At 35.8% G+C, this 115,343-nt stretch carries 99 protein-coding genes and 1 riboswitch (1 of these 100 running past the window's edge); of the genes, 14 read left to right on the plus strand and 85 right to left on the minus strand.

All coding sequences use genetic code 11. The features are described from left to right. The first annotated feature begins 340 nt into the window (after nt 1-340). Nucleotides 341-895 (plus strand): stalk domain-containing protein, encoded by a 555-nt coding sequence (locus BMX10_RS05955; protein WP_090440879.1) that lies wholly within the window; start codon nt 341-343, stop codon nt 893-895. A 193-nt stretch (nt 896-1,088) separates the two neighbouring features. Here BMX10_RS05955 and uvrA read toward each other — a convergent pair whose 3' ends face one another. The 6 genes from uvrA to ftsE all read right to left on the minus strand — a co-directional run bounded on the left by uvrA (nt 1,089) and on the right by ftsE (nt 10,590). Further along, the gene (gene uvrA, locus BMX10_RS05960; protein ID WP_090440882.1) at nt 1,089-3,923 is read right to left on the minus strand and encodes an excinuclease ABC subunit UvrA; all 2,835 of its coding nucleotides are present in this window, start codon (nt 3,921-3,923) and stop codon (nt 1,089-1,091) included. Between the two features lie 45 nt (nt 3,924-3,968). Next, entirely contained in the window at nt 3,969-5,951 is a 1,983-nt protein-coding gene (gene uvrB / locus BMX10_RS05965) for an excinuclease ABC subunit UvrB (protein ID WP_090440885.1), read from the minus strand. Nucleotides 5,952-6,380: 429 nt separating this feature from the next. Further along, entirely contained in the window at nt 6,381-7,610 is a 1,230-nt protein-coding gene (locus BMX10_RS05970; protein WP_090440888.1) for a S41 family peptidase, read from the minus strand. A gap of 251 nt (nt 7,611-7,861) precedes the next feature. Then, nucleotides 7,862-8,995: a murein hydrolase activator EnvC family protein gene (locus tag BMX10_RS18430; protein ID WP_280140745.1), complete on the minus strand. Its 1,134-nt coding sequence runs from the start codon at nt 8,993-8,995 to the stop codon at nt 7,862-7,864. 22 nt (nt 8,996-9,017) lie between these two features. After that, nucleotides 9,018-9,914 (minus strand): permease-like cell division protein FtsX, encoded by an 897-nt coding sequence (gene ftsX, locus BMX10_RS05980; RefSeq protein WP_090440891.1) that lies wholly within the window; start codon nt 9,912-9,914, stop codon nt 9,018-9,020. Beyond that, on the minus strand, nt 9,904-10,590 hold the full coding sequence (gene ftsE, locus BMX10_RS05985; RefSeq protein ID WP_090440893.1) for a cell division ATP-binding protein FtsE: 687 nt from the start codon (nt 10,588-10,590) through the stop codon (nt 9,904-9,906). The genes ftsX and ftsE overlap by 11 nt, the downstream gene beginning before the upstream one ends. A gap of 263 nt (nt 10,591-10,853) precedes the next feature. Between ftsE and BMX10_RS05990 the strand changes: the two genes are divergently transcribed. Next, entirely contained in the window at nt 10,854-11,432 is a 579-nt protein-coding gene (locus BMX10_RS05990) for a 5-formyltetrahydrofolate cyclo-ligase (protein WP_090440896.1), read from the plus strand. A gap of 19 nt (nt 11,433-11,451) precedes the next feature. Here the strand turns inward: BMX10_RS05990 and BMX10_RS05995 are convergent, their stop codons facing one another. From BMX10_RS05995 to BMX10_RS06030, 9 genes are all read right to left on the minus strand, one after another. Beyond that, nucleotides 11,452-12,804, minus strand: a complete 1,353-nt coding sequence (locus BMX10_RS05995) for a sigma-54-dependent transcriptional regulator (protein ID WP_090440899.1) — start codon at nt 12,802-12,804, stop codon at nt 11,452-11,454. After that, nucleotides 12,801-14,195 carry a two-component system sensor histidine kinase NtrB gene (locus BMX10_RS06000; RefSeq protein WP_090440902.1) on the minus strand — a complete coding sequence of 465 codons (1,395 nt, stop codon included), beginning with the start codon at nt 14,193-14,195 and terminating at the stop codon, nt 12,801-12,803. The genes BMX10_RS05995 and BMX10_RS06000 overlap by 4 nt, the downstream gene beginning before the upstream one ends. Nucleotide 14,196: 1 nt before the next feature. Then, the gene (locus tag BMX10_RS06005) at nt 14,197-14,451 is read right to left on the minus strand and encodes a zinc ribbon domain-containing protein (RefSeq protein ID WP_170834710.1); all 255 of its coding nucleotides are present in this window, start codon (nt 14,449-14,451) and stop codon (nt 14,197-14,199) included. Nucleotides 14,452-15,055: 604 nt separating this feature from the next. Beyond that, nucleotides 15,056-17,533 carry a heavy metal translocating P-type ATPase gene (locus BMX10_RS06015; RefSeq protein ID WP_090440911.1) on the minus strand — a complete coding sequence of 826 codons (2,478 nt, stop codon included), beginning with the start codon at nt 17,531-17,533 and terminating at the stop codon, nt 15,056-15,058. A gap of 19 nt (nt 17,534-17,552) precedes the next feature. Next, a complete protein-coding gene (locus BMX10_RS17960) occupies nt 17,553-17,726 on the minus strand; it encodes a hypothetical protein (protein WP_170834711.1) in 174 nt (57 codons plus the stop codon). Between the two features lie 335 nt (nt 17,727-18,061). Beyond that, nucleotides 18,062-18,202 (minus strand): hypothetical protein, encoded by a 141-nt coding sequence (locus BMX10_RS17965; RefSeq protein ID WP_170834712.1) that lies wholly within the window; start codon nt 18,200-18,202, stop codon nt 18,062-18,064. Between the two features lie 18 nt (nt 18,203-18,220). Beyond that, nucleotides 18,221-18,928 carry a TIGR01906 family membrane protein gene (locus tag BMX10_RS06020; RefSeq protein ID WP_090440914.1) on the minus strand — a complete coding sequence of 236 codons (708 nt, stop codon included), beginning with the start codon at nt 18,926-18,928 and terminating at the stop codon, nt 18,221-18,223. Nucleotides 18,929-18,938: 10 nt separating this feature from the next. Next, a complete protein-coding gene (locus BMX10_RS06025) occupies nt 18,939-19,136 on the minus strand; it encodes a DUF2933 domain-containing protein (RefSeq protein ID WP_090440917.1) in 198 nt (65 codons plus the stop codon). A gap of 228 nt (nt 19,137-19,364) precedes the next feature. Beyond that, nucleotides 19,365-19,793 (minus strand): SoxR reducing system RseC family protein, encoded by a 429-nt coding sequence (locus tag BMX10_RS06030; protein ID WP_090440920.1) that lies wholly within the window; start codon nt 19,791-19,793, stop codon nt 19,365-19,367. Nucleotides 19,794-19,934: 141 nt separating this feature from the next. On the opposite strand from BMX10_RS06030, the gene BMX10_RS06035 reads away from it, so the two are divergent. Then, complete coding sequence (locus BMX10_RS06035; protein WP_090440923.1) at nt 19,935-20,648, plus strand: flagellar motor protein MotB; 714 nt, start codon at nt 19,935-19,937, stop codon at nt 20,646-20,648. A 426-nt stretch (nt 20,649-21,074) separates the two neighbouring features. Here BMX10_RS06035 and BMX10_RS06040 read toward each other — a convergent pair whose 3' ends face one another. From BMX10_RS06040 to BMX10_RS06055, 5 genes are all read right to left on the minus strand, one after another. Continuing rightward, entirely contained in the window at nt 21,075-21,494 is a 420-nt protein-coding gene (locus BMX10_RS06040) for a hypothetical protein (protein ID WP_090440926.1), read from the minus strand. Between the two features lie 111 nt (nt 21,495-21,605). Beyond that, nucleotides 21,606-21,788 carry a hypothetical protein gene (locus BMX10_RS06045; RefSeq protein WP_090440929.1) on the minus strand — a complete coding sequence of 61 codons (183 nt, stop codon included), beginning with the start codon at nt 21,786-21,788 and terminating at the stop codon, nt 21,606-21,608. 102 nt (nt 21,789-21,890) lie between these two features. Next, nucleotides 21,891-22,130: a DUF2933 domain-containing protein gene (locus BMX10_RS06050; RefSeq protein ID WP_090440932.1), complete on the minus strand. Its 240-nt coding sequence runs from the start codon at nt 22,128-22,130 to the stop codon at nt 21,891-21,893. A gap of 27 nt (nt 22,131-22,157) precedes the next feature. Then, nucleotides 22,158-22,289, minus strand: a complete 132-nt coding sequence (locus tag BMX10_RS18435) for an LDCC motif putative metal-binding protein (protein ID WP_280140746.1) — start codon at nt 22,287-22,289, stop codon at nt 22,158-22,160. Nucleotides 22,290-22,338: 49 nt separating this feature from the next. Beyond that, complete coding sequence (locus BMX10_RS06055; RefSeq protein ID WP_090440934.1) at nt 22,339-22,953, minus strand: class I SAM-dependent methyltransferase; 615 nt, start codon at nt 22,951-22,953, stop codon at nt 22,339-22,341. Nucleotides 22,954-23,393: 440 nt separating this feature from the next. On the opposite strand from BMX10_RS06055, the gene BMX10_RS06060 reads away from it, so the two are divergent. From BMX10_RS06060 to BMX10_RS06070, 3 genes are all read left to right on the plus strand, one after another. After that, nucleotides 23,394-24,044: a class I SAM-dependent methyltransferase gene (locus tag BMX10_RS06060; RefSeq protein ID WP_090440937.1), complete on the plus strand. Its 651-nt coding sequence runs from the start codon at nt 23,394-23,396 to the stop codon at nt 24,042-24,044. Between the two features lie 101 nt (nt 24,045-24,145). Further along, nucleotides 24,146-25,270: a bifunctional cystathionine gamma-lyase/homocysteine desulfhydrase gene (locus BMX10_RS06065; protein WP_090440940.1), complete on the plus strand. Its 1,125-nt coding sequence runs from the start codon at nt 24,146-24,148 to the stop codon at nt 25,268-25,270. A 30-nt stretch (nt 25,271-25,300) separates the two neighbouring features. Continuing rightward, the gene (locus tag BMX10_RS06070) at nt 25,301-26,212 is read left to right on the plus strand and encodes a PLP-dependent cysteine synthase family protein (RefSeq protein WP_090440943.1); all 912 of its coding nucleotides are present in this window, start codon (nt 25,301-25,303) and stop codon (nt 26,210-26,212) included. Between the two features lie 58 nt (nt 26,213-26,270). On the opposite strand, the gene BMX10_RS06075 is transcribed toward BMX10_RS06070, so the two are convergent. The 21 genes from BMX10_RS06075 to BMX10_RS06175 all read right to left on the minus strand — a co-directional run bounded on the left by BMX10_RS06075 (nt 26,271) and on the right by BMX10_RS06175 (nt 50,969). After that, complete coding sequence (locus BMX10_RS06075) at nt 26,271-27,440, minus strand: YibE/F family protein (protein WP_090440946.1); 1,170 nt, start codon at nt 27,438-27,440, stop codon at nt 26,271-26,273. A 116-nt stretch (nt 27,441-27,556) separates the two neighbouring features. Further along, nucleotides 27,557-28,405 (minus strand): prolipoprotein diacylglyceryl transferase, encoded by an 849-nt coding sequence (lgt, locus tag BMX10_RS06080; RefSeq protein ID WP_090440949.1) that lies wholly within the window; start codon nt 28,403-28,405, stop codon nt 27,557-27,559. Between the two features lie 131 nt (nt 28,406-28,536). After that, nucleotides 28,537-29,259, minus strand: a complete 723-nt coding sequence (locus BMX10_RS06085) for an SIR2 family NAD-dependent protein deacylase (RefSeq protein ID WP_090440952.1) — start codon at nt 29,257-29,259, stop codon at nt 28,537-28,539. A gap of 233 nt (nt 29,260-29,492) precedes the next feature. Next, a complete protein-coding gene (locus tag BMX10_RS06090; RefSeq protein WP_090440955.1) occupies nt 29,493-31,181 on the minus strand; it encodes an MASE3 domain-containing protein in 1,689 nt (562 codons plus the stop codon). Nucleotides 31,182-31,572: 391 nt separating this feature from the next. Beyond that, nucleotides 31,573-33,972: a Lon protease family protein gene (locus BMX10_RS06095; protein WP_090440958.1), complete on the minus strand. Its 2,400-nt coding sequence runs from the start codon at nt 33,970-33,972 to the stop codon at nt 31,573-31,575. A gap of 285 nt (nt 33,973-34,257) precedes the next feature. Continuing rightward, nucleotides 34,258-35,439 (minus strand): LysM peptidoglycan-binding domain-containing protein, encoded by a 1,182-nt coding sequence (locus BMX10_RS06100; protein WP_170834713.1) that lies wholly within the window; start codon nt 35,437-35,439, stop codon nt 34,258-34,260. Nucleotides 35,440-35,818: 379 nt separating this feature from the next. Beyond that, nucleotides 35,819-38,620 carry a phosphodiester glycosidase family protein gene (locus BMX10_RS06105; RefSeq protein ID WP_090440963.1) on the minus strand — a complete coding sequence of 934 codons (2,802 nt, stop codon included), beginning with the start codon at nt 38,618-38,620 and terminating at the stop codon, nt 35,819-35,821. Between the two features lie 142 nt (nt 38,621-38,762). Next, complete coding sequence (locus tag BMX10_RS06110; RefSeq protein WP_090440965.1) at nt 38,763-39,242, minus strand: protease complex subunit PrcB family protein; 480 nt, start codon at nt 39,240-39,242, stop codon at nt 38,763-38,765. A gap of 155 nt (nt 39,243-39,397) precedes the next feature. Further along, on the minus strand, nt 39,398-40,342 hold the full coding sequence (locus BMX10_RS06115) for a transketolase family protein (protein ID WP_090440966.1): 945 nt from the start codon (nt 40,340-40,342) through the stop codon (nt 39,398-39,400). Further along, nucleotides 40,335-41,159, minus strand: a complete 825-nt coding sequence (locus tag BMX10_RS06120) for a transketolase (RefSeq protein WP_090441624.1) — start codon at nt 41,157-41,159, stop codon at nt 40,335-40,337. The genes BMX10_RS06115 and BMX10_RS06120 overlap by 8 nt, the downstream gene beginning before the upstream one ends. An 18-nt stretch (nt 41,160-41,177) precedes the next feature. Beyond that, nucleotides 41,178-42,044, minus strand: coding sequence for a YitT family protein (locus tag BMX10_RS06125; RefSeq protein WP_090440969.1), 867 nt, complete (start codon nt 42,042-42,044; stop codon nt 41,178-41,180). A gap of 24 nt (nt 42,045-42,068) precedes the next feature. Beyond that, the gene (locus BMX10_RS06130; protein WP_090440972.1) at nt 42,069-42,797 is read right to left on the minus strand and encodes a WecB/TagA/CpsF family glycosyltransferase; all 729 of its coding nucleotides are present in this window, start codon (nt 42,795-42,797) and stop codon (nt 42,069-42,071) included. Continuing rightward, the gene (csaB, locus tag BMX10_RS06135; protein WP_090440975.1) at nt 42,794-43,891 is read right to left on the minus strand and encodes a polysaccharide pyruvyl transferase CsaB; all 1,098 of its coding nucleotides are present in this window, start codon (nt 43,889-43,891) and stop codon (nt 42,794-42,796) included. The genes BMX10_RS06130 and csaB overlap by 4 nt, the downstream gene beginning before the upstream one ends. 63 nt (nt 43,892-43,954) lie before the next feature. After that, nucleotides 43,955-46,141 carry a DUF5693 family protein gene (locus tag BMX10_RS06140; RefSeq protein WP_090440979.1) on the minus strand — a complete coding sequence of 729 codons (2,187 nt, stop codon included), beginning with the start codon at nt 46,139-46,141 and terminating at the stop codon, nt 43,955-43,957. A gap of 371 nt (nt 46,142-46,512) precedes the next feature. Continuing rightward, nucleotides 46,513-47,010 carry a hypothetical protein gene (locus BMX10_RS06145; protein ID WP_090440983.1) on the minus strand — a complete coding sequence of 166 codons (498 nt, stop codon included), beginning with the start codon at nt 47,008-47,010 and terminating at the stop codon, nt 46,513-46,515. A 232-nt stretch (nt 47,011-47,242) separates the two neighbouring features. Then, nucleotides 47,243-47,590: a type II toxin-antitoxin system PemK/MazF family toxin gene (locus BMX10_RS06150; RefSeq protein WP_456298991.1), complete on the minus strand. Its 348-nt coding sequence runs from the start codon at nt 47,588-47,590 to the stop codon at nt 47,243-47,245. Between the two features lie 4 nt (nt 47,591-47,594). Continuing rightward, nucleotides 47,595-47,870, minus strand: a complete 276-nt coding sequence (locus BMX10_RS06155) for a CopG family ribbon-helix-helix protein (protein ID WP_090440989.1) — start codon at nt 47,868-47,870, stop codon at nt 47,595-47,597. Between the two features lie 168 nt (nt 47,871-48,038). After that, nucleotides 48,039-49,211 (minus strand): alanine racemase, encoded by a 1,173-nt coding sequence (alr, locus tag BMX10_RS06160; RefSeq protein ID WP_090440992.1) that lies wholly within the window; start codon nt 49,209-49,211, stop codon nt 48,039-48,041. An 89-nt stretch (nt 49,212-49,300) separates the two neighbouring features. Beyond that, nucleotides 49,301-49,933 (minus strand): outer membrane lipoprotein carrier protein LolA, encoded by a 633-nt coding sequence (locus BMX10_RS06165; RefSeq protein WP_090440995.1) that lies wholly within the window; start codon nt 49,931-49,933, stop codon nt 49,301-49,303. 31 nt (nt 49,934-49,964) lie between these two features. Continuing rightward, complete coding sequence (gene acpS / locus BMX10_RS06170) at nt 49,965-50,342, minus strand: holo-ACP synthase (protein ID WP_090440998.1); 378 nt, start codon at nt 50,340-50,342, stop codon at nt 49,965-49,967. 12 nt (nt 50,343-50,354) lie between these two features. Continuing rightward, nucleotides 50,355-50,969, minus strand: a complete 615-nt coding sequence (locus BMX10_RS06175) for a hypothetical protein (RefSeq protein ID WP_090441001.1) — start codon at nt 50,967-50,969, stop codon at nt 50,355-50,357. Nucleotides 50,970-51,137: 168 nt separating this feature from the next. Between BMX10_RS06175 and BMX10_RS06180 the strand changes: the two genes are divergently transcribed. Further along, entirely contained in the window at nt 51,138-52,127 is a 990-nt protein-coding gene (locus tag BMX10_RS06180) for a hypothetical protein (protein WP_090441004.1), read from the plus strand. A gap of 140 nt (nt 52,128-52,267) precedes the next feature. Here the strand turns inward: BMX10_RS06180 and BMX10_RS06185 are convergent, their stop codons facing one another. Both BMX10_RS06185 and BMX10_RS06190 read right to left on the minus strand, forming a co-directional pair. Next, nucleotides 52,268-53,092 (minus strand): hypothetical protein, encoded by an 825-nt coding sequence (locus BMX10_RS06185; RefSeq protein ID WP_090441007.1) that lies wholly within the window; start codon nt 53,090-53,092, stop codon nt 52,268-52,270. 217 nt (nt 53,093-53,309) lie between these two features. Further along, nucleotides 53,310-53,645: a cupin domain-containing protein gene (locus tag BMX10_RS06190; protein ID WP_090441010.1), complete on the minus strand. Its 336-nt coding sequence runs from the start codon at nt 53,643-53,645 to the stop codon at nt 53,310-53,312. Between the two features lie 472 nt (nt 53,646-54,117). On the opposite strand from BMX10_RS06190, the gene BMX10_RS06195 reads away from it, so the two are divergent. The 4 genes from BMX10_RS06195 to hydG all read left to right on the plus strand — a co-directional run bounded on the left by BMX10_RS06195 (nt 54,118) and on the right by hydG (nt 59,347). Continuing rightward, on the plus strand, nt 54,118-55,533 hold the full coding sequence (locus BMX10_RS06195; RefSeq protein WP_090441013.1) for an aspartate ammonia-lyase: 1,416 nt from the start codon (nt 54,118-54,120) through the stop codon (nt 55,531-55,533). A gap of 11 nt (nt 55,534-55,544) precedes the next feature. Then, the gene (gene hydF / locus BMX10_RS06200; protein ID WP_090441016.1) at nt 55,545-56,804 is read left to right on the plus strand and encodes a [FeFe] hydrogenase H-cluster maturation GTPase HydF; all 1,260 of its coding nucleotides are present in this window, start codon (nt 55,545-55,547) and stop codon (nt 56,802-56,804) included. Continuing rightward, on the plus strand, nt 56,801-57,865 hold the full coding sequence (gene hydE / locus BMX10_RS06205) for a [FeFe] hydrogenase H-cluster radical SAM maturase HydE (protein WP_090441019.1): 1,065 nt from the start codon (nt 56,801-56,803) through the stop codon (nt 57,863-57,865). The genes hydF and hydE overlap by 4 nt, the downstream gene beginning before the upstream one ends. A gap of 81 nt (nt 57,866-57,946) precedes the next feature. Continuing rightward, nucleotides 57,947-59,347, plus strand: coding sequence for a [FeFe] hydrogenase H-cluster radical SAM maturase HydG (hydG, locus tag BMX10_RS06210; protein WP_090441022.1), 1,401 nt, complete (start codon nt 57,947-57,949; stop codon nt 59,345-59,347). 384 nt (nt 59,348-59,731) lie between these two features. On the opposite strand, the gene BMX10_RS06215 is transcribed toward hydG, so the two are convergent. The 21 genes from BMX10_RS06215 to BMX10_RS06310 all read right to left on the minus strand — a co-directional run bounded on the left by BMX10_RS06215 (nt 59,732) and on the right by BMX10_RS06310 (nt 82,483). Continuing rightward, entirely contained in the window at nt 59,732-61,423 is a 1,692-nt protein-coding gene (locus BMX10_RS06215; protein ID WP_090441025.1) for a methyl-accepting chemotaxis protein, read from the minus strand. 297 nt (nt 61,424-61,720) lie between these two features. Further along, nucleotides 61,721-63,970: a complex I subunit 5 family protein gene (locus BMX10_RS06220; RefSeq protein WP_244272651.1), complete on the minus strand. Its 2,250-nt coding sequence runs from the start codon at nt 63,968-63,970 to the stop codon at nt 61,721-61,723. A gap of 38 nt (nt 63,971-64,008) precedes the next feature. After that, complete coding sequence (locus BMX10_RS06225) at nt 64,009-65,667, minus strand: complex I subunit 5 family protein (RefSeq protein WP_090441031.1); 1,659 nt, start codon at nt 65,665-65,667, stop codon at nt 64,009-64,011. A gap of 67 nt (nt 65,668-65,734) precedes the next feature. Further along, nucleotides 65,735-66,763, minus strand: coding sequence for a Cache 3/Cache 2 fusion domain-containing protein (locus BMX10_RS06230; RefSeq protein ID WP_090441035.1), 1,029 nt, complete (start codon nt 66,761-66,763; stop codon nt 65,735-65,737). Nucleotides 66,764-66,801: 38 nt separating this feature from the next. Then, nucleotides 66,802-68,814, minus strand: coding sequence for a complex I subunit 5 family protein (locus BMX10_RS06235; protein WP_090441038.1), 2,013 nt, complete (start codon nt 68,812-68,814; stop codon nt 66,802-66,804). A 37-nt stretch (nt 68,815-68,851) separates the two neighbouring features. Further along, on the minus strand, nt 68,852-70,345 hold the full coding sequence (locus BMX10_RS06240) for a complex I subunit 5 family protein (RefSeq protein ID WP_170834714.1): 1,494 nt from the start codon (nt 70,343-70,345) through the stop codon (nt 68,852-68,854). Continuing rightward, nucleotides 70,338-70,715, minus strand: coding sequence for a cation:proton antiporter subunit C (locus BMX10_RS06245; RefSeq protein WP_090441043.1), 378 nt, complete (start codon nt 70,713-70,715; stop codon nt 70,338-70,340). Before BMX10_RS06245 ends, BMX10_RS06240 begins: the two co-directional genes overlap by 8 nt. 2 nt (nt 70,716-70,717) lie before the next feature. After that, on the minus strand, nt 70,718-71,140 hold the full coding sequence (locus BMX10_RS06250; protein WP_090441046.1) for an MnhB domain-containing protein: 423 nt from the start codon (nt 71,138-71,140) through the stop codon (nt 70,718-70,720). After that, complete coding sequence (mbhE, locus tag BMX10_RS06255) at nt 71,141-71,443, minus strand: hydrogen gas-evolving membrane-bound hydrogenase subunit E (protein ID WP_090441050.1); 303 nt, start codon at nt 71,441-71,443, stop codon at nt 71,141-71,143. It abuts the gene before it with no gap. Beyond that, entirely contained in the window at nt 71,443-71,679 is a 237-nt protein-coding gene (locus BMX10_RS06260) for a hydrogenase subunit MbhD domain-containing protein (protein WP_090441054.1), read from the minus strand. Before BMX10_RS06260 ends, mbhE begins: the two co-directional genes overlap by 1 nt. A gap of 6 nt (nt 71,680-71,685) precedes the next feature. Beyond that, nucleotides 71,686-72,009, minus strand: coding sequence for a monovalent cation/H(+) antiporter subunit G (gene mnhG, locus BMX10_RS06265; protein ID WP_244272652.1), 324 nt, complete (start codon nt 72,007-72,009; stop codon nt 71,686-71,688). A gap of 13 nt (nt 72,010-72,022) precedes the next feature. Then, complete coding sequence (locus BMX10_RS06270; protein WP_090441057.1) at nt 72,023-72,289, minus strand: MrpF/PhaF family protein; 267 nt, start codon at nt 72,287-72,289, stop codon at nt 72,023-72,025. Next, nucleotides 72,286-72,795: a Na+/H+ antiporter subunit E gene (locus BMX10_RS06275; RefSeq protein WP_090441060.1), complete on the minus strand. Its 510-nt coding sequence runs from the start codon at nt 72,793-72,795 to the stop codon at nt 72,286-72,288. Before BMX10_RS06275 ends, BMX10_RS06270 begins: the two co-directional genes overlap by 4 nt. Nucleotides 72,796-73,134: 339 nt before the next feature. Then, complete coding sequence (locus BMX10_RS06280; protein ID WP_090441063.1) at nt 73,135-75,096, minus strand: [Fe-Fe] hydrogenase large subunit C-terminal domain-containing protein; 1,962 nt, start codon at nt 75,094-75,096, stop codon at nt 73,135-73,137. A gap of 11 nt (nt 75,097-75,107) precedes the next feature. Beyond that, nucleotides 75,108-75,386: a TM1266 family iron-only hydrogenase system putative regulator gene (locus BMX10_RS06285; protein WP_090441067.1), complete on the minus strand. Its 279-nt coding sequence runs from the start codon at nt 75,384-75,386 to the stop codon at nt 75,108-75,110. A 156-nt stretch (nt 75,387-75,542) separates the two neighbouring features. Beyond that, entirely contained in the window at nt 75,543-77,282 is a 1,740-nt protein-coding gene (locus BMX10_RS06290) for an NADH-dependent [FeFe] hydrogenase, group A6 (protein ID WP_090441070.1), read from the minus strand. 128 nt (nt 77,283-77,410) lie between these two features. Beyond that, nucleotides 77,411-80,083 carry a formate dehydrogenase subunit alpha gene (gene fdhF, locus BMX10_RS06295; RefSeq protein ID WP_090441073.1) on the minus strand — a complete coding sequence of 891 codons (2,673 nt, stop codon included), beginning with the start codon at nt 80,081-80,083 and terminating at the stop codon, nt 77,411-77,413. 538 nt (nt 80,084-80,621) lie between these two features. Beyond that, nucleotides 80,622-81,047, minus strand: a complete 426-nt coding sequence (locus BMX10_RS06300; RefSeq protein WP_090441076.1) for a hypothetical protein — start codon at nt 81,045-81,047, stop codon at nt 80,622-80,624. A 10-nt stretch (nt 81,048-81,057) separates the two neighbouring features. Then, nucleotides 81,058-81,411 carry a hypothetical protein gene (locus tag BMX10_RS06305; RefSeq protein WP_090441082.1) on the minus strand — a complete coding sequence of 118 codons (354 nt, stop codon included), beginning with the start codon at nt 81,409-81,411 and terminating at the stop codon, nt 81,058-81,060. A 14-nt stretch (nt 81,412-81,425) separates the two neighbouring features. After that, the gene (locus BMX10_RS17970) at nt 81,426-81,593 is read right to left on the minus strand and encodes a hypothetical protein (RefSeq protein WP_170834715.1); all 168 of its coding nucleotides are present in this window, start codon (nt 81,591-81,593) and stop codon (nt 81,426-81,428) included. 440 nt (nt 81,594-82,033) lie between these two features. Then, nucleotides 82,034-82,483 (minus strand): CBS domain-containing protein, encoded by a 450-nt coding sequence (locus tag BMX10_RS06310; protein ID WP_090441085.1) that lies wholly within the window; start codon nt 82,481-82,483, stop codon nt 82,034-82,036. Nucleotides 82,484-82,691: 208 nt separating this feature from the next. On the opposite strand from BMX10_RS06310, the gene BMX10_RS06315 reads away from it, so the two are divergent. Beyond that, entirely contained in the window at nt 82,692-84,134 is a 1,443-nt protein-coding gene (locus tag BMX10_RS06315; RefSeq protein WP_090441088.1) for an NAD-dependent succinate-semialdehyde dehydrogenase, read from the plus strand. Nucleotides 84,135-84,204: 70 nt separating this feature from the next. Here the strand turns inward: BMX10_RS06315 and BMX10_RS06320 are convergent, their stop codons facing one another. From BMX10_RS06320 to BMX10_RS06355, 8 genes are all read right to left on the minus strand, one after another. Further along, nucleotides 84,205-85,332, minus strand: a complete 1,128-nt coding sequence (locus BMX10_RS06320) for an aminotransferase class I/II-fold pyridoxal phosphate-dependent enzyme (protein WP_090441091.1) — start codon at nt 85,330-85,332, stop codon at nt 84,205-84,207. A gap of 232 nt (nt 85,333-85,564) precedes the next feature. Beyond that, nucleotides 85,565-87,100, minus strand: coding sequence for a solute carrier family 23 protein (locus tag BMX10_RS06325; protein ID WP_244272653.1), 1,536 nt, complete (start codon nt 87,098-87,100; stop codon nt 85,565-85,567). 89 nt (nt 87,101-87,189) lie between these two features. After that, nucleotides 87,190-87,762, minus strand: coding sequence for a xanthine phosphoribosyltransferase (locus BMX10_RS06330; RefSeq protein ID WP_090441095.1), 573 nt, complete (start codon nt 87,760-87,762; stop codon nt 87,190-87,192). 179 nt (nt 87,763-87,941) lie between these two features. Beyond that, nucleotides 87,942-88,043: riboswitch (purine riboswitch) on the minus strand. Nucleotides 88,044-88,130: 87 nt separating this feature from the next. After that, nucleotides 88,131-91,709, minus strand: coding sequence for a helicase-exonuclease AddAB subunit AddA (gene addA, locus BMX10_RS06335; protein ID WP_090441098.1), 3,579 nt, complete (start codon nt 91,707-91,709; stop codon nt 88,131-88,133). Further along, nucleotides 91,693-95,100: a helicase-exonuclease AddAB subunit AddB gene (addB, locus tag BMX10_RS06340; RefSeq protein WP_090441100.1), complete on the minus strand. Its 3,408-nt coding sequence runs from the start codon at nt 95,098-95,100 to the stop codon at nt 91,693-91,695. The genes addA and addB overlap by 17 nt, the downstream gene beginning before the upstream one ends. Before the next feature lie 136 nt (nt 95,101-95,236). Further along, on the minus strand, nt 95,237-97,195 hold the full coding sequence (locus BMX10_RS06345) for a TRAP transporter permease (RefSeq protein WP_244272654.1): 1,959 nt from the start codon (nt 97,193-97,195) through the stop codon (nt 95,237-95,239). Beyond that, nucleotides 97,177-97,695, minus strand: a complete 519-nt coding sequence (locus BMX10_RS06350; RefSeq protein ID WP_090441106.1) for a DUF1850 domain-containing protein — start codon at nt 97,693-97,695, stop codon at nt 97,177-97,179. The genes BMX10_RS06345 and BMX10_RS06350 overlap by 19 nt, the downstream gene beginning before the upstream one ends. An 86-nt stretch (nt 97,696-97,781) precedes the next feature. Beyond that, a complete protein-coding gene (locus tag BMX10_RS06355; protein ID WP_090441108.1) occupies nt 97,782-98,768 on the minus strand; it encodes a TAXI family TRAP transporter solute-binding subunit in 987 nt (328 codons plus the stop codon). Nucleotides 98,769-99,297: 529 nt separating this feature from the next. Here BMX10_RS06355 and BMX10_RS06360 point away from each other — a divergent pair. Beyond that, nucleotides 99,298-99,474 (plus strand): asparagine synthase, encoded by a 177-nt coding sequence (locus BMX10_RS06360; RefSeq protein WP_090441110.1) that lies wholly within the window; start codon nt 99,298-99,300, stop codon nt 99,472-99,474. Nucleotides 99,475-99,519: 45 nt separating this feature from the next. Here the strand turns inward: BMX10_RS06360 and BMX10_RS06365 are convergent, their stop codons facing one another. Then, the gene (locus BMX10_RS06365; RefSeq protein WP_090441113.1) at nt 99,520-100,485 is read right to left on the minus strand and encodes a 3'-5' exoribonuclease YhaM family protein; all 966 of its coding nucleotides are present in this window, start codon (nt 100,483-100,485) and stop codon (nt 99,520-99,522) included. Between the two features lie 313 nt (nt 100,486-100,798). On the opposite strand from BMX10_RS06365, the gene BMX10_RS06370 reads away from it, so the two are divergent. Then, complete coding sequence (locus BMX10_RS06370; protein ID WP_090441114.1) at nt 100,799-101,377, plus strand: rubrerythrin family protein; 579 nt, start codon at nt 100,799-100,801, stop codon at nt 101,375-101,377. A gap of 144 nt (nt 101,378-101,521) precedes the next feature. Here the strand turns inward: BMX10_RS06370 and tatC are convergent, their stop codons facing one another. The 12 genes from tatC to BMX10_RS06435 form a co-directional block, all read right to left on the minus strand. Then, nucleotides 101,522-102,253, minus strand: coding sequence for a twin-arginine translocase subunit TatC (tatC, locus tag BMX10_RS06375; RefSeq protein ID WP_090441117.1), 732 nt, complete (start codon nt 102,251-102,253; stop codon nt 101,522-101,524). Between the two features lie 18 nt (nt 102,254-102,271). Then, entirely contained in the window at nt 102,272-102,418 is a 147-nt protein-coding gene (locus BMX10_RS06380) for a twin-arginine translocase TatA/TatE family subunit (RefSeq protein ID WP_208976116.1), read from the minus strand. Nucleotides 102,419-102,445: 27 nt separating this feature from the next. Further along, entirely contained in the window at nt 102,446-102,631 is a 186-nt protein-coding gene (locus BMX10_RS06385; protein ID WP_090441122.1) for a Sec-independent protein translocase subunit TatA/TatB, read from the minus strand. 227 nt (nt 102,632-102,858) lie between these two features. Then, complete coding sequence (locus tag BMX10_RS06390; RefSeq protein WP_090441125.1) at nt 102,859-103,779, minus strand: RnfABCDGE type electron transport complex subunit D; 921 nt, start codon at nt 103,777-103,779, stop codon at nt 102,859-102,861. A 30-nt stretch (nt 103,780-103,809) separates the two neighbouring features. Then, nucleotides 103,810-106,893: an NADH-dependent [FeFe] hydrogenase, group A6 gene (locus tag BMX10_RS18530; protein WP_090441128.1), complete on the minus strand. Its 3,084-nt coding sequence runs from the start codon at nt 106,891-106,893 to the stop codon at nt 103,810-103,812. A 2-nt stretch (nt 106,894-106,895) separates the two neighbouring features. Further along, nucleotides 106,896-107,648: a 4Fe-4S dicluster domain-containing protein gene (locus BMX10_RS06400; RefSeq protein WP_090441130.1), complete on the minus strand. Its 753-nt coding sequence runs from the start codon at nt 107,646-107,648 to the stop codon at nt 106,896-106,898. A 111-nt stretch (nt 107,649-107,759) separates the two neighbouring features. Next, nucleotides 107,760-110,009, minus strand: coding sequence for a molybdopterin-containing oxidoreductase family protein (locus BMX10_RS06405; RefSeq protein ID WP_090441131.1), 2,250 nt, complete (start codon nt 110,007-110,009; stop codon nt 107,760-107,762). A gap of 25 nt (nt 110,010-110,034) precedes the next feature. After that, nucleotides 110,035-110,625, minus strand: coding sequence for a TorD/DmsD family molecular chaperone (locus BMX10_RS06410; RefSeq protein ID WP_090441134.1), 591 nt, complete (start codon nt 110,623-110,625; stop codon nt 110,035-110,037). Nucleotides 110,626-111,955: 1,330 nt separating this feature from the next. Further along, nucleotides 111,956-112,813 carry a lipoyl synthase gene (lipA, locus tag BMX10_RS06420; RefSeq protein WP_090441140.1) on the minus strand — a complete coding sequence of 286 codons (858 nt, stop codon included), beginning with the start codon at nt 112,811-112,813 and terminating at the stop codon, nt 111,956-111,958. Beyond that, entirely contained in the window at nt 112,806-113,495 is a 690-nt protein-coding gene (lipB, locus tag BMX10_RS06425; protein WP_208976117.1) for a lipoyl(octanoyl) transferase LipB, read from the minus strand. Before lipB ends, lipA begins: the two co-directional genes overlap by 8 nt. A 204-nt stretch (nt 113,496-113,699) precedes the next feature. Further along, on the minus strand, nt 113,700-115,088 hold the full coding sequence (gene lpdA, locus BMX10_RS06430; protein ID WP_090441143.1) for a dihydrolipoyl dehydrogenase: 1,389 nt from the start codon (nt 115,086-115,088) through the stop codon (nt 113,700-113,702). A gap of 10 nt (nt 115,089-115,098) precedes the next feature. Then, a protein-coding gene (locus BMX10_RS06435; protein WP_090441146.1) for a dihydrolipoamide acetyltransferase family protein crosses the window boundary here: on the minus strand, nt 115,099-115,343 show its final stretch. Its footprint extends 1,048 nt past the window's final position; 245 of the gene's 1,293 nt are visible here — the last part of the coding sequence; its start codon lies beyond the right edge, outside the window; its stop codon occupies nt 115,099-115,101.

Raw genomic sequence — 115,343 nt, forward strand, 5'->3', positions numbered from 1 at the left:
ATTCTAGGGAGCTTATCAATCTTTAACTTCTGGTACTTAGGACTATTAGAGTCTTCAAAATTCAATTGGCGTAAAGGGATGTTTCTAGAGACAAAGATTAAAAGTGTATAAAGTTCTTTTTGTAGATATTGAATATATAGTACTAAATAAGATATAATGGAGTTCACAATGACCACCCTTTCTTTATTAATTGTGAGCTGGGAACTTCAATTATATCAAGAAATGGGGGGGCATTGTTTTTTTATACAAAAAAACTTTGAAACCTTTAAAATATAATGATTAGTTAGTAAAAAAAGAGTGTCAAACTTGACACTACGAATAATTATTTGGAGGTGTAAAAATGAAAAAGAAATTCTTTTTATTCATATTAATTACAGTATTACTAGGTAATATCACCCTTAGTGCAGCTGCTAATGATTTATTTCAGGTGAAAGGGTATATAAGGAATTTTAACATAATAAAAAATGAAGAGCTATTAGATTGCCATGACTCTCCTATTATATTTAATAATCGTATGTATCTTCCATTACGAAGTATAGCAGAAGTATTAGATTATAAGGTCCATTGGCATGAGGATACAGAAACAGTAATATTGAAACAATATGATCTTCTTGAAAAGCTGGCAGCTGCTGACCCATTTGCAGGTGAGTATTTTATTTATGGAGAGCTGCGTCAAATTGATTTTGATAATCAAACAGTAGAGATAGAACAACATTTGGATCATCATAGTAGGGAGGTTTATGGTGCTTTGCCCTTAGAAAAGGGTGCCATTATTCTACTGCAAAGGAATAATCATTATATGAAAATAGACTACAATGATTTAAAAGTAGGTGATGTAGTTGGCATTATCGTAACAAGCACCAATGAAATCAGAGGTATGCTTGTAGACAGTTAAAAAAATCTACAAGTAACAAACACTATTTTTCTTTGTTTTAAAGAGATAAATTTAGGTGAAGATTTGGTATTACGCTTAATCTTCACCTAAATTATTATATACTGATGCTTCCTTCAATATATATATCTTATATACTATTTCATTTTATAAGCACTACTGATGTATCGTCTTTTTATCTTGCTTTATATCCTACTTATGATAGTAATGCTTTTTTCAAAAAGATCCCTGTATGAGAATCCTTTACTTGGATTATTTCTTCCGGTGTTCCTTCGGCTACAATTAGACCTCCACCGTTGCCACCTTCGGGACCAAGATCTATAATATAGTCTGCTGTTTTGATTACATCTAAATTATGCTCTATTACTAAAACAGAGTTCCCCGTCCCCACTAATCTTTGCAATACACCTATAAGACGGTGAATATCTGCTATATGAAGGCCGGTTGTAGGCTCATCTAAAATATAGAGGGTTTTTCCTGTACTTCTTTTACTAAGTTCAGAGGCTAGTTTAATTCTTTGTGCTTCTCCACCAGATAATTGTGTTGAAGGCTGTCCTAGCTTTATATAGCCTAATCCCACATCAAAAAGTGTCTGCAGCTTATTATGGATTTTAGGAATGTTTTCAAAAAAGCTTAAAGCTTCTTCAACGTTCATTTCTAGAATATCAGAAATAGTTTTACCTTTATATTTTACCTCTAAGGTTTCTCGATTGTAGCGTCTCCCTTTACAAACTTCACATGGTACATACACGTCCGGTAGAAAATGCATTTCGATTTTAATAATGCCGTCTCCGTTGCAGGCTTCACATCGTCCTCCTTTTACATTAAAGCTAAACCTGCCCTTCAGATATCCTCTCATTTTTGCATAAGGGGTTTGGGCAAATACATCCCTAATATGATCAAATACCCCTGTGTAAGTGGCAGGATTAGATCTCGGTGTTCTTCCAATGGGTGATTGATCAATCTCTATTACTTTATCAATGTGAGCTAGTCCTTCTACTGCTTCATGGGCTCCAGGTTTGCTCTTAGCTCTATTTAGCTCCTGTGCTATCTTTTTATAGAGTATTTCGTTTACTAATGTACTTTTTCCAGAACCTGAAACACCAGTAACACAGGTAAAAACTCCTAAAGGAATATTTACATCAATGCTTCTTAAGTTGTTTTCTCTAGCTCCCTTTACCGTTATCCATTTGCCATTTGGCTTGCGTCTTTCCATCGGTATTTCTATTCTTGTTTTGCCGCTCAAATATTGTCCTGTAATAGAAGCTTCACAGTTCTTAATGTCCTCTATACTTCCCTCTGCTACCACATAGCCTCCGTGAATACCCGCACCTGGACCAATATCTATAATATGATCAGCAGCATACATTGTGTCTTCGTCATGTTCTACTACAAGTACTGTGTTTCCTATATCAGTTAGATTTCTTAGGGTTTTCAATAATTTATCATTATCTTTTTGATGCAAGCCTATGCTGGGTTCATCTAAAATGTATAGTACCCCTACTAAGCTGGAGCCTATTTGAGTTGCTAATCGAATCCTTTGAGATTCTCCCCCAGATAAAGTTCCTGCATTTCTTGATAAAGTCAGATATTGAAGCCCTACATCCTGTAAAAAGTTTAATCGCTCTTTTATTTCCTTTAAAACCTGTTTTCCAATAAAGGCTTTTCTCTCATCCAATAATAGATTATCAAAAAATTCCTTTGCATCTTTTATTGACATTTCTGTAACCTCATGGATGTTTTTGTCTCCAACTGTTACTCCTAATGCTATCTCTTTAAGTCTTGCTCCCTTACAACTGCCGCAAGGCAGCTCAGTCATATATTCTTCAATTTTGTCCCTCATATAATCAGAGTTAGTTTCCTTATATCTTCTTTCAAGGTTTTTAATGACCCCCTCAAAATAAGAGGAATAGGTGCGAAATCCCCCATACTTTGATTCATATTGGAAGGTAACCTTTTTGTCACCGGTGCCATATAGTAGGTCCTGTATAAAATCCTCTGTCATCTCCTTCATCGGAGTATCAACATCGTAACCATATTGCTGAGCTAAGCTATCCAGCATCTTAAAGTAGTAGGTGTTTTCTCCATTAGCATTTGTACTGCCCCATGGATCAATAGCACCTTGCCGTATGGTTAAATTTCTATTTGGTATGACTAAATCAGGGTCCACCACCTTCATGTGGCCAATACCATTGCATTCGTTGCATGCACCAAAGGGGCTGTTAAAGGAAAACATTCGAGGAGCCAGTTCCTCTAAACCAATACCATGATGTGGGCAGGCAAATTTAGTAGAGAAAAGATGCTCCTCTCCATCAATTACATCAATAATCACCAATCCATCCGTTAGCTTTAAAACTGTCTCTATGGAATCAGCAATTCTTTTGTCAGCATCTTCTCTAATAACAATTCTGTCTACTACTACCTCCATGCTATGCTTTTTATTTTTCTCTAATTTGATATCTTCATAGATGTCCCTTACTTCTCCATTGATTCTAACTCGTACAAAGCCTTCTTTTTTTATTTCTTCTAATAGTTTTTGATGCTCTCCTTTTTTCCCTCGAATAACAGGTGCTAGAATCTGCAGCTTGGTTCCTTCTCCCAACGCCATAATATTATCTACAATTTGCTCCACTGTCATTTGACTGATTTCGATGCCGCATACAGGACAGTGGGGGATTCCCACTCTTGCAAATAGCAATCTCAAATAATCATAAATCTCTGTTACAGTTCCTACAGTAGAACGTGGATTTTTACTAGTAGTTTTTTGATCGATGGAGATAGCAGGTGAAAGCCCCTCAATATATTCTACATCGGGTTTTTCCATTTGCCCTAAAAACTGTCTTGCATATGCCGATAAGCTTTCTATATAACGCCTTTGTCCTTCTGCATAAATGGTATCAAAAGCTAGGGAGGTTTTTCCTGATCCAGATAGTCCTGTTAAAACTACAAATTTATCTCTAGGTATTTCTATATTAATATTTTTTAGATTATGCTCCTTTGCACCCCTAATAATAATTTTATCTTTTGCCACAATTACACCTCATTCTTTTCCTTTAGAGTATTTCTTAATCTCCTATTATATTTGTTGTTTTCTTAATATTTGTATTTCGTCCCGCAGTTTAGCCGCTTTTTCAAATTCTAAAGCTTCTGCTGCCTCTAGCATTTCAATCTCTAATGCTTTAATAATTGTTTCCAGCTGCTCCTTAGAATATTTCCCCTCTTGAGTTTGATCAGCGTGATATTTTACTTCTTCTTCTGCTACCTTTGTTGCTTCTATCACATTGTATACCCTTTTTTGTATAGAGGCAGGGGTGATATTATTTTTTCTGTTATAATCAAATTGAATTTGACGTCTTCTTTCTGTTTCTTCAATAGCTGTTTGCATAGACTTGGTTATTTTATCAGCATACATAATTACTTTACCTTCTAGATTTCTTGCAGCTCTACCAATGGTCTGTATCATAGAGGTTTCTGATCTTAAAAACCCTTCTTTGTCGGCATCCAAAATCGCAACCAAACTAACCTCTGGTAAATCTAGTCCTTCCCTCAAAAGGTTAATACCCACTAATACATCAAATTCACCTAAACGGAGATCCCTAATAATCTCCATTCTTTCCATTGTTTTAATATCAGAATGAAGATATCTTACTTTAATATCTACTTCTTTTAAATAGTTGGTTAAGTCCTCTGACATTTTTTTGGTTAGTGTGGTAATCAACACCCTTTGGTTTTTTTCTACCCGTTGATTAATCTCCCCTACTAAATCATCAATCTGTCCTTTTATAGGACGAATCTCTACAATAGGGTCCAGTAATCCAGTAGGCCGTATTATTTGTTCTACCACTTGATTACTTTTCTCTAGTTCATACGGGCCTGGTGTGGCAGTAACATATAGTATTTGGTTCACCAAACCTTCAAATTCTTGAAAATTCAAAGGTCTATTATCGTAAGCAGAGGGAAGACGAAATCCATGATTCACCAAGGATTCTTTTCTAGAACGGTCTCCCCCATACATTCCACGGGCCTGCGGAATCGTAACATGGGATTCATCAACAATAATTAAATAGTCCTCTGGAAAATAATCTAATAAGGTATGGGGCCTGCTGCCAGGTTTTCTTCCAGTTAAATGCCTAGAGTAATTCTCAATTCCTTGGCAAAAACCTACCTCCCTCAGCATTTCTATGTCATACATGGTTCTTTGCTGTATTCTTTGGGCCTCCAATAATTTATCTGTATCCTTGAAGTATTTCACCTGTTCTTCTAATTCTTGCTCAATATTATGAATAGCACTCTCTACTTTTTCAGCACTGGTGGCATAATGAGAAGCTGGGAAGATAGAGATGTGCCCTCTTGCTCCTATAACTTCTCCAGTAAGGACATTTATCTCTGTAATGCGGTCAATTTCATCCCCAAAAAATTCTACCCTTACAGCATTTTCCGATGAGGAGGCAGGAAATATCTCCACCACATCTCCTCTTACCCTAAAGGTGCCACGAATAAAGTTAATATCATTTCTTTCATATTGAATATCCACCAGTTGTCTCAACACTTGATCCCTGTCTTTGTGCATGCCTGTCCTTAAGGAAACCACCAGCCTTTTATATTCCTCTGGGTCCCCTAATCCATAGATACAAGAAACACTGGCTACAATGATAACGTCCCTTCTTTCTAAAAGAGCAGCAGTAGCGGAGTGCCTTAGCTTGTCAATTTCATCATTGATAGAAGCATCCTTTTCAATATAAGTATCCGAATGGGCAACATAAGCCTCTGGTTGATAGTAATCATAGTAGCTAACAAAATACTCTACTGCATTATTAGGAAAAAACTCTTTAAACTCACTGCATAGCTGAGCTGCAAGAGTCTTGTTATGAGCCATCACCAGGGTAGGTTTTTGAACCTTTTCAACAACATTTGCCATAGTAAAGGTTTTACCTGATCCCGTAACCCCTAAAAGGGTTTGATGCTTCAAACCATCTAGAACACCTTTACTAAGAGTTTTAATTGCCTGTGGCTGATCTCCCGTGGGCTTATATTCTGAGCTTATTTTAAACTTCTCCATCGTACATCATCTCACTTTTATGCTTATTATTTATAACCTTCATGAAGGAAACCACATGGTTTTCCCCCTCGCAATAATAAGAGTATCATATTTACCATATTATTGTTAACTAGAAATATGTACCTGCCGCTACCTAGAACAACTGTTCGATAGCATTATTATAACGCTGTATTTTTTCCCTGTCAATAATTACCCCAAATAAATCTTAATAAACCTGATTGATTTGTTTCTAATGGATACCTAATAGAAAAACCCTCAGTACCTGAGGGTTTAGACTGTTGAAAAACCTCCATCTTCTTCGTTGCTTCAAAAGCCCAGCACCTTTACGTATTACGTATACGCTGCAGTCGCTGGGTTTTATTGCGCCTTGAATCTGAAGATTTTTGAACAGTCTGGAGGTTGTTGACTTTTTCAACAACCTCCAGACTGCTAATTATTCCCTTGTATTACCTTTTCATTAATTACCTCTATTGCTTTTTTCAGCTGTATATCTTGATCTGCTTCCAAATTGATTTCATTCCTTAGTTCTTCTGGCAATTCTACTATAATATCTGGATCAATACCGGTTCCATGAATATTGCTGCCACTTGGGGTGAAGTATTGTGAAACAGTGTATTTAAATCCTGTTCCATCGTTTAATGGTTTTACTTGTTGTACTAAACCTTTTCCAAAGGTAGTAGTCCCAATAATGGTGCCTCTATTGCCGTCTTGAATAGCTCCTGCTAATATCTCTGATGCACTGGCGCTTCCTTTATTTACTAGCACTACAATCGGTAAATCAATTTGTTTTTTATTAGATTTTTCTACTTCTCTAGCTCCATGACGATCCTCTGTATATACAATTACCTGTTCTGGCAATATCATATCTGCAATCTCTAAGCATTGAGTTAACAACCCACCTGGATTATTTCTTAGATCAATGATTAGTCCTTGAATATTTTGGTTTTGTAAATCATTCATATGGATCTCAAAATCATTATATGTTTGTTCATCAAACATAGATATCCTTACATAGCCTATATGGTTTTCTAATACCTCAGACCTCACCGTCTGCAAACGAATGACTTCCCTTTCTATAGATACATCAAAGGGCTCTGTTGTTCCTTCCCTCCATATAGACAAAACTACCTCTGTGCCTGGCTCTCCCCGCATCATATCTGCAGCAAGCTCCAGTTGTTCTCCAGAAACCGCTTTGCCATCCACCGCTAAAACCTTATCTCCGGTTGCAATTCCTGCTCTTTCCCCTGGAGTATCTTCAATAGGTGAAACCACCGTTACCAGGCCATCCTCCCCAGGTGTGATAATAACACCAATTCCCCCATAAGTACCTTGAGTTCTAGTCATAAGTTCAGTGAATTCATTTTCTGTCATATAGCTGGTATAAGGATCCTCCACACCCTGAAACATTCCTTTTATAGCTGATTCCATTAGTTTTTCTTCATCTAGTTCTTTATAATAATTCTTTATAAGAAAATCCTTTAAAGTAAAGAGCTTACCATATTCATCTCCCAGAGTTTGATAATACTGGTAAGTATCCTTAGAAATAATAACCTTTTGTCCTAGTACTAATGCAATGGAATTTCCTAATGTTAAATTTAATACTGTTGTCAATAGGATGAGAATAATTGCACCTATAACAGCCTTTTTTTTACTAATCATATATTTCTCCCCTCTTATCATTCTAGACCTATCATTTTACTATTTTATTATTTATATTGTTTCATTATACATTAAGTTGCTAATTTTTCAAAATCTCATGGTACTCCAGCATTGAAAAACCATTATCTTCTTTATTTTAAAAACCCAGCACCCTAACGTATCTTTAGAATACGCTGTGGTTACTGGGTTCTTATAGCCTTGCATTGACAACTTCTTTATTATTAGCTCAAATGTTATTAACTATTTTAACCTTATTGTCCTCTTACCCATGGAATCGGGTCTTGGAATTTACCGTCTTTTCTTACTTCAAAGTGTACATGAGGTCCTGTAGACATCCCTGTACTTCCCACTTCAGCAATTTTTTGTCCTCTTGCCACCTGTTGTCCCACGGATACTGAAAGTCTAGAGTTGTGGGCATATAATGTCATGATTCCTCCACCATGATCAATAATGATGGTTCTGCCATAGGAGCCTAATGTACCGGCAGATACTACCTTTCCTTGTGCTGCTGCCACAACAGTCACACCTGAAGGAGCTGGAATATCTATACCAGAGTGAAACCTTTGGGTTCTTAATATAGGATGTATTCTGTTCCCATATGGTGAAGATATTCTACTATACCCAGGAACAGGCCATGACATTTTTCCTCCAATATATTCCCCACTAGACTGTAATTTTCTTAGTTGATCTTCTAAAGCCCTTGCTTCTCTCTCTATTTGATCCAGCTGCTTAGCTAATTCTACTCTATCCTGTTGCAGTTCTTCTCTTAATCGTTGCTGTTGTCCTCTAGAAACGACTAGCTGCTGTTGTTTGTTCTCGGCACTATTTCTTAAGGTAAGCAATTGATTTCTTTGATTTTCTAGTTGTGCTTTTTTATCCTCTATTAAAGCTTTTTGCTCCTCTAAGTGCTTTAATAGCTCAACGTCATGATCTACAATTCGTTTTACCATATCTAAGTTTGTTAGTAGATCTGTAAAATCTCGAGAGTTTAGCAGTACCTCCGCATAGCCAACAGTACCATTTTTATACATTACTCTAAGTCGATCGCCTAGCAAGTCTTGCTTACTATCAATATAGTCTTCTGCAGCTATTAATTCCTCTGTTGTATCTGAAATTTGCTTTTCTGTAGTTCTTATATTGTTACGAATTTGTGCGATTTCGTTTTCAGTCTTTTCTATTTGTGCTTCTAACTCCTGTAATTGCTGAGTAATACTTTTTTGTTGATTCTCATTTTGTTTTAATTCATTATTTACTTGACGTTGCTGAGTATTAAGGTTGTTTAACTGGTTGTTGATTTTACTGGCTTCATTAGCAAAAACCGTCAAGGTTGATATTGAAAGTAATGCAATGATGAAAAAACTGATCATATGTTTCTTACTTAGCACTGTTGGTCCCCCCTCTTTTCCTTTAAACTCTCAGATGTTTCCTTAAGGAAACAATACTTCCTAATGCACCTACACCTGCACCTAAAACAGTGAATACCGGTATGGTTTTACTCATCATTTCCTCCACTGAAACCACATAAACACTAAGCATTACATAAAATCTTGTTGTCAGCAGGTCAAAAGTGTATTGATAACCATAATGAACAAATATCAATGCTATAACTGCTCCGATCAATCCTAGTACCATGCCTTCAATAAAGAATGGCCAACGTATGAACCAGTTGGTAGCTCCAACATATTTCATGATATTGATTTCTTGCTTTCTAGCATTCAGTGTCAATTTGATTGTATTTGCAATAATGAACATAGCAACTAAAATAAGAATTAAAATCAGGCCTAACCCGATAGCTCTAATAAAGTTTGCAATTCTCAACATATTATCTACAATATCTTTGTGATATTTTACCTCTTCAATTCCTGCAAAATTATTTAGTTCTTTTACAACATCATCGGAGACTTCAATGTTTTCTACATGGATAACATAAGAGTTTGGTAAGGTGTTATCCTCTAAAACATCTAGTAAATGTCCCTGTTCGCCCCACTGTTCCTTCATTTTGTTTAAAGCATCTTCCTTTGACTCATATTCTACATACTGCACACCAGGTATAGCTGTAATATCTTGCCCTAAAGTAGAAATTTCTTCTACTGTTAATTCATCCTCAAGATAAACCTGTATTGTGTCAAATTGCATTTGTGCTATATAGGATAGGTTGTTGATATTTAATACAATGGTAATAATTACACCTAAAACTGCTAAAGAAGCAGCTACTGAGCTAATGGAGGCAATACTCATTCCTCTATTCCTCCATATGCCTATAAATCCTTGCTTTATCATATAGTTAATAGTTCTAATCTTCATAGCCGTATGCCCCCTTATGCTGGTCTCGTACGATTCTGCCTTTTTCTAGCGCGATTACTCGTTGCTGCATCGTATCCACTATATCTTTAGCATGGGTGGCCATTACAACTGTTGTACCTCTTCTATTTATTTGTTTTAGTACCTTCATTATTTCCCAAGCAGTCTCTGGATCTAGATTTCCTGTAGGCTCGTCCGCTATTAAGATAGACGGATTGTTAACAATCGCCCTTGCAATAGATACCCTTTGTCTTTCTCCGCCAGATAGCTCATGGGGGTATTGCTTTGCTTTGTCGCTTAGTCCTACCATACCTAGTACCATTGGTACCTGTCGGCGAATTTCCCTAGAAGAGGCTTCTATTACCTCCATAGCAAAGGCTATATTTTCATACACAGTTTTATTAGGTAATAGTCTAAAATCTTGGAAAACAACACTAATATTTCTTCTTAAATAAGGGGTCTTTCTTCTTGATATCTTCGTTATATCTTGATGTTCTACAAATATATTGCCTTCTGTCGGTTCTTCTTCCTTTAATAATAATTTGATAAAGGTAGATTTTCCAGCTCCACTAGGACCAACTAGGAAGATAAAGTCCCCTTTATTTATTTCTAAATTAATATTAATTAATGCTTGGTTTGTTTTGTTATAGGTTTTACTTACATTTTTAAATTGTATCAAAAATCATCAACTCCCAGCTAACATTATATATATTCGACATAAACCTTATAACTCCTTCTAAAATCAACAGTAAACCTTAGTAATAATTTCCTAATTTTCAGGATATTTTTTTCTTATTCCCAATAATTCTTCTATTTTCTATTTCATTATAACAGTACTGCTTTTATTATAACAATACTTTACAAGAAAATTCAATTGAATTGATTTCCAATCCTATGCTACAATTGTTTTATAAATGAACAAATGATTGGAGGAAATATCACTTGAAGAAAACCCTTAGAAAAGAACTTTTAACAAAACGTGGATTTTTAACTCAAGAAGAAATAGCATCTAAGAGCACTATTATTCTTGACCAACTAAAGTCTAACCCTATTTATATACAATCAAAGAATGTTATGATTTTCCTTTCCTTTACAAATGAAGTGTCCACTGACCTTTTGGTCAAAGATTTATTCCAAAAAGGGAAACGTGTTTTTATCCCTTTAACGGTTCCCGCCACAAGAGAACTTATTGTATCAGAGCTATTAGACCTTAATAAGGATTTACATATAGGGAATTTTGGTGTGTTGGAGCCAAAAAAAGAGGCCGTAAGACCACTACCGCCTGAAGCTTTAGATTTAGTTATTGTTCCTGGAGTTGGCTTTGACACAAAGGGATGGCGTATAGGCTATGGGGGAGGTTATTATGACAGGTTTTTGCCTAAGCTTCCACCAGCTACCCCCACCGTTGCTTTAGCCTTTGAAGTGCAGCTTGTAGAGGAAATTCCTACCGCCTCCTATGACTTTCCTATTCAATACATCATTACAGAAGAAAGATTTATTGATTGTATGAAGAATAGGTAATAGGAAGAAGGATAAATCCTCATTTTTTCTTGATATCATACTTATCCATGCGATACAGCAGGGTATGTCTTGTCATGCCCAGTAATTGAGCTGCCCTTGTCTGGTTATAATCTGTTCTCTCTAACGCTTGAAGAATTAGTCTTTTCTCAAGAACCTCAATATCTATACCCTCCTCTGGCAAAGTAAAAGGATCTTTTCTTTCTTCTTCATTGACAATTTCGAAGGGGAGGCTTTTTTTTCTGATAATATGATCATCTGCTAATAAAATCATTCTTTCAATAACATTTTCAAGCTCACGAATATTCCCTCTCCAATGATAGTTTATCATTTTTTCTCTAGCCGCTTCATCAAGTGTCATGTTCTTTCTTCCTATTTTTTTCCCAAACTCCGCTAAAAAATAGTTTAACAATAGGGGAATATCTTCTTTTCTTTCTCTTAGGGGCGGGATTAAAATAGGTATAACATTTAACCGGTAATAAAGATCCTCTCTAAAGCTTCCTTCCTTCACCATTTTAAACAAATCTCGGTTGGTTGCGGCAATCACTCTAACATCCACCTTTATTTTTTCATTTCCACCAACCCTTTCAAACTCCATTTCCTGTAAAACTCTTAGTAGCTTTACCTGCATAGATAAATCCAATTCTCCAATCTCATCTAGAAAAATAGTACCGCTGTGGGCCTTTTGAAACTTTCCTATTTTTCTTTGAATAGCCCCTGTAAAGGCACCTTTTTCGTGTCCAAACAGCTCACTTTCCATTAAGTTTTCAGGAATAGCTCCACAGTTTACTTTAATATAAGGCTTTTTATTTCTATCGCTGCTATAATGTATAGTATTGGCAATCACCTCTTTGCCAGTACCACTTTCTCCTAGAATCAATACAGTTGCCGGTGTCTTTGCTACCTTCTCCACTATTCCCAAAATTCTTTGTATTCCAGGACTATTACCTATAATGGTTTTGCCAGTATTCTTTTCCAATTCTTCTCTTAAATAGTTAACTTCCTTTCGTAATTCTCCCACCTGTAAAGCTTTATCTATAACTATTTTTAGTTCTTCTATATCGAATGGTTTAGAGATATAGTCTAGGGCGCCTAGTTTCATGGCCTCTACAGCTGACTCTGTAGTTCCATGGGCAGTAATCATGATAATAGGAGTTTCCTCCTTTAATTCTTTTATTTTTGCTAATGCCTCTAATCCATCCATCCCTGGCATCTTGAGATCCATTAATATCATATCAGGTTCTTCCTGCTGAAAAATTTCTATAGCTTCTAACCCATTGGTGCCTTCATAAATCTTATAATTTTCTTTTGCTAAAGCCCTTTTTATAGCCCAGCGCATATTTTTTTCATCATCTACTACTAATATTTTCTTCATACCGTATCTCCTTCCTCCTCCAACAGGGGTAAATGAATGCTTACCTCTGTCCCTTCTCCCACCTGACTTTTCACCTGAATATGCCCTTGGTGTTCTTCAATAATTCTGTGGGTTATTGAAAGGCCTAAACCTGTTCCAGATTCTTTTGTTGTAAAAAAGGGGTTAAATATCTTATCTAATAATTCCTTAGGAATCCCTTCTCCTTCATCCTTAAAAGTGACTATTGCCCCTTCATCAGGATTCTTATGAAGGGTAATTTTCAAGCCTCCCCCATTGGCCATGGCTTGAATACCATTTAGTATGATATTCATAAAGGCTTGCTTTAATTTATCAGTGTCTCCTTCTATTTTACAGGAGTCCTCAGCCATGAAATCAATGGCCACGCCTTTTTGTTGGCCAAATTTTTTTGTTATTATTAATAGCTCACTTAATAAAATCTCCAACTGAAATGCTTCCACCTTTATCTTATTGGGTCTTGAATAATCTAATAATCCTTTTATGACTCTATTGGCTCTATCAATCTCGTGCTCTATGATAATTAACCCTTCTCTAAATTCCTCTTGGACATCCTGTATCAAAGTTTGGCTGATGGTTTTAATGATTCCTAGAGGATTTCGAATTTCATGAGCTATTCCTGAAGCCAATTCACCTATGGCTGCTAATCGTTCTCCTCTTCGCACTTGAATTTCTAATGTTTTTATCATGGTAACATCATCTATTACTACTACAGTTCCCTCAGGTTTGTGAAGGATGTTTGATAGAGGGTAGATGGACACCTGAATATGCATGGATTTACCATTCTCCATGGTGTAGTCTATCTCTTTTCTTATCTTTTGTTTGTTGCCAGTTAATACCTGCTTTACTTCCTTTATTAATAGCTCTTTGTCAAAAAAGAGCTGCAAATCTTTATCATCCCCAAACATAGTACTTGCCTGCCTATTTTTTGATGTCACCTCGCCTTCACAATTAATGGCTACAACACCACTGGCAATGCTGTCTAATATATTATGGGTATAGTTTTCAAGATCTGCCAGCTTAACAATTTGCTGTTCTAACAATTGCTTTCTTTTATAATCCTGCTCCACTAAATAACCTGTGATGAGACCAATCACCATAAACATCACTATCTCTAGAAATTGATTGATTACTTCTAGATTTATTTCACCAAAATAAATAATTAAATGGGGAGCATACAGGACTACCGACAGTATAGAAACAATAAATGCTCCTTTAAGTCGGAATTGAAAGGCTGCCAAAATAATCGGTAAATAATATAGTCTTCTTAAGAAATCGTGTATTACCCATTGATGTGTTGGTAAAAGATAATGAAATCCAGTAATAATCACAATGAGTAAAGCTATTAAGCTTTTAGATTTATTTTCTTGCTTCATTTTATCCCCTTTCTTCCTTTGTATCACCACAATATGGACAATACCTCCAATTGGTATAGATCATTTTTTGACAATCATTGCAAGGTGCCTTCAACATTTCTTTACAGCTGGGACATTTCGTCTGAGCTGGATCTATTTTTTCATTACATTGACTACAATGAATAGTTTCTGATTGTTTTGTTTTAGTATTCTCTATACTACTCAATAATAGAATATAGACTATTATCGATAAACCAATACATGCTAAAATAGGCATACTTCTCATCCTTTCTATCAAAACAAGAGGTTCTATGTTTTTATTGTGTCATATGATACAGTCAGTGTGTTATTCCATACTTATATTCTTACATATATCTTCATTTTTATCTATTGATTAATATTATTGCAATTATGATGCCAATTCTATTTGTTTTGAAAAATATGGAGCATTACATGAAAGCTTATAATCAGTAAACCTATATTTTAGCAGTATAGATATTAAAAAAATAAAAATACTATCACTAGAGTACTTTCATAAAAATGATATTGAGAATTTTTTATTGTTGTTCATTAATTATTTATTTTGGGAGGTGAAAATATTGATGGAAGCTGGTGTTAGGAATAATTTAGAAGGAGAAATTGAAAACATTAAACAAGATGGTCTTATGGCACAAATCACCATGTGAGTGGGTGGCTGAGGTGACAAAGCGCCTCGCATTACGTCCGTGATGACGAAAGATAGCTTGCTTGATGCTGGTTTTAAAGAAGGCGATAAGGTAGACGCTTTGGTGAAAGCTATTAATGTTGTTATGCTAAAACATTAAAGTAAATACCATCCTCTCATTGTAAATGAAGGGATGGTATTTTTATCATAGGTCATATTATGCTTTTTTCAAACTTGGTTCAATATTAACCTTCTTTAGTCTTAATGAATTATACACTACATTTAAGGAGCTGATAGCCATGGCGGCTGCACCAATCATAGGATGAAGCAAACCAAACATTGCTACAGGTATAGCTACAGCATTATAGAACCAAGCCCAAAAATAGTTTTCTTTAATCTTTCTAAAGATGGCTCTAGATAGTTTGATGGCAGACACTATTCCCGTTAACTCTCCTCTTACCAATGTAACATCAGCAGCCTCTATGGCAATATCTGTTCCTGTTCCAATGGCAATCCCTACGTTAGATTGCTTCAATGCAGGGGCATCATTAATGCCATCTCCTACCATTGCCACTGTTTCATATTTCTCTTGCAGCCTTACAACTTCTTCTACCTTCCCATCAGGTAGAACCTCTGCGATAACATGAGTAATGCCCACTGATTTACCGATGGCTGCTGCAGTTCTACTATTATCTCCTGTAATCATGGCTGTTTTAATCCCCATACTTTCTAATTCTGCTATAGCTTGAGCCGAATCTTCCTTTATGGGATCTGCTACCGCTACTATTCCTAATAATTGATTTCCTTTTGCAAGCAGCATAGCAGTTTTTGCTTCTTCTTCTAAGCGAATTAGTTCTTCTTCATAGGCTTCATAGGCAATTTTGTTTTCCTTCATTAGCTTCCTATTTCCTACAAATATTTCTTGTCCATCGATCCTCCCCACTACGCCCATACCAACAATTGCACTAAAATCAATTACTTCTCCCAGTTTGATTTTTTGAATTTTTGCCTTCTCTACAATAGCATGGGCTAGAGGATGCTCAGAACCATTTTCTATGGTGCCTGCGTAGTAAAGGAATTCTTCTTCCTCAACACCTTCTACTGTAACCAAATCAGTTACTTCTGGTTTACCTTTTGTGATGGTACCAGTTTTGTCAAAGGCAATTGCTTTTACTTCCTTAAAAGTTTGGATTGCTTCACCATTTCGAATCAAGATACCCTTCTCTGCACCTATGCCACTACCCACCATTAATGCTGTGGGGGTTCCTAATCCTAGTGCACAAGGACAGGAGATAACCAAAACAGCTGTTGCTGTAATAAAGGCTAGTGTAAGAGGTGTAAGATCAGGATTCACCCATGGTAAATAATTTGCACCCCATTGTATAATGCTCAAATGAAACTCTGAAAATACATTGAAGGAAATAAAGGTGCCAATTGTAATAATAATAATTGCTGGAACAAAATATCCGGTAATACGATCGGCAAATTCTTGTATCGGCACTTTCGACCCTTGGCACTCCTCTACCATTTTTATCACTTGAGATAGGAAGGTATCCTTGCCTATTTTCGTTACCTCTACCTTTAACAATCCTTGTTTATTTAATGTAGCTCCAATGACTTCATGACCCTTTTCCCTTTTTACAGGCATAGATTCTCCTGTGGCCATAGATTCATCCACTAAGCTGTTTCCATCAACCACAACACCATCGGTAGGAATCTTTTCTCCTGGACGCACCACCATGATATCTCCTACCTGTAAGTCTTTAACAGGTATCTCCATTTCTTCTCCATCAACAATAATCTTTGCTGTTTTTGCTCCCATCTGCAGCAGCTTCTTAATAGCCTGAGAAGCTCTACCCTTCGCACGAACTTCTAGATATTTACCAATCAGATGAAATGACATAATGGTTGTAGCCATTTCTATAAAGGTTTGTATTGGAAAGAAAAATCCCATCAAACCAATAACATATGGTGGTAAAGAACCTAGGGTTACCAAGACATCCATATTAGGACTTTTATTTTTTAATGCTTTAAAGCTTGCCTTATGGACATGTAGACCTGTACCAAATATTATTGGGAATCCCAAGGCAGCTACTATAGGTAAATATCCTGGAATAGGAGTGATAAACATATGAATCATCATGAGAAGCATAATGGCACTAGATAAAGCAATTGAAATTTTCATGGTTTTTTCAGTCTTCTTGATTTTAATTTCATCTTCATCTACATCATCATCTTTATCTTCTTCTAGATCCAATTCATATCCTAAGGCAGTAACTTTTTTCTGCATATCTATCAGCCTAACTTTTTTTGGATCATATTCAATGGTTGCCTTCTCTACCGCAAAATTTACATTTGCTGATAGGATTCCTTCCATTTTGTTTAAAGCTTTTTCTACTTTATTTGAACAAGCTGTACAGGTCATTCCTTTAATTTTCAAGGTAACCTTCTCTATATTTTTTTCCTCATCTACTATTGCCTTATAACCAGCATCCTCTACTGCTTTTAAAATAACCTTTACTTCAATCTTATTACTATCATACTCTACCTGTCCCTTTTCGGTAGCTATATTCACACTTGCCTTAAGAATACCATCTAAAGAATTTAATTTTTTTTCTACGATATTAGAGCAGCTACTGCAGGACATTCCTTCGATCTTAAACCCTATTTTTTCGACATTGTTGCTTTGTGCCATCTTTAAAACTCCCTTCTATTTAAATTTTTATTTTTTCACTTTGATTTCCATGATCTTGGTGACAACAACCTTTATTTTCACTACTTCTATTATGCTGGTCCTCATGACTACGGCCGCCTCCGCAGCAACCACCTCTTCTAAACATAAAAAATATCCATACACCTACTAAAGCTACAATAATCAAATCATTCATGTATATATACCCTCCTTAGCTGCTTTTATTAATATAGTTTGTAATTCTTTTAAAATAATAATTGCAAATTCTTGTTCTCATAGTTCTATACTTATCTTCTCATCATTCTTAAAAAATATAACTAATATACCATACCCCTCTTATGTATAATATACCCCTAAGGGGTATATGTGTCAACTGTTTTTTTTATTTTTTTTATCTTAGACCTAATTATTTTTTAATGTATACCACAACAAAACCTTTGCAATGTTGAAAAAAAATCCGTAACAGTACGGATTCTCTTCATCTAATTACTCCTTTGCAGGTGATTACAAAGGAATCCTCTATATTTTTTATTATCTCAAGAAATAGACTGCAATTAGCACTAATATCAATATGCTTCCAATTGTTAAAATAAGTCCTGATGAATTATTGGTGTCCTCTTGATGATGAACCTTCTGCCTTCTATGACTGTGCCCTCCTCCACAGCATCCCATCCTACATTCCTCCTTTTCTTAATCATTATATGCCTTTATCATTATGTGCTTAGATTCTGGTTTGCTTTTCTTGAATAGATATCCTAAACTTCCACTTGTTATGATACATCCAATAAATAGACCTATAATTCTAATGGAGGTATCATAGAAAAATCCTTCTGGAACCATCTGTATTAATATTTCCGTCTGTGGATCTAAAATCCATAAATCATTATCAAAGAATATTAAATGAAAATAGGTGAAATACTTGTTAAAATCCATATATAGCAGTAGTAAAAAAGCCCCTAGTAGCATGAGATTACCTATCGCTGCATAAAACAATGTCTTAGCTAAATTGATTTTCCAATGAGGATCCTTCATAATCATCCCAAAAAACAATATCGTCAAAGCTGCTAAACCACTATTTCTTAGAAGTCTTCCTTTTATAAACAAATCTTTTACATCTATCATATGAAGCCTTTCTCTTTCACCAAAAACTTCTCTTTCCTCTGCATGAACCACTGCAACAGTATCTAAAGTATCCTTTTGGTCCTTTAAATAGGATAATAAGTCCTCCATGACGTACTCAAGATTATTTGCATCCATCCCAGTAGCTGTAGTTATACCATATTTCTCAAAGGAATTTGCGTAATGATTTCTGTTGAAGGCTATATACTCAACACTAGATAACAATAAGACAATAGTAAATAATATACCGAAAATACTGTAAAAATATTTATGCTTCATCAGCCTTTTTTCACTCCTTCTTCCCCTTAAACATAAATAGCATCATACCTACATGCATTAAAGGACAGATTAAAAATATAGCATAAGGCGCCAGCCTTCCTACAGGTCCTAATTCAATCCCCAGCCTTGGTAGTAATAAAATCCCCATCATAGGAATTAAGCACATCAATAGCATAAACATTCCATGATTTTTCCCTTTATGATTCATTATGTCTCCTCCATTCAAAATTGTTTTTATTGGCATTTAACTTTTTTCTTTCTCTTTTAAATATAAGCAATTTTCTTGCCAACATTAATTGCTCTCCTTAATTTTATTTTTGTAACCTCTATTGATTTTCTACCTTTGCATAACTAACACCTAATTTTTATATCTTTCTCACTATTATTCCTCTAATATTTCCTAGGTCAAAATTGATAACGGAGAGTTTGATTATAGTTAATGGATTATTTTTGTTATAACCACTTCCATTTTTTTATCCCTTTTTATCTTTTTATCTATGAAGCTTATAATGAAATAAAAAATAATCAAAAATAAGAAACCAACCGCAGCCCCTATAATCTCTTTACTAGCTGTGTATCCCAAGTATTCTGCTGTTGCTATACCCAAGCCAATACCTAGTATCATTCCAATAAGAGGAACAATATACACTAAAAAGGCTGCTCTAAGAACACTTTTATTCTCCATCTCTAGTTTTACATATTGTCCAACAGAGGCATCCACTGAATTTTTTGCGGTAATATAGTGATTTGTTGGTGCACATCCGCCTTTACAGGAGGCACAGTTTTCACCACAGGCACTAGCTCGTCTAATTTCAACTGTAGCCACGTTTTCCTTTACACTTGTCACTAATCCTATTTTTTCCATAAAATCACCTTCCTTAATATTTATAATGTTCTCTTAAATAGAGGAGATTAAAAGACCTAGTTCTTTCTTTAGACTTTCCTAATTATGGCATATTATTTGCAAGTAAGTATTGTAACATCATACCTTAATGGAGGGATTCCTATGAGAAGAAGATTAAAAGAAAACGCCAATGAAAAAGCTGGTGCCCCAATATGGCTAACAACCTATAGTGACCTCGTTACTCTGCTTATGACCTTTTTTATTTTACTTTTTGCCTTTTCCGAGATAGATGCACAAAAATTTCAACATATTATGGAATCTTTTCGAGGCACAACAGGTATTTTAGAATCAGGAAGGACTATTGTTCCTGATGAGCTTATAGAAATTTCAAATGGGAACGATGAATTTAATGAAATTGAGCATTTAAAAGATATTCTGCAACAGCGTTTAGAAGATAAGGGATTACTTACTCAAATGTCTGTAATTTTAGAGGAAGAATCACTATTATTGAGACCCCACGATGACGTTCTATTTGACCCCGGCAAAGCTATTATTAAAGAGGATGCTCTGGAAATACTTTTTTTGCTATCTGATTTATTAAAATCTGAAGATTTTCTATACAATCGCATACTAGTAGAAGGTCATACAGATTCTGATCCTGTAGCTCAGCCAAATATCTATAAAACTAACTGGGACTTATCAGTAGCTAGAGCTGCTCATGTTGTAAGATTTTTTATTGAAGAAGCCGATATGACCCCTAAAAGATTTAAAGCCTCTGGTTATAGTAAATATTATCCTATTGCTCCCAATGACACTCCTGGCAACAAGGCTCAAAATCGAAGAGTGGATATAATAATATTAAAGGACAAAATATAGTCCTTTAATATTATTTACTAAAAAAATTTGCCAATTTCTTAATATACATTTCTGATTTCTGTCAGACTTGAATTTTTCTACAATAATAAATAAAAGTAGGAGAAAAATTTAATGGCTGAAATCCTAATTAAAATTGGGAAAAAAGTACTTCTTATCTCTTTCAAACATCTTAATGTATTGTTTACTACAGTTTAGTGTATCTTTTACTACTTCAGTAAAAGTAAATTTTTTTAATAAAGGTATACGCTTAAATAAATAACCAAAGGTTTGTTTTAGTTTGTCTGGTAGTTACTTATGCAAAGTGAAATGAATAGTATTAGATTCTATACAAATCGTTACTGTACAGAGTCTTATTATTTCACGCCAAACTATAATGTCCAGCATTGTACAACGCTGAACATTACTTTTCTTTGCTCCATTTTTTTATTAAAAACGATTCATCATATTTCCCATCATTTTGAACTTAGAATTATTGTCCCCCGTCATGGAGTTGTGTATATTCATCATTCCTGACAAATCACCATAGCCATTTTGGTTCATTAAATCAATCATTTTCTGATAATCTTCATCTGTTAGATTATTCATAAATTTATCCATGGATTCAAAATCTCCCTCTTCCATCCATTTAGCCATATCTCCATATCCATTCTCCCTCATGATTTGAATCATCTCTTGTCGGTTTCCACAATAGTTGTTAGTACCCATAGTTGCTGACGCTTCCATAATTATTTTTTCTGAGTTATTGCTAGTTTTTTCCTCGCTAGTTTCTTGAGCAAATACATAACCCCCTATAGAAATTGTTGATATCAGTACTGCTGTCATTATTACTAATTTTTTATTTTTCATAATCTAATTCCTCCTTTTGAGTTTCATTTTTAGCTATTTACTCCATGTTTATATTATAATAGGAGACTTTAAAAGAGTTGTGAAGAAGGTAGTAGGCCTTAACCATAAGCATCATCCAATTTTTATGCTTTTAACCTTAATACCATCTGCTGAATTAAAATTAGCATAAATAGCCTTCTTCTTTGTTATCACTATTTCCACATAACAATCTCGACAGAAGTAATTTTGTTTCGTAAGCACTCCCATATTTTTCGATTGACAAATAGGGCAGTATTTTACCTCCTGTTTCTTCATATAACCTCCTCCCTTAGTATTCTATAAAGATATTTTTTTGTTATATCCGTCAATCTATCTAAGGAAGCTAACTTGACATTCAGAATCTATTGGCTTTCATTATTAACGCCTATTTTCTTCTGCAACATCATTATCTCCATGGCAATTACCCTTCTTCTCTTTAAACATAAATACCATCATCCCAACATGCATTAATGGACAGATTAGAAGCATAGCATATGGTGCTAATCTTCCAATTGGACCAAGCTCTAACCCTAATCTAGGTAGTAGTAAAATCGCAAGTATAGGAATTAAGCAGCACAATAACATTAACAGACCATGATTTTTACCTTTATGATTCATTTTTGTTTCCCCCATTCTTAAATTTTATTATTTTTTAGAATTTTTCTGCTGTGTTTTCTCTTCTTTATTTAAATCGCAGCAATCCATTCTTTCTTCTCCAAAATTTTTCTTATTTGCTTCTTCTATTGACTTCAATATCTTTTCAAACCATTTTTTCATTTTGATTCTCCTCCTTTGTTTAAATATAGTTGCAAATTTCATGCCAGAATCACTTAGCTATTTCTATCTTCTTTACTATATCTCTCCAAAGATTTGTTACCTTTACCTGGTTGAATCCTGCCTTTTGAATATTTTTTTCTGTCCTTCTATTGATATTTGCTCCATATAGATTTACTACCATGGGATTGATAACATCCATTATAAAGCCTATTACTCTTCCTTCACTTCGAACATGCTCTATGAGAATAATTTTTCCAGTAGGCTTTAATACTCTTTTAATTTCTTTTAACCCCTTTACAGGATCAGGTACTGAGCAAAAGACACAGGTTGCTACTGCATAATCAAATACACCATCTTGAAAATCCATGTTTTGTACATCCATTACTCTTAGATCAACTTTTTTACTAAGGGTTTCAGCTCTGACTCTTGCTTTTTCTAGCATCTTTGGACTAAAATCTATAGCGGTTACTTCAATAGTATCGTGATAATATTCTATATTCTTGCCAGTTCCGATACCTATTTCCAGTACTCTTCCCTTCATTTCTTCAAATAATTTTTCTCTCCATTTTCCTACAGCCATCATTTCCATTGGTTTCTCTAAATAATCGTAAAAGCCAGCAACTCTATCATATTTTTTTCTGATTTTTTCTGTATTTTTATCCATGGTTTTCTATCCTTTCTCTATTGCTTAGACTAATACTATTTTTTACTATTTTTCTTATCTATACCCTGTTTCTATCTTTTTTTTCCTCAGTGTATTTCTAAAACTCATTTTATATTTTGAGGAAATATTATATTATTATATTCCTAACTGATTATAGCCCGTTATCATCAATACTTAACATCATAGCTTTTAAGTTCAGTGAAATACCACATAACCTGTGTTAAATACTACACTTGACACCTTTCCCAGTATATGTTAAACTAATTCATAGTATTCCCATTGGAATTGTATGAATTAGTTTTTCCTTTATTTTACTTCCAAGTCTCCTACTTTCTAAGTAGGAAATCAAACATTCTGCAAAGTAATTTGGGCTGTAATCCAGCGAGAACAAAACCTCCGCTGAATTAAGCCTAGTTTAATATAGAAAGGGAGGAATCATTATGGCTGAGTTTAATCATTTATTTGATCAATGGGCTGGAAACTATGACAATACGGTTTATGGTGATGATAACGAGTATGCAGAGGTTTTTGAAGGATATTCAAAAATATTGAGTTATGTTTGTGACAGTATAGTAGATAAAAGCAATGGGGCTATCTTAGAAATCGGAGTAGGTACAGGAAATCTTACCAAGGAATTAGTTGATAAAAACTTTAATGTCATCGGTATAGAGCCATCGAAGGAAATGCGTAAAATTGCTATGTCTAAGCTTCCAAGGGTACCTATCTTCGATGGACATTTTCTAGATATTCCTATTGCAAAGTCTTTTGATGGCATTGTTACTTCTTACGCATTTCATCACCTTACCTTACAGGAGAAAAAGGAAGCGATTACTTATTTGGATGCCTTTCTAAAGCCTGCTGGGAAGCTGGTTATTGCTGATACCATGTTTGAATCTCCTGAATATAAAAAAGCGCTACATCAGCATGTTAAAAATAGTGAAGCTTATGGTTTGCTAGAGGATTTGCGTAGTGAGTATTATGAGTATGTAGATGATATAAAAAAAGTATTGCATGATCTGGGATATTCTCTTGAAGCAAAAAAAATGAATAAATATGTTTGGATAATAACTGCTTCTAAAGGAACTATATAAGTAATCTCAGTTGTATCGTACTGGCATTGAACAAGAAAATTTATACAGCTTGAGTAAGTAGTTATAGGCAAAGAAATAAATATTATAGGAGGTTACTATTTATGAAGTTTAATACATTAGTTATCCATGGTGGCATAGATGGCGACAAAGCTACTGGTGCTGTAACAGTACCAATTTATCAGACTTCTACTTATAAACAAAAGGCTGTTGGCGAGCATACTGGGTATGAATACTCTCGAACAGGAAATCCCACAAGGGAGGCATTAGAAAAGCTAATAGCTGACCTAGAGGGTGGCTATAGAGGCTTTGCCTTTGGTTCTGGTATGGCAGCTCTATCCTCTATCCTCATGTTATTTAAAAGTGGAGATCATATTATTATCGGCGATGATGTTTATGGTGGGACATATCGTGTGGTTGATAAAGTCTTTTCTCATTTAGGTATTGTCTATGATGCTGTCGATACCACCAGTGTAGATAATATTAGAAAGGCAGTTAAACACAATACCAAAGCAATTATTGTTGAAACTCCCTCAAATCCTCTAATGAAGTTAACAGATATTGCTGCTGTTTCTGAGATAGCTAAAGAACAGAATTTATTGCTTGTTGTTGATAATACCTTTATGACACCCTATCTTCAACGTCCCTTAGAATTGGGGGCTGATATTGTAGTCCATAGTGCAACCAAATATTTAGGAGGTCATAGTGATGTTGTGGCAGGCTTAGTAGCAGTTAACACAGAGGCCTTAGCAGAAAAGCTTCATTTTGTTCAAAATTCAGTAGGTGCTATATTAGGTCCTCAAGATAGTTGGTTGTTAATAAAAGGTATTCGAACATTAGCCTTAAGGATGGACCGTCATTGTGAAAATGCTACAAAAATTGCTCAATGGCTTTTACTACAGACCTGGGTGAAAAAGGTCTATTATCCTGGTTTAGATTCAAAGGTTACACATTATGAAAAACAAATGAAAGATTATGGTGGTATGATTTCCTTTGAAGTAGCAAGCCAAGATATCGTTGATAAAATTATGTCTGACCTTAAAGTAATTACCTTGGCAGAAAGCTTGGGAGGTATTGAAAGTCTTATTTCCGTTCCCGCAAAAATGACCCACGCTTCTGTTCCCCCCGAGAAACGGCAGGCATTAGGTATCAAGGATACATTAATTCGCTTATCTGTGGGAGTAGAGGATGTAGAAGATATTATCAAGGATTTAAGACCATTTATTTAAGAGGTTACTATCTAATAGGGAGGCGTAGAAATGGATTATTATCATCATATTACCGAGTTGATTGGTAATACCCCTATCATCAAAATCAATCATTTTGATTTGCCTAAGGATGTAAATATCTTTGCAAAGCTTGAATCTTTTAACCCAGGAGGATCTATAAAAGATAGAATCGGACACTGGATTATTAAGAAGGCGGAAGAAAGAGGAGATTTAAAAAAAGGTTATACGATCATTGAGGCTACTGCAGGCAATACTGGCATTGGTATAGCTTTAGCAGCACTAAATAAGGGTTATCGGTTGATATTAGTTGTCCCTGGCAAATTTTCTATAGAAAAACAAGTGATTATGAAGGCTTTGGGGGCTGAAATTGTTAGTACCCCTACAAAAGACGGATTAGAGGGTGCCTTCAAGGAAGTAGAGAAACTACAAAATAAGATAGAAAATGTATTTATTGTTGACCAGTTTAATAATCCAGATAATCCTGAAGTTCATTTTCTTTATACCGCAAAGGAAATTGACAACCAATTAGAAGGAAATATTGATGTTTTTATAGCCGGTGCCGGATCAGGTGGAACCTTTACAGGGGTTATGAAATATTTTCATGATAAAAACAAAACAGTGAAGGGCGTATTAGCAGATCCTGTAGGCTCTATAATTGGCGGCGGCAAGGATGATAAATATGAAATTGAGGGGATTGGCAATGACTTTATTCCAGCTACCTTGGATATGAATTTTGTTGATGATGTAGTGAAAGTGACAGATGAAGATGCTTTTCAGATGGTGAAGGAATTAGCTTTAAGAGAGGGTTTACTAGTAGGTTCCTCCTCTGGTGCCGCCTTCTATGCCGCTCTTATTCAGGCTAAAAAAATGACTTCTGGTAATGTAGTGGTAGTCTTCCCTGATAGCTCAGAGCGTTATATTAGTAAGAATATTTATAAATAAAAAAATAAGCAGCCATCAATTTATAAATTGATGGCTGCTTATTTTTTTCCTTCTCTATTTAGGATACTCCTTCTCTTTTCGTTACCTCTTTCCTTCTAGACTTCTCTGTAAGTATTACGTATACTACGGCTGTCAAAGGTATACATAAAATAAGGCCAATACTTCCAGTAAATGCTCTAACAATCTCTGTTGCAATAATATCAAGGTTGATAATCCTAACTAAAGGATCCTGATAAGCTGTAAATAGAAGCAACAATGGTATCGCACTGCCGGTGTATGCAAGAATTAGTGTATTGGCCATCGTTCCCATAATATCCTTTCCAACATTCATCCCTGACATAATCAGTGCCTTTGAAGACATGGTAGGGTTAGCATTTCTAATCTCCTCCATACTAGAAGCAATAGACATTCCTACATCCATCACCGCTCCTAACGCCCCCATAATAATACCTGCAAATAATAAACCTCTGAAATCAAAGTTAACACCTTGAGGAATATACATCAGCATCGTAGCTTCCTGGGAAGATAGTCCCGTCAGTCGCACCTGTGTTCCAACGACATAAGCAAGAATCCCTGCGATAAATACTCCACCTAGTACACCAATGATAGCGGCATAGCTTTTTCTATTGGTGCCTCCCACCAATAATATAGTCACCACCGTAACAAGGAAGGATATGGCTATGGTCAGTAAAATAGGATTGTACCCTGCTAATAATCCTGGCAGCAAAACCTTTAATATTAACCCAATTGTTAAAATCAATGTGATAATTGTTTTTACACCTTTAAATCCTCCAATTAAAATAACTAAAATACCAAAAACTGCTAATATCATGTAGATATATCTATCTCGTGCATATTCTGAAATATATATTTCTAGGGAACCATCTCCAAAATCTTCAATAGCTACCAATACTGTATCTCCAGGCTCCACAATGATATCATAGGTGAAATTCCCTGTAAGACTATGGATAGATTGAAATTGTTGACCCTTGTACTCACCAGACAAAATCTCTAAGGTTACCAGCATATTCTCAATAAAAAAATCATTACCTAGATCTGGATCCTGAAATTCTTCCACTGTCAACACCTTAGCTCTTTCAATGACAGGTTCTTCTATATAATCCTCATGAGTATAGTCCTCATAATATATTTCATCCGCTAAGACAGTATAACTTCCTATTGTCATTACTATCATTATCAATAGTATAAAGAAAGTCAGCTTCTTCATAATGATTATCCTCCTCTTTTTTATTACGATAAAAATACCTTTCTATAGTATATCATATATGAAAACCTTCCTCTAGCTCTGTAAGAACTTCTCCTACATGTACTATTTTCCTTCCATTAAGAGAGTCCATGGATAAAGTAATAAATAATGACGGATGTTATTATTGCCAGTCCAACATAGCCCGTACTCTTCCAGTCTATCTGCCATGGAGAATTTGTATGATTTGCAACAGTACTTTGTAGCTTTTGGTGTCTTATCTTTAACCAATGCATCCCTATCAGAGCGACTACAACAATAGCTAAGCTATACATATGAGCTACAGAAATCGGCCCAGCCACTAATGGATTACTTCTAAAGAACTCCACTATGAAGCGATTAATGGAGAAGCCTATAATATAAATAATAAACAACTGACCTTCATATTTAACATACTTTCTTTTGTTCCAAAGTATCAGAAATAAACCATAGTTCAATATAGCCTCGTAGATTTGGGCAGGATGCAGCAGTTGTCCTCCTACAGATACCCCCCAGAAGTATTCCTTCCCCATAAGAATTCCAAAAACATCACATCCCACTCTACCTATGGCTTGTCCTAAGATAATTGCAGGGGCAAAGGCATCAGCTGTTTGCCAAATAGGGATATTCTTTTTTTTCATATACCATAATGCAAACAGGGTACCTGCTATCAAGGAACCTTGTATGGATAATCCTCCTTGATTGATCATGAAAATTTCTTTTGGATTCTGTAAGTAGTAGCTAGGATTAAAGGCTAAAATATAGTTTAATCTAGCACCAATGATTCCTACTATTACAGTATAAATAGCTAAGTCAGTTAATTGATCCTTATTTAGCTTTTTTCTTTCAGCTTCCTTTAGCATAATATAAAACCCTGCTAGAACTCCCAATGCTATCGTTAATCCAAATAAATGAACATCAAATCCTCCTATATTAAACAATATAATCATTTATTTTGCTCCTCTCTATTTAGCTGCAACAGTATAATTAAGCATGCAATAACTATGCCAATTTGAAAAGAGCCATAGAATAACACCTTCTCTCTTATTAAAGCTCAATAGTGAGAAGGTGTTATTTGTTGTTAGTCTAATGCATCATATAATTCTTCTAAAACTTCCTTGGCTTTTCCTATAATGGTTAGGTCAAATCCATAGTCTTTTCCGATATCTTCATTGTTTATGTAGACGGTTTTTCCTTTAGCCATTAGGGGTATTTGGTTTACTGGATAAACCTCTAGGCTGGTGCCCATAACGATTAATAAATCACATTGCTCTATCTCCATTAAGGTTTGATTCCATTCTTCAGTAGGCAGCATTTCTCCGAATAGCACAACTCCTGGCCGCAGCGCTTGTTCTCCGCAATATTTGCAATTTTGCTTTTCTATAAAGGCTTCTAATGAAGCATCAGCATCACAACTATTGCACCTTATTTTTCTTATATTTCCATGGAGTTCAAATACCTCATCTGCACCTGCCATCCTATGAAATCCAGAGACATTTTGAGTGGCTATTCTTTGTATAAGTCCTTTTTTCATGAGATCTGCCAATACATAATGTCCTTTATGAGGCTTGCAGTTTTCAAGTAAACTTAAACGGATACTATAGAATTCTTGGAATAATGAATAGTCTTTGAAAAAAGCATCAATATTAGCAACAGTCCTTGGGTCTATGTTTTTCCACCATCCTTGTTGACTTCTAAAATCAGGAATATTACTTTCAGTATCCATTCCTGCTCCTGTTAGCACAACGGTATTGCTTGAATACTTCATCAGTTCTGCTAATGCTTTTATTTTAGTAGTAGTCATTCTCTACCTTCCTTCCTATTTCTTAATATACATGTAAAGGCCCACAATATGGGTCTTAGACTGTTGAAAAACCTTCATCTTCTTCGTTGCTTCAAAAACCCAGCACCTTTACGTATTACGTATACGCTGCAGTCGCTGGGTTTTCTTGCGCCTTGAATCTGAAGATTTTTGAACAGTCTGGAGGTTGTTGACTTTTTCAACAACCTCAGGCCCATAATATGGGCCTTATGGTATTACTTATTTATATCCATAATCAAGTAGGTGATATCATCATCAATCGCTTCATGAATAGCTTCATCGTTAACAGTTTTGTATATTTCTTCATTAATTTTTTTTCTAAATGACTCTCCATTCCCTCCCTTATTCTCTAGTAATAATCTTTCCAGGTTATTTCTATTCAATAGGGTATTGTCCTCAAAGTTTTCTACCAGACCATCAGTATAAAATATAATCCTATCTCCTTCCTCTAGCTGCACTTCAGCTTTTTTATACTCTGGTGAAATATAATCTCCCAGCTTACAGATAGGAATTCCTTTGCTTTTATCTAGTGTTTCTACATCTCCTTTATTGGTTAGCAACAAAGGGTCCGTGTTCATTCCTGCAGAGCAATATTGAAGTTTTCTAGTAATCTTATTATATACAGCACTAAGGATAGCAATATGCATCTCATCTGGTAAATTTGATTCATTAAATTCATCAAAAAAGTATTGTAGTACTTTTTCACAATTTAGCATTTCTTCTTCAAAATCTCCGTTATAATTTGTAGAAATCATTCGTTCTGTAAATATGGTCATCATAGCTGCTGATGGACCATGTCCTGCAACATCTGCCAAGAAAATTCCAATATTTTCATCATTTATCTCATAAATATCATAGAAATCTCCACTAACCCTTTGACATGGGACAAACTCTGATATAAAGCTTACCTCTCCTATTTTTATTTCCTTCGGTGGTAATAAGGATTGCTGAATTTTTTTTGCATATTCTAAGTCCTGTATGATTTTTTGGTTTGCTTCTTCCAGCTCTAAGGTTCTTTCACTTACTAATGTTTCTAAATTTTCGGCATATTGTTGGATTTTTTCTCTAGCATAGCTTAGCTTTATATATGGAGTATCTAAATTATTGACAAAAATAGCTCTGCATATTAAATAAGAGCTTATGATCTTGTAGACATGTCCCAACATATTATAACTATCATGAACATTACTATATAAAGTAAAGGAGGCTCCGGAGAAGATTCCGAAGGAGAGGCCAACAGCTAACTGAACATAGATTACATTTTTCGTACTCTTATAATCCAATAAAAACAAAAATATCGCTAACCCTTGAACAACCATCATAATATATTCTAATGCTACCTTTAAAGGTGTAAGTCCCTGTCCTTCAATAAACATTGCTGGAAATTTCTCTAAATGAAAAGTAATGGCATAAAAAATAATGATGCTTGTGAGAATACTGCCTAGTAAGTAATAGGCTCTATTCATAGTTGCTCTTGAATTTACGGGGACACAGGCAGTGACTAGTAGACCTAAGGTAAATATCAATCTCCCAATAATCCAATAGGTGGTAGCTGCAGCAGCGGAGCTCTCAAGAAAAAAGCCTGGCATCGCATCATAGGTCATGGTATGTAAGAAATCTACAAATCCTACAATAAAAAAAGTACAAAAACATATTATCAATCTTACTCTTTTATTTTTATTGTATGTATAATAGCTAATAATAAAAATAATATAATAAATGATGATGGTAAAGAATTCTAGTAATGTATGATAAAACAAGAAAAACTCTGTCTGAAAAACAACATAATATTTATCTCCTAAAATACCCACCAGGTAAAATATAATTACTAACCCTATCCATAACAAACTTAACCCTATGTAGTTTCTGTCTAAAATTGTCTTTTTTTCTTTGTAGGCAAGCATATGGTTTTCCTTTCTTTGACTATTAATTTTTTATTCTCTTATAGTAATTTCTGCAAAACTAGGATAAATCCTTTTAATTACGTCAGTATTATGCATTTTTCCATCATTTTCTTTCGACAAAATTATTAAAAATTCAGTATTCACTGATTGGCATGTTCCTGTACTATAAGCAGGAATCGGGCGACCTGCGGTCGCCCGAATATGTAATATATTACACAGTATCTTTCAAATACGCACCAAAAAAATATGACTACAACCAGAGTAAGTTCTTTTTCTCTGAATCGTAGCCATTTTTTATCAAGATATAGTTTTCCTTCCGTAGCACATTAGCGGTGTGTCCAATTTCAACACTCCACTTGGGTTGAATTTAAGAAATCTTCCCTTATTTAATTTACTCCTTTTCTTTTTCTTCTTCATCAGCCAAAACCTTTAATTTAGATGTAATTAGGTAGTTAATTGTTCCCTCTGGATAATCACCATTTTCATCTCGTTCTCCAGCGGATATACCTGTTAATATTTCAATGCCTTCATCCACATGGCCTATAGCATAGATATGGAATCTGCCTTCCTTAACTGCTTTAATTACTTCTTCCTTCAACATCAGATTTTTAATATTTTGCTTTGGTATAATAACACCTTGGTCTCCAGTCAAGCCTTTAAGCTTACATACATCATAAAATCCTTCTATCTTTTCATTTACTCCTCCAATAGGCTGTATTTCACCCTTCTGGTTAACAGAGCCTGTTACAGCAATGCTTTGCTTTATAGGTACCTGAGCAATGCTGGATAAAATACAGTAAAGCTCTGTACTGGAGGCACTATCTCCATCAATGATTGAGTAGCTTTGTTCAAAACTGATGCTAACAGAAAGGGATAATGGTTTTTCCTGTGCATATTTACAACCAAGGTACCCACTTAATATAAGTACACCTTTATCATGTAGACTACCGCTTTTCTTTACTTCTCTTTCTATATTGATGATTCCCGGTTTGCCTCTATAGGTTGAAGCAGTTATTCTACTGGGCTTTCCAAAGGAATATTCTCCAGTACCCATTACTGCTAGACCATTAATCTGCCCCACCTTTTCACCAGCTACATCCAGTAGTAAGGTGCCTTCCTCAAACATTTCATTTAGTTTTTCTTCATATTTGCTATTTCTATATATTTTTTCCTGTATTGCTTTTTCTATATGGTCCTTAGTTACCAATGCTTCATTCTGAAAATCTGCCCATGCATCTGCCTCATAGAGTATTTCTACAATTTGGTTGAACCTTGAGCTTAGCTTTCCTTGATTATCTGCAAGTCTAGAGCTATATTCAATGATTCTTGCAACGGCTGTTTTATCAAAGTCCCTCAGGCCTACTTCTTTGCAATGAGAGGCTATAAATTGTGCCATTTTAAATATATTGTCATTATCTTTTAGCATCTCTACATCAAAGTCTGCCATAATTTTAAATAACTTTTTAAAATCCTCATCTAAACCAAACAGAGTATGATATATATATGCATCCCCTATTATGATGAGCTTGATATCCATAGGAATGGCTTCCGGTTTCAAGCTGGACGTAACAACATAGCCCATTTGCTTATTGAGGCTTTCAATGTTTATCTCGCCTGTTTTCAATGTCCTTTTCAATGTTTCCCAAGCAAAAGGCTGTGTTAGAATTTCCTTTGCTTGTACTATAAGGAAACCTCCGTTGGCTTTATGTAATGAACCAGGCTTTATCTCCATGAAATCTGTTTTTAGTATACCCATTTCATTTTTATATTCAATAGTACCTAGCAAGTTGGCAAAGGTAGGATTTGTTTCATTAATCATTGGGGCATAATCTAGTCCTGAATTGTCGATAAATAAATTAACTTTATATCGATTAAAGAAGTTTTCATTTGATTTCATTGGCATCATCAGCAGCTGTGCCATATCCTTTTTATCCTCTTTAGGTTTTTTAAAGGCATCAACATTTTCTAATATATCTTTTTCTAGAGCATTGATATATTTTGTTATTTCCTTTCTATGGCCATATCTTGCCAATAGCTTATTAATATGATAGTTAACAATATCATAGGCAATCTTCTCATCTAGCTTTTTAACTGTCTGTGTTAATTGTTGCTCTATATCTCTTAATTTATTAAATATCTCTAATGTCTCTAAGCCTAAGTGATTGGAGTTCTCCCTTAGCTTTTCCATTTCCTCTATGGACAGATTTTCGTATTCTTCCTGAGTCATAGGTCTGCCTTCTTTTAATGGGACAGTTACTAGTCCCTGCTCAGATTCTTTAAAAAGAAAACCAAATTTTTTTGCAGTTTCATTTAACTGATTGACTATCTCTTGATTTTTTTGTTGAAACTCTCTGATTATTTCATTCTTTTTGGTTTCATATTCTGTTCCATTAAAAGCTGTAGAAATTTCCTTTTTAAACTGATTGATCATCCCCTCAATATCTTTTTTAAACTGTTGACCTGTTCCTGCCTCCATACTTAAGGTTTTTGGAATGTCAGGATTTTTAAAATTGTATACATACACCCAATCATTGGGAATAGGCATTTCCTTAGCAAATTTTTCTGCGATGGAATTAGCATAGCTATTCCTTCCTGTCCCACTTAAACCAGAGATAAATACGTTATATCCTTTCTTTTTAATCTTTAGACCAAATTCTAACGCTTTCACTGCTCTATCCTGCCCAATGATGCCCTTTAACGGTTCTAAATTTGCTGTTGTTTCAAAGGCTAGATCTTCAATATAGCATGGACTAGTAAGTGTTTCTGGTTCCAAACGAAATCTATTGATCATACTGTTTCCTCCCCCAAAATAATATTTAGTCTATATATACCTCACTGAAATCATTTAAAAACAAATCTTGTAAAATATATGGCTAGACACATATTTCTATTTTACTTTGAATTATCCTCCTTTATACAAAAAACACAAAATCCATTGAATATAGGCTTGGCTTAACAAAAGCTATGCTGCTTAGAATCTTTAACCTAAGACAAAAAAATAGCAGCCTTGATTTAATAATCCACAAGGCTGCTATTTTTAGTAATAAGACTTTATTTTATTTCTTTAATAATTATTCTATTTTTGTCCTGCTGCTGTTAACACGTTATTTTGATGTCCTTCATCTCTACGTCCATCCACATGTCGAGTGCTATTTAAAAAATAGAGATCACTGTGACCGTTAAAATTATTATTATTTATATATTGTACATCATGAGGCATAGCACTGGCTGACGCTGCTAGTCTTCTTCCATCCACTTCAACAATCACAGGTCTTCGATTCCAGCTATAGCTCCCTCCCCATACCTCCTTCATAATTGAAGCATCTCTAGCTGTTACAGGCTCTACATCAGCATGGTTTGCTCCTATGGTTCTCTTCATGTTCCATCTTCTACCTGTGTGAAAATCTACTACAGCAAATTCTTTGCCGATGGGTACTACGTATTGAGCCTCTGTCCACCAATCCAACAGCTCTCCATACTGAGGCCCTGGGGTTTCTTTTACAGGGATATTATATACCGGAATCGTCAGCTTATCTCCTATTCTTAATACATGATTCTCCCTTAACCCATTAACATCTAGTAGTTCTTTAAAGGGAATTCCATATTTAATAGAAATATTCCATGTTGTATCACCACTTACAACAGTATGGGTTGTAAAGGTTTTTCTCGGGGTGGCAGTTGATGGAGGATTCGTAGGTGCTGCTGTTTGTTGCTTGGATGAAGGTATTGTTACAGTTTGGCCTGGATAGATGTGCTGTCCCTCTCTTAATCCATTAGCACTTAAAAAATCTTTTAAGCTTACATTAAACTTATTGCTAATGATCCATGGGGTATCATTTCTTTGTACCACATAAGCAGTTGAGTTATTTGAGGTAGAAGGAATAATTACCTGTTGTCCTGGATAAATATGTTGTCCTTCCCTCAATCCATTAGCACTTAAAAAATCTTTTAAGCTTATATTAAACTTATTACTAATGATCCATGGGGTATCATTTCTTTGTACTGTATAGGTGCTTTGTTGTTTTCCTGGGATTTGTACAGTATCTCCTACTCTTATTTCAGGGTTATTTCTATATTGAGGATTTAGGTTATATATCTCCTCTAAAGATACCTGATATTTTTGCGAAATCTTCCAAAGTGTGTCTCCCGATACAACTCTATGGGATAGGCTGCTGGCAAAGGCAGGGGTGAAGGTGGAAGTGAATACTGCTGAAGCTAAGGCTGTTCCGATAATCATTTTCTTAAACTTTGAATTCATAATAGTCCTCCTTTTGTCAAATATCCATGCAGTTAACATAATTACTCTTATTATAAATTCGAAAATTGTTCCTTATTTCCTTTATGTAAATACTGGAGCTATAGGCAACTATTGCAATACTAGTAAACAGCCATCCAATTCTATCATAAATTGTTAGAACAGTGCCTCTGTTTCAGACAAATGGAAAAGTGTGTCTGCCATCTGAGTATTGGCAAGGAATCTTTAAGACCTAGATTCTTTACTATGTTTAGTATAAAAAATCATGATAGCATCATGAAAACATTGATTCTTAGCGCCCTTAGCCTATGTCCTTATCCCTCTCAAAATTGAAAAAACAGCACTCCAATAAAGTTTGGAGTGCTGCTAATATACTACTATATTAAAATAATGGTTTTATTTGATAGGTTACTTGATCTCCTACTACGTTAAATTCAATATATTGAGAGTTTTTACCGGAAGCATTGCTATAGATACCTGTAGAAATATATCTTACACCTTCTATTATGTCTGTTCCTACTTCCTGCTGGCCTCCATAAAGAACAAATACATTTTTCCCTTGTTCTGCTGTTCTTGTTAGGGTTTCTTGAAATAAGTTTGCTTCTAACGGATCAACGAATCCATTTGTACCCGTTACTGGTCTAGGAAGTATGACAAATATATTTTTCTTATCACTGGTATTTAGTAGGTTTTTTAACCAGCTCCATTGGTTAAAGTCCGCTTGTCTTAAGCCACCGCCTCTATTGTTTAACTGGATGATAAGATTGTTATCATATTCCTTCATTCCATAGCTTGATGCCCCCATCATGCTGGGCTTCTCTATTCCACTGGTTATTCCTTCACTAACACTGCTGGTAAAGATGGACAAGTGGTATCTGCTGTTAATAAGCTCCTGTACTCTTTGGGTTACAGCATCCTGTATCCCTTTTTCCTGTCCATTAAAGGTAATGCCGCTATGAACAAAAAATTGCGTTCCCTTTGTTGTATAGGCTGTATTTAAATCATCTACTAATCTTTGAGCTTGTGGCACTTCTTCTAATTCTAATGCCTGCATAGCATCTATTCCATCAAACAATATTTTTCCCGTGGTTTTATTATTTCCATTGGTTTCTGCTAGATATATTCTTTCTAATTCCACAGGCCCAGGTATATTTTGAGGTATATTGGCTTCTAAGTATTTCCATTCTGTCCAATCAACACCCTTTTTAAAGTCAATGGTATGTCTTGTTCCTGCAGCATCTTTAATGTGTCCTCGAATCCAGACTGGCGAGATTTCAAAAGCGTATGCCCATACTCCTATCTTTAATGATTGATTAGGTAGAAGTATACTTCCCTCTTCAAACTCAAGATATGCCGCTCTAGTTGCCTCTGTTTGAGTAAAGTCATATGCCAATCCAATGGAGTTTTCTCCAACCTTTCCATTACTATCTAGGAACACCTCCCCAGGAACTAGATCAGTAGGATAACTATTATATTTAAAGGTATAGTTTTCTAAAGCTCCTAAAGAGATTTTCATTTGTCCAATAGCTGCCGGTATAGAGATGGTCTTATTGCCAAAGCTAGCGGTTATAGTAGTTATTCCTTCCTTGTTGCCAGCTGTATATACACCATGATTAAATACTCCTAAACCTGCTTCATCCCTCCATGTAATGTCCTGCAAATCAATAACTGCACTATAGCCGTTTCTATCTACACCCACAACCTGCAATCTAGCACTTTGTCCATTGTTCAATCGAAGCTGCTGTGGTGTTATTTTAAGAAGAGCTAGTTCATCTAACACGTCTATAGTTATTTCTGTTTTCTTCCCTAAGTAATCAACTTCAATAACGTTTTTCCCTGATTCTGCAGGAAAAAATCTATTGTTTGTAAAGGTCCCTCCTCCATTCTTCACTGTAAATCTTAATTGGCTAGGATCTACTGATAATGGATTGTTATTGATATCAAAAGCCCTTACCTTTATTTCTCGCGAAGCACCAATAAAGCCTTTATTATGGGTGACTTCTGCTTTAATTCCTCTCAGCTCTCCTATAGATTCCTGGCCTATTACTGCTAATCCATTGGTTATTCTTCTTTCTCCTCCATCAGAAGGATGATTGGTTATTTGTGGACTAAACTCTCCTAAGCCTCTTGTCATCATGGTAGTAGATCCGCCGCCGTCCATTATAATAGCTTCATAGCTGCCTAGCTCCACCATTAAGTTGGCTAAACGTCTGCCATCTACTCCTGTAAAGGAGTTATGTCTTCCATCAATGGTCACCATAATCAATTGATTTCTATCTTTTGTTATCCCAACAGCTGTTCTTGGATGATTGCCAGTAACCGATTGGGTAAAATTAGCGGTTTGTCCATCCTTTACCAGTAAAGTTCCTCCTCCTAGTGCAAGCTTAATGTTGTCTAGACTATTAGGAGTTATATTGGTATGTATCGTTACTCGATCTCCTACGTTAAAGCTGTCAAATAACACTTGTCCATTTCCTTGGGAGGCCAGTATAACATAACCATTTTCAGGTATATCAATAGAAGGCTGTTTTCTTCTAACTTCTACTACTTCATCTTCTATCACTATTACCTCCACCATATCATAATGGCTTCCATTAAACCCTGGAGTTTTAGCACTCCAGTTTTTATCTATCATCATAATTGATTGATACTCATGGGTATATTTATTAATAGTAGTAATAGGTACAACTACAGCCTTATCAGTGGTTGCAAATATTTCATAGTTCCAATAACTGGCTGAAGCTTGATTGTTTTGGTCTATTGCTAAGGTAGCAAAATCATGAACAAAAATAGGACTGCTAATGATCTGCCCATCTTTAATCATAGCCCCTAACGGAGAATCAGGTGTTGTATTATAAAAAAAGTCTCCGTTGATGGCAGCAACCACATTATCTTTTTGTCCCACCATAGTGGATAAGGTTTCCTTTGTGGCTAGTCCATTTGAGCTTTGCAATAAATCCAGTTCAATCCCTTGATTATCCAAGTCAATATAGACTACATTTGCATTCAGCCATCCATCCTTATGGAATCGAAGGATGTTTTTATGGGTTACCCCAGTAGTAATAACTTCTTTATTAATTTTTTCGTATGCGATGCTATCTACCGCAAAGGTATAGGAGATTGTGCTTGAAAGCATAACTGTAACTAACCCTATTGCTGACACTGCTTTTGTAAGTCTTTTCATGTATTTATTCCTCCTAATGGTTTCTCATGTAAAATTATCCTAATTTGCTAATTTCATTATATAACACCCATATAATAATTCAATTACAGGAATATTACATTTTTCTTAAGCTCTAATGAGAACATAGAGAGTAGGAAAACTCCTACTCTCTATAATTCACTCTAAGATCTATTTTTTTTGGCAATTCCTTTAAATCTGTCTTTGCTACTACATATGGATAAGTAATTACCTGTGGCACTAAGTCATCTGGCTTAGGGTCTTTGAACAATGCGTGGACTACAATTCTTTCTTCTTTGTCTTCCTTTATTAATAGTATTCTCTCAATTTCTACTTGATATCCCCCTGTTAATTTTTCGCCTCTTGTAACGATAACATAAATTTCATCATCTACTTTTGCTGCTAAAGCTCTTTCTAGCATTTTATATCTAGGTAGTATCTCGTTTATTTTTTGTGGAATTTGACTTTCTTCTAATACTTGATAGCTCACCTCTTTCTCACCTCTTGTTATAAACTTAGGAACAATTTTTATCACCGCTGCTACCAACACAATGATTATGATAATGGCAATAAATAATTTCCAATTTATCCTAGGTAGTTTAGGTAATTTGAATTTTTTCTTCATAACTCTCTACCCCCTTAATTTGACGCCATAATAAAGGCAGTCTATATAACTATGTGTATTCGGGGACAATTGAATTTATTCAATTGTACAAGTTAAAAAACTCCATTAAAAAGAGGACGGATATTTTTCTATCCCTCCTCTTTCTAAGCCATTTACTATGCTTTTCTTTTGACAACCTCTTGAACTGCATTTACGATATCTTTTTTTGTTAATCCATATTTTTCTAATAATTCCTGTGGCTTTCCAGATTCTCCAAAGGTGTCCAAAGTGCCTATTCTTTTTAACGGAACTGGTTGATTTTCCCCTATTACCTCGGCTACTGCTGAGCCTAAACCACCTATTACATTATGCTCCTCAGCGGTTACAATAGCTCCTGTTTCTCTAGCAGCCTTCACTATAATAGCTTCATCTATTGGTTTAATCGTATGTATGTTTATTACTCTTATGGATAAGCCTTTCTCTTCTAGTTCTTTACTGGCTTCTAAAGCTTCACTTACCATAATGCCCGTAGCAATAATTGTAGCATCTACACCTTCCTTTAACATAACGCCTTTACCAATTTCAAATGAATAGTTGGTTTCATCATTAAGGATAGGCACTGCAGCTCTTCCTAATCTAACGTAAACTGGCCCTTCCATTTCAGCTATAGCATGGATAGCTGCCTTTGCCTCCACTGCGTCTGCTGGTACAATAACAGTCATATTTGGAATTACTCGCATACAAGCTATATCTTCTAATGCTTGATGTGATGCGCCATCTTCTCCTACAGTCAAGCCTGCGTGAGTTGCACATACCTTCACATTTAATCGAGGATATCCTATAGAGTTTCTAATAATCTCAAAAGCTCTTCCTGTAGCAAACATGGCGAAGGTACTGGCAAAGGGTATCTTACCTGTGGTAGCCAAACCAGCGGCTGTTCCAATCATGTTTTGTTCAGCAATCCCCATATTAAAAAATCTCTCTGGAAATTTTTTTCCAAACCCAGCTGTTTTGGTGGATTTTGATAAGTCTGCATCCAATACAACTACCTTAGGGTTCTTGTTGCCTAATTCAATTAAGGCTTCTCCATAGGCATCTCTTGTAGCTATTTTTTTAGTCATTCCCTTCACCTCCTAGTTCCTGTAAAGCTTTCCTTGTATCTTCTTCTTTTGGAGCATTTCCATGCCAATCTACGGAACCCTCCATAAAAGAAACACCCTTACCTTTTATGGTATTTGCTATAATCATAGTAGGTTTTTCTTTAGTAGCTTTGGCTTTTGCAAAGGCTTCTATTATTTCTTCAAAGGAATGTCCATCAATCTCTAATACCTGCCAACCAAAGGCTTTAAATTTATCCGTAACAGGATCTACCCCCATCACCTCTGCATTTGGTCCATCGATCTGTAATTTGTTGTAATCTAATATAGCTGTAAGATTATCTAGTTTATGATGAGCCGATGCCATTGCAGTCTCCCATATCATACCCTCTTGTAATTCTCCATCACCTAAAAGTGTATAAACTCTATAATCTTTTTTGTCTATCTTTCCAGCTATAGCCATCCCGCTTGCAGAAGAAAAGCCTTGAGCTAAGGAACCTGTAGACATTTCTACACCTGGAGTTCCTTTCATCTCAGGATGTCCCTGCAGCATTGCATTAATTTTTCTTAGACCCATTAGTTCTTCCTTTGGAAAAAAACCTTTTTCTGCTAAAGCAGCATATAATACTGGTGCCGCATGTCCCTTAGATAAAACGAATCTGTCTCGATCTTCCCATTTAGGATTTTTCGGATCTATTTTCATTTCATGAAAATAGAGTACAGCTAAGATATCTGCCGCTGATAATGAGCCCCCAGGATGTCCTGAACCAGCTTCATGCAGCATTGCAATAATATCTTTTCTTATTACTTGTGCTTTTTCTTTTAATAAACTAAAATCAATACTCAATATTTTTCCCTCCTACTTTTTTATTTCTTTAAAACCTTCACCTAGTACTTCATGAATAGTCGTTACCATAATAAAGGCTTTTTTATCGATTTCATAGACAATTTTCTTTAGTTTTGCCACTTGTGCTCGATTTACTACACACATCAATACATCTTTTTTAGTTCCTGTATAAAACCCTCTCCCTTCTAGCGCAGTAACCCCTCTACCAATTTCTTCTATAATCCTTTTCCCGATTACATCAGAATCCTTGGAAATTATATAAAAGGCTTTTGAGTAGCTTAAATCCTCCACAATAAAATCCGCAAGCTTCACCATGATATATAGGGCAATTACTGAATATAAAGAGGTTTCAATGTTCTGTCCTACAATCCCTGCTACTGCCACCACCATTAGGTCTAAAATCATCATAAGTTTTGCAGTGCTCATATTAGGGAAATAATTGTTTAAAATAGCTCCTGCCAAATCTGTTCCTCCTGTGGTTCCTCCAAATCGAAAAACTGCACCCAGTCCAACACCTAAAAGAACACCGCCATAGATGGAGGCCAATAAAATATCATGGGTAATCATTGCACCCTCACCAAATAATATGATAAAAAAACGAATAAAAGCTGAAAGCATAAGGATGGAGTAAGCAGTTTTTACTCCAAAGGTTTTTCCTAATACCGCTAATCCTCCTAAAAACAAGGGGATATTGATAGCCAAGTTAGTAATATCAAGAGGTATGCCGGTTAATTCCTCAATGACAATAGCTAAACCCGTCACTCCACCAGGAGCTACAGTATTGGGTTTTAAAAAGAAGTTCAAGCTCAAAGCCATTAAAGCACACCCTACTGTTATTCCCACATATTCCACAACCACTTGTTGCTTCTTATTGCTCAATCTTAATTCCTCCCAAATCAAATATCACTGTTTACGCAATACATCAATTAAAAACTTTGGTAAAGCCATCATTCTTTTTATTCTCCAAGGCTCCTTTGCCAATCGGTAAAACCATTCTAAGCCAGTCTTTTGGAAAATAACTGGAGCTCTTTTGGCGGTACCAGCATAGATATCTACACTACCACCTACCCCCATAGCTAATCTACAATGAAGCTGGTGCTTATACTTATTCACCCATTTTTCCTGTTTTGGGGCACCAAGACATACAAATAATACATCCGGCTGTGCCTTATTTATCCCTTCCACTATTTCTACTTCATCCATTTCTTGAAAGTATCCATGGTGAAACCCTGCAATTTTAAGGCCCCTATATTTATTTCCCATGTTTTTACAGGCTATTTCTGCAGTTCCTGGCTTGCCTCCTAATAAAAATATGCTTTTACCCTGTTCTCCACAATAGGTCAATAATTTGTCCATTGTATCAATACCTGTCACCCGTTCCTTCAATCCAAATCCCTTTAATTTAGAAGCGATTAGCAATCCGATTCCATCTGGCAAGACTAAATCAGCATCCTCTAGAGCTTTTAGCAGCTCTGGATCCTGCTGTGCAACCATGACAATTTCTGGATTAGGGGTATATATTTTTTTTAAGGCTTCTCCTTCTGCGTCTAGAAAGGATACCAGTTTTTGAAATGTTTCTTCCTCTGTAATAATATCTATCGGTACACCTAAAATTCTAACCTGCTGTCTCATCTCTTTTCTCCTTCTTGCACAAACCTGGTAAAAATCTCAATATTAATTTCAGTCTTTTTATACAGGTTCTTTTTTATTTCTCTTAAGTTCTCAACATGCTGATCCCCATGTTCCAACACCGAATCTATGCTGGTCCAAAGATGAATAATATCTAGCTTTTCTACGACTCCTCCACTTTTTTGATTTGCTAGTTTTAAAAAATTTTTGATTTTAGCATCATATTCTAAACCTACCATTGGAATCTCTGCAATAGCTGCAAATATTAAGGAGTGAAGCCGCATTCCTATTAGTAAATTCATCTTGCTAATTATACCTATGATTTGCCTAGGATTATATTTTGTTGTAATAATCTTAGGGGTGTTGTTCATCATACTGGCGATTTCTTTAGATATATCTATGTCGCTGGGGAATTGCATTGGAATAAACACGATATCATAATTTCTATTGATTAGATAATCTGCAGTTTTAGCAATAACTTCCTTATAATTTTTTTCATTCTTCCATTCCCTTATGGATATACCTACCCATTTTTTTGTTATATCCATTGATTCCCATTGGAATATTTTTTCTATTTCTTCACTGGGCACCGCCTCTAAACCAAAAGCAATATCTGCCGTTACGATAATATCTTTTTTGATGCCAAGCGATTGCATATATTCCTTTGATTGATAATCTCTAACGGTAATGGTGTCCACTTGATTTATAATATATTTCACTAGCTTCTTATTAAAATATCGATTAATAGGGCCAAATCCATTGCCATAAAACATTACTTTTTTCCCTAATTTTTTTGCCAGCAGAATAATAGCAGAATAATACAGCAAGGATCTACTGCTGGTAACATCCTGTAAAATAGAACCTCCTCCGCTAATTACAACATCAGAGGCTCTAATGGCTTTTATTACTTCCTTAAAATCATTTCTGCTTACAGCATCGATATTATACTTTTCCCAGGTATCTTGAGCGCTATAGCTTAAGGCTGATAGCTTTGCATTGGGTAGTGCTGTCCTTATTTGTTCAATAAGTGCTTCTAAAATTGCTTCATCCCCAGTATTTTGAAAACCATAATAACCAAATAGAAATATTTTTTTCATTTGTTTCTTCCTCTCTTGCCTTTTGAAATTGCACAAAAGGAATAGATTGTGATGATTCCTGCTTTAATTGCTTTTGTGTTGGGCTATCTCCGTTTTTAGCTTGTTGATTAGCTTTATTGCTATTTCCAATATTAAAATATAGATGATTCCCACAACAACCCCTAGGACTAAAGCATATAATGTCCTAACTGTTGATAAATACACTGGTGTTCTTAAATGGCTAAAAGTATTTGCAATGGATGCTTGCCCTATAACAGCAACTAATCCTGCTACAAAGGTTAAGGACTTGATTCTTGCCTTTGCAAAGTATATTCCCACCATTAATGCTGGAAAAGCAATTAAGAATTCCGCTGTTCTCGGCCTAGCCAATAGCTTTTCCTCTAGTATATTTCTAGCAATTAGTTCAAAAGTAGACGGTTGTATATTTGTTTCATGTCCTGTTCTAGCTAAATAAATATACAGCACTCCCAAAAACACTGCAGATAAAAGTACATAGACAATCTTTATGTCTTCAAATAAAAAGGTTTTTATATCCTCAAGTCCTATAGATGGTTGATGTTTTTTATCAACATTTCTTCTATATCCAAAGTAGGCCATAAAAATTGCTGGATAGATAATCATAGGAATCATTTGACTAATCTTTACACCTCTAAAAATATCCATTTCTAATAAATATTCTATATGAGATAGAATCCCCGCCACAAATAATCCACCTACCAAAGATATCGCTGAAACAATGATTAAATCTCTAGCTGCATAGATCATCTTTTTATGGAGCTTATCTTTCTGATCTTCTTTATAGATATACTTAAAGCACCTATGACAAAAATAGACCATAGATAAAGATGGAAAAATAACTGCTGCCCATAAAGCCATTAATTTATCCATTAGCATAGGTCTTACAACAAAACCAGCAGGCACCATCAATAATCCCATTGCTAATAAACCATATTTGTATTTTTTGTCCAGTTTTATTAAATAGGTTAAAAATAGAATACTTGCCGCAACAATCCCCCAACCCATTAATGTCTGTTTAGCAATCCTTACCCTTATAGGCTCCATCCTACTGCTATCTCCTAAGGTCATGCCATGCTGAGCTATTCTTGCTTCAAACCTTTCAAACATTTTTTCATATTCTTCATAATCTGTAACATAGATAAACTGGTCATATCTCGTATTATAATCATCTACTTTAAATGGCTTAAAGAAAATAAATCTAATATTCCTTTCTGTCACTGCTCTATATAACGTGTTTTCTATTTCTTCTGCTCCTTCATAATTGTAATATCCAAATCTCTCTTGAATATACGGCCAAACAGAAAAAATTCTTACCGCATCATAATTTAAGCTTCTAGTCAATAAATTAAGTCCTTCTTGTTCTATATGACTTCTTTGAACAGAGGTTTCTATCAATCCTGCAGCTATATTATTCTCTATCATATAATTTGCTATTATTTCAATGTTAGGATAACCTAGTACTGCTCCACCACTAAATAGAAATACTGGGGGCTTCATATCATATGCTTCTATATCTGCAAAAGTAGCCTCCATATATTCTTCTGTCATCCAATCTATATAGGTGAATGGTCTTGGCAATACTTCTAGTCCACTTTCACGAATCACATTAATTTTATCAGTGTCAAATCCTAAACCTACCTGCAACAACTTTGAAGAGTATGGCTTATGTCTAGGGATAGATAATTTTCCTTCTGCATCCTCTAGTTTAAAATTATTTCTGTATAAAGCGTCTCTAATATTGCCCTTTAGCAAAATCGTATAGTATCCTTCTTCAGATAGGATTTGAAACTTATCTGAGGTATATCTGCTTTTTAATCCATTTGAAATAAAATCATACACCTCTTGAGACTTTGTTGCAATAAAAACATCAAATTCACTGATTCCTTCATGATCAATATAGTATTCCACCTCTGAAGGATATAGGTTTCGCCACTCTGCCTCTTGTAGCAGCTGCCATCCCATTAGTATCTGAAGTTGATTATTTTTGATCATTAATGATTCCAGGTTTTCTTCCTGCAAGCCAACATATTGTACACCTAATGATTCAAATTTCTCAAGCCACCAGGTTAACGGCTTCTCTGACTGGGCTGCCATATCTCTAAATTCACTATAGTCCAGCACTACATCTACAACCTTGTTATTTGATTCCACTGCAACTCTGGCACTTAATGTCAAGCTTAAAGCTAATACACTAACGATTAATAGGGTTATGATCACAATGTTTTTTTTCATTTTAAGCACCTCATCGTCCTAATTTTTCTCTAGATGAATTCATTTTTCTTTCTTCTCTTTACATTTTGGACTTAAAAAAGCAATTATAGTAGTAATTAATATAAAAACAAAAAATTTTACCACGCTTCTTATCATATTACTTATAAAGCCCTCTGTAAAGTAACTTTTTTTGGCTTTCTAGTTTACTGCAATCTTATCCAAATCTATATTTCATTTATGAGGGATTTTTCTTTAGTATGTTATAAAAATCAGCCTTCTATAAAGAGAGCTCTTCTACTAACAGCTGGCCTTTATTTATCCTCTATATATAAAAAAGACTTCCTCAATAGGTTATTGGAAGTCTAATAAAAGCTGTAACTGAGTTCATGTTGTTATTTTTCTATGGTGTATTTACCTCTCACCAATAATATTACATCATTGGTTAGTGCTCGAACTCCTCTTCCATCTTCTCTAGGAACAATAATTAAATGATTGGGAGGAATTTGTTGATTCATCCTAATATCTGTAGCTGCCGTTACATCTGACAGTCCTCCACGATGACTATCAATCGCCACAGCATTTCCAGCTCTTAAAATAATCTCAGTTCCTGCATCAGCAATCAATCTTTCACCAGTACTTAAGTAAACCAGCTCTAAGCTGCCACCTTTGGTGCTGTCTCCACTAGGTTGACCTGGCTGAGATGATGAAAGCTTTTCATCTATGTAAAACCTTACCTGCTCTATTCTTTGCTCTACATAGCTGAGGGTTACCAAAGGATCCTCACTTGAACCTGGTTCTTTAGTATTGGCATAAACAACTTGTCCTACAATTAGTAATACAATGAGCACTATGATAAATGTAAGTGCTGGTGATTTTTTAAGTCTTGCCATTTTTATCCCCCTTGTTTGTTGAAATATAAGTAGTATTTTAATAACTGTGCTATTATTATACTATATGTGGCTTTGAAATGGAAGTTTTTTGGTAGAATAGTTTTTTTATTCTCCATTAGGTTAAAATAGCTATATGTATTGTACCAGCATGTATTGAGCTGCTGAGAATTCATGCTTTAGTAGCACAGTAGTAGGGCATTAAAAAAAGACCTAATTCTCTCTATTAAGTCTTTTAAAAATCAACTAATCCGAAGCTTATTAAAAGTGCTTCATTCACCTTTACCATCATTTCTTCATCTAAATGGCCGATTTTTTCTTCCAGTCTTTTTTTATCTATTGTTCTAATCTGCTCAAGCAATATGACAGAGTCCTTTGCTAATCCATACAGGGAAGCTTCTATTTCCACGTGAGTGGGAAGCTTAGCTTTATTAATCTGAGATGTAATTGCTGTTACAATGACAGTAGGACTATATCGGTTGCCAATATCATTTTGCACAATTAATACAGGCCTGACGCCTCCCTGTTCAGACCCTATTACAGGACTCAAATCTGCATAGTATATATCGCCTCTCTTAACCATCAATTTACTCACACTCCGCTATTTCCGCCTCATAATTTTCTAGAGAAGACATGTCGAGGCTTAACCCAACTTCTGCAAGAGCTAAATTAATGGAAGCCATTTCTTGATAGCCTTTTTTCATTTTTTCTCTCAATTTAATTTTATTCTTTTCTCTAATATATAGTTTCATAGCTTCTCTAACAAACTCACTTCTATTGGTTTTTTCCATAGAGACTATAAAATCTACATCTTTCAGAAGACTTTCAGGAAGACTTATCATTATTCTTTTAGAGTCAGCCATTTTGCACCTCCAGATTTAATAAAGCAATCTTATCATCAATATATAAAAGCAGCTCATTTTATATATACTATTTCCCCAGTAATGATATATCATTAATTATATATCATTCACTATAAGTGTGTCAATGTTAGTAAAAAATTATGCAATCAGGTGAAAAAACATTCTCTTTTATCTTATCAAATAATCATTAATGTGTACAACGTTATTATTTTCCACGTATACCCTTGGAACCCTTTTCCCCACCATGCAAACAACTTCATAATTAATGGTTCCTAGCTTAGCTGCTACATCATCAATCGTGTTGCCACTTTCAGGATTACTACTGAAAAGAGTTGCTTCATCTCCTCTTTGTATATCTAAGTCAGTAGCATCTGCCATACATTGATCCATGCAAATTCTTCCTACTATTGGGATTTTTTTACCCTGCACTATGATTTTCGCCTTATCCGTCAGCATTCTAGTAAACCCATCAGCATAGCCTATAGGTAAGGTAATAATTGTTCTTTCTTCTTTAGTTTTATATTTTAATCCGTAGCTTACCCCTCTCCCTGCTGAAAGGGTTTTAACGTGAGAAATTTTTGCCTTTAGCTCCATTACCTGCTTTAATTTAACCGCTTCTTTATTAACATCTTCAGATGGATATAACCCATATAGCATAATTCCTGCTCTCACCATATCTAAATTCATTTCTGGTAAATCAATAATAGCTGCACTATTAGATACATGCTTGATAGGAATAGTATATCCATTCCCTTCTAAAGCATCCACCAATTTCATAAACTTATTAAATTGCTGATAGGTGAAGGTTTTGTCCTTTTCATCGGCAACGGCAAAATGTGTAAAAATCCCTTCCACCTTAATGCCTGGAAGCTGAAAAATCTTTGTTATCTCCTCTTTGGCCTCATCATCTGTTTGGAACCCTAGTCTAGACATTCCGGTATCGATTTTCAGATGTAATGTCATTTCCTTCTGATTATTTGTTGCTAATTGAGAAAAGTATTGAGCCTGCTGATAAGAATAAACGGTCTGTATAAGATTATAGTCTAGTATTGCTTCTCCCTGAGCTTCAGTGGTATAACCCATCACCATTAGAGGGACTTCATATCCTGCCTCTCGCAGTTCAATTGCTTCCGAGAGAGTAGCAACTGCTAATCTATCAGCACCGTTTTCTAATAATGTTTTTGCAATCGTTGTTGCTCCATGACCATATCCGTCTGCCTTAATAACAGCGCAAACTAAAGTATCTTTTTTCACCACTCTTCTTACTTCCTGGATATTATGTTTAAGATGGTTTAAATTGATCTCCGCCCATACAGGTCTTAATTTATCTTTAGTCAGCATTTCAGCTACCCCCTGATACTATATTTTGTACTATAGTTTAAGTATAATATATAGCGCAATAATATCAATATGTTTTCTTGATTATTCTGTTATTCTTCCTCCATTGATAAATGAAATAACGTCTCCTGCAGCTTGGGGTTATATAGAAAATCCTCATAGTATACTTTAAATCTAGCATTTCCTTTTTCATCAAAAATATATAGTTTTGTTGGAACCAATTGTTTTTTTTCTACCCACAGTTTTTGATGATCAAAATAATAGTTTCCGCCTGGAATTTTGGTATTCATCACAAGATATTCCTTATCCTCTATAATCTCCGTTTCAAAATCAGCTTCTTTTGAACTAATATAGTTCCTTAAAAAGTATCCTATAAACATCAGTTGTTCTTGTGACTGGTGAAAATCATCAATTTTCCAGATTTGATTAATGGAGGGATGTTGAAGCCAAGCTGTCCTACCATTATATATTGTTAAGTTACCCTTTAACCCTTCTGGTGATATAACCTCTAATCTATACTGATTAGGTACTTTAAATGCTTGTAAAAAGATATACTCTGTTTCCTCATCTTCATGATTTGCGTATATTTTAGCAGTACATTGATAGCTTTCCATTGTACTGAGCTTCTGTTGTATTTTATAGTAGATTTCTTCATCGGTAGGTTGTTGGCAAGCACTTAAAATAGATAGTATCCCTATAAGAATAACAACCTTCCAAACCTTCACCTTTCATCCCCCTCTTATTATTCCTTGATCATTATACAGTTCCTGTTGCAATTGCCTGAGCAACAGCATACTCCCTGCAGTGGGATATCGATAAGTGTATTTCCTCTATACCTTTACTATATGCAATTTTATATGCATTATTATGTAATTTTATATAGGGCCTTCCTAGGGAGTCTTTTTTTACCTCAATGTCTTGCCACTGGAAACTACGTATTCCTGTTCCTAGTGCTTTTGCTACTGCTTCCTTTGCAGCAAAAAAACCAGCTATTGTATTTGGATTAAGATTTCTTTCCTGAAACAGATTACTTTCTTCAGTAGTAAAAACTTTTTCTATAAACCTGGAATTTCTTTCTATAGCTTTTTTTATGCGATGGATCTCTATAATGTCAATCCCTGTTCCTATAACCATTTCTTTATCCCTCTATTCCTTCAAAAAGCGTATATCTAGCTTTTCCATTTCCTTGTATCCTATAATGGTATGTAGTAAAGAATATAATATTTCTACTCTTTTTTCCAATTCATCTTTTTCATCCCTTAGTATTCCTAACCGCTCTCTTAAATCTTTTATTTCTTCATCTACAGTGGACAGTCTGTTATGATCTGTAGTAATATCCTTATAAACTGAGACAATCGTTTCTTTTAAGAGAGCAAAGTTTACCCTTTCAATCTCCTTAGGGTAGCTTAGAAGGTTTTCTACCATTTCGTCTATGGCTTCATTAATTCTATTAATCTCTTCTCTGGATTCCTCCAACTCCGATAAAACACTCTCTTGCCCCTTGGTATTTAATAAATCTGATAGATGCAGAATTTTATTCATGACCTTTGTTTTTTGCTGTCTCAAGAGCTTTAGATTTTTCTCTAAAGTTCTTTCCTCATCTATTAAATCGTTTAATTGCTTACTTAAGGATTGTATGGTTTTATTATTACTATCGCCAATAATCGTTTTCCATTGTTTATCCTTAATTAATATGGGGACACGGTTCTTCTTTATTGTATTCTCATCAATTTGTATATCTATACTTTTTTTGAAAAGCATTTTAATCCTCTTTTCCAATAAAATTCCTACTATTGTATACTAATTTATTCGGTATGATAGAATAGATTCCTTCTAGTCTTTCTATACTATTTTTACCTTTTTTCAGAAATAATTAACTTTTAGTTATGTTTTCAAGGATAATGGAAAAAATATTGTGGAGGTGATAAAATGATAAACATTTTTAATAGGAAGAAAAAAATCCTTTTCGTAGCAATAATATGCTTTTCTATAATCATCACAGCATGTAATATCAATCCCCAAAGGCCTCAACAGGAAGAAGAAAACAGTCCTCCAGAGGTCCCTAATATTTTAGAAGAACTAGAGACAGCTGTTTTAGAAGCCATGCACAATATTGATTCAATTGAGGGGCTAGAAATAGCTATGGAAGAGCAAGAGGCAGAGGAAGAGCCTCCAGGTCCTCCAGCAGCAAATGTACAGGTAGAAACTGAAGGAGAGCTTGAGCCAGAAATCAGTGTGCAAGAACCTGAGGAGACTGAAGAAGCTGACGAAGAAAACAAACTAGAAATGTCTGTTAGTGAAAACCAAACTATTATCCCTTTGTTAGAGGAGGAGGATATTGAAGGCCTCTCTAATGAGATGAGTCAGTTGCCTGAAGATATTGAGGAAATATGGTTTGAGATAGAGGATCAGGTAGAAGGATTACATAGAATGTGGAATGTTTTAGAAGCTGATTTGAGGGATCTTCATGTATCTCAAGAGGAAATAACAGCCTTTGAAGAAAAATTAATGGAGGCTTCTGTTACCATCATGGAAAAAGAAACTATAGAAAGTTTGATGACTTTAAATGAGCTGACAAAATATTTAGCTGATTTTAGAAATGCTTTTACCTCTAAGGTGCCTAGCCCCGTATATAAAATGAAATATCATATTCGCAATAGTATTCTTTATGGGTCTCAGGGAGAGTTCGAGACAGCTCAGGAGCATATTGATAAGACAAAGGAATTAAAGAATAGTTTGCAACAGCAAATCGTAGAAAAAGGCGCTGAGCATGATGGGCAAAAATTAGATTTATCTATTGCTGATTTGGAGAGACAACTAGCTGCCGAAAACTTTCCTTTAATGCAGATAGAAGGAGCCATTGTGATAAAAAATATCCTATTAATTCAGGATGCCTTCAAAGGCGCCATAGATGAATAAATAGAAAATATAATTTTTTTGCACCTATAAAAATAAGAGGAAGGTCTATATCCTTTGATATATTCCCTCCTCTTATTTAAGTCATACTCCAATAAAATTTAATATCGGATATCTATAGTGATTCAGTACAATGGTAAATCTTATGAAGCTTTACTTTTTAATTGACTTAATTTAACTGCTGCTTGAATCTTTTTAAAAGCAACAATATAGATAATACATACTGCATAGATTAATAAAAATCCAATATTTAGACCAAAAATTGGAACAAAATGCATCACAGAAAAATAGAATACCACCAAGGTACTGATGCTATAGGAAAAAGCATGAATCACTGATTGGACTGATTTGCTGCCTGCTTCATAATGCACCACTAATAATAATGGGAAAAGTGTAGATGGAAACGCACTCAAAATGACTGCCCACCTACTACCTACCATAGATGCTACTCCAGTTATGAACAACAAAATTAAACCTACTACGATGCCCCTCATAGCCAACTGTACAAAAGTTGTAGTGGATTTATTAACCGTTTCTTCTAAATCAATTAGCCTGTTGATTATGAATATATTTAGTATAAAGGTTAGCATAAAGATTAGTGTTGCCCGCAACATATTCATTTCTATGGAAGAAATCAATAAGCCAAAGGCTAAGAAGGAAATAATCCCTGCTATAGAAGCAATAATAATAGAAGTAAATTTGTTATTAGATAGCCTAGATCGTACGATTAAAAAATAAACAAAACAAAAGAATATGGAAGCCGATAATCCAGCTATCCCCCAGGGTATCCCTTGTATTGTAAAATCAATTCCCTGCTCATAGGAAATAAAGTAAATCGATAGTCCTGCCCCTAATGGCAGTCCTGATAAAGTGCCCCCCAGCTGTGGACTTACCCTTTTTGATATCTCTGCTAAAGAAACGATAATAAAAAACGACAGTAACAGCTTAATAATTGTAAGATTTTCCAATTTTTTCACCTTCTTCTGTTAGTTGTATTGACGTATTTTAAAAAAACCTAAATTGATGGCAATTTTCCATTGTCCTGTATTTTGAACTCAGTAGCAAACCTTGTCTTGGTTTAAACCCCCAAAACCTTATCTATATTTATGCTGATGGTTATATCAGCTTCCAACAGAAAAGCTACTGAAGTCTTCAACTATCATAAACCTCTTTGCCTCATGGAGTTTATGGAATAAAATCTTCTCTAACTGGTGAGAACACTTCTACAACAATTGAATCTTCTATAATCTCTGCAGCATGTTTAACATTGCCTGGAATCACCCAGCTATCACCAGGAAGTATTTCATACCTTATATCATTAATGATCAATGCGATATGACCTGAAACAAGGTACCCAGTCTGCTCATGTGGATGTTCATGCAAGGGAAGGGTATGTCCCTGCTGAAATTTAAACTCAGTCAATAAAGTTTTTTCTCCATAAACCAAGGTTTTTCTTTCCAGCCCCTCTGCAATCTTTATATATCCCTCTTTAGATGCTTTTGTTACTTTTTCTTGATTCATCATTAAACTCCTCTCTGCAAAAAATTGTCTTTTGATATTTAAGTCTGATTTAAATAATTATATTCTAGGTTTAACTACTAATCTCCTTCTTCATCTGAGAAAAACTGTCCTCATTAATATTATAACAAGAAAGCCCTCTCATCCTTCTATAACTTCTTTTAAGACATTTTTCCAATTTTTTCAATAGTTTGTTAAAAATTTATTTGATTTTTGTCAGAATTTTTGATATTATTGAGGTAACTTAATAAATGCTTCTGCGATAGAAATATATATTTCTATCAAGGATAAGCTTTTTCAAATCTGACTAAAGGGCCCAACAGCCTGATAGGAGGGAAAGGAAAAATATGCATAGCCTATGTATATCTGTGCTTACTTGTGTAAATCACGCCCTTTTCTTCTATAAGAAAAGGGTTTTTTTATGTTTTATCCTTTCTTGCCTAATATTTATATCTTGAAAGGCAGGTGAATAAAAATGGTTTCACATGAAAATGATGCTTATCGTATTGAGCAGGACTTTTTAGGAGAAAAGCCTATACCAATTGATGCTTACTATGGCATACATACCCTTCGAGCTGTAGAAAATTTTTCAATAAGTAATAGAAGAGTGAATCTACATTTGATTGGAGCTATTGTTACTGTAAAGAAAGCTGCCGCCATCAGTCACCAAAAGCTGGGAAATCTTTCTTCCCCAATAGCCACCGCTATTGTGAAAGCCTGTGATGAGATTCTAAATGGCTCCTACTCTGAGGAATTTATTGTAGATGCTTACCAAGGAGGAGCTGGTACCTCTACTCATATGAATGTCAACGAGGTCATTACCAATCGTGCTTTAGAAATCCTGGGATATAACAAAGGTGATTATCATCAGTTGCATCCCTTACATCATGTCAACCTGTCTCAATCCACCAATGATGTATATCCAACTGCACTTCGAATAGCTGCCATTAGTTTATTACGTCCTCTTAGTGAGGCTTTCGCAGAGCTGCAGGATAGTCTTCAAATTAAGGAAAATGAATACCAACATGCTATCAAGCTGGGGAGAACACAATTAATGGATGCCCTCCCTATGATGGTTGGGCAAGGCTTCGGTGCCTATGCACAGGCTATTGCTAGAGATCGATGGCGCCTATACAAGGTAGAGGAACGTTTAAGACAAATCAATATAGGTGGCACAGCTATTGGAACGGGTATGAACGCCAGCTTAAAATATATTTTTACTATCACTGATACCTTGCAGGATATTACGTCTTTAGGCCTTGCCAGAAGTGAATTTCCTATGGATATTACTCAGAATATGGATGTCTTTGTGGAGGTTTCAGGGTTGCTAAAATCAGCTGCAACAAATCTTTTTAAAATCTCTAGTGATTTGCGCCTATTAAACTCTGGGCCTAAAGGGGGCCTGGGAGAGATCACACTTCCTCCTGTGCAGGTTGGATCTTCAATTATGTCTGGTAAGGTGAATCCTGTTATGTCAGAGATGGTTTCTCAAATGGCTATGAAGATAATGGCAAATGATCAAGCCATCACACTGGCGGCCATGAATGGACAACTGGAGCTTAATGCCTTTACCCCTCTTATTGCTGAAGCTCTCTTAGAATCCTTAGAAATGATGACAAAGGCTATATTGCTTTTCAAAGAAAAATGTCTTGAGGATATCATTATTAATGAAGATATTTGTAAGAAAAACCTATCAGCATCCTGTGCTATTGCAACAGCTTTATTGCATCATATTGGCCACCACCATGCCTCAGAGTTGGTGAAAAAAGCCCAGCAGGAAAAAAAGGATATTGCCACTGTTTTGAGAGAAAGCCACATTCTTCCTGAGGATGCTGTCAAAAGAATATTAGATCCTTATGAAATAACAAAACCCGGTATCCCGGGAATTTAAGGAGGTTCATTATGAGTTTAAATCAAACCCCTCGCTCTAGTCGTGTTCACATCGCTTTATTTGGTAATAGAAATGCTGGAAAGTCCAGTATTATTAATGCCCTTACAGGACAAGACATTGCCATTGTCTCTGATGTGAAGGGTACAACAACTGATCCTGTTTATAAGACGATGGAGCTTTTACCCATTGGTCCTGTGGTCTTTATTGATACTGCTGGACTTGATGATGAAGGTGAATTAGGCCAGTTAAGAAAAGAAAAATCCTATGATGTACTAAACAAAACAGATATCGCTTTGATTTTGATTGACGCTACTGTAGGTATTACTTCCTATGATAAAAAAATTATCCAGCTGATAAAATCTAAAGAAATACCTGTATTAGGCATTTTAAATAAAATTGATCTTCGTACAGTTGAGTCAAGTGAGTTGGATACCGTAAAAAAATCCTTGGATATACCTTGTATTGCTGTTTCAGCTACTACCGGGAAGAATATTTCTGCTCTTAAAAATGCCATTGTGAAAATCACACCTAATGAGGAAGACAAATTTAAAATTGTTGGAGATCTTATATCTCCTGGAGATTTTGTTGTTTTGGTTGTCCCTATTGATAAAGCAGCACCCAAAGGTCGTCTTATTCTTCCACAGCAGCAAACGATTCGAGATGTTTTAGAATGTGATGCTATCACGGTAGTTACAAAGGAATATGAGTTAAAAGAAACATTGGAAAATCTCGGTAAAAAACCATCCTTGGTGATTACAGATTCTCAAGCCTTCTTGAAGGTAGCTGCAGATACCCCTAAGGATATCCCTCTTACATCCTTCTCCATCTTGTTTGCAAGACATAAGGGTGATCTAGCAGAGCTGGTTAAGGGAGCCCAATCTATTGAAATGCTTGAAAATAATGATACTGTATTGGTAGCTGAAGCCTGTACCCATCATCAACAAGCTGATGATATAGCACAGGTGAAGATTCCCCGTTGGTTAAGACAAATGACGGGTAAAAACTTAACCTTCGAATATTGTTCTGGTACACAGTTTCCTAAGGATTTATCAAGATATAAGCTGATTATTCACTGTGGAGGATGTATGTTAAATCGTCGAGCCATGGTCTATCGAATTTCTCAAGCTGTAGAGGCTGGCATTCCGATTGTCAATTATGGTGTATTAATTGCCCAGGTTCAGGGTGTATTAGATAGAGTGATCTCTCCCTTTCCTCAAGTAAAACTGTTATTAGAGGAAAAAGAAAAAACTATGATTGGAGGTGCTGTATGATTACAGATTTAATAACAAAGCTATACCAGGATAATAATTTATCTAAAGATGAATTGGTGTATCTCTTAGAAAACCTCGATGCCTCTAGTAGAAAATTATTGTTTGAGTATAGTTTAAAAACCAAGCTTCAGCACTATGGGAAAAAAGTATACATGCGTGGTCTCATCGAATTTTCTAATTATTGTAAGCAGGATTGTCTCTACTGCGGTATACGGGTTTCTAATAAACATATTCATCGCTACCGCTTGACCTTTGATGAAATTCTTCAATGCTGTACAGAGGGCTATCAATTAGGTTATAGAACCTTTGTGCTGCAAAGTGGTGAAGATTACTGGTATACAGAAGAAAAGCTGGTGGCTATTGTAGAAAAGATTAAAGAGTTATTTCCTGATGCAGCCGTTACCCTTTCCATCGGCGAAAGAGATCAGGCGGTCTATCAAAGGCTTTTCGAAGCCGGAGCTGATCGTTTTCTACTTAGACATGAGACAGCTTCTAGAGACTTATATGAAAAACTTCATCCTACTATGGACTTCAATAATAGAAGAAATTCTTTAAAGCTTCTAAAGGAGATCGGCTACCAGGTTGGTGCTGGTTTCATGGTGGGTTTGCCCCATCAAACCTCAGCTGATCTAGCTGAAGACCTCCTTTTCTTAAAAGATCTCAATCCAGATATGATTGGTATAGGTCCTTTTATTCCCCATAGTGAAACCCCCTTGGGGGATGTTATAGGGGGTACCTTAGAGGACACCTTAGTGATGGTGGCATTAGCTAGATTAATGCTTCCCAGCGCATTACTGCCCTCTACTACTGCTTTAGGAACCTTAGACGATAAAGGACGAGAACAAGCGATTTTAGCTGGTGCCAATGTAGTAATGCCAAACCTTTCTCCAACAAAGGTAAGGCCCCTCTATGAATTATATGAAAATAAAATATGTACAGGTGATGAACCAGCCCATTGCAGAGGCTGTATAGAAGGTCGTATCAATTCTACTGGCATGGAGGTAGATATGGGTCGTGGCGACAGCCTTCAATTTCAACATAAAGTAGGTCAAACTGTATAAAACTGTCATCCTAAGGGTAACCAATAGAGGTTGTCAGATAGTTCGAAAAATGGATAAAATAATTGTGAAAAGGGGATTGTTATGATAAAAACCAAACAAAAAGCTGATTTTATTAGAAATGACTACATTGCCTCTCTACTTAATAATGGGAAAACAAAATCTACACAGGAAGTAAAATTCATTATCGAAAAAGGAAAATCTGGTACAGGACTTACACTGGAGGAAGTGGCAACTTTACTGGAGATAGATGAGCCTCGTTTAGAGGAGGAGCTTTTTCAAGCTGCTGCTGAGGTGAAGGAGGATATCTATGGCAGAAGAATGGTGCTTTTTGCTCCCCTCTATGTTTCTAATCACTGTGTTAATAACTGCCTCTACTGTGGGTATAAATGCAGCAATGCTATAGAAAGAACTCGATTATCAGACGAAGAAATTGCCAGGGAGATAGAAATTATTGTGGGGATGGGACATAAACGTATTGCTTTAGAGGCGGGAGAAGACCCTGTCAACTGTCCTATAGATTATATAACCCATGCTATGAAGCATATCTATAGCCTCAAATTTAACAATGGCGAAATTCGACGTATCAATGCCAATATAGCTGCTACAACAGTAGAAAACTATCAAAAGCTTAAGGAAGCAGGTGTAGGAACCTATATTCTTTTCCAGGAAACCTATCATCGAGATACCTATAACAAAGTTCATCCTTCAGGCCCTAAGGCGGATTACGATTACCATACTACTGCCATGGATCGTGCTATGGAGGCTGGGTTAGATGATGTTGGTATAGGTGCACTATTTGGTCTATATGACTATAAATATGAAGTGATGGGCTTGATGCTACATACAAAGCATCTTGAGGATACCTTTGGTGTAGGTCCCCATACCATTTCTGTTCCTCGGCTAAGACCCGCCAATGATGTAAATCTTCATGATTATTCCTATATTGTTTCAGACCATGACTTTAAACGAATTGTTGCCATCCTAAGATTGGCTGTGCCTTATACAGGTATTATATTATCTACCCGTGAGGAGCCCACCTTTAGAGAGGATACTATGAGGCTAGGAGTTTCCCAAATCAGTGCTGGCTCCTGTACTGGAGTATCTGGCTATAAAGCCTTTGTAGAAGGCAAGTCCAATCCACAGTTTGAGGTTGCTGACCATAGAAGTCCTAATGAAATATTAAAATCACTATGTCAACAAGACTATCTTCCAAGTTATTGCACTGCCTGTTATCGTACTGGAAGAACCGGTGATAGATTTATGGAGTTTGCAAGAAGTAAAGAAATCCATAATCTCTGTTATCCAAATGCAATTCTCACCTTTAAAGAATATCTTGAGGATTATGGAGATGATGATTTGCAGGGTTTAGGCAATGAAGCCATAGAGAAAAATCTTGAGAATATTCCTAATGACGCAGTTAAAAAGGAAACCATTGAAAGATTGCAGCGTATTGAAAATGGTGAAAGAGATTTGTTTATGTAAGTTTTCATAGAAAAAGCTCTATTTATTAGTCCTAAGGGATCTATTAAATAGAGCTTCGTATTTTTTTATTGCTATATATAGAGCTATCCAAGCTCAGAAATTAAATTATACATTTTTAAATTTGCAAATAGTGGCAATTCACAATTTTGATATGCACAGGTCTACGGTTTCGCCCCTAGCTCAAAACCACAGCTAGGGACTGCAAATGTAGCCCTTTAGCATATCAAAATTGAAGTATAAAACTGTAGGTTTTCCACAAATTACATCGTATAATTATATCTTTCAAATTGGATATCTATAGCGGATACATCCTTGAATAAGTTTAGGTTTGCAACATATTTAAATAAAATTAGAAGGCTTCTCTCTACCTCTATCAGAAATTGTCTATAGCTTAAATTGTTGTACAATTTTTTCTAGGTTATCTGCTAATAGTGCTAGACTTTGGCTCGAGGAAGCTACTTCTTCAACAGAAGCAGTTTGTTCCTCTGTTGATGCAGTAACATTCTCCATCTCTGCCGATACATCTCCAGAAATTTTCTCAATAACATCTGCGCATTTCACAACATTTTCGCTATTTTCTGCTGCGTGATTTATTGCTATAGCTATGGCTTCAATTTGATTATTTACCTTCTCAATCAAATCTGCGATTTCTAAGAAGGTAGTTTCTGCTGTAGACACCACTATTGTACCTTCCTTTACATCCGAGGTACTTCTTTCCATATGCGCATTAGCATCCTTTATGTTTTTATGATTTTCTGATATTAGGCCATTTATTTCCTTTACAGCTTCCTGAGAATCTTCAGCAAGCTTTCTCACTTCCTCTGCTACAACTGCAAATCCTCTACCATGCTCTCCTGCTCTAGCGGCCTCAATAGAAGCATTTAACGCCAATAGATTTGTCTGTTCTGCGATACTGTCAATTACCTTTATGATATTATCCATTTTATTAGAGCTATCGGTGATATCTAGTAGTGAACGTTGTACCTCTTCAGAGCTCTTTGTAATGTTTTCCATTTGCGTAGTTGCACGATGAATATTCTCTTTTCCCTTATTTGCTTTTTCAAGTACTTCTTTACTCATGCCTTCGATTGCCTTAGTATTATCTGATACCTCTTCAATATTGGTATTGATCACTTCGATAGCTTCGGTAGTTTTTTTGATTTCACCAATTTCATTTTTTATATTGGTGGCTACATCCTCTGCTGATATTGCTATTTGTTGTGAAACAGCAGCTGATTCCTCAGAAATAGCTGCTAGCTCTTCAGAGGATGAACTCACTTCTTTAGAGGTATCCTGTACCTGATTCACAATGCTTCGCAACCCATTATTTACAGCTTGAAAGGCCATTGCCAGTCTTCCTATCTCATCTTTTCTTCTGGAAGATTCTTCCGGTACGTCACTGCTGATGTCTAGCTTTGAAATTTTTTCTGCTATTGTGGTTATGCTATTGATAGGTTTAGCAATAGAGTTCCCTATGAAGAATGCAACAACAATAGATATTGCTAATATGATCCCAAGGGTAAGTAAAAACTTAGCTACAAAGGCATTTATTATATCATCTTCAAACTTTTTGGGTGCACCTACATAGAACATGCCTATTACATTATTGTCCGCATCCATTATAGGACGATATATGGTTTGATATGTCTCCCCTAGAATTTCCGCTTCTCCAATAAATTCTTCTCCTTCCACCAGTACTGCTTCAGCTACATTTGCTGCAACCTGTGTGCCAACAGCCCTTTCTCCGTCCACCACAATGGTTGTTGTAGCTCTAGTATCTCCAATAAAAATAGTTACTGCATATCCCGTAATTTCCCCCAGTCTGTCTACGATGTTGGTATTATCATTGATTCTTATTGAACCCTTATACAGTTCATTTCCTCTTATGTTCCAATTGCCTGGATACATCATGTTAACAATTTCTATGGAAGCGTTTAAATCTGACATAATTTTTTCTGTCACAGTAGAAGAGATAGAATTCTTAACATCTCTTATCACCACTGTCCCTACAACAGCTCCAAAGAATAGCAATAGTGCCGTAATATAGATAATCAGTTTTGTACCTATTTTTTTCACCACTAGCCCCCCATTATCTTTTTTTTTACCTTCATCTCTTTTTCTAACTGCCTTCCTGATGTAAATAGTGATTCTTTTAATTTCGTCTAATAAATACTTAAGTCTTACTATTTGCTAAAAACTTGTTAATATTTTACCATAAAGAATTCGTAGATTTTCCATTATTCGACAAACTGTAAAAATCGTCGACGAACTTTGCGTATATTTGTTTATAAAAAAGCAGGAAAATATTTGTTGTATTTTCCTGCGGATAGTAAACCTCTTTTTTTGTCGTTGATATTCATTTTACTCTGGTGATTACTTAAAGACCAACAAAGTTCCCAGAAGAGTAGTTAAAATGATGGCATAGATAACTACATCACTTTTTATAATAGAAGATTCATAACGATTAGTGATTAGGTTTAAAGTATAAACACATCTACCTATTAATCCTTCACTTTTGTTAAGCTTGGATTCATATTCCTCAGTTAAGTAATTAATAGCGGAGCTGACATCATCCACCAATCTTTCTCCCTTAGAGACATTAGACTCATATTTCTCTGTTACAGCATTTATGGCAGAATTCACACCATCCACTAAACCATCTTCTTTTTTCTGCATTGCTTCCTGTCCTCTACTTAATCGCTTAATGATGAAGTTTGTAAGCTTAAATACGGGGTAGAATAGTATATAGTCAAATCTTAACCAATGAGGGAAGTGTAGATGGAATAAATGGAACTTCTTCCCTAGTGTAAAGATGACAGCCCCCAATATATACACCGGTATCATGGCAAGTAAATCTGGGGCAATAAATACATTCATGTCTACAATATAATTCTGAATGAAGTATGGATCATAGGTTACACCACGAGCTGCTGGTATTAATAAAAAGTCTAAGATATAATTAGGCTTTATTCCTATACCTATGATTAATATTGCCATACCCATCATAGCCATATCCATCATTCTATACCCGTTACCAATCTTTTCATTCTCTTCAGAGCATTTTCCTAAGAAAGTATAGCTAATCAGCTTGATAAAGGAACAGACTGTTCCTCCACTAATGATAGTAAACAGAATTTCTGCATATCTAAAGGAATGGTGGCCATACTCATAGGCTTCCACAATGGCATGGTGCAATATGGTTTTACTGGCAAAGCCATTAAATAAGGGTGTACCGGTAATTCCTAAAGCAGCAATTAAAGCCACGATGAAAGTAAACGGCATTTTCCGCCATAGTCCCCCCAGCTTATACATGTCTAAATGATGGGTTTGAAGATAAATCGCTCCTGCTACCATAAACAATAAAGACTTAAAGAGAGCATGATTGATCATGTGAAATACTCCACCTGTAAAGCCCATAGCCCCCTTATGGCCTAGATAAATGGCAACACCAATTCCCATAATAACATAACCCATTTGACTTACGCTGTGATAGGCCAGCATTTTCTTCATATTCCCCTGTTGTAGCGCCATAAATACGCCTATCCCCATGGTTGCTATTCCCATCCAGATAATGACAGCACCTAAGTTTTGAGAAGAAAGCCAAAGTGCATCCTTATAGCTCTCTATTTCATTGGCAGCAGGGAAGAAAAAGCTTGTAGCCGTCCGAAGCATACCATAACCACCAACTTTTATCATAATTCCTGATAAAAGCGCACTTGCAGGTGTAGGAGCAACAGGATGTGCCTTTGGCAACCATATATGCATGGGAATCATTCCAGCTTTTACACCAAAACCAACCATAAACAATGCCATTACAATATATCTTGTATTCCCCATACTTTCTAATTGAGAAATCATTGGCATAAATTCAAGCGTGTTTGTATGGATGTAAAGCAAAATCATCCCTAAGAGAATACACAACCCTCCAAATACTCCCATATAGATATAACTATCTCCTGCCGCAATAGCGTCTTCTGTCTCGCAGTGAACCACCAGCATATAGGAGCTGAAGGTCATTATTTCAAAGAATAAGAACGTAGTAAATAAATCTCCTGACATGACAGTCCCTAGTATAGCTCCATAGGTAATGGCTGTGCATAGGTAGAATCTGTTTCTATGCTTTTCTACTGTCATGTAGTGTGGTGCATAAATCATTGCCATCAACCAAAGAATTGAGGTAAGAGTTGCCATGATGTAGCTTAGCATATCAACCTTAAACAATAATCCGTATCCTAGCATCCTTGGTAGATTAAGAACAAGAGTTTCACTTGCAACTGCCGGGTACATAGCCAGTACCATCATTAATGTAATGAAGGTAAACATTGCTGTTAATCCGTCTCTTAGGTTTTCATAATTTTTCCCAAAAGAAACTGATATAAAACCGCCTATCGTGGGTATAAATACGATTAGCATAGGATAGTATGGCTTCGTAGCAACAAATTCCTTGATACCTTCATAGAGGTGAGGAGCTTTGCCTCCTCCCGTTATACTGACAAAGAATATGAAACCTGCCACTGTCAGTAAAAATATTATGATGTTGTTAATAAAAAGTAGCGTTGAAGGCTTATATCCGTCGGAAGCATGATCGTGATGCAGCGCTTCAACCCCTTGAGCATTTTTCATATATATCTCCTCCATAATTTAATCAAATTCCATTATTATTAAAGGAAAGTAGTTATGCCTTGCTCTACAAACTTCATTACCCATTGCGGGAAAAATCCTAGTAGAATAACCCCTGAAGCAATGATAACCATTGGTATCAACATGTTTGCCGGTGCTTTATCCATCACCAAGATATTCTCTCTTTCTTGACTTTTCTTTAAAAAGGCACTGATAATAATTGGTAGGTAGTACATAGCATTTAAAAAACTACTAACTAAAATCATAAATACAAATATTGGTTTCCCAGCATCTAATGCAGCGATACATAGGTACCACTTACTCATAAATCCATTAAACCCTGGAATACCTATCATAGATAAGGCTCCTACAGTAAATACCCCCATTGTAATAGGCATTTGGTAGCCAATCCCTTGGAATTCCCTTATGTCTCTTTTATGAGTTTGTAAAATGATGGCCCCTGCACTTAAGAATAAAGCAGATTTCATCAGAGCATGAGTTGTAATGTGAAACATAGAAGCTGCAAAGCCTTTATCACTAATTAGTCCAATTCCCAGGATCATATATCCAACCTGAGCAACACTGGAGTATGCTAATATCTTCTTTATGTCCTTTTGTCCAATAGCAAAGATGGATCCCATAATCATACCTACTACTGCTAAAGGCGGCAGGATATTATGTAGACCTATGTCCTTGATAATATCTATTCCCACTACTTTAAAAAGAAACTTCATCAATGAAAACACATAAACCTTGAGTACCATTCCTGATAAAATAGCACTTGCTGGAGAAGGCGCACTGGAATGAGCATCTGGCAGCCAAAAGTGCAATGGAAAAACAGCGGCTTTTATGGCAAACCCTACTAAAATCACCACGATAGCAAAGGTAAGGATTGCAGAGTTATCACCCCATTGTGCCTGAAGTGGCGCTAAGATATCTCCCATAATAAAGGTATTGGTATAAACGTATAGTAAGCTGATACCTAAAAGCATACTTAAACCACCAACAACCCCCATATAGATGTACCTATTTCCAGCCTTCAAAGCATCTCCAGTTTGGTTATGGGCTACTAAGAAATAACAGCTTAAGTACATGATTTCGAAAAATAGGAACATAGTAAGTAAATCATTGGCCATTAATGCTCCTGTCACCCCCCCATAGGTAACTAGGAACCAAAAATAAAATCGATTTCGATTGTTCTCTTCTAGAATCATATAGTTATGACCATAAATCATGGCCATCAACCATAGCAAAGCTGCTGCTAAAACCATCAATAAGGTTAGTTGATCCACCCTCAGGTTTACCCCAAAGGCTAAAACACTGGGTAGGTCCATAATGATTGGTGTCTTCAATGCTTGAGGAAACATTGATAAAATCAGTAAAAATACTGCAAAGATAATATTGATAATAAACATATCCCGATAGTTTTCTGATTTTGATCCAATCAATACACTCAACGGCGCTGCTACAAATACTAATATAACCATTACTGTTGGCGTATATCTAAAGCTGGTTACTGCATTTAATAGGATCGTCCCCGCTTCAGTAGTCATCAATGCATAAGCACCAGCTATAAAAGCGACAGCAAATAATATAAAGATACTATTCATGTAAAATATATCTAGTTCTTTGTTAATTTCTTGATTATCGATTGCAGATTTATCCTGATGGTGTTGTGTAGCCCCCTGATTGTTCCCCATCTTAATCCTCCTCCATTCCTATTGAATAGATGTAACAATGAATCAATAAAATCCTTCCCTTATTCCCCTAAGAATCAATTTTTTCATTTTTCTCTTTGTTTTCTCTATCTATTTTATTTACTTTTTGATTTACCATAATTCCCATGGCTAATACAAATACAACTAAGCCAATGGTTATAATAAAATTAATAACACCTTGGGCATTTGATTTGATGTCATGGATATTTACTTTAGCTACAACATACCAATCCCATGGCTCAAAATACTGGAACTTTGCTAGCGTGGCATTATTATCCAACTGAAATTCCATGGAACCATGTTTTATATCAAAAATATCCTGTACATACCCATACTCCGCAATGTTCTCTCCCTGCATCGTTGGATGATAGAGTAAATCTCCACTGGAATCCATGATATAGAGATGGCCTGTTTGCCCTATTTTTACATTGCTAAATATTCCTTCCAGCTTTTCGTCTATTTCTGGTACCCCTGCATAAAGCATACCAGTTACATTATTGTTTGCATCCAGTAATGGCTTATAGGCTGTAATGTACCAGTTGTTTACTACCCAAGCCCTAGAGTAGTAAGGCTCTTTATTAATAACTGATTGATAAACCGGTGAATCAGCATCAATCACTGTTCCAATAGCTCTTGCTCCGTCTTCCATTCTTACATTGGTACTTACCCGTACAAATTTATTATCATTTAACACAAATACTGTAGATGTTCCACCCATTAATTCCTTGAGCTCATCAACAAATGTATTGTCCTCTGTTAAATTCAATTCTCCCGCATATAGGGTTGGTACAGTATATTCTCCTACTGTAACTAGGTTGCTTCTGTCAATTGCTATATCTCCGTATTCTTCAATTAATAGTTTCATGGATACATTTAAATTATTTGTTATCTGCTCTTGGATTAATTCCTGTCTCATGTCAATTAAAGTATAGATGGAATCCACAGCAAATTGTATTTTTTCTTCTTCTTGCCTCAATAGAGTCTCCTGTGAATGATTGATGGCGAAGAAACCTAATATCCCTGTAGTAACAACAATAAGCAGTATATAGGTAATGATTATTTTTGTTCTTAGCTTCATTATATATCCCCCTTACACATTTTACTAGAAAAATTTATTTATAAACTAGTATGTTGCAGTAGTACATATAGTACCATGCATAGCATATACGCATATATTACTACATCATATTTAACCAAAGATAAGTCGTATTTGTTCAATACTCCATTGTGTAATGATTCTATTCCTCTATAGAAGGGTCTGAATAAAGTTTTTTCTATATTTAACCAGGTTGGCAGTTTGATATGGAACAAATCATATTTAACCCCTATAATAAAGAGTACCCCTCCCAATAGATATACCTTTAATGCCTTCATTAGCTCATTTATGTGGAAGAAATCCATATTGTTAATATATCTTTCAATAAACTCAGCATCAAAGTTTAAGCCTTGTGCTGCAGGAATTAGAAAATTGTTTAGGATGAAATTAGGAGCGATTCCTATTATGATTATTAACAAAGCCAATCCTGACATTGCAAAACACATCAATAAGTGATCTCCCTTTATATCCTTCTGGATTTCATTAGGTTTTTTTAGAAAAACAAAACCAAATAGCTTAATGAAGGAGCAAACCGTTCCTGCACTTGCAATGGTAAATATCACTTCTGCATACTTAAAGGAATAATGTCCATATACATAAGCCTCATCTATAGCGTGATGGAGAATACTTTTACTGGCAAACCCATTAAACAAAGGCATTCCTGTAATTCCTAGTGCAGCTATTAAACAAAGTGCTGCAGTAAAAGGCATTTTCCTCCATAAGCCCCCTAGTTTATACATATCTATTTCTTTTGTTCTTAAATACACCACCCCCGCCACCATAAACAATAGTGACTTGAAAAGTGTATGATTAAAAATATGGTAAAAGCTTCCTACAAAACCCATAGCTCCCTTATACCCCAGGTAAGTAGCTACGCCTATCCCCATAATAATGTAGCCCATCTGACTTATACTGTGATAAGCCAGCATTTTTTTAATGTTCCCCTGCTGTAATGCCATGAAAACTCCCACCAGCATGGTGATAATTCCTAACCATATCATCACTGCTCCTATATTTCTAGAAATATACCATAGGGATTGTTGGTATCCTTGTACTGCATCAATACTTGGAGTAAATAGGGTAGAAAACACCCTCACTAAGCCATATGCACCTATTTTGATCATAACCCCCGAAGAAATTACATTTACCGGTGTTACTGTTACAACATAGGTCTTTGGAAGCCATATGTGGAAGGGAAGCATTCCTGCCTTCATACCAAAGCCTATTAGAAACAAAACAGCAATGATATATTTCTCTCCTGACAATTGACTTAGTTCATAGGCAGCTGGCATAAAACCTGTGACTCCAGTATAAACCTTTGTTAAAATCATGGCCAGTAGTACACAAAGACCTCCTCCTATTCCCATGAAAATATATACATTACCTGCAGAAATAGATTCCTTTGATGTCTTGTGTACAACTAAAAAATAGGATGAAATGGTCATCATTTCGAAAAATAGAAACATGGTAAAAAAATCATTGGCTAGGATCGTCCCAAGTATACTGCTAAAGGTGACATTAAGCCAAAAATTAAACTTTTTTTGGTTATCCTCCTGCTGCATATATACAGAAGCATAAATCACCGTCATTAGCCATAAAATTCCCGTCATCACCAACAGAAAGTAGCTTATTATATTTAGTTGGAAATTTAGACCCGTTCCTAAGACCTTCGCTAACTCATAGTGAACATCTCCCTCCAGCACCTGGGGGTATAAACCTACTATAATTAAGTAGGTGATACAGGTACCGATGATTGTAACTAAATTTTTTCCTCTAGACCATTTAGAATCTATATATAAGCTTAAGGCTGCCGCTAATAAAGGGAGTCCTATTATCCATAATAAGATTGACTGAAAATTAACTATTTCCCTGGCAAATGTGGCAATGACACTACTCTCTTCTAAGAAACTAGTAGAATAACCAATGATGCCCAATAAACCAAGAATAAATGCTAATAGTGTTATTATTATCGTACTATTAAACAGTATCCCGTCAGATGTTACTTTTACCTCAGATGTTTTGTACTGATACATAATAAGCCCCCTTATTCAATTAGAAACAGTATGTTAACTAGTTTAAAGTCAAAAATGTTGGTGCCACTTGCTCAATTGCATTCATTACCAGCTGTGGGAAAAGACCCATAATCACACAACTGACTCCAATAACTACCATTGGAAAAATCATTGATTTTGGTATAGCATCCAAAACCATAATATTTTTTCTTTCTTTACTTTCTTTTAAGAAGGCCGCTATTACTATTGGCAAGTAATAAATAGCGTTCAAAAAGCTGCTGGCTAATATAACAAACAAGAAGAATGGTTTATCTGCCGCTAACACAGCAAAGCTTAGATATATTTTACTCATAAATCCATTAATCCCTGGTATTCCTATCATACCCAATACGGATATAGTGAAAACTCCCATAGTGATTGGCATTTCATAGCCTATACCATCTAATTCTCTAATATCTCTTTTTCCTTTATTATAAATAATCGCTCCAGCACTTAGGAATAGACCTGTTTTCATTAAAGCATGAGATATAATATGGAATAAAGCCGCGGAAAATCCTTGTGCTGTTGCTAATCCTAAGCCTAAAAAGATATAGCCGATTTGCGCAACACTGGAATATGCCAGCAGTCTTTTGATATCTTTTTGTCCTATAGCAAAAATCGATCCCATAATCATACTTAAAGCAGCAAAATAGGTAATATAGGTTGGAACGTCTAATGCAATAACAATATCCTGTCCAATCATTCTAAAGAGAATCTTTGCTGCACAGAAAATATAAACCTTTACAACTAACCCTGATAAAAGTGCACTTGAAGGTGTAGGGGCTGTAGAATGAGCATCTGGCAACCAAATATGCAATGGGAATAAAGCTGCTTTAATGCTTAAGCCAGTAATCATAAATCCTAAAGATACTAATATATTGATTGGATAGCTCTGCCACACTTCTGCAATTACCTTACCTACCTCTCCCATATTCAAATGGCCTGTTACCATGTATAGCAGTGCAATCCCTAGTAATACTGATAGAGAGCCTATGGTGTTAAGCATTAAGTATCTAAAGGAAGCAAGGAAGTTTTCCTTCTTTCTTTTGATAGAAATAATGCCACAGGATGTAAGAGATAAAATCTCCATAAATACATACATATTAAATAAATCATTTGTGTATGTTATTCCTACCATGCAAAATAGTAGGATGTACACCAAAATATAGTAACTTCCAAACTGCTGTAGGGGAATTTCATGCTCCATATCCCTTATGGAGTAGACGACAATCAAACCTGCAATTGTTAAAATAACAAAGGCCATGATAGCTGAAAACTCATCTATCATCAATTGTACCCCTATCGTCTCTGTCCAGCTTCCAAAATTATAAACATGTGGTCCATGATTGAATACATTAATCAATGACCCTAGAGAAAAGAGCCACGCTCCTACTAGTGCTGCAATGATGAAAGTCTTCATAAATCCGTCAAAATTCTTTCTCATAATAGGTATAGCTACTGCAGCAGCTAATAAAATAATTAAACTATAAATTGGAAAATGTATACTACTCATTGGTCTGCCCACTCCTTGCTTCCATAATTTCGTCCATATCCAAGGTGCCATAAGCTTCATATAGCTTTATTATTAAGCTTAATGCATAGGCCGTTATACTTACCGCTACAACAATCCCCGTAAGGATTAAAGCCGATGGTAGTGGATTAACATAAACATGGTTTCCTGATGCTTCTACTATTGGTGCTCTTCCTCCTGTTACGTATCCAACGGAAACAAAAAACAAAAATATTGATGTTTCTATAATGTTAATTCCTATAACCTTCTTTAACAAATTAGAGTGGGTTAGAACAGTATATAGGCCTATTACAAATAATATAGCTGATGCTACATAATTGATATGCTCTATTATTGATTTTAATATACTCACAGTTAGTCCTCCTCAATAATAGTGTGAAACAGAGTAATCATGGTACTGGCAACCTTGGCTCCAATTCCTAATGTTACTAAAGGAATGAGTCCTGCATTAAACAGCATCGATAGATTCCCCATATAAAACCCTGCATCCCTATTGGTTAAAAAGTTGCCTCCAGCAAAAATCCCTATTAAGCCCAGTGCCAGGAACCAAAGGATGGCGCCGGATTCAAGAATAGCTCCAACATGGTGAGGCATTTTCTTAGCAGCATCCTTATAGCCAAAAGCTAAAGTGTATAGTATTAGACTTGCTCCTAATATCGCTCCTCCAGAAAAACCTCCTCCTGGAGAGATGTGTCCGTGTAATACAATATAGATACCATATACCTGTATAAAAGGAATAATTATTCTGGTTATTGTTTTAACAATTAAATCATCCATTTAATGTTTCACCTTCTCTTTATTAGAATCATCATGTAGAACTCTTAAAACCGATGCAGCTGCCGCTATAGCGGTGAAGAGTACCACAGTTTCCCCTACTGTATCAAAAGCGCGATAATCCGTGATAATAGCTGCTATTACATTGGGAGCATTGGTATCCTCAACAGCATTATCTAAATAATAATGTGTGGTATCATTGTATGAAGGATTTTCTATACTTCCCAAAACAGGCATCTCCAAAAAGCTAGATAGTAGTAGGATCAATAGCCCTGTTAAGACAACAATTGCTAGTATCTTCTTCACTATTCCATCCTCCTCGTTCTACTAATTACTCCTATAAATAGGATTGCTGTTACACCGGCACCAATAGCTGCCTCTGTTAAAGCTATATCTGGTGCCTTCATAAATAACCAAAGCACCGCCATTACTAAGCCATAAGCAGCATAAATAATAACTGCTCCTAATAAATCCTTTGTCCGTTCCACTGCGATAGCGCAAACAATTAGAAATATAACTAAAACCACGTTCAATAATTGCATTTAACTTCACCCCTTCTCAACCGAAGATTGTTTCTCTAAGTTAGCATTTTGTTTATTATATTCGGCTTTAGCAATAATGTGGGCAGCAGTGGGATTGGTCATCCAAATAAAGCCAATGATTAACAATAGTTTAACACTGATAATGTGGAAACCTTGGTTTACCACTAAAGCCAATAAAGCTAATCCTGCCCCCAAAGTATCACATTTAGTGGTGGCATGCATTCTTGTAAAAGCATCTGGCATCCGGACAAGTCCTACGGTTCCTACTAGAAAAAAGAATCCACTACTTATAAGCAAAAATATCGTTAAGCCGTTCTGAATATATTGCAATTTATTTCACTCCTTAAAAAAGTTTACCTTTTTCAATATATTTCGAAACACAAACAGTTGCAACAAAACCCATCATTGCATAGATTAGAGCAACATCTACAAAAGCTTCTTGATTTGTAGTAACGGCCAATATAGCAATCAAAATAGCAACTTTTGTTGAAATAACATTAATAGCTACTACTCTGTCAGCTGCAGTTGGACCATCATATGCCTTATATAAACTAAAGAAGGCAAGGACAGCTAGAAAAACAGCCATAGCTGTAAGCGCATTAAAAATCATTTTGTGTCTCCCTCCATTTTACTTACATATTCTTCAATAAAAGAACCCTCCATTGATGCTGCTGCACTCTCTGTTAGAGCATGAATGATAAACTCATCATCTGTAATATCTACCGTTAAAGTCCCTGGTGTTAATGTTACAGAGTTTCCATAAATAACTTTATTCACATCATTTTTTAACATCATTGGCACCCTGATAAATGAAGGTTTAATCGGCATAGCAGGATTTAATACAATAATAGCTACTTCAATATTTGCCTTTACGATTTCTATTAGCAGTGTAGCTAAAAACCTTACGAAAATCTTTAGTTTTTTCAGAGAATACAATGGCATTTCCTTATCTCCAAAAATAATATCCTGAGAATAAAGAACTACCATGGAACAAGCTATTGCTCCTACCATTATTGTTTCGATCGTCAATTCAGGAGCAAGAACAAACCAAAACAATAAGAGTAGAGTGAATAAACATACATTTTTTTTATTGACCCATGATTTCTTACCTTCCATTTCTTTACACCTCTAATCAATATGACTTTTCATTTATTGAAAAACATCCGAAAGATTAATAATTTTTTGTCAATCTTTCCAGAATTTAGTAAAAAAAATAAATAATAACAAAAATATTTGTTGGCAAAAACAGTTCATCCTTAGCCTAATATAGCACTAAATCCTTGTTTTTGCAACAAAATGTTTGTTGATCTATTTTTTTCTATATTCTTGACTTTGTTAAATATTTAATAATGTAGTGATTATCTTTGATGACAGGTTTTGCTATAAAACAATTTTCAATTTTATGCATTAAGTCCCATAAATTTTAACCTATGCCAATCATCACCACCACATATATTATGAAGCTGTATCGTTAAGCTTTGCTACTTCCTCAGTTAATTGTAAAGATCTAGAGGATATTTCCTCACTCTCTGCTGTTGCTTCAGTGATAACATCAAAAATTTCACTATATTTATTGTTAATATCTATAGTTTTTTGATTAATTACCTCTACCTCTTGAGCAATTTCACTTAAGAATTTTCTTATTTCCTCCGTACCTACATTGGATTCAATGGCTAGCTTACGTATTTCTTCCGCCAAAACAGCGAAGCCTTTTCCTGCCTCTCCTGCTCTTGCTGCCTCTATAGCTGCATTTAAAGCTAACAGATTTGTTTGCTTTGCAATTTTTGAGATTTCTTGAATAATATCCTGAGATTGATTAGAAATTTCAGATATACTATTGGTAAAATCCTTTAATACCATGATTTCCTGTGCCATAGTCTGTGATCTTTCCGTAATATCCACAAGCTCATTGGTCAAGGTACTATTTGCGTTTTGGATATTATTCATATTGTCCTCAATAACCTTGCTCAATTCTTTGTTTCTGTTTTGATTTTCTTCTATCATTGCGTATTGTTCATTTACCTTTTCTAATGTAGATGCAATCTCTTCATTCTGTGATTCTATTTCTTTATGCTCTTCTGCTAATTCAGCTGTAGTATAGTAATGGCAATTGGTCAACTTGTTCAGTCCATTGAATATAGCCACTGCCATTTTTCCACATTCTCCGTATCCACAGCTTTGACAATTGATTTTTTTATCTTCCTCTGTGTATTTATGCATAGATCTAAAGGTGTCATTTAATTCCTTCTCAGTTGGAGTTTTTACATCATATAAATTACTCTTATCATCGTATTTCCTGGAAAAATCTAATTGCTTTTTATCAACTTCCTTATAAAAATCCTTTAAAACTGTTTCCTCGCTCTTTTTACCAAGTAATCCCTTTGTTTTTTGATGCTTTTTCTTTTGTTCTTCTTGTCTTTCGTTCATAAGCTTATCTATTTGATAGTGAGATAATTCACAGGCTGATGCCGGTCCTTTGTTACAGCCGTGCTCACAATTCAATATATCTATAAGTACTGCCGTCTCTCCCCTTTTGATGTCCTTCTCTAATTCATCAAAGTATTCATTATAGACTGTCTCGACTCCCTCTACCCTTGTAACATCATAAGGCTTCAAGTCTACATTAAAACGCTTAAAAGTTTCCGTTAATCCCCCTGGTTGACTGTATAATACAGCCCTTTCCGCCTCAATGCCATCAAAGTCTGTATCCACTAACCCCTCTATTCTCATACCTTTATTTTGAAAATAATCCTTTAAAGCATGATAGGTTACATTATAGGTAATGTGTCCTTTTGTATTTTGATCCCGAAACTCTCTTCTTTTAGCAGAGCACGGTCCAATAAAGGCAATTTTAGCATCCTTATACTCCTCCAGTGAATGTACCCATACAGCAGTATCTAAAGCTGGTGAATGAGTAGGTGCCAAATACTTCATCAAATGTGGACGATATATTTCTATATAGGATACAATTGCAGGACAAGGCTGAGCAATAATTGGTTGATTTGCCCCTTTTTTATAGGCCTTCAAATACTCATAGGTGGTAATCTCTGCTCCTAAGCTTACATCAAAAACTGCTGTAACCCCCATTTGCTTTAGGGCAGTAATTACTTTTTTAAGCTTTTTAGGAAAGCTTACCGCCGCTGCTGGAGCTATAATAGCTACAACCTTTTGTTTTTTGTTCAATGCATCTAAAAAATCTGGTAAATCATCAATCCTTTTCCGAGCATGATGTCCTGCATCTTCACAGGCAATAATACAATGGCCACATCCAATACAAAAATCTGAATTGATGGTAACAAAATCTCCCGAGCCATCGTTACAGTACTTTACTGGACAAACCGCAATACATTTTTGACAATTGACGCATTTTTCCTTCTCCACATCAATTACTGGGATGATATATTTTCCTTTTTCCATCAGGATCCCCCCTAATTTTCATCTGTATATTCCTGGTATTCCTTTGTAGTTAAAGCACTTTTAACAGTTACCCCCTCTAATCTCCCTAGCTTTCCTGTTAAAGCACCTATTTCGTCCGTTGTACCTTCTACAATGATGGAAATGACAGATATTTTCCTTTTTTTATAAGGTATTCCCATTCGCCCGACAATAATAGATGCGTATTGCCCAAGGAAATAGTTTACCTTATCTGCTGAAGCATCTAGAGAGTCAATTACAATGCCAATGACACCTATTCTTTTATGCTTCATTCGACATCCCTCCCCTCTTTATAGAGTCTGTATATTTCTATTATACACTATATAAGAGGTTATTTATATATCAGCATGCCTAATTATGCATAAAAGTGCTTAATATGTCGAAATATATCTAAGAGCTAAAGGGTTATCCCTTTAGCTCTTTAGGTTTTATACTGTTGCTTCAGCAGCCTTCTTGCTTCTATCAACATAGTGTGTATGCAATAGGTGATGAGCCTTGTGGCCTCCTGGTTCTCCTAGATAATCTTTGTAAATTTTTTGTACTTCTGTGTTTTCATGAGATCTTCTTACTGGGTTACCAGCATCACTTGCGTAGATTCCTTCCATACGCTGTTGTTTTACTGCATTGTCATCTGGTAGTGGTGCTCCACCTCCACCGATACATCCTGTAGGACAACCCATAATCTCGATAAAGTGATAGCCACTGTCTCCTGCTGCTACTTTATCCATTAATTTCTTCGCATTGCCTGTTCCACTGGCAATTGCAACTTTTACCTTCATGCCAGCTACTTCCAGCTCTGCTTCTTTAACGCCTTCTAATCCTCTTACTGCTGTGTAGTCAATTGTATCGATGTCTCCTTCTGTTAGAATCCATACAACTGTTCTTAGTGCAGCCTCCATAACACCACCAGTGTTGGCGAAGATTCTTGCAGCTCCAGTACCTTCTCCCATTAGTTGGTCAAAGCCTTCATCTTCTAATTGTAGTAAATTAATTCCTTCTAATTTAAATAGTTTTGCTAATTCTCTTGTAGTTAATACTACATCTACATCTTGGATACCATTTTGACTCATTTCTGGTCTATTAGCTTCGAATTTCTTTGCTGTACATGGCATAATAGATAGATGGAAGATATCCTTTGGATCCAAGCCAGCTGTTTCTGGGTAATAGGATTTTGCTAAGGCACCAAACATTTGTTGTGGTGACTTACAGCTTGATAGGTTATCTAGTAATTGTGGATATTGATGCTCGATATATTTAATCCAGCCTGGTGAACAGGAAGTTAGCAGTGGTAAAGTTCCACCTTCTTTTACTCTGTGTAAAAACTCTGTACCTTCCTCCATAATGGTTAAGTCAGCTGTAAAGTCTGTATCAAATACCTTCGCTACACCTAGTTTTCTAAAGGCAGCTGGAATTTTGCCTGTTACGTCTGCACCTGGAGCTGTACCAAACTCCTCACCTAATGTGTTTTTGATAGCTGGTGCCATCTGTACTACTACATGCTTATTTGGATCTCTTAATGCCGCCATAGCTTTATGAATTTCATTTTTCTCTGTTAATGCACCTACTGGACATACTTTGATACATTGTCCGCAGTTGATACAATCTGTCTCAGAAATGGGTACATTGGCTTTTGTTGTGATGTATACGTCATCTGCTGTTTCAACTTTTTCGTATACGCCGATACCTTGGATATCTTCACACATTCTTACACATTTTTCACATGCGATACATTTGTCCATATCTCTTGTTAGGGCAAAGCTAGATACGTCTAACCCTCTATTTGGAACATTTCTTTCTTTAGGGTTTACTTCATAGTAGTAAGCTTGGTTTTGTAATTCACAGTCGCCACCAACTCTTTCACAGGTTAGACAGTCATTTGGATGTTTTTCTAGAATTGTTGTTAATGCTTCTTTTCTTGAAGCAATAACTGCATCGTTATCTGTATCGATTACCATACCTGCTTTTATTTCTGTTTCACAGGATTTTACTAGCTCAGCTTCTCCTGCTACTTGAACTACACAAAGGTTACATACTCCACCTGGCTTTAGGTCAGGATGGTAGCATAGGGTTGGTATATTAATGCCGGCTTCTTTACAAACTTCTAATATGGTTTTTCCTTCTGCAACCGTCATTGGCTTATTGTTTATCGTTACATTAATTCCAGACATTTATGTTCCTCCTTTATAAAATATATAGGTACCCGTTCTTTATTCTAAGCCTACAAACTAGGCTTTTAAGTCAGATATTTTTAGAAGGGAGATCAAGACCAAGCTGTCTTGATCTCTTTCCTTCAGTATTAAGCTAATTTTTCTACCTTAACACCAGTTACCTTTAATCCAGGAATCTTACATAATGGATCTAATTCGTCTGCATTGGTCAACACGTTAGCACCAGATGCCCAATGGAATGGTATAAACACTACATTTTCACCTACGATATCGCTTACTCTAGCTTGAGTAGTAATGCTTCCTCTTCTAGAGGTTACCTTCACTGTATCACCATCTGCGATACCCTTGGCTGCTGCTAAGGCAGGATTGATTTCAACGTAGTGACCAGGCGCTACTTTGTTAATACCTTCAGTTCTATCTGTCATGGTAGTAGTATGGTATTGATATAGAATACGTCCAGTTGTCATAACCAATGGATATTCTTCACTGGATAATTCTGAAGACTCTACCCACTCTACAGCCTTGAATAATCCTTTACCTCTTGCAGGTTTACCAATGTGTAGTATCGGAGTTCCAGGATGATCTTCTGTAGGACATGGCCATGGAATACCGCCTTTTTCAATTCTAGCATAAGTAAGACCAGCGTATTGTGGTGTTACTGTTCTAATTTCTTCGAAGATTTCCTCTGCATTATTGTAGCTAGCTTCATAGCCTACTCTGTTCATAAGCTCTACAAAGATCTCCCAGTCTGCCTTAGCTTCGCCTGGAGCCTCAACAGCCTTTCTTACTCTTTGAACAGTTCTATCACTATTGGTAAAGGTACCATCCTTCTCAGCAAAGGCAGCCGCTGGGAATACTACATCAGCTAGCTCAGCTGTTTCTGTTAAGAATAGATCCTGTACTACTAAGAAAGCTTTCTCTAATGATTCCTTAACATGAGCTGTATCTGGGTCAGAAACCATTGGGTTTTCTCCCATGATATAAAGCATCTTCACATCCCCATGATGTGCAGCTGGTATTGCCTGAGTCATAGTGTATCCTGGTTGATCAGATAGTTTTGCTCCCCATGCCTTTTCAAATTTAGCTACGGCATCTGGATTTGTTACTAACTGATAACCTGGGAAGAATACGTTTAATGCTCCCATATCACAGGCGCCTTGTACATTATTTTGTCCTCTTAATGGGTTTAATCCGCCACCTTTTTTACCTAGGTTGCCAGTTGCCATAACAAGGTTGTTTAATGTCATTACAGTTTCTGTACCATTAACATGTTGAGTAATACCCATACAGTATAGAATGGTAGCTACTCCTGCACCACCGTATATTCTAGCTGCCTTACGGATATCTTCTGCATCTACTCCACAGATAGCTGCTGAATATTCTGGAGTGTATTTTTTCACAGTTTCTGCTACTGCTTCAAAATCTTCTGTTACGTTTGCGATATATTCTTTGTCCTCTAAACCTTCTTCAAGGATTACATTTAACATAGCGTTGTGTAATGCTACACTTGTTCCTGGTTTAATTTTTAGGAATACATCAGCATCCTTTGCCAATGGTATCTCTCTAGGATCTGCTACAATCAGTTTTGCTCCCTTTCTGATTGCCTGTCTAACCTGAGCACCGATTACTGGATGGTTTTCTGTTGTGTTAGAACCTGTTATAAAGATTGCTTCTGCATCTTTAAATTCTGTTATGCTATTTGTCATAGCACCACTGCCTAATGTAGTTGCAAGACCTACAACTGTGGAGCTATGTCAGAGGCGTGCGCAGTGGTCAATATTGTTTGTACCAATAGCAGCTCTCATAAATTTGTTCATCATATAGTTATCTTCAGTTAATGCTCTTGCTGATGAGAAAGCAGCTATAGCATTTGGACCATTTTCAGCTTTGACTTCTTTTACTTTATTGGCTACTATATCTAAAGCTTCTTCCCATGTAGATTCTTCTAATTTACCATTTTTTCTTACCAATGGCTTTGTTAATCTATCTGGATGTCCTACAAAGTTGAAGGCAAATTTACCCTTAACACATAGTAATCCCTCATTAGATTTACCCATTGCTGGCTTAACATCTACAATCTTGTTATCCTTGGTTAATAACTCTAATTGACACCCAACTCCACAGTAGGAACATGTGGTTTGAGTAGCCTTTGTTTCCCAATATCTAAACTTTTCTTTAGATTTAGGCATTAAAGCTCCCACTGGACATATGGATACACAGTTTCCACAGGACACACACTCAGATTCCTCTAAGGACATACCAAATGGTGGAGAAACTTTTGTAGAAGCTCCTCTTTCTACCATAGAAATAGCGTCTGTATTTTGAAGCTCATTACATACTCTCACACACTTACCACAGGAGATACATTTATTTGGATCACTGTAGTAGAATGGATTTGACTCATCGATTGGTTGAACTGTAGTTGGTGCTGTATAAGCAGGCTCTTTGATTTCATACTTGTAGCATAGATCTTGTAATGTACATGTGCCTGACTTAGAACATGTTAAACAGTCCATTGGATGTTTTGATAATAAAAGATTTAATATTTCTTTTCTAGCTTCTACTACTGAAGGGCTTTCTGTCCAGATGCTCATTCCTTCTTCTGCAGGTGTTGTACATGCAGTTGGTAGATTAATTTTGCCTTCTACTTCAACTGTACAGATTCTGCAAGCTCCATCTGGCTTCAATCTTGGGTCATTACAGAAAGTCGGAATCTCGATACCTATTTTACTAGCTGCTTGTAAAACAGTTGTACCTTCTTCCACTTGGACAGGACGTCCATTGATCTTAAGGTTAATCATCTTCTCAACATCCTTTCTCTTAATTTAAAGTTATATTGCTAATTATAAAATTCGTTGAGGTAATTAATTTAGTAATAGCTATCTATAGTTAAACTGCTATTTAAGGTAACTATTACTTAAAACCTCAACGATAATTGCTTAAACAGTTTTGGCCTACTGTTGATTTATTCATACTATATCAAAAGTATAAAAATAAAAAAAATGTCAATAATCCATACTGGTAATATATGCGCTTTTTTCCCTTAACTAAAACAAGTTTTTTGTTTAATATTTCATTTATGAGGTATATATAAGTATAATTGAGTTTTTTTATGTTTCACTGCTTTAATGCAGAAAAGCACAGGATTACAAGAAAAATATAGGTTGTTGAAGGTTGATTAATATCATTATTGTACATATATTTATACTTGTCTATATATTTTAGAAAAATATATAAATTCATTATATGATAGAAGTTTATATGATATAACCATTATTTGAGGTTGAATAAAATCATAGATAGATATTTATGTTTTATCAACATAACCAACAAGCTATATTAGTTAACAGGCTTTACATCAGTCTCTTTTTCTCCTGCTGTGTTGGGCTTTGAAGCCATGGCATAGGCTTTCTTCATACCCATCCAAACTAGACAAGCTATTGCACCTACTACCCCTAGTCTACCACCAACGCCAGGGTAAGCGCTTAATGTTACAATAAATAAGATTCCATTAATCAATCCTATGATTGCCATTTCAGATAGGTTCTTAGCGTTTTTCGCTGCCACCATACCTGCATATCCAGCACAGGTTGCCATAACCGCCAAAGTACCACCAATAGTTGGAACAAAATGTGGCAAGAAAAGTCCTGCTGTCAAAGTAACAATTGCTGAACCAAAAACTGCTCCTTTACCTAATCCATTACTAATGTAATAGGCTATCATACCAGCAATTACTGATGTTAATATAATTGCAAAATTATCCATTGTTTCCCTCCTAACCTATTAAATTTGCTAAAAATCTAGTTATTTGTACTGAAAGTGCCGCTGTGGTTCCACCTTTTCCACCAACACCAGCATAGATTTCTCCTGTGAAAACCAATACAATCCCAACTACTACGCCACCTAAAGCGGCTACACCCATAGAAGGAATAACAGCTAACCCTGACATACCAACAAAGGATGCTGCATAAGCTGCTCCCGCTAAAGGACCTGGTAAAAATATTGCTGCTAAAACCCCTACCAATCCATTGGCTACTAGTGCTCCATATCCCATTTCATGGTTAATGTACCAAGTAATAACTACTGCAAAAAAACCACACAAAAACGTTTGCATTTGTGCCTTTGTCATTCTTTCTCCCCCCTTTAACTTTTCAATTCATTATAATGGTGCATTGCTCCTAATGCAAAAAATACTGCTACTGCTAAGATATAGATAGAGCCTATCCCCATTCCTTCTCTCGCTACTGCAGTTCCTAAGAAAAGTGCACCAGTAGCAACAAAAGCTGCAAAGCCTAGCATTTTCCTTGCCATGTAATTCCTCCCCCCTTCATAAGATTTTTTTCATAAATTTTTCTTATGTAGTATAAGTATGCATTTTATATTATTGTACATCCTTGAGAAGATTTTGTCAAACTTTCTGTTAAAAAAAAATCTATTTTTAGTAAATTTTTTTATTTTCTAATAATTACAATTGTTCATCTTAATTTTAAGTTTTTCCAACATTTTTAAAGAGTGTATTGTATACAATATCCTAAGTGTGTCTATTTGAAAACCATTATCTTTTGTTATTAATTACCTTTATTTCTTACAATATTTTCTTATTTGAGATTTTTTATGTTAATACATTGCATAATAATTAGTAATTTATGGATATTTATGATATTTATTTAACAATATTATTTTGCCTCAACCTAATGATTTATTTGGATTTTTGCAAGAAAAAAGCCTCTGAGATTCAGAAGCTTTTTCCTCTATTTATTTGCATATGCTCTAATAATATCTCTTCTACTGATAATGCCCATTAATTTTTTGTTCTTTACTACAGGAACTCTATTTACATGCTTCTCTGACATAATGGTGGCTATTTCCTCTATAGTTTCTTCTTCCTCTACGGTGATTACTTGATCCGTCATTACCTCACCGACTCTATATCCTGCCATTTTTTTAATTTGCATTTCTAAATTTTTAGGATTTTCTAAAAATATATAACTATCCAGTAATGTAAAATATGCTGGGATGTGGAGCTTCTTACTTCTATAAATCAAGTCCCCTTCGCTAATGATACCTATAACCCTATTTTCTTCATCTACCACCGGCAGACCGCTAATGTTATGCTCCAATAGTATTTCTATGACCCGCTCTACTGTATCATCCTTTTTCACTGCAATCACTTCTTTTGTCATAATATCCTTTGCTAGCATGATATCACCGCCTTTATCATTTTATATAATTTAAAATACCCATAATTCATCTATAATAAAAGCTTTCCAATAAATCTTTTTGTATTTTACTTCCCTTTTTATTGAAAACTTTAGCGTTAATCTTTATACTTAAAAGGGTATACTACTTATTAAATCAAGCTTTATCTAGTGATGCTACATTCTACAGTAATAAAAAAGGAGGCGACTTATGGAAAAGTATAAAAACTACATAGGAGGAGAATGGGTTAGCAGTATTACTCAGGAGGAAATACAGGTGCTTAACCCAGCAAATGGTGATGTTTTAGGTTATGTTCCTAAGGCAGGAGCCAAGGAAACCACTGAGGCAATAGAGGCTGCTCATAATGCCCTAGATGAATGGGCTTCTTTACCTGCCCAGGTGAGGGCAAAGCACTTAAAAAAATGGTATGAGCTAATGGTCCAGCATCAGGAGGATATAGCTAGAACCCTAACTCTAGAGCAGGGCAAACCGTTTCCAGAGGCTTTGGGAGAAGTAAAAGCAGCTGCCCTTTTTGTTGAGTGGTATGCTGAGGAAGCCAAGAGAATCTATGGTGAAGTTATTCCTGCCAGTACCAATCGTAAGAGGATAGTTGTTATTAAACAGCCTGTAGGTGTTGTTGCCGCCATAACCCCCTGGAACTTTCCTGCTTCTATGGTTACTAGAAAGATCGCACCTGCCCTTGCTGCTGGTTGTCCAGTTATTTTGAAGCCTGCAACCCAAACACCATTAACGGCACTGAAAATCATTGAATTAGCTGATAAAGCAGGTCTTCCAAAGGGTGTGATCAACATGGTAACAGGTGGCGCTGAGGCCATCGGTAAAACCTTAATGGAGGATAAACGGGTCAGCAAGGTCACCTTTACTGGTTCAACAGAGGTTGGTAAGCTCTTAATTAAACAATCCGCTGATACTGTTAAACGAGTTTCTTTAGAGTTAGGCGGCCATGCTCCTTATATCGTATTTGATGATGCAAATATTGATAAGGCTGTAGCTGAAGTAATGGATTCTAAAATTCGAAATTGTGGTCAAATGTGTGTAGCAACCAACAGATTCTATGTTCAAGAGGATGTTGTGGATGCTTTTGTAGACAAGCTAAAGGAACGTTTTTCCAGCTTTATCATTGGCAATGGCATAGAGGATGGTGTTCATATTGGTCCTCTTATTGATAGAAAAGCCTATGAAAAGGTGGAAAATCATATTCAGGATGCTGTCAGCAAAGGGGCAGAAATTGTTTTTGGCGGAAAAGGCTATCATGAAGGAGATCATCAGGATTCTGGTTATTTTTATCAGCCCACAGTATTAATCAATGTAACAGATGATATGCTGGTGATGCATGAGGAAACCTTCGGACCGGTCCTTCCTATTAAGAGCTTTAAGACAGAGGATGAAGTAATTAAGGCTGCCAATAATACAGATTATGGTCTAGCTGTATATCTTTTTACAGAATCCTTATCCCGTGGTATTCAAGTATCAGAAAAATTACAATATGGTATTGTTGGCTTGAATGATGGTGGTCCAGCAACCGTGCAAGCCCCCTTTGGAGGCTTTAAAGAAAGCGGTATAGGCCGAGAAGGCGGCCATCATGGTTTGGATCCTTTCTTAGAAATAAAGTATATATCTATTGGTGTATAAAAACAAAGACTGCAATTTATAATAATAAGTTAAGTTAACGGTGCCAGGCACCTATAACTTAACTTATTATTTATAATTGATCTTCCAGCTCTTGTATATATTCTTCTAATTCCCCTAGAATCTCCTTGAAGTTTTCCCTGCCTAATCCTATTCTGAAGTGGTTCCCTTTATAGTCAAAGACTTCACCGGGCAAAATCATGATATTTTTCTCCTTCACAGTTTTCTCACACAGCTCTCCTACTTTCATTTTTTCATTTAATTTAGGAAAAGCTATGGATCCTGCTTTTGGTTCAATCCATGTAAATAATTTCTGATGTTTTTCAAAAAATGCTTTCCCTGCTGCAATATTGCCTCTAATTCTTTCCTTGTTTTTTTTCAAAATCTTTTCTTTTTGTCTTAAAGCCATTATCCCTAATATTTCACTGGTGGCACTACCACATATGGTTGTATAGTCCTTTAATACAGCTAATTTTTCTATTAACTCATGGTTCCTTGTAGTAAGCCAGCCAAGTCTTAACCCTGGAAGGCTAAAGCTTTTAGAAAGACCAAATAGAGATATGCCTTTTTTGTAGATATCTGCAACTGATGGTAGCCTATCAGCTTCCTCATGCTCCAATAACCAATACATTTCATCAGAGAACAAATATAAATCATGCTTCTCTGCAATTTCTATCATTTTATCAAAGGTTTCTCTAGAAGGTAAATAACCCGTAGGATTATGGGGAAAATTTACAATTATCATCTTTGTATTTTTGCTAATATTCCTTTCTAAGAAATCTATATCTAAATGCCATTGTTCTTCTTTGAATTCTACCTTCCAATTGGACACAGAACAACCTAAGGATTTGGGCAGCTCCGATAAGGATTGATAAATGGGGTCCATCACAATGACGTGGTCCCCCTTCTGTAAAATTGCATTCATGGCTATAAAAATACCTTCTTCAGGTACCACAGTAATGCTATCCTCTATTGTGATATTCTGATACAGCTTTGCTATCTCCTGCCTCAAAATAGGATGTCCTTTTGATTCTGTATAGCCTAGCTTCAGCTGCTGCCATAGCTGTAGACTCTCTTCATCAGCCCCATCAATTAACTCCTGCATAGATAAGCTTTCGCAATCCGATGGACTTAACAAATATTTAGCTGTGAACTCATAGATAGCAAAATATCTTTCTAATTTAAATGGATTTATAATCATTCCTATGCCCTCCTATTGTTCTATTAGTGTATACCAACTTTTTAATAAAAATACCCTGCAGCACTGGACGTATCCTATATAATTATTCAACAAAGATTCTATAAATCCTTTTGAAAAAATATCCAGCACAAAAAGACCTTACAGCATAAGGCCTTTTAAAAAGATTTTATGTAGTTGGAGGAGGAAAAAAACTCCTCCTTTCTAGAATTATATCTTCCTTTATTAGCAAGTCTTAGACATTGATTGAACTGCTATTTTCAGAGGCTTTTAAACTGTCTTCAGCTGCACCAGATACCCCCTCGGGCTTGGCAGTTAAGTGAAAGCCTATTAGCAATGCCGTCATTGCAATGTAGCCAATAAAGTACTGGTAGTCATAAAACAGTTGCAGCTGCGGAGCATGCATAAATCCTACTGCCGATAATAATCCTCCTGCCAGTGCAGCATAAGCAGCTTTTTGGAATTGGTCATCGATAATAAAGACTAGGATTGCTCCCCAAATCAACCCTGTAAACATTGCACCCTGTCCTAATGGGACAATACCAGAGGATAGATTGGCTACCACCTCTCCAGCGGCATTGTTGAATCTAGTCATAATATAATTAGCAAAGTAAGGGAACATTGCTAGAACCACTGCGGGATAATGCTTCTTTTCTACAGAGGAAAAGGCTTGAGAAACCATAGAAATCCCTACAAATACTAATATAGGTGCAATTACTGCTATTGGTATGATTTGTGACATGGCTGCAATGATACCAAAGGTAGAAGCCAATAGAAAGACGAAGCCGTTGATGACAGAATACCCTCTACCGGCATTCATCCATTTTGATCCTATGGATGCAATATATACCGTGGTTGGAAATACCCCGCCAAAAATAGCCCCTATCATGGTTCCTGCTCCATCTGCCAATTGTGCTTCTTGTACATTGTACCGATCTCCTGCAGCAGCCATTGCCTCCACATTATTCATGGTTTCAATGAAGTTGTAAATGGAGATAGGTAAAAGAATCGCAAATAGTCCTACCATCGTACTGGTTATATAGGTCATACCTTCAAAGGCTCCTAGGGTTGGAATAGGTAAATAGAAGCCAATGGTTGAAAACCCTTCAGTTATTTGACTTGCATCTACTCTCCCGATAGTATAAGCCATTACTGTTCCGATAATGATAGCAAATAATGAGGCTGGAATTTTAAAAGGCATAGGTTTTTTCGCTATTAATCCGATTAAGATAATTGCTAATACGGTTAATCCAATGATGGGCATTTCATAGGTTCTAAACAATAGTTCACCGCCAATGAAGGCAAAGGCTACTCCTGCTAAAGCCCCCAGCATAGATGCTCTTGGTAGACGGGTGTATACCCACTTACCAATAACACTTCCCAGTACTTCTATGAAACCACCTAAAAGACATGCTGCCATTCCAATTTTCCATGCCAGTTCTGGATTTCCCGTTAGGTTAAGGGCTGGTTGTAGTACGCCAAACAGATAGATAAACATAACTGGGGTACTTATGCCATAGGATAATGCCGTAACATCTGTTCTGTTTTCTTTCATAGCAAGTTTTTTTGCCATATGGGCATAATATAAGTTGCCAGCTAATACAGCAATGGCGGCTCCTGGAATTACCCTTCCATAAACAATATGATTTGGGTATCCCATTGAAATCATAGACACTGCAATAAGAACAAAATTAGCTAAATTATTTTGAAAAAGTGCAAAAAATCCATCAATGTCTTCTCTCTTGAACCAAGGATAGTGAATCTTTGTCATAATACTCCTCCTTTATTTATATTTATAATTTATCTAAACAAAACCACCATCGGCCATGGTGAGGCTTCATTTGTCATCTGTCATTTCTTCTACTTCCTGAAAACCACTTCATTGTTTGTCATGGCATCTACAATCGCTAAAGACTCCACTTGAATATTCATTTTCCTTAATATTTCTCCACCTTCCTGGAAGCCTTTTTCGATTACTACTCCAACCCCCACTAGGTTGGCCTCTGCTGCATCAATGATTTCCTTTAGACCTAGTGCCGCTTGGCCATTGGCTAAAAAATCATCAATCACTAGAATATTATCTTCTTTATTAATATATCTCTTTGACACCCTTATTTTATAATGCTTATCCTTAGTATATGAGTACACACTGCCTTCATATGTATCTTTATCAAGATTTTTTGATTCAGTCTTTTTCGCAAATACTACTGGTACATGAAAGTACTGAGCCGCTATAGCAGCTACTGCAATCCCCGATACTTCTGCTGTTAATATCTTAGTGATCTTTTTACCATGAAATCTTTTTTTAAACTCCTTGCCCATTTCATTTAAAAGCTCTATATCCAATTGATGGTTTAAAAAGCTATCCACCTTCAATATATTTCCTTCCTGCACTCTTCCTTGTTGTATAATTTTCTCTTTTAATAATTCCATCCTTGTCCTCCTTATCAGCATTATTCAAAAAAATAGAAAAACCCGTAGTAATTCTACGGGTTTATAAAGATTCATTTAATGTACTGCCTTAATACTCCTTCGGTAATCCATGAATACAGAAATAAAAAATATAATAGATAAAAAGATGACTTTATTTTTTATTAGTTATTGTATAGATTCCTATTAAACAAATCTCCCGTAGTCAGACTGTTTACGGTAGTCTGGTAGAAACTTATGGACCATATCTCCAAAATTATACGAGAAGCAATTTAGTTTTTTGATAAAGTATAGTTTATTTTAGCTTATTCTCTAGGAAAAATCAAGCGGTTATTCTCGAAAAACCATGCTTTTTCTTTGAAAATTTTTTCCTACAGCTTCACTGCTTGGTCTAAATCGAATAAATATAAGTAGCTTTCCTTTACCTTTTTTTCAGTGATTTTTTCTAATGCTTCCTTATATAGCTGCAATTGTATATCATATTTTTTCACTACTATATTAATATTCCCATTAGGAATATAATCACTTTTATAGTCTAATAACACCAATCCCTCATCTTCTTCAAAGTAACAGTCAATGATTCCCTGTACCAATAAGCTCTCATCACAATCCTCTAAGCCATCAATAACATCCTTGGCTTTTTTCTTGATATTAAAAGCAGTTTCTCGATAGACTTTTTTGGCTTTTAACATCCTTTGTCCTAGTTGACTATTTAAAAAACTGACGATTTTAGCTATTTCCACGGTTTCTACTTCTTCTTCTGTTAAAAGCTCCTTCATGGTCATCCATTGCAGCTGTTTTTTTATGTCTTCCACTTTTTCTACAGAAGCCAAACTTAAATGCTGTAATACAAAATGCAGAATAGTGCCTCTTTCTGCTGCTGAGAAGGTTTTTGTTCCTTCTAGAAACTTAGGCTTTCTGACTAAGTTAGGGATCTTGTATACAATACTCTCCATTGTAGCAATGCTGGATTTCTTTATTTCTGACACAGAAAGCTTAGACGGTATAGATGTCGCCTTTCTATGGGGGTATTTCCAGTTTAGTATAGTATCCATGCTGTTTTTGTGGGAGGTAATGGCCTTACTATCATACTCCTTTAGCCTTTTTTCCACTTCCTTCCTTTGTATTGACTTTTCCTGTTCTTCCAGTACAATATCCTTGCGATTTTTTAAGGAAACAGACCAGTGAGAAGGGTCCTGCAATAGCTTATCCTTATCTAGCTCTATCTCTGCCAACTGTCGCAGGGCTTCCCCATCAGGGTGTTTTGTCAGTACCATACCAATCCAGTCTAAATAATTTCTTCCGGAAGCTAGCATATAGGGATTAATACTTTTACTCCATTTTTCCACCAGCTTGGAGAGGTTCTTTACTGATCCTACTAAAATCAATTTATCTACTGGTCTTGTTAAGGCTACATAAAGAATTCTCATTTCTTCTGATAGGCTTTCCATTTTAATTTTATCCTTCATAGCAAGCTTAGCTATGGTATCTCTATAGGTTCTTAAGCTTAAATCAGTAAATTTTGGTCCTAAGCCTAAATCCTTATGCAATAATACATCAGCATTAACATCCCTAAGATTGAAGTTTTTTCCTAGACCCGCAGTAATGACTACAGGAAATTCAAGTCCTTTACTTTTATGAATACTCATAATCCGAACTACATTATCATTTTCTCCTAATATTTTGGCGGAACCCATATCTCCTTTACTTCTTTCCAGCTTTTCAATGAATTTGATAAAGTTAAATAATCCTTTAATAGAGGTTTTTTCAAATTGACTAGCTCTATCTAATAGTATTCTTAAATTTGCTTGTTTTTGGCTTCCTCCTGGCATGGCTCCTACATAATAGAGATATCCTGTGTCAATAAAGAGCTTCCAAAGAAATTCATCTATTTTCATAAACCGGGCTTCATTGGACCATTGATTTAAAGACTGTATAAAATTGTTTAGTTTTTCTGTTAAAGGATTATGATTGCTATGAATATATTGATCAATGGCTTCAAAGAAACTACCTTTCTTGTGATAGATTCTTATTGCTATTAGTTCCTCTATAGTAAATTTGCCTATAGGAGAACGCATAACGCTTAGTAAGGGAAGGTCCTGCCTCTTATTATCAATTACCTTTAAAAGATTCATAAACATACTGACTTCTACAGCTTCAAAATATCCGGTATTTGCATCAGCATAAGCAGGAATACCCTCTCTCAAAAAAGTTTCTAAAAATATTTCTCCCCAATTTTGGGTGGTTCTCATAAGTACAACCATATCTTTATACTGAAGTTTTCTATAGGTTTTTTCTTCAGAATCATAGATCTTTTGATTTAATAAATTTTTGATCTTTTGGGCAACGATTCTGGCCTCTACCTCGATATCCTCTAACTCTTCTATTTCTTCCTCTAGCTCCTCCGCTCCTTCGTAGTCCTTCTCAATGATTTCTACTTCAATGGATGGATCTGCTATATCCTGGAAGCTTCCTCCTTGGTATAAATAAGCATCCTCATTATAATCAATCTCTCCTAAGGCCTTAGACATGATGTGTTTAAAAATGAAGTTGACACCATCTATGATTTCTCCTCTACTTCTAAAATTTCTTGCCAAATCAATTCTTCTGTTGAGGCTTCCCTCCTGCAATTGAAAGCTTTCATACTTGTCAATAAATAGTGTGGGATCTGCTAGTCTAAAACGATAGATGCTTTGTTTTACATCACCAACCATAAACACATTATTATCCTTCTTAATATACTGTATCAAGGTTTCCTGTACTATGTTGCTGTCCTGGTATTCATCCACGAATATATATTCAAACTTAGCTCGGTACTCCTCTGCAGCTTTATCATTTTCTAATATATCCAGTGCATAATGTTCTAAATCATTAAAATCTACAATGCCTCTTTCTTTTTTCTTTTCTGTGTATCTCTCTCCAAAGTCCTTCACTAATTGATATAAATAGCACATTAAAGGATAAAGTATCTCTAAGTCATCTACATAGTCCTGTGGACTGAGAATCACTATATCTGTTTTTATATTCTTAAGGATGTCTTTTGCTTTTTCCCTTAAGGATTTTACCTCTTCCTTTAAATTTTCATCTACATCCTGTTTTCCTCTGCTCAAACTTTTATGTTTGAAGCCTTCAACAGTCTTATAAAAAACGCCAAAACCTTTTTCCATTGCCAGTAGTGTCGCCTTCATTTGCTTTTTGTCATCTTGAATAGCATCAAGATATTTTTCAGGGCCATTAGGCTTATTGCAAATTACTTCCGCTTCCTCTAGTAAATCTATCGCTCCTTGTATATTGATACTAATTGTTTCCTTTATAGTTTTTACCCAAACACTGTCTTCAAAGCCTTCAATATCTATGTTAAAGTCTTCTACCTGGTTTCGCAGCCAAGCATATGGCTTTGGCTGACTTTGGATAAACCTATAGATTTTTAAAATTAAATCCTGTAAAGGGGTATCTTCTCGTGTACCGCCAAACCTTTCCACTACTTCTAAGAAGGTAGGATGCTGTTTTTCATATTCTTTCTCCAACAGTTCCTCCAATGCCTCTAGCTGTAGAATTCCTGTCTCTGTTATATCTCCAATCCGAAAGCTTGGGTCTACATCGATAAAATGAAAATGTTTCTTAACTACTTCTATGCAAAAGGAGTGGACAGTTGTGATGGAGGCTTTATTTAGCAGGGTCATTTGCCTTCTGAGATGCTCTTCATTTTCATTTTTCTTTTCTAATTCTTTTATTATGGCATCTGCTATCCGTTCTCGCATTTCTCCAGCAGCTGCATTGGTAAAGGTTACAATAAGCAGCTTGTCTATATCTATCTTGTCTTGTAGAATAATTTCTTTGATCCTTTCTACTAAAACCGCTGTTTTCCCTGAGCCTGCTGCTGCTGCCACCAATAAATTACTTTCCCTTGCATCTATAGCCGCTTTTTGCTCCTTAGTCCATGCCTTCATTGCCATCTCCCTCCTTTCCTTCCTTTATTTTTTCTAATACTTCCTCTGGTTTTAACTCTTTGATTATTTTATATTTATTGTCATCAAAAACATTATCAAACTGGCAAATGGATTGGTAGCTGCAGTATTGGCAAGAGACTTGTTTTCCTTTTTTACAAGGTTCAATTTTTACATTTCCCTTCAGGATCTCCTTACCTATCTCTTTAATTAAGCTTCTGACATGCTTGATTATATCTTGGAATTCCTCTTCTGTGGCTACAGAGGATTTTTTTCCTATACTTTCATCTTTATTTAAAGCTACAGGAATAATCTCTGAATGCTTTTCAATATGTTTATCCATCCCTTTTACTATCTTTAAATCCTTTAATACTAAGCCTTTCATTTTTAGCTGTTTGTTAATTTCACTTTCTATCTTATCTACAGCTTTGTCTGCTGTTTTTACCATTGGATCATCTATCTTGAAATAAAATACACCGGCTGGATGGTTTCTTGTCTTCTTTACTTTATCCTGTAATGCCATCATTGCTTCTAAATAGACAATTAGCTGTAATTGAAAGCCATAATATACATCCGATAAACTAAATTTTTTGTTGCCTGATTTATAGTCGATTACCTTTAGGTAGGTATCCTCTTCTGTCATCATTATATCCACTCGATCAATTCGTCCCTCTAAGATAATCTCTTCCCCATCCTCTAGTTCTATCACGATGGCAGGGATTTTTTCATCCCTTCCAAAGGCAACTTCATGATCAAAGGGCAAAAACTCTCCACTTTTAATATGCTCTATTAAAGTCCATAAAGCTTTTTTGCTTATTTGAGTTAATCTATTGATTAGATACTTATATCGATGGGTACTTAACATCACGCCATGTTGAAAGTCTATGGATAATTGCTGCATTACCTCATGGATTATCTCATGACATTCCTTTTTCTCCATCTCCATCCAGTTCATGTCCCTTTCCTTGGTTTTACTAGCAAATGCCTCCATAGAATAATGAAAGAACATTCCAACATCCGGACCCTTTATTTGATACTCTTTTCTTTCCTTAGGTCTTAAACCATAGGTAACAAAATGTGAAAAAGGACAGTTTACAAAGCTTTCTAACCTTGAAACACTAGTTTTCATTGGTAAGTCGTATAGATTTCGGATGGTTCCTTTGTGGATATATTTTACTTGATTCTCATAGAAAAGCCCTTCTATCATAAGATTTTTCTTTTCTTGCCATTGTGGATGATGATAGTACCAATGGTACACATCCCACCACAGAAGGTGGATAGGCTTGCCATCCATATATAGTCTTAGGTTTTCTGTTAGATATTTAAAAGTACTTAATGGCGTGGCTATTAGATGGAGCTGTGTATCTTCATTCCTTAGAAGATCTCCCTTTAATTGAAGCTTGGGGAACAGCTTTTTTATTCTATCTATTAGAATTGAAGGCCTCTTTGCTTTTCCTTCTCCATCTGCTAGAGGAAAGCTTATCCATAAATACTCTGCAGGCTTTGAAAAAGCAGAATAAATTGAGAAGTTTTCTTGTAAAAGCTTGGTCTCTCCGCTAACCTCTAGTGGCAGTCCTAGTTCCCCTAGGGTTTTTCTTTCATGGTCTAGAAGAATGCCTTCATCACTATAGGTGGATGGCAAAATGCCATCATTAGCTGCTACTACCAGTAACGCTTTTATATCATGACTTCTAGAACGGTCTATTGTTCCTACCAATACTTGATCAATGGTGGAGGGAATTACCCCTATTTCACAAGCAGAAAATCCTGATTCTAAAATCCTGTAGTATTCCTTTATTGATGTTTTGTTATCTTCTAAAATCTCGTAGATTTGATCAAAGATTTCCATTACGATATTCCATATTTGTGTATTTTCATTTGCATAGTCAAATCTATCATTTGTCTTTAAAGCTTCAATCCATAGATCTAACTTCTCTTCTATTTGCATGTCCAATAAAAAACCAAACAATCCTTTAGTAATCTCTTTTGGATTTTTGCTTCTAGCAATTTTTTTATGAAATTTATTTAATGGAGTAATTAATTTGTTTCTTATCCTATTGAGTTCCTCCAGCTTTTCTGTTTCCTCACCGATATGAAAATCCTCCATCCATCTCTTACCTCTAATGCCATACTGTAATACATAGTTTTCTAAAATTTCTCCTTCTTCCTTAGTTAAGTCAGTGAACCCGGTTTTTACTAAACGAAATATATCTTTATATTGATAATTATTTAGTATAGTTTCTATAGCAGTTAGAATTAATTCCACAATAGGATTATTCATAATACTTCTTTTTTCATCCATGAAGTAGGGTATGCCATACTCTTCAAATGTTCTTTTGATCATACCACTGTATCCTTCAAAGTCTGCTGATACTACTGCAATATCTTTAAATCTATACCCTCTTTCCCTCACCAGTTGCAAGATTTCTGCTGCCACATGCTCTATCTCTGCATAAGGATTGGTGCCGGTAAACACCTTGAGGTTTTTTACTTCCTCGGTAAATTGTTTATAGGGGTATCGAAATAATTCCTCCTCTATATGGCAAATCTCTTTAGATTTATTTATTCCCGCTATTTTGTCTCTGTCTAAATTGATAATAATCTCTTGAAGCTTTAATTCTTCTGCTATCCTTTTTATTTGTAGATAGGTTTTTTCAGAAATTCTAAATAATTCCTTATCCGATCCCTTACCATCCAGTGTCATGGTAAAGGTTATATATACGTCCTTAACTTTTAATAACAGCTTTTCAACGATTTTTAGTGATTGGGGGGTAAATAAATGGAAACCATCAATCCATATTTCTGCATTTTCTAAAAAGCTTGCTTTTTCAATGGACTCTATAAAAAGATTTAAATTATCTTCATTATCTATATATCTATTTTCTAAATAGCTGTTAAATTTCCCATAAATCAGAGCTATATCTTCTAGCTTCATCCTCATAATACTATCTTCATCAACTTCATTTATGCCTTGCAATAACTCAATTGGTGCTATATTCTGTTGTTTAAATTCACAAATCATCTCATTTAGCTTCTTTACAAACCCCTCTTGCTTTGATGGATTTTTATAAACGGATAAATCCTCTCTACATTCCTCTAGTATTTTTCTAATAATCATGTTTTTGCCAATTTCATTGATGGGTGTTTTTGTTAATCCTCCCACTTCGTTAAAAACTCTAAAGGCAAGTCTTGTAAAGCTTAGCACCTCTACCCCCATGATTCCTTTCAATTGTTGCTTTTCAATTAAGTCTCTTTCAGCTTGAAGTGTGAATTGTTCAGGAACAATCAGAATTAAAGGGTGACCCTGTTTTTCTTGTAGTCTTTCCTTTATTTGAGACATGACATATTGACTTTTTCCTGTTCCTGCTCTTCCTATTATGTAGGTTATGGCCATAATTTCACCTCTTTTTCTCTAGTGTTATCATAATAATAGTATACCACACCTCAAAAACAAAAACATAATACAGCCTATCCCACAGTTCTACTGTAGGATAGGCTATTTATTATTGATTATAATATTATTTTCTAATTTATAAGGTAACTGTTTGATCTTCCTTCTTTGCTCTCATTATTTGAAAAGCAAATATAACACCTGTTAAGGAAATGCCTAGTACATTGGTTAGCATGCCTGGGTTTACCAATAATACTCCTCCAACAGCCAGAATCAGTCTCTCCCAAGCCTTTGCATTGGTCTTAAGATATCCACTTACTGCTCCAGCTATAGCATACATACCGATTAATGCGGTGGCTAAAGCCATGATTACTTCAATAACATTTGTGTCTACTAACACCAATTGAGGACTAGTAGCAAAAATGTATGGTACTAGGTAGGCAGCAAAAGCTAGCTTTGAAGCCTGCACACCAGTTTTAAATGGATTGGAGCCTGCGATTCCTGAACCAGCAAAAGCTGCTAAAGCAACAGGAGGTGTGATATCTGCAACAATACCAAAGTAGAATACGAATAAATGAGCTGCTATTACAGGTATTCCCAACTCTACCAATACTGGTGCTGCAATGGTGGCCTGAACAATATAATTTGCTGTTGTTGGCATACCCATACCCAGTATAATAGAAGCAAACATGGTAAATAACATTGCTAGATAAACATTCCCACCAGACAATATTAAAATCCCTGTGGAAAACTTAACACCAAGACCTGTAAGGGTAACAATCCCTACAATAATCCCAGCAGTAGCACAAGCCATAGCAACTGGTAAGGCTGAACGTGCTCCTTCTTCTAATCCCTCTAAGATATTCTTAAAACTCAATCTGGTATCCTTCCTAATATAGGATACAGCAATAGCACTAAATATCGCAAATAGTGCTGCCCTCATGGGAGTCCTTCCCTGGACAAGTAATACTACAATTACTGCAATAGGTAAGGCTAAGAACCATTTTTCTTTTATCAATTTAAAAGGGTTAGGCAATTCGCTACGTTTCAATCCTCTTAACCCTTGCTTTTTAGCTTCTAAATGAATCATGATAAAAATCCCGGTAAAATATAAGAATGCCGGTATAGCTGCTGATAATGCAATAGTAATATAAGGTAAGCCTGTAAACTCTGTCATAATAAAGGCGGCGGCCCCCATAATTGGCGGCATTAATTGTCCACCGGTTGATGCAGATGCTTCTACTGCTGCTGCAAACTCACTTCGATAACCAATACTCTTCATCAAAGGAATAGTAACAGAACCTGTTCCAACAGTGTTAGCAACAGAGCTTCCTGATATGGTTCCTTGACTTGCACTAGCAATAACCGCTGCCTTAGCAGGACCTCCAGTGGCTCCACCTGCAACCCCCATCGCTAAATCCGTTAGCCAATCTCCTATTCCTGTTTTTTTCAAGAAGGTAGCAAATACCAGGAATAAGAAAATAAAGGTTGAGGATACCCCTACTGGAATACCTAAAATTGATTCTGTTGACATCCACATATAAGTGGCAATTCTAGGAATTGCATAACCTCTATGGGATAAGAATCCTGGGAAGTTAGATCCTAAAAAAGCGTATATTAAGAAAAATGAAGCTACTGATACTAAAACTGGGCCGGCAACTCTCCTGGTTGCTTCAATAACTAATAATACAGCTATAATAGATATCGTTACATCCATAGTTGTGTAGGCCCCAGCTCTGTGGATGATAGGCTGATAATAAACAAGGTGATATCCAGCCACAACTACAGATAAAGCTGCACATATATAGTCATACCAAGCAATCTTATTGCTTCTGTTGGACTTCCTCATAGGGTAAAGTATATAGACTAATAGTAGTGCAAATCCCACGTGTTGTCCCCTTTGTATAGTTGTAGGGAACACCCCGAAGGCAGCTGTATATAACTGAATAAGTGCCCATGTAATGGCTAGAACAGTAACAACTTTTGATAGTATTCCCTTTAGATCCCTATAAGCAAACTCCCTATCATATTTTGCCATAAGCTCTGCTTGTTTGGACTCATCAATCTCTGGAGTCAAATTTACTTGATTTTTAGCCACAGTTTAACCTCCTTATATAGATATTCTATAAGGGGAATTTTACCTGCTCCAATGGTGACAAAACCCCCTGGTCTGCTGATGTTTTTAAGCTCTACTTCGTTTTCTTTATAAATAAAAGTATGATTAGCAATCACTTCCCCTATTCTAACTGGCACTTCATCGAAGATAATGCTATAGTTATATACTCTGAAGGTACCATTTTTGATCTCCCACTTTGTTCCTCCTTCAGGCCCGGAGGGAAGATTCGGTCCAGGTTCATTGAAAATCATTTCATATATACCAATGGTTAAATCATCGTTTATGATATAGGTTTCAATAACTGGCTGTTTACTGACAGAATGTATCCAATGGATACTAAATCTATCCTGTTCTTTTGCCAAGGTTTGATATAAGAGGCTACCCTCACTGATCCCATCTACTATATAAATGCTAGTAACTGGGTAAAGTAGAAGTAAGGAGACTAGTATTATGATGGTGTATGCCCAATACTTTTTCTTCATGATTTCCTGCCCCAATCATTTCTTGCCCTAAAATTGAGCCGGGCATAGATATGCTCGGCTCATATTTGTTTTGCTAATATCTATCTTTACATCATACCTTGCTCTTCAAGATACTTAATAGCTCCAGGATGGAACTCAGTTGTAACTCCATTAAGAGCATTTTCTAATAAAATTTGAGATCCTGTTGCATGAGATCTTGCGATATCGTCATTTTTCTCATACATGATTTTTGCTAGATTATAAACAACATCTTCATCCATATCATCTCTTACATATAGCACTGCTTGAAGTGCGATAGTGTGGATGTCTGGATAATCGGTTCCTCTATAGTTATATGTTCCTGCAGGAATTACCCAAGGTGCAACTAATGGGAATTCTGCTTGTAATGCTTCTAATTCAGCTCCCTGAATCTCTAAGAAAGCAACTTCTCTTGTTGTTAATAGATCAACAATCGCTGCTCCTGGTGCTGCAATTACGTTCCAAGCAGCATCTAAATGTCCATCCTTCATTTTATCAACAGCATCACCAAAGGTATCATTAACAACTGTCATATCTCCATCGCCTAATCCATAAGCTGCAAAGATATGTGGTGTTGTAGCAGCAGTACCGCTTCCTGGAGGTCCACCAGCTACAGTTTTACCTACTTGATCTTGAATTGTTAAAACACCTGCATCTACTAATCCAACACCTTGGATAATCTCTGGGTATACAACCCCTACTGCTTTAAACCCTTGAACTTCTTGCCCATCAAAAGAACCTACACCATTCCATGCATCTTCAGCTATATTATTCATAGCCATTACGATGTCTGCATCTCTTGAATCAAGAAGTCTTAAGTTCTCAACAGAAGCTCCTGAAGGCTGGATGGTAACATTAATACCTTCAATGTTTTCATTCCATACACTAGCTATAGCTCCACCTAGTGGATAATAAGTACCTGCGGTTCCTCCAGTAGCAAACAACAATTCTTGTGTTCCTCCACCAGCAGTTTCGCCACCGCCGCCACAGCCTACTAAAACTAAGCTTACAATCAATACTAGTGCTACTGTAAGTAACATACCTTTCTTTTTCATAATATCCCCCTTATATTTTTATTTTAAAGGATTATATACTTTAAAACAAATAAAGCATACTCCCCTTTAACATAACAAGCTGATTTTGTTTCGATAATCCCTTTTGCATTTGTTATTACTATTTTTGATGTCTATCAATAAATCATGTTTTTCGTTCTTTATAGGTTTAAACCCATAAGTATAACTATTCTATATTTTTTTGATAATTCCTTCTTTATTGATTATTTAAAATATTTTTCTACTTATTCTGACATATATATTCTCATTAAATAGCTAAATTAATAGTTGTTCTTCTTTAAATACTTATAAAATTATTTAATTGTTTTATTATTTCTAATAATTATTATATTATCTTTTTTCACATTTTTAAAGGGGAAATTTTCCCTTTAAAAACACACTTTAGTATTTTCAATGGTTATAATCTTCATTTTTTTCATAAAATATCATTATCCAATATTTTTATGTAATATTTTCAGCGTAATTTCATTATACTATTAATGCTATCCAAAAAAAAGGAGGGATTCACTATATGAAAATTCATGAAGGATTGATCCCAACTGTTTTAGGAACCGCCGTTACTGCAACTGGTACCCTGATGCAAAGAAAAAAAATTCAACCAATGGTATCAGCAGGTATAATAGGTTTTGGATTAGCACATGTTGTTTTAGGAGCCATTGATCTTATAGAACATCGAGATGAACACTAATACCCTTGCTTCAAAATAGAGAAGAACTTTGGTTCTTCTCTATGTCTATTTTTTATAATATTCTGTTCCCATGTTCCATAATTTTTTTGTAAATATTTCTTCTTCTTCTACATCTTCTTTCATAAAAGATAAAATACTTTCGATATCTCCTGACATTTTATCCCCTTGGTGAAGGATTTGTGCTTCTACAGTTTTAGGCAAAACTGGAGATCCAAACTCTAGACTTCCATGATGGCCTAGTATACCATTTAATACTACCAGCTTGTCTTCTTGAGGAAAATTTTTGATTTTGTTCATTTTATTCAGGGTATGATGTGCCCCCATAAAAATATGTCCTATCATTGTTCCTTCCTCAGTAAACCCCATATCAGGCAATGCTTTATATTCCATCATCTTGCCCCAATCATGTAGTAGCGTCATTACAATTAATCGGTCCATCTGAAGCTGAGAAAGCTTTTTTGTGATTGCTACATTATTAACAAATTTTAGTACCTCCAAGGTATGATGCAAAAGCCCTCGATAAAAATTATGATGCACCTTTCTAGCTGCTGGATAAGTGGTAAATTTCTCATAGTATTCTTCAGAAAAAATCATCTCTTTAATTAATTCCTTCAAATGACTTGTTTCAATTTTGCTATAGAAATATTGTAAGCCCTTTTCCATACTTTCTAATTCCCAAGGACTGGTGGGAATAAAATCCTCCAAAGAAAAAGCTCCATCACTTGCTCTTTCAATACTTTTTATGGTAAGCTGCAGTTGTCCTGAGTACTCTCCTACTAATGCTTGTATTTTTACGATTTCATTATCCTTAAAGTTTTGCATTTTCTTTTCATTTTCATCATAATCCCAAAGCTTGGCCTCCAGAACCTTTGAAGCATCTTGAATAACTAAATCCCCATATTTTTTATCTGTTTTGGTGGTTTTTACTTTTACAGCTGATAATAAGACTACTGCTTCAATTGTTTCATTTAAGTGTTTTTTCGATAGATCCTTCAATTGACTTATCTGCATATTACTCCTCCTCCACTAGTTATTCTATATCCTATAAATTCTACTTTGTATTACCATTTCCTTCCCAAAGTGATTTCATTTTTACTTTCCTTCTCCAATAGATTTTAGAACTTCCTATTTATCATTATAGACTAAGTGAAATATAATCATAATAGCAGTTTTACACCCTATAATTTTGTTCACAAAAAATACATTTTAAGACTTGCAAAAGCCTGTTTAAAGCGTCTCTAACGGGGGTAAACATGTTATGGGAATATGGATTTATTAAAAATTTCTAAAACAAAAATAAAAAAGATACTAGGAGGAGATTATTATGAACCCAATGACAGCAACTAATTTAAAATCTGCATTTGGTGGAGAAAGCATGGCGCATGCTAGATATATCCAGTGGGGTGAGGCAGCCAAGAAGGAAGGTTTCCCAAATGTTGCTAACCTTTTTAAGGCAGTTGCTTATGCAGAGCTCATCCATGCCGGGAATCATTTCAGAGAGTTAAGAAAAGAAGTTGGAGCGGCATCTGTAACCTCTGGCGCTGAATTCGGTATGACCAATACTTCTGAAAACCTTGCAGGAGCCATAGAGGGTGAAAACTACGAGGTAGCCCAAATGTATCCAGCCTTTATATCAGTAGCAGATATGCAGTCAGAAAAAGGAAGCATACGTTCCTTCCAATTTGCTTTAGAGGCAGAAAAAACCCATGCTGCATTATTTACTGCTGCTAAAGAAGCAGTAGATGGCGGGACAGATTATGCAGAAGCTATTGTTCATGTATGCGATATTTGTGGTTATACTTTAGTAGGAGAGTTGCAGGATGATTGTCCTGTATGCAAAGCAAAAACCAGTATGTTTACTAGCTTTGAAACTGAAGCTGCCTGTTGTGCAAGCTGCAAATAAGAGGCTATAGCTTTTAATTTTCCTTAAGGCATTAGAAGCTCAATCAACTTTTTAAAGACTAAAAGAAGAACTAGAAACCCAGCCATCATTACCTATATTGATACGTAAAGATGCTGGGTTTTTCTTGTTAAATTATTCATTGCATTAGGAATCTTTCTTCTTCCGTTTTTTTCTAAACTGTATCACTGCTACCAATAGGATTCCAATTTCATATAACACCAGAAGAGGTGCTGCAATCATCAACTGAGAAATGATATCTGGCGGTGTGATAATAGCTGCGCCTATGGCAATAGCTACCACAACATACTTTCTAATCCTTCTTAACAGGGGGGCTGTTACAATATTCATCGTGCCCAGTATTAGAAAAAAAAGGGGCAGCTGAAAAACCAATCCAAATGTAAGTAGAAATTGAGTAACAAATGAGATGTATTGGGTGATGGTGAACATTGGAATTACATCCTGTGAAGCAAATTGCAGAAAAAAAGTTATAGCAAATGGAAATGCAATAGTATATGCGAAGGCTATTCCTACACTGAACATCACCAGCATTCCAAAAACAATAGGAATAAGAAGCTTCTTTTCACTCTTGTAAAGTGCCGGCATAATAAAAGCGAGAAACTGATAAATCAGAATGGGCATGGCCAATATTATGCCAGCCAGAATTGCCAGCCGAATGTTAGCCATCAGTGCTTCTGGCGGTGAAATATAAATCAGTTCCAGCGACCCAGCAGGTCGTATTAAAAGATACCTGATTTCCTCCACAAACATGAAACTAATGACAGAGGTCAACAACAAAGCGACTAAACAAATAATCAATCGCTTTCTTAATTCTTCTAAATGATGAATCACACTCATTACATTGATTTCCTTCTCCAAAGTACCACCCTATTCTCATTATTCTTTCAAATCTTTTTTTGATTCGCTTTTATACTCTTCAACACTTTTCTTTAAAGATCTACCTACCAAACCAAATCGGCTGGGACCAAAGATCAACAAAATTACACCTGCTATCAATAGAATTTCTATGAATCCAAATTTCATCATCTACACCTTCTTTCGATTCAATCTTCAGGACTTTTTGTCTGCAGATGTTTCCTCGTTATTAACACTGTTGGTAATATCATTTGTAGCCTGTTTGAATTCTCGAATTCCTTTACCTAAGGATTTTCCTATTTCGGGAAGTTTAGACGGCCCAAAAATAAGTAATACTAATCCAAAAACTATAAGAATTTCTTGAAATCCTATTCTACCCATAGATGCCACCTCTCTTTCTTATTAAGGTATATTTTTTCTTTTTCAACTTTCTTACACTGAAGCTACTTTTCACTTGTTTATTTTGAATTCCTCATGTTTTCATATTAAATTATATAATAAAACAATTAAAATATCGGCAACATATAAGATGAAGGAAAAGAATAATCGGGGGGGGGGGGAAAGCCTTATACCCTTTCCCTTCATCTGGAGCATCTTTTTTATATTTACTATATTTGATTACTTACAACAGCTCTTTTTTTCACAGTGAGTTTTTCAATCACTGGAACTATAGGATTCATAATTAATATGGAGAATGCAACGCCACCAGTAGTAGGTAGTGCATATCTAAATATGCAGATCAGCACACCGATACAAATTCCATGAAGTATTTTTCCACGTAGATTGTCTGGGCAAGTAACCCAATCGGTAGCCATAAATATAGCACCTAACAGCACACCGCCGCTTAAGACGCTGTAGATTGGATCTATCCCAAAAAGCATTGATCCTAAAAAGACTGTAGAGATAATGGATACAGGCATCCTCCACTCAATCTGCCTTTGATACAGTAGGTATACCCCTCCAAGAATCAAAGCCAAAGCGGAAGCTTCACCAAAGGATCCACCAGGGAATGCTAATAACAAGCTGCCATAGCCAGGCATTTGTACACCCTGATGAATCATGGTTAAAGGTGTTGCCTGTGTAATCACATCGATTTCTGCAAGCAGGTGCGGCTGATTTACCCTAAAGGTACTGCCAAAAATCATAGTGACTACATATCCAAACAAAGCAGGGTTAAAGCGATTCCAGCCTAGCCCTCCCATTAATTCTTTTGCTAATCCCACTCCAATTACTGCAGCGATAGCAGCACGCCATGCCGTAGCCGAGGAGGGTAATACTAAAGCGATTAACATACCTGTTACTACTGCACTCAAATCAACTATTCTATTCTTTTTACCTAACAGCATCCTTACTACAGTTTCCGTAGCTAGAGAAGCGGCAACTGCTGCTGCTAGAACAATTGCAAAGTTTATACCATAGAAATAAAGAGAAACAAGACAAACCGGGATCATAGCTATAATCACATCTAACATACTATCTTTGATAGTAATATTTGCTTTTAGCCTTTTCCGGGGAGAAAAAACTCTCATTAATCTTCCTCCTTCCAATTTTAAAATTATCTAAAATACTTTTAATTCATCCTTTGTTTGTTTTATCATACTAGAGATAGGTCTATTGGATGGACAGACAAAAGCACAAATGCTGCAGCCTATACAATCCTCTACATTATACCCTCTACTTTCACTTAATTGCTTTGTTTCTGCAAATATGCTTAGCTTGTTAGGATATAGCTCCATTGGACAGTTTTCTACACATCGTCCACAGTGAACACAATCATCATAATTTTCCAGCTTCGAGAGTTTTGTCTCTTCTGCTAGAATTAGAACACCCTGGATACTATCAGTAATGAACTCCTCTAAAGATGCCTCCCTTAATTGTCCGTCCCTTTTACTTAGATAGATTTTAACCCCTTGGCTCTCAATTTGGTTGAGATCCACGCCAGCTTCCATTAATACTGACTTTAAAGATACTCCCAGTCTTACTCTATAGTTTCTAGGGTCCTTCACCAGTAAGCCATCTACTGTAATTACCGTATCAATATTGGGGACACCAGCAGTTATACGATTGTAGATTTTTACAACAGTTTCAACATCTGTAATCATACAGGCTTCAATGGATTTTCCTGAAGCAAAGATTTTTTGAATCAGCATTGATTCTTTGCTTTGGGGATATTTATCTGCTACAGTAACCACTTCTATTATCTCGTCGTTCTGTACCTTTTCCGACAATAGATTAATCACCGTAGGATCATTTGCACATGCAGCAATTACACATCTTTCTAGCTTGAATGCTTTTAACAATACCTTTATTCCCTTCAGCAGCTGGTTGATGTTTTCCAAGGCCAGTCGATGATCTTTGGTAACCAGATTATTTGTCCCTGCTAAATTGATAACAAGAGTATCTTTATGGTTAGCTTCCCATTCTATTCCCTTTTCAAATAAAGGTGTATTGACTCTTGTGTTACTAATGGCAGGAAGATGTGATATACCTATACCTGCTATTTTTTCCCTTAGCTCATTAACAGAAAGTTCTTCAATTTTTACTTCTTGAGAATCAGTAGAAATCCCATCTGCTTTTTCAACACTGTCTACTGCAGCAGAAACTTCCTTTAGCATAGCCTCCTGAAGCTTTCCAGGAACAATAATGATGCTTTCAGCGTTTTTTGTTCTACTATCATTTTGTTCTTTGATTTTTATTACTTTTCCTACAACCCCTGAATAGATATGGCGTCCATAGAAGCCATTAGCCTCAGCAATTTTTTGTCCTACTGATACTTCTTCCCCTTCTATAACTACTGGACGGGCAAATTTACCATCACCCTGCTTTAGTGGAAACACTAATTGGTCAGAGAGTCCAGCTTCTTTTATCGCTTTATGCAGGGTGCTATTTTGTATCCTCTCTGTATATTCAGTATGAAGCAGATCATGGGACATTTTCCCTAATGGTTCTCCTAAGAACTCTTTATACAGTTCTTGTACAGCAGGATTTTCATGGGACTTTCGCAACGGTAGGTTTTTATCTACTTCATAGATGGCATCCATTCTAGCCTGTCTTTTCTCCTTAGTTGCTGGCAGTGGTTGACCTCCTCCTCCGATACAACCCCCAGGACAAGACATAACTTCCACAAAGTGATAAAAAGCATCGCCATTTTTTATCATTTCTAATAGTTTTCTAGCATTGGATAGTCCATGGCACACAGCTACTTTTACTTCCAGCTCTCCTACCTGTAAGGTAGCTTCTTTTATACCCTCATAACCTCTCACCTGTTGAAATTCTATTCCTCCTAATTCCTTGCCTGTGATCACTTCTACTGCAGTACGAAGAGCAGCCTCCATAACTCCACCTGTGGTTCCAAAAATTGCTGCAGCACCTGTAGAGACCCCGAGAGGATTATCAAACTCTTGCTCCTCCAAGCCTTTAAAGTCGATGTTAGCCTTTTTCACCATTCGAGCAAATTCTCTTGTAGTTAATACTGCATCTACATCTTGAATACCTGATTGACTCATTTCAGGACGACTAGCTTCAAACTTTTTAGCTGTACATGGCATCAGTGAAACTGAGAAAATATCTTTAGGGTCAATGCCAGCTTTTTTAGCATAATAAGATTTTGCTAATGCTCCAAACATTTGTTGTGGAGACTTGCAGGTAGATAAATTATCTAAATATTCCGGGTAATTATACTCCATAAACTTAATCCAGCCTGGACTACAGGAGGTAAACATAGGTAAGTTTTCCCCTTTGCCCACTCTATCTATAAATTCATGACCCTCTTCTAGGATTGTCAGGTCAGCAGTAAAGTTAGTATCAAAAACCTTATTAAAACCTAGGTTTTTCAAACTAGCTACCATTTGCCCTGTACTTACTCCACCAGGAGCAATACCAAACTCCTCTCCAATAGACACTCTAATAGCAGGTGCAGTCTGAGCAACTACATGTTTATTAGGATCTTTTAGCGCTTCCCATACTCTTTCCTCGTGACTTTTTTCTGTCAACGCTCCTGTAGGGCAAACCGTAACACATTGACCACACTCTACACATGCGGTATCCTTCAACTGTCTTTCATATTGAGGTGATACTTCGTCAGAAAATGGTGGCGTGACTTGATTAGGAAATCCATCATATTTAAAGCTTAAAATATCTGCTGTTTGAGTTTCGCTGCACACTCTTACACAACGACCACACAGGATACATTTTTGAGGATCTCTATTAATCCCTTCACTGCTGATATCCATTTTTTCTACCAAGCGTTTTACACTAGTAGAGGTAATATGATCCAAACCAAATTCTTTAGCTAGTGTCATAAGCTCACATTTTTTTTGCCGCAGACAGTGGTCACAATCAATTAGATGATTCTCTAATATGGATTCTAAGATATTCCTTCTAGCCTGCTTAATCTTTTTGTTGGATGAAATTATTCTCATTCCATCAGTGACTGGTTCAGCACAGCTAGGTATCATTTTATCTGTTGCTACATCCTTTACCATACAAATCCGACAACCACCGCTTTTTTGCACTTCTGGAGGAAAAATGTCCTTATGATGACATAGGGTGGGTATTTCTATCCCGGCTTTTTTAGCAGCTTCCAAAATGGTAGTGCCCTTGGGAGTGCTAATTTGTTTACCATCTATTGTTATAGTTAGCAACTTTATTCCCCTCCCTTATTTTGTTTATTCTTATTTTGTAAGTTCTTCACTTTCCGGGTGTGCAGAGCATTAAATGCCAATGCAGCTCCACCTGCCGCTAATACTAAAGGCTTAAATGGTATACCCTTCCAAATTTGAAGACTTATTGGAATTTTAGGATTGCGAGGCAAATTATATTTTTCAGGCTCATCTGTTAAAACCGTTAACACCTTCAGCCCATTTAATTCATAGTCACCGTAAAGATAGGCATTAGTATAACCCTGACTTTTAAGCTCGCTAACTCTCTTTTTGCCTAATTGCAACATTTCTCCTCTAGTACCAAATTTAACTGCTCTAGTGGTACACGCTTCAGCACAGAAGGGTTCCTGATCTTTTTTAATCCTACCAGAGCATAATGTGCATTTTTCAATGGTACCGTTTGCACGATCAGGTTGAACAGCATTAAATGGACAATTGTTAACACACCAATTACATGTAATACAGAGGCTTGAATTTATCATCGTCAGGCCATTTTCATCCTTCTGACATGCTCCAGTGGGACAAGCCTTTACACATGCGGCATCAGTGCAGTGAAAACATGCTCTTTTATCAAAATAATCTTTCACCTCAGGATATGCCCCAAAAGATAGCCTGTTGATTTTTGTTCTAAATACACCGTGCGGTAACTTATAAAGTTGTTTACAAACAACGGTGCATGCATTACATCCAGTACATAATGACTCATCAACTAACATCGCTGTATTTTCATAAGACATGAGCTTTACTGCCCCCTTTCATTTTTCTTTAAAACCCTTAACAAATCTGATTAGCATTACTGGTAAATCGTTTTCCTATAGCATGAAACAGTTGAAGGTTGTCCACTTTTGTTATGCCTTCCTGATACTTAAGCAAACATCTGTCATGCAAGCACCCGCTCCAGGATCTCTTAATTTCTTAAACTCTTCTACACTAAAATCTGGAATTAAGTCTCCATCATTGGCACCTTTTCCATCAGCAAGTCTAAGAGCCTTACTTCTGTGTCCAAAACCATGTTCGATCATGATGGTGTCAGGTCTAATTCCTTGGATGAGTCTTGCTTTTAGTTTGACTTCGTTAACTTTAGATTTTACAATTACTTCATCTCCATCTTTTATTCCCATTTCAGCTGCCTTATCAGCATTCATGACAGCATGATTCTCTGGAGAAATTTCATGAGCTATTCTATTATTTTGAGTTGCTGCCATCTTGTGGACAATTGGTCTATTGATTACAAAATAAAATGGGTATTCTTCAGATGGCATTTCAAGCTTAGGTTGCCAAGTAGGCAGCGGGTCAAAACCATATTTTTCAAAAACAGTTGCATATAGCTCAATTTTTCCACTAGGGGTATTAAATTCTTCTCTAGGCTCTAAAGCTTGTTCATCCCCCCAAAGACCAGTAGGGCTTTGCTTGAATTCTTCCCAGCTAGTACCTATTGCTTTGAGGCGCTCATCATCAAACTTACCACCTGAAACTCCTTCAAAATATCTCCCTAAGCCCATTTTATCCGCCAGCTCTAAAATAATAGAACCAAATCCTTTTGTATTGTGTAGTGATGTCTCACTAACTGGTAACCTTATAGCAAGCTGAGGATACATAGAATGATATCCCCTATTTGCAAAACTTGATGTTTCTAAGAAATGTGGTTCTGGGAAAACTATATCAGCCAATTGCACTAGCTCCGTAGGAATGATTTCACATACTACTAAGAAATCCAATTTCTTGAAAGCCTCTGTCATCCTCTTTGCATTAGGAAATGTCAGTGTGTTGTAGCCCCTTACCAAAGCTGCTTTTACAGGATAAGGTTTTTCATTTAGGATACCATCAGCAACTGTAGCCATATTACCTCTGTAATAAGTATGCATGATTGGCTCTTCATCCCATCCATCTATTCTTTTCGTAACCATATCAGGAAACGCTGGTGGTGGGAATATTGCATCCATTCCAGGTAACCTTGGGTTCCGTGGAAGCATGGCACCTCCTGGCCTATCTATGGTCCCTACAAGGGCGTTTAAAAGCACTTGTGATTGAGCCAATTTAGTACTGTTCACATAATTTGGTCCTGCTGCATCCCTCTTATGACTTGGTATATGAGCTGGAGGAGTTTGAGCAAATTCTCTAGCAATTCTTCTGATTACATCCGCAGGAACATCCGTTAGTTCCTCCGCCCATTCTGGCGTATACCTTCTAGCAAAACTTATAACTTCTTCAATACCAGTGGTGTATTTTTCAACAAACTCCTTGTCATATAGTTTCTCTTGAGTAATTACATGAATCATGGCTAATGTAAAGGCTAAATCAGTTCCAGGTTTAATAGGGATCCACTCATGAGCTTTAGATGCTGTTATAGACTGATAAGGATCTAACACAACAAGCTTTGCTCCTTTTCTAAGAGCATTCGTTACATTCTGCATATGCATATTTTTAGCCTTTCCTAGCAAATCGCAGCCAAAGGATAAAATATACTTGGTATTCTCCAGATCATAGGTCCAAGGCTTTCCACTCCCCGTTACCATAGCATGCCAAGCAGCCTCCTGAGTTGTAAAACAGGTACTTTGGTGGGCAATAAAGTTAGGCGTTCCGATGGCTCTACCCAATCTTTCAGAAAAAGGATGACTACGATGGAAAAAACTAATGGCATGTCCCCCATATTCTTCGCGAATTTCATTGAATTTTTCCGCTACCGTTTCAATAGCCTCTTCCCAAGAAATTTCTACAAATTTTGGGTCTTCATTTTCTCCCTTATTTGGATTTGTTCTTTTCATAGGCTGTTTTACCCTATCAGGGTCATATAGTGTTTCTAAAGTATTATAGCCTTTAACGCATAAGCGTCCTGTAGCAGCCTGATCATGAGGATTACCTTTTAAGTGAACCACTCGTCCATTCTGTACATAAGCTTGTATAGCACAGCCTCCACTACAAACACCACAGAAACTCGGAACAACCTTTGCACTTTCCTCATTTAAAGGAAGTGCATCCTGTTCTTGAGCTCTAACAAACTTAGGTACACCTAAGCCTACTCCAGCAGCTAATCCAGCACCTACAGTTGTTTTAATAAAATCTCTACGATCCAACTTGAATCTTTCGCGACCACTCACTTTGCTTCACTCCTTCCTAAAAAAATTAACAATTTTGGATAAGTATCTTTTTCTCAGACTCAATAAATTCAGCAGCATACTCCGCTACCTTTTTATAAAAGGCAGCATCTGTACTTTTTGTTATGTCCTCTAACAATTTTGGCATCCATTGTCCTATGTGATTGTTAAAAAAACGACGTACTAAATCATGCTTTTCCTCTTCAATCAAATGTGACATAAAATTTAATTCTGCTGAAATATGATCCTCTAGGAAGCCGCTGCTTTCATCCAGCTTGAATCCACATTGGTAATAAAATCTTTTTACCTCCAACCATGGTTCTTGCTTTAGCTGAAACTTCTCTCCCCTGTAAACAGACTCATAAGGTCTAACTCCTGAAGGGAGTAAAAACAAACTAGTGAATTCTACCTGCAAATCTAAAATTTGCTCTTCAGTTAGTAAAGGATCCATTACATCAGCCAACTGATTTGCCGCCTTGTTATTCCCTAAAAAATATGATAAGGAAGCTTCAATAATTTCCTTAGACTTTTCAATCGTTTCTAGATCAATCTTCTTATAAAACAAACTTGACAGCATGATGTAATTTAATCCTCTTAAACTTACTTCAGATATTGACACTCTGTCACCCCCTTCTAATCTGATGCCAACCCTCTGTCACCTCCTTTCAAGTTGAAACTTTATGAGCAAAAGAGTAGTGAAAACTTAACCTGTTATGGCTTGTCTCACAATCTTGACTCTCAGATCCTGTCAAATCTATTAAATGTTAAGTGCATTAACAGCAAAATACATATATTTCTTTATTCCTACTATGGATAATGGCACTAAATATAAGTGTATGTGCCAAATAACAATAAAAAACCCTTGCATATTAATTATTTTTATAGTTATAAAAATTTCTTATATATATTAATATATAATTATTCCATTATATATAAGTTCTAATTATACAACATAAGAACCTCTTATGTTGTACTCAACGATTTATTGTGTATAAATTATTTTTATATCTATAAAAATAATTTATATCATATGTGCATATGTCTATATGGTAATATTCATGGCCTTATATTCTCTCTGCTGGTTATTTCTATCTAGTGGTATGTCACCGATTTATTTACATATTGATATTCCATAATAAGTTGTAGAGTAACTCACTTTTTATTATTTGAATATCCATAAGTATAACTTGTTTTAATAAAATATTTTGTTCCTACTAACCTTAATGAGTGAATTAATTTAGATGAATAGTGATATAAATATAAATATTAGCATTATAATTTTTCATTTGTTTATGCTATTATATAATATTTTTTTGGATGTGTCTGTAGTTTTTGCAGCGTATAAGTTGTTTTTATATGCATTAGATTTTTTTATGCTATATTGGCATCTCTGTATATTTATAAACAAAGGGATTATCTATCTATATTTTTTCATTGCAAAACTACTGGATAAGGCTTATCTGATGGAACAATATCAATCCCTACTCTAAATAAAGGCTCTGTTAAACACTATTGTTGATTTTAGAGTTCTATTAGTTCTTGGGATTTGTCATCCTGTGGGAACCGAAGGATCTAAGACTCTTCGCTATGCTCAGAGTGACAATCACTCAGAATCTTATCATGATTTTATTTATATAATATCAACATCTATCTTTAAATATAGCCTAAATAAAAAAGTGATGATTTAAAGTAGGTCATGTAAGGGCTACTTCTTGAATAACACATTTAGGAAGAATTTCTTTGACTTATTAAAATCAGAATTTCTCTACCTCTTGGAGCTCATGTCGCTAAGATATTTTTCCAAAGATCTTGAAATTATCTAGATTAATACAGTAACAAAGGAATCAAATGCAAATTAAAAGGACTGAATTCGTTTCAATAACGAATTCAGTACCTAGAAAGTGTTGAGGCTTAAATAGTCTGTCAAAAAAATGAGTTCCTATCCTAGCTTATTTCATTACATTTAGTGCCTCTACAGCATTATAAGAGCTTCTGACAAAGGGACCGCTTGCTACATATTTAAACCCCATATTTAATGCTCTTTCTTTATAGTCATCAAATTTTTCTGGTGGTATGTATTCAACCACTTCTATATGTTCCTTGGTTGGTTGTAGGTATTGTCCCAATGTCAGAATATCACAATTTATTTTTATTAAGTCCTCCATGACCCTTATGATTTCCTCTTCCTTTTCACCCAAGCCCAACATTATTCCAGTTTTTATAACTATGCTTCCGTCTATATCTTTTACAGCTTTCAATATACTTAAAGATCTTTGATAATCCGCCTGTGGCCTTACCTGTTGGTATAAAGATGGAACTGTCTCTAGATTGTGATTGATAATTTCAGGCTTAGCTTTAATAATTTCTTTTAATGCCTGTAGATTACCAGCAAAATCAGGTATCAACACTTCTATTGTAATGCCTTTATTCAGATTCTTAATTTCATTAATGGTTTTGGCAAAATGTCCAGCTCCTCCGTCGAGTAAATCATCTCTAGTAACGGAAGTAATAACTACGTGCTTTAATCCTAATTTTTCTACCGCAATGGCAACATTTTGAGGTTCCTTTTCATCTAACTTTTCTGGTGACTCTTTTGAAACTGCACAAAATCTACAGTTTCTGGTGCAAGTTTTTCCTAAAATCATAAAGGTAGCAGTTTGGTTTTCAAAGCATTCTCCGATATTTGGACAATCTGCCCCTTCACATACAGTATGCAGAGATAGAGACTTTAGCATTTTTTCCATTGCATTTAGACTTTCTTGATTTGGTGCTTTTTTCCTTAACCAAGGGGGTCTATTTTTAATCATCTGTCAGAATCAGCTCCTCTAATGCTTCTATTTTTTCTTCTACTAATTCACAGTTAAAGGATTCTTGAAAGCTATTTTTTATACCAAGGTAAACTTCTTCTTTTTGAACATCCTCCTTAATCTTTTTGATGGAGGCAACACCCAATTCAGTGATACCACAAGGTTGAATCATTCTAAAGTGTTCTTCATTCACTGAATAGTTCAAAGCAAAACCATGGTAGGTAATCCAGTTTTTCACAGATATTCCCATAGCACATATCTTATTCTCCCCTACCCATACACCTCTATATTTATTTTTTCTACCTGCTAACATCCCCATATCTTTCAATGTTATGATGATCGTTTCCTCTAACTGTTGCAAATACCAATGGATATCTTGATGAAAGTGCTTTAGATTTAAAATAGGATAACCAACAATTTGTCCAGGACCATGATAAGTAATATTTCCTCCTCGGTCTGTCTCGTATAAATCTATACCCATAGAGGCAATATATTCTTTAGACCACAATAGATTTTCCATGCCACCATTTTTCCCAACTGTAAAAACGGGAAAATGCTCTACTAATAGAAAGAACCCCGCTATATCTTCACACTTTTTTATATAGTCTACAAGCATGTATTGTATTTTTAGTGATTTTTGGTATTCCATAATGTCTAGATTAATTAAACCAACTTTTTTCAAGGTTTTTCCCCCTTTGCTTTAGTAGGCCTTTTTTAGAGGTAACACATACAAATTAGGTTGTTTCCGATGTTATCAATAAATTTTTGACAATTTATAGTTGGACTTTTTTCTATGGGCTTATCTATATAACCACTATTTGAGGTTTTATAGATAAACCCACAGCCAGAGCTATGGGTTTATCCCTATATATAAGAGGGGGGAGAATTATCTTTTCACCACATGAATACAACTATCATAAACATCATGAGCTGCCTCCAAAACAGCTTCAGATACAGTAGGATGCCCATGAATGGTTGTTATTATCTCATCTATGGTTGCTTCTAATCGGATGGCTAGTGAACCCTCAGCAATCATATCTGTAGCCCTAGGTCCTGCTATATGTAGTCCTAAGACCTCGCCGGTTTTTGCATCTGCAACAAACTTCACCATTCCTTCAGTTTCCTGCATGATGAGGGATTTTCCATTAGCCATAAATGGGAATTTTCCAGTCTTAACATTATATCCTGCTGTTTTTGCTTCTTCTTCTGTTAATCCAACTGTAGCAATCTCTGGCTTTGTATATACACAAGAGGGTATTGTTTTAAAATCTATGGTAGCCTCTTCTCCCATAATGGTTTCCGCTGCAACGATTCCCTGAGCTGATGCAACATGAGCCAGCATAATACCTCCTGTACAATCACCAATTGCATAAATATTATTGATATTTGTCTGCATTTTTTTATTAATATCAATAGCTTTACCATTAAGCTTAATGCCTATTTCTTTTAAGCCAACATGGTCTGTAGAAGGCTTTCGACCTGTAGCTATGAGTACCTTCTCTGCCTGAATTTTTGTCTCTGTATTATCATAAGAAATAGAAACCTCTAATAATCCTTTGTCTTCTTTTATAGCCTTTACTTTTGTGTTGGTTTTAATCTCTACTTTGTTCTTTTCTAATTCATGCTCTACGTATTGTACAATTTCCTGGTCCATTGTATTTAGTATATTGGGTAGCATCTCTACTACCGTCACTTTTGATCCTAATCTGCTATAAATACTTGCAAATTCAGTCCCTATTACACCTCCGCCTATAATGCAGATGCTTTTTGGTATCTCCTCTAAAGAAAGCGCTTCATCACTATTGATTACATTCTCTAAAGTTGCTCCCTCTATAGGAATTTTTGTAGATTCTGATCCTACGGCTACAATAGCGTAATCAAAATCAATGATTTCTTTTCCTTCATCCGTTAGCTGAACCTCTAACTGATTTTTGCTAATGAAATGCCCTCTGCCATGCATTATTTTAACTTTATTGGAATTCAATAATGCTTTTACACCATCTACTAATTGCTTCACTACATTATTTTTTCTTTCCTGTAGTTTATCCCAATCTAGTCCTACTTTTTCAACCACTAATCCGATGTCATTTACTTCCTTCATGTGACTATATAATTCTGCAGTATGAAGTAATACCTTTGTAGGAATACATCCCACATTTAAACAGGTACCACCCAATGCTTCCTTCTCTATAATGGTTACTTCGGCCCCTAGTTGTGCTGCTCTTATGGCAGCTACATATCCTCCAGGACCTCCCCCAAGAACAGCTATTCTCATAGTATCCCTCCTAAAGCAGTAATTTCCCTGGTTTTTCTATATATTCTTTCACACGTGCTAAGAATTGTGCTCCTACTGCTCCATCTACTACTCTATGATCTGCTGTTAAACTTAGGTTCATCATAGGCTTTATAACTACTTTTCCATCTATTACCATTGGTGTGTCTATAATATTGTTAATTCCTAAAATTCCAACCTCCGGTGGATTAATAATTGGGGTGAAGGATTCCATCCCGAACATCCCTAAATTGGTTA

Source organism: Natronincola peptidivorans (genome assembly GCF_900111615.1).
Taxonomy (GTDB): Bacteria; Bacillota; Clostridia; order Peptostreptococcales; family Natronincolaceae; genus Natronincola_A; species Natronincola_A peptidivorans.

Bases quoted from the DNA above. Each gene is read 5' to 3' on its own strand.
- BMX10_RS05955 (WP_090440879.1), top strand. From the start codon at position 341: ATGAAAAAGAAATTCTTTTTATTCATATTAATTACAGTATTACTAGGT.
- uvrB (WP_090440885.1), bottom strand. From the start codon at position 5,951: ATGGAGAAGTTTAAAATAAGCTCAGAATATAAGCCCACGGGAGATCAG.
- BMX10_RS05970 (WP_090440888.1), bottom strand. From the start codon at position 7,610: ATGATTAGTAAAAAAAAGGCTGTTATAGGTGCAATTATTCTCATCCTA.
- ftsX (WP_090440891.1), bottom strand. From the start codon at position 9,914: ATGAAGATTAGAACTATTAACTATATGATAAAGCAAGGATTTATAGGC.
- BMX10_RS05995 (WP_090440899.1), bottom strand. From the start codon at position 12,804: ATGAAGAAAATATTAGTAGTAGATGATGAAAAAAATATGCGCTGGGCT.
- BMX10_RS06000 (WP_090440902.1), bottom strand. From the start codon at position 14,195: ATGAAGCAAGAAAATAAATCTAAAAGCTTAATAGCTTTACTCATTGTG.
- BMX10_RS06005 (WP_170834710.1), bottom strand. From the start codon at position 14,451: ATGCCTATTTTAGCATGTATTGGTTTATCGATAATAGTCTATATTCTA.
- BMX10_RS06015 (WP_090440911.1), bottom strand. From the start codon at position 17,533: ATGGCACAAAGCAACAATGTCGAAAAAATAGGGTTTAAGATCGAAGGA.
- BMX10_RS17960 (WP_170834711.1), bottom strand. From the start codon at position 17,726: ATGAATGATTTGATTATTGTAGCTTTAGTAGGTGTATGGATATTTTTT.
- BMX10_RS17965 (WP_170834712.1), bottom strand. From the start codon at position 18,202: ATGGGATGCTGTGGAGGAGGGCACAGTCATAGAAGGCAGAAGGTTCAT.
- BMX10_RS06020 (WP_090440914.1), bottom strand. From the start codon at position 18,928: ATGAAGCATAAATATTTTTACAGTATTTTCGGTATATTATTTACTATT.
- BMX10_RS06025 (WP_090440917.1), bottom strand. From the start codon at position 19,136: ATGAATCATAAAGGGAAAAATCATGGAATGTTTATGCTATTGATGTGC.
- BMX10_RS06030 (WP_090440920.1), bottom strand. From the start codon at position 19,793: ATGGAAAAAATAGGATTAGTGACAAGTGTAAAGGAAAACGTGGCTACA.
- BMX10_RS06035 (WP_090440923.1), top strand. From the start codon at position 19,935: ATGAGAAGAAGATTAAAAGAAAACGCCAATGAAAAAGCTGGTGCCCCA.
- BMX10_RS06040 (WP_090440926.1), bottom strand. From the start codon at position 21,494: ATGAAAAATAAAAAATTAGTAATAATGACAGCAGTACTGATATCAACA.
- BMX10_RS06045 (WP_090440929.1), bottom strand. From the start codon at position 21,788: ATGAAGAAACAGGAGGTAAAATACTGCCCTATTTGTCAATCGAAAAAT.
- BMX10_RS06050 (WP_090440932.1), bottom strand. From the start codon at position 22,130: ATGAATCATAAAGGTAAAAATCATGGTCTGTTAATGTTATTGTGCTGC.
- BMX10_RS18435 (WP_280140746.1), bottom strand. From the start codon at position 22,289: ATGAAAAAATGGTTTGAAAAGATATTGAAGTCAATAGAAGAAGCAAAT.
- BMX10_RS06055 (WP_090440934.1), bottom strand. From the start codon at position 22,953: ATGGATAAAAATACAGAAAAAATCAGAAAAAAATATGATAGAGTTGCT.
- BMX10_RS06060 (WP_090440937.1), top strand. From the start codon at position 23,394: ATGGCTGAGTTTAATCATTTATTTGATCAATGGGCTGGAAACTATGAC.
- BMX10_RS06065 (WP_090440940.1), top strand. From the start codon at position 24,146: ATGAAGTTTAATACATTAGTTATCCATGGTGGCATAGATGGCGACAAA.
- BMX10_RS06070 (WP_090440943.1), top strand. From the start codon at position 25,301: ATGGATTATTATCATCATATTACCGAGTTGATTGGTAATACCCCTATC.
- BMX10_RS06075 (WP_090440946.1), bottom strand. From the start codon at position 27,440: ATGAAGAAGCTGACTTTCTTTATACTATTGATAATGATAGTAATGACA.
- lgt (WP_090440949.1), bottom strand. From the start codon at position 28,405: ATGATTATATTGTTTAATATAGGAGGATTTGATGTTCATTTATTTGGA.
- BMX10_RS06085 (WP_090440952.1), bottom strand. From the start codon at position 29,259: ATGACTACTACTAAAATAAAAGCATTAGCAGAACTGATGAAGTATTCA.
- BMX10_RS06090 (WP_090440955.1), bottom strand. From the start codon at position 31,181: ATGCTTGCCTACAAAGAAAAAAAGACAATTTTAGACAGAAACTACATA.
- BMX10_RS06095 (WP_090440958.1), bottom strand. From the start codon at position 33,972: ATGATCAATAGATTTCGTTTGGAACCAGAAACACTTACTAGTCCATGC.
- BMX10_RS06100 (WP_170834713.1), bottom strand. From the start codon at position 35,439: ATGAATTCAAAGTTTAAGAAAATGATTATCGGAACAGCCTTAGCTTCA.
- BMX10_RS06105 (WP_090440963.1), bottom strand. From the start codon at position 38,620: ATGAAAAGACTTACAAAAGCAGTGTCAGCAATAGGGTTAGTTACAGTT.
- BMX10_RS06110 (WP_090440965.1), bottom strand. From the start codon at position 39,242: ATGAAGAAAAAATTCAAATTACCTAAACTACCTAGGATAAATTGGAAA.
- BMX10_RS06115 (WP_090440966.1), bottom strand. From the start codon at position 40,342: ATGACTAAAAAAATAGCTACAAGAGATGCCTATGGAGAAGCCTTAATT.
- BMX10_RS06130 (WP_090440972.1), bottom strand. From the start codon at position 42,797: ATGAGACAGCAGGTTAGAATTTTAGGTGTACCGATAGATATTATTACA.
- csaB (WP_090440975.1), bottom strand. From the start codon at position 43,891: ATGAAAAAAATATTTCTATTTGGTTATTATGGTTTTCAAAATACTGGG.
- BMX10_RS06140 (WP_090440979.1), bottom strand. From the start codon at position 46,141: ATGAAAAAAAACATTGTGATCATAACCCTATTAATCGTTAGTGTATTA.
- BMX10_RS06145 (WP_090440983.1), bottom strand. From the start codon at position 47,010: ATGGCAAGACTTAAAAAATCACCAGCACTTACATTTATCATAGTGCTC.
- BMX10_RS06150 (WP_456298991.1), bottom strand. From the start codon at position 47,590: ATGGTTAAGAGAGGCGATATATACTATGCAGATTTGAGTCCTGTAATA.
- BMX10_RS06155 (WP_090440989.1), bottom strand. From the start codon at position 47,870: ATGGCTGACTCTAAAAGAATAATGATAAGTCTTCCTGAAAGTCTTCTG.
- alr (WP_090440992.1), bottom strand. From the start codon at position 49,211: ATGCTGACTAAAGATAAATTAAGACCTGTATGGGCGGAGATCAATTTA.
- acpS (WP_090440998.1), bottom strand. From the start codon at position 50,342: ATGGTTATAGGAACAGGGATTGACATTATAGAGATCCATCGCATAAAA.
- BMX10_RS06175 (WP_090441001.1), bottom strand. From the start codon at position 50,969: ATGCTTTTCAAAAAAAGTATAGATATACAAATTGATGAGAATACAATA.
- BMX10_RS06180 (WP_090441004.1), top strand. From the start codon at position 51,138: ATGATAAACATTTTTAATAGGAAGAAAAAAATCCTTTTCGTAGCAATA.
- BMX10_RS06190 (WP_090441010.1), bottom strand. From the start codon at position 53,645: ATGAATCAAGAAAAAGTAACAAAAGCATCTAAAGAGGGATATATAAAG.
- BMX10_RS06195 (WP_090441013.1), top strand. From the start codon at position 54,118: ATGGTTTCACATGAAAATGATGCTTATCGTATTGAGCAGGACTTTTTA.
- hydF (WP_090441016.1), top strand. From the start codon at position 55,545: ATGAGTTTAAATCAAACCCCTCGCTCTAGTCGTGTTCACATCGCTTTA.
- hydE (WP_090441019.1), top strand. From the start codon at position 56,801: ATGATTACAGATTTAATAACAAAGCTATACCAGGATAATAATTTATCT.
- hydG (WP_090441022.1), top strand. From the start codon at position 57,947: ATGATAAAAACCAAACAAAAAGCTGATTTTATTAGAAATGACTACATT.
- BMX10_RS06220 (WP_244272651.1), bottom strand. From the start codon at position 63,970: ATGAAAAATGCTCAAGGGGTTGAAGCGCTGCATCACGATCATGCTTCC.
- BMX10_RS06225 (WP_090441031.1), bottom strand. From the start codon at position 65,667: ATGGGGAACAATCAGGGGGCTACACAACACCATCAGGATAAATCTGCA.
- BMX10_RS06230 (WP_090441035.1), bottom strand. From the start codon at position 66,763: ATGAAGCTAAGAACAAAAATAATCATTACCTATATACTGCTTATTGTT.
- BMX10_RS06235 (WP_090441038.1), bottom strand. From the start codon at position 68,814: ATGTATCAGTACAAAACATCTGAGGTAAAAGTAACATCTGACGGGATA.
- BMX10_RS06240 (WP_170834714.1), bottom strand. From the start codon at position 70,345: ATGAGTAGTATACATTTTCCAATTTATAGTTTAATTATTTTATTAGCT.
- BMX10_RS06250 (WP_090441046.1), bottom strand. From the start codon at position 71,140: ATGGATGATTTAATTGTTAAAACAATAACCAGAATAATTATTCCTTTT.
- BMX10_RS06260 (WP_090441054.1), bottom strand. From the start codon at position 71,679: ATGCAATTATTGAACGTGGTTTTAGTTATATTTCTAATTGTTTGCGCT.
- BMX10_RS06270 (WP_090441057.1), bottom strand. From the start codon at position 72,289: ATGATTTTTAATGCGCTTACAGCTATGGCTGTTTTTCTAGCTGTCCTT.
- BMX10_RS06275 (WP_090441060.1), bottom strand. From the start codon at position 72,795: ATGGAAGGTAAGAAATCATGGGTCAATAAAAAAAATGTATGTTTATTC.
- BMX10_RS06280 (WP_090441063.1), bottom strand. From the start codon at position 75,096: ATGGAAAAAGGAAAATATATCATCCCAGTAATTGATGTGGAGAAGGAA.
- BMX10_RS06285 (WP_090441067.1), bottom strand. From the start codon at position 75,386: ATGAAGCATAAAAGAATAGGTGTCATTGGCATTGTAATTGACTCTCTA.
- BMX10_RS06290 (WP_090441070.1), bottom strand. From the start codon at position 77,282: ATGTCTGGAATTAATGTAACGATAAACAATAAGCCAATGACGGTTGCA.
- BMX10_RS06300 (WP_090441076.1), bottom strand. From the start codon at position 81,047: ATGGATAATTTTGCAATTATATTAACATCAGTAATTGCTGGTATGATA.
- BMX10_RS06305 (WP_090441082.1), bottom strand. From the start codon at position 81,411: ATGACAAAGGCACAAATGCAAACGTTTTTGTGTGGTTTTTTTGCAGTA.
- BMX10_RS17970 (WP_170834715.1), bottom strand. From the start codon at position 81,593: ATGGCAAGGAAAATGCTAGGCTTTGCAGCTTTTGTTGCTACTGGTGCA.
- BMX10_RS06310 (WP_090441085.1), bottom strand. From the start codon at position 82,483: ATGCTAGCAAAGGATATTATGACAAAAGAAGTGATTGCAGTGAAAAAG.
- BMX10_RS06315 (WP_090441088.1), top strand. From the start codon at position 82,692: ATGGAAAAGTATAAAAACTACATAGGAGGAGAATGGGTTAGCAGTATT.
- BMX10_RS06320 (WP_090441091.1), bottom strand. From the start codon at position 85,332: ATGATTATAAATCCATTTAAATTAGAAAGATATTTTGCTATCTATGAG.
- BMX10_RS06325 (WP_244272653.1), bottom strand. From the start codon at position 87,100: ATGACAAAGATTCACTATCCTTGGTTCAAGAGAGAAGACATTGATGGA.
- BMX10_RS06330 (WP_090441095.1), bottom strand. From the start codon at position 87,762: ATGGAATTATTAAAAGAGAAAATTATACAACAAGGAAGAGTGCAGGAA.
- addA (WP_090441098.1), bottom strand. From the start codon at position 91,709: ATGAAGGCATGGACTAAGGAGCAAAAAGCGGCTATAGATGCAAGGGAA.
- addB (WP_090441100.1), bottom strand. From the start codon at position 95,100: ATGGCCATAACCTACATAATAGGAAGAGCAGGAACAGGAAAAAGTCAA.
- BMX10_RS06350 (WP_090441106.1), bottom strand. From the start codon at position 97,695: ATGAAGAAAAAGTATTGGGCATACACCATCATAATACTAGTCTCCTTA.
- BMX10_RS06355 (WP_090441108.1), bottom strand. From the start codon at position 98,768: ATGAAAAAGAAAGGTATGTTACTTACAGTAGCACTAGTATTGATTGTA.
- BMX10_RS06360 (WP_090441110.1), top strand. From the start codon at position 99,298: ATGAAAATTCATGAAGGATTGATCCCAACTGTTTTAGGAACCGCCGTT.
- BMX10_RS06365 (WP_090441113.1), bottom strand. From the start codon at position 100,485: ATGCAGATAAGTCAATTGAAGGATCTATCGAAAAAACACTTAAATGAA.
- BMX10_RS06370 (WP_090441114.1), top strand. From the start codon at position 100,799: ATGAACCCAATGACAGCAACTAATTTAAAATCTGCATTTGGTGGAGAA.
- BMX10_RS06380 (WP_208976116.1), bottom strand. From the start codon at position 102,418: ATGAAATTTGGATTCATAGAAATTCTATTGATAGCAGGTGTAATTTTG.
- BMX10_RS06385 (WP_090441122.1), bottom strand. From the start codon at position 102,631: ATGGGTAGAATAGGATTTCAAGAAATTCTTATAGTTTTTGGATTAGTA.
- BMX10_RS06390 (WP_090441125.1), bottom strand. From the start codon at position 103,779: ATGAGAGTTTTTTCTCCCCGGAAAAGGCTAAAAGCAAATATTACTATC.
- BMX10_RS06400 (WP_090441130.1), bottom strand. From the start codon at position 107,648: ATGTCTTATGAAAATACAGCGATGTTAGTTGATGAGTCATTATGTACT.
- lipA (WP_090441140.1), bottom strand. From the start codon at position 112,813: ATGATTAAAAATAGACCCCCTTGGTTAAGGAAAAAAGCACCAAATCAA.
- lpdA (WP_090441143.1), bottom strand. From the start codon at position 115,088: ATGAGAATAGCTGTTCTTGGGGGAGGTCCTGGAGGATATGTAGCTGCC.